At 61.6% G+C, this 113094-nt stretch carries 98 protein-coding genes and 1 tRNA gene (1 of these 99 only partly in view); 50 read left to right on the forward strand and 49 right to left on the reverse strand.

What is annotated here, in order from left to right; all coding sequences use genetic code 11:
• From flgB to OSJ75_RS19520, 5 genes are all read right to left on the reverse strand, one after another.
• Nucleotides 1–326, reverse strand: partial view of a flagellar basal body rod protein FlgB gene (gene flgB / locus OSJ75_RS19500; protein ID WP_267229178.1) — the 5' portion only. The gene continues 55 nt to the left of window position 1, outside the view; only the first 326 of its 381 coding nucleotides appear in the window; it begins with the start codon at nt 324–326; its stop codon lies off the left edge, out of view.
• A 96-nt stretch (nt 327–422) separates the two neighbouring features.
• On the reverse strand, nt 423–986 hold the full coding sequence (locus OSJ75_RS19505) for a hypothetical protein (RefSeq protein ID WP_267229179.1): 564 nt from the start codon (nt 984–986) through the stop codon (nt 423–425).
• On the reverse strand, nt 983–2356 hold the full coding sequence (gene fliI, locus OSJ75_RS19510; RefSeq protein WP_267229180.1) for a flagellar protein export ATPase FliI: 1374 nt from the start codon (nt 2354–2356) through the stop codon (nt 983–985). Before fliI ends, OSJ75_RS19505 begins: the two co-directional genes overlap by 4 nt.
• Before the next feature lie 35 nt (nt 2357–2391).
• On the reverse strand, nt 2392–3117 hold the full coding sequence (flgF, locus tag OSJ75_RS19515) for a flagellar basal-body rod protein FlgF (RefSeq protein WP_267229181.1): 726 nt from the start codon (nt 3115–3117) through the stop codon (nt 2392–2394).
• A 3-nt stretch (nt 3118–3120) separates the two neighbouring features.
• Nucleotides 3121–3900 carry a DUF1217 domain-containing protein gene (locus OSJ75_RS19520; RefSeq protein ID WP_267229182.1) on the reverse strand — a complete coding sequence of 260 codons (780 nt, stop codon included), beginning with the start codon at nt 3898–3900 and terminating at the stop codon, nt 3121–3123.
• 147 nt (nt 3901–4047) lie between these two features.
• Between OSJ75_RS19520 and motA the strand changes: the two genes are divergently transcribed.
• From motA to OSJ75_RS19555, 7 genes are read left to right on the forward strand one after another with little or no spacing between them, the layout of a single operon-like run.
• Nucleotides 4048–4923, forward strand: a complete 876-nt coding sequence (gene motA, locus OSJ75_RS19525) for a flagellar motor stator protein MotA (RefSeq protein WP_323748398.1) — start codon at nt 4048–4050, stop codon at nt 4921–4923.
• 9 nt (nt 4924–4932) lie between these two features.
• Nucleotides 4933–5871, forward strand: a complete 939-nt coding sequence (locus tag OSJ75_RS19530; protein ID WP_267229184.1) for a FliM/FliN family flagellar motor switch protein — start codon at nt 4933–4935, stop codon at nt 5869–5871.
• On the forward strand, nt 5852–6343 hold the full coding sequence (locus OSJ75_RS19535; RefSeq protein ID WP_267229185.1) for a BAB2_0123 family type IV secretion system effector: 492 nt from the start codon (nt 5852–5854) through the stop codon (nt 6341–6343). Before OSJ75_RS19530 ends, OSJ75_RS19535 begins: the two co-directional genes overlap by 20 nt.
• A gap of 24 nt (nt 6344–6367) precedes the next feature.
• Entirely contained in the window at nt 6368–6718 is a 351-nt protein-coding gene (gene fliN / locus OSJ75_RS19540; RefSeq protein WP_250018417.1) for a flagellar motor switch protein FliN, read from the forward strand.
• A gap of 8 nt (nt 6719–6726) precedes the next feature.
• Nucleotides 6727–7755 (forward strand): flagellar motor switch protein FliG, encoded by a 1029-nt coding sequence (locus OSJ75_RS19545; protein ID WP_267229186.1) that lies wholly within the window; start codon nt 6727–6729, stop codon nt 7753–7755.
• Nucleotides 7756–7769: 14 nt separating this feature from the next.
• Nucleotides 7770–8831: an EscU/YscU/HrcU family type III secretion system export apparatus switch protein gene (locus OSJ75_RS19550; protein WP_267229187.1), complete on the forward strand. Its 1062-nt coding sequence runs from the start codon at nt 7770–7772 to the stop codon at nt 8829–8831.
• A 25-nt stretch (nt 8832–8856) separates the two neighbouring features.
• Nucleotides 8857–9297, forward strand: coding sequence for a hypothetical protein (locus OSJ75_RS19555; RefSeq protein ID WP_250018414.1), 441 nt, complete (start codon nt 8857–8859; stop codon nt 9295–9297).
• A 12-nt stretch (nt 9298–9309) separates the two neighbouring features.
• On the opposite strand, the gene OSJ75_RS19560 is transcribed toward OSJ75_RS19555, so the two are convergent.
• The gene (locus OSJ75_RS19560; protein ID WP_267229188.1) at nt 9310–10023 is read right to left on the reverse strand and encodes a helix-turn-helix transcriptional regulator; all 714 of its coding nucleotides are present in this window, start codon (nt 10021–10023) and stop codon (nt 9310–9312) included.
• A 302-nt stretch (nt 10024–10325) separates the two neighbouring features.
• Here OSJ75_RS19560 and OSJ75_RS19565 point away from each other — a divergent pair, with 302 nt between their 5' ends.
• A complete protein-coding gene (locus OSJ75_RS19565) occupies nt 10326–11498 on the forward strand; it encodes a DUF3095 domain-containing protein (RefSeq protein ID WP_267229189.1) in 1173 nt (390 codons plus the stop codon).
• Here OSJ75_RS19565 and OSJ75_RS19570 read toward each other — a convergent pair.
• Nucleotides 11488–12825, reverse strand: a complete 1338-nt coding sequence (locus tag OSJ75_RS19570; protein WP_267229190.1) for a nucleotide sugar dehydrogenase — start codon at nt 12823–12825, stop codon at nt 11488–11490. The genes OSJ75_RS19565 and OSJ75_RS19570 overlap by 11 nt on opposite strands.
• Before the next feature lie 369 nt (nt 12826–13194).
• Here OSJ75_RS19570 and OSJ75_RS19575 point away from each other — a divergent pair, with 369 nt between their 5' ends.
• The 11 genes from OSJ75_RS19575 to OSJ75_RS19625 all read left to right on the forward strand — a co-directional run bounded on the left by OSJ75_RS19575 (nt 13195) and on the right by OSJ75_RS19625 (nt 28704).
• Nucleotides 13195–14538, forward strand: a complete 1344-nt coding sequence (locus OSJ75_RS19575) for an adenylate/guanylate cyclase domain-containing protein (protein WP_250018410.1) — start codon at nt 13195–13197, stop codon at nt 14536–14538.
• A 17-nt stretch (nt 14539–14555) separates the two neighbouring features.
• A complete protein-coding gene (locus OSJ75_RS19580; RefSeq protein WP_267229191.1) occupies nt 14556–15497 on the forward strand; it encodes a polysaccharide lyase in 942 nt (313 codons plus the stop codon).
• Nucleotides 15498–15617: 120 nt separating this feature from the next.
• Entirely contained in the window at nt 15618–17513 is a 1896-nt protein-coding gene (locus OSJ75_RS19585; RefSeq protein ID WP_250018408.1) for an ABC transporter ATP-binding protein, read from the forward strand.
• Nucleotides 17507–19417: an ABC transporter substrate-binding protein gene (locus OSJ75_RS19590; RefSeq protein ID WP_267229192.1), complete on the forward strand. Its 1911-nt coding sequence runs from the start codon at nt 17507–17509 to the stop codon at nt 19415–19417. Before OSJ75_RS19585 ends, OSJ75_RS19590 begins: the two co-directional genes overlap by 7 nt.
• A complete protein-coding gene (locus OSJ75_RS19595) occupies nt 19418–20416 on the forward strand; it encodes an ABC transporter permease (protein ID WP_250018406.1) in 999 nt (332 codons plus the stop codon). It begins immediately after the preceding gene.
• Complete coding sequence (locus OSJ75_RS19600; protein WP_267229193.1) at nt 20413–21588, forward strand: ABC transporter permease; 1176 nt, start codon at nt 20413–20415, stop codon at nt 21586–21588. Before OSJ75_RS19595 ends, OSJ75_RS19600 begins: the two co-directional genes overlap by 4 nt.
• Nucleotides 21589–21665: 77 nt before the next feature.
• Nucleotides 21666–22877: a glycosyltransferase family protein gene (locus tag OSJ75_RS19605; RefSeq protein WP_267229194.1), complete on the forward strand. Its 1212-nt coding sequence runs from the start codon at nt 21666–21668 to the stop codon at nt 22875–22877.
• A 10-nt stretch (nt 22878–22887) separates the two neighbouring features.
• Complete coding sequence (locus OSJ75_RS19610) at nt 22888–24132, forward strand: glycosyltransferase (protein ID WP_267229195.1); 1245 nt, start codon at nt 22888–22890, stop codon at nt 24130–24132.
• The gene (locus OSJ75_RS19615; protein ID WP_267229196.1) at nt 24117–25253 is read left to right on the forward strand and encodes a glycosyltransferase family protein; all 1137 of its coding nucleotides are present in this window, start codon (nt 24117–24119) and stop codon (nt 25251–25253) included. The genes OSJ75_RS19610 and OSJ75_RS19615 overlap by 16 nt, the downstream gene beginning before the upstream one ends.
• A gap of 245 nt (nt 25254–25498) precedes the next feature.
• Nucleotides 25499–28213, forward strand: coding sequence for an ABC transporter transmembrane domain-containing protein (locus tag OSJ75_RS19620; RefSeq protein WP_267229197.1), 2715 nt, complete (start codon nt 25499–25501; stop codon nt 28211–28213).
• A gap of 29 nt (nt 28214–28242) precedes the next feature.
• The gene (locus OSJ75_RS19625) at nt 28243–28704 is read left to right on the forward strand and encodes a cyclic nucleotide-binding domain-containing protein (protein WP_250018398.1); all 462 of its coding nucleotides are present in this window, start codon (nt 28243–28245) and stop codon (nt 28702–28704) included.
• Between the two features lie 12 nt (nt 28705–28716).
• Here the strand turns inward: OSJ75_RS19625 and OSJ75_RS19630 are convergent, their stop codons facing one another.
• A complete protein-coding gene (locus OSJ75_RS19630) occupies nt 28717–30396 on the reverse strand; it encodes a metallophosphoesterase family protein (RefSeq protein WP_267229198.1) in 1680 nt (559 codons plus the stop codon).
• Between the two features lie 194 nt (nt 30397–30590).
• On the opposite strand from OSJ75_RS19630, the gene OSJ75_RS19635 reads away from it, so the two are divergent.
• A complete protein-coding gene (locus tag OSJ75_RS19635) occupies nt 30591–31421 on the forward strand; it encodes an MBL fold metallo-hydrolase (RefSeq protein ID WP_267229199.1) in 831 nt (276 codons plus the stop codon).
• On the opposite strand, the gene OSJ75_RS19640 is transcribed toward OSJ75_RS19635, so the two are convergent.
• Both OSJ75_RS19640 and OSJ75_RS19645 read right to left on the reverse strand, forming a co-directional pair.
• Entirely contained in the window at nt 31403–32173 is a 771-nt protein-coding gene (locus OSJ75_RS19640) for a polysaccharide deacetylase family protein (RefSeq protein ID WP_267229200.1), read from the reverse strand. The genes OSJ75_RS19635 and OSJ75_RS19640 overlap by 19 nt on opposite strands.
• A complete protein-coding gene (locus OSJ75_RS19645; RefSeq protein WP_267229201.1) occupies nt 32163–33263 on the reverse strand; it encodes a glycosyltransferase family 4 protein in 1101 nt (366 codons plus the stop codon). Before OSJ75_RS19645 ends, OSJ75_RS19640 begins: the two co-directional genes overlap by 11 nt.
• A gap of 150 nt (nt 33264–33413) precedes the next feature.
• Between OSJ75_RS19645 and OSJ75_RS19650 the strand changes: the two genes are divergently transcribed.
• Nucleotides 33414–35114 carry an adenylate/guanylate cyclase domain-containing protein gene (locus tag OSJ75_RS19650; RefSeq protein ID WP_267229202.1) on the forward strand — a complete coding sequence of 567 codons (1701 nt, stop codon included), beginning with the start codon at nt 33414–33416 and terminating at the stop codon, nt 35112–35114.
• Nucleotides 35115–35137: 23 nt separating this feature from the next.
• Here the strand turns inward: OSJ75_RS19650 and OSJ75_RS19655 are convergent, their stop codons facing one another.
• Nucleotides 35138–35620, reverse strand: coding sequence for a class I SAM-dependent methyltransferase (locus OSJ75_RS19655; protein ID WP_267229203.1), 483 nt, complete (start codon nt 35618–35620; stop codon nt 35138–35140).
• A 113-nt stretch (nt 35621–35733) separates the two neighbouring features.
• A complete protein-coding gene (locus tag OSJ75_RS19660) occupies nt 35734–36420 on the reverse strand; it encodes a GNAT family N-acetyltransferase (protein WP_267229204.1) in 687 nt (228 codons plus the stop codon).
• 88 nt (nt 36421–36508) lie between these two features.
• Here OSJ75_RS19660 and OSJ75_RS19665 point away from each other — a divergent pair, with 88 nt between their 5' ends.
• A complete protein-coding gene (locus OSJ75_RS19665; protein ID WP_267229205.1) occupies nt 36509–37678 on the forward strand; it encodes a pyridoxal phosphate-dependent aminotransferase in 1170 nt (389 codons plus the stop codon).
• A gap of 48 nt (nt 37679–37726) precedes the next feature.
• Here the strand turns inward: OSJ75_RS19665 and OSJ75_RS19670 are convergent, their stop codons facing one another.
• Both OSJ75_RS19670 and OSJ75_RS19675 read right to left on the reverse strand, forming a co-directional pair.
• Entirely contained in the window at nt 37727–38437 is a 711-nt protein-coding gene (locus tag OSJ75_RS19670; RefSeq protein WP_267229206.1) for a tellurite resistance TerB family protein, read from the reverse strand.
• Nucleotides 38438–38533: 96 nt separating this feature from the next.
• Nucleotides 38534–39463 carry a rhodanese-related sulfurtransferase gene (locus OSJ75_RS19675; protein ID WP_267229207.1) on the reverse strand — a complete coding sequence of 310 codons (930 nt, stop codon included), beginning with the start codon at nt 39461–39463 and terminating at the stop codon, nt 38534–38536.
• A gap of 190 nt (nt 39464–39653) precedes the next feature.
• On the opposite strand from OSJ75_RS19675, the gene OSJ75_RS19680 reads away from it, so the two are divergent.
• On the forward strand, nt 39654–40292 hold the full coding sequence (locus tag OSJ75_RS19680) for a 2-dehydro-3-deoxy-phosphogluconate aldolase (RefSeq protein WP_267229208.1): 639 nt from the start codon (nt 39654–39656) through the stop codon (nt 40290–40292).
• A gap of 102 nt (nt 40293–40394) precedes the next feature.
• Here OSJ75_RS19680 and OSJ75_RS19685 read toward each other — a convergent pair whose 3' ends face one another.
• Nucleotides 40395–42305, reverse strand: coding sequence for a DUF882 domain-containing protein (locus tag OSJ75_RS19685; RefSeq protein WP_267229246.1), 1911 nt, complete (start codon nt 42303–42305; stop codon nt 40395–40397).
• 405 nt (nt 42306–42710) lie between these two features.
• Here OSJ75_RS19685 and OSJ75_RS19690 point away from each other — a divergent pair, with 405 nt between their 5' ends.
• From OSJ75_RS19690 to OSJ75_RS19710, 5 genes are all read left to right on the forward strand, one after another.
• Nucleotides 42711–44567, forward strand: coding sequence for a M3 family oligoendopeptidase (locus OSJ75_RS19690; protein ID WP_267229209.1), 1857 nt, complete (start codon nt 42711–42713; stop codon nt 44565–44567).
• Complete coding sequence (locus tag OSJ75_RS19695; protein ID WP_267229210.1) at nt 44567–45466, forward strand: heme-dependent oxidative N-demethylase family protein; 900 nt, start codon at nt 44567–44569, stop codon at nt 45464–45466. The genes OSJ75_RS19690 and OSJ75_RS19695 overlap by 1 nt, the downstream gene beginning before the upstream one ends.
• A gap of 282 nt (nt 45467–45748) precedes the next feature.
• Nucleotides 45749–47194: a homospermidine synthase gene (locus OSJ75_RS19700; protein WP_267229211.1), complete on the forward strand. Its 1446-nt coding sequence runs from the start codon at nt 45749–45751 to the stop codon at nt 47192–47194.
• 209 nt (nt 47195–47403) lie between these two features.
• Complete coding sequence (locus OSJ75_RS19705) at nt 47404–47793, forward strand: hypothetical protein (RefSeq protein ID WP_250018365.1); 390 nt, start codon at nt 47404–47406, stop codon at nt 47791–47793.
• A 130-nt stretch (nt 47794–47923) separates the two neighbouring features.
• On the forward strand, nt 47924–49792 hold the full coding sequence (locus OSJ75_RS19710) for a 5'-nucleotidase C-terminal domain-containing protein (protein WP_267229212.1): 1869 nt from the start codon (nt 47924–47926) through the stop codon (nt 49790–49792).
• 34 nt (nt 49793–49826) lie between these two features.
• Here OSJ75_RS19710 and OSJ75_RS19715 read toward each other — a convergent pair whose 3' ends face one another.
• On the reverse strand, nt 49827–51479 hold the full coding sequence (locus OSJ75_RS19715; RefSeq protein WP_267229213.1) for an outer membrane beta-barrel protein: 1653 nt from the start codon (nt 51477–51479) through the stop codon (nt 49827–49829).
• Between the two features lie 221 nt (nt 51480–51700).
• On the opposite strand from OSJ75_RS19715, the gene OSJ75_RS19720 reads away from it, so the two are divergent.
• Nucleotides 51701–52696 carry a KpsF/GutQ family sugar-phosphate isomerase gene (locus tag OSJ75_RS19720; protein WP_250018361.1) on the forward strand — a complete coding sequence of 332 codons (996 nt, stop codon included), beginning with the start codon at nt 51701–51703 and terminating at the stop codon, nt 52694–52696.
• Between the two features lie 102 nt (nt 52697–52798).
• Here the strand turns inward: OSJ75_RS19720 and OSJ75_RS19725 are convergent, their stop codons facing one another.
• The 3 genes from OSJ75_RS19725 to hemH form a co-directional block, all read right to left on the reverse strand.
• Complete coding sequence (locus OSJ75_RS19725; RefSeq protein ID WP_267229214.1) at nt 52799–53257, reverse strand: NfeD family protein; 459 nt, start codon at nt 53255–53257, stop codon at nt 52799–52801.
• Nucleotides 53258–53283: 26 nt separating this feature from the next.
• Nucleotides 53284–54276, reverse strand: coding sequence for an SPFH domain-containing protein (locus tag OSJ75_RS19730; protein ID WP_267229215.1), 993 nt, complete (start codon nt 54274–54276; stop codon nt 53284–53286).
• Between the two features lie 134 nt (nt 54277–54410).
• Nucleotides 54411–55451 carry a ferrochelatase gene (hemH, locus tag OSJ75_RS19735; protein ID WP_250018355.1) on the reverse strand — a complete coding sequence of 347 codons (1041 nt, stop codon included), beginning with the start codon at nt 55449–55451 and terminating at the stop codon, nt 54411–54413.
• Between the two features lie 200 nt (nt 55452–55651).
• Between hemH and OSJ75_RS19740 the strand changes: the two genes are divergently transcribed.
• Nucleotides 55652–57127, forward strand: coding sequence for an NCS1 family nucleobase:cation symporter-1 (locus tag OSJ75_RS19740; protein WP_250018354.1), 1476 nt, complete (start codon nt 55652–55654; stop codon nt 57125–57127).
• A gap of 43 nt (nt 57128–57170) precedes the next feature.
• Here OSJ75_RS19740 and galU read toward each other — a convergent pair whose 3' ends face one another.
• The gene (galU, locus tag OSJ75_RS19745; RefSeq protein ID WP_250018353.1) at nt 57171–58070 is read right to left on the reverse strand and encodes a UTP--glucose-1-phosphate uridylyltransferase GalU; all 900 of its coding nucleotides are present in this window, start codon (nt 58068–58070) and stop codon (nt 57171–57173) included.
• Nucleotides 58071–58288: 218 nt separating this feature from the next.
• Here galU and OSJ75_RS19750 point away from each other — a divergent pair, with 218 nt between their 5' ends.
• Nucleotides 58289–59515, forward strand: a complete 1227-nt coding sequence (locus OSJ75_RS19750; protein ID WP_250018351.1) for a lytic murein transglycosylase — start codon at nt 58289–58291, stop codon at nt 59513–59515.
• An 8-nt stretch (nt 59516–59523) separates the two neighbouring features.
• Complete coding sequence (locus OSJ75_RS19755; RefSeq protein ID WP_267229216.1) at nt 59524–60741, forward strand: DUF459 domain-containing protein; 1218 nt, start codon at nt 59524–59526, stop codon at nt 60739–60741.
• A 32-nt stretch (nt 60742–60773) separates the two neighbouring features.
• Here the strand turns inward: OSJ75_RS19755 and OSJ75_RS19760 are convergent, their stop codons facing one another.
• Both OSJ75_RS19760 and gltB read right to left on the reverse strand, forming a co-directional pair.
• Entirely contained in the window at nt 60774–62228 is a 1455-nt protein-coding gene (locus OSJ75_RS19760) for a glutamate synthase subunit beta (protein ID WP_250018348.1), read from the reverse strand.
• Between the two features lie 108 nt (nt 62229–62336).
• On the reverse strand, nt 62337–67055 hold the full coding sequence (gene gltB, locus OSJ75_RS19765) for a glutamate synthase large subunit (RefSeq protein WP_250018347.1): 4719 nt from the start codon (nt 67053–67055) through the stop codon (nt 62337–62339).
• A 424-nt stretch (nt 67056–67479) separates the two neighbouring features.
• Between gltB and OSJ75_RS19770 the strand changes: the two genes are divergently transcribed.
• Complete coding sequence (locus OSJ75_RS19770) at nt 67480–68529, forward strand: threonine aldolase family protein (RefSeq protein WP_267229217.1); 1050 nt, start codon at nt 67480–67482, stop codon at nt 68527–68529.
• 45 nt (nt 68530–68574) lie between these two features.
• On the opposite strand, the gene OSJ75_RS19775 is transcribed toward OSJ75_RS19770, so the two are convergent.
• Nucleotides 68575–69045, reverse strand: a complete 471-nt coding sequence (locus tag OSJ75_RS19775) for an Hsp20 family protein (RefSeq protein WP_250018343.1) — start codon at nt 69043–69045, stop codon at nt 68575–68577.
• A 265-nt stretch (nt 69046–69310) separates the two neighbouring features.
• On the opposite strand from OSJ75_RS19775, the gene OSJ75_RS19780 reads away from it, so the two are divergent.
• The gene (locus OSJ75_RS19780; RefSeq protein WP_250018340.1) at nt 69311–69733 is read left to right on the forward strand and encodes a hypothetical protein; all 423 of its coding nucleotides are present in this window, start codon (nt 69311–69313) and stop codon (nt 69731–69733) included.
• 146 nt (nt 69734–69879) lie between these two features.
• On the forward strand, nt 69880–70836 hold the full coding sequence (locus OSJ75_RS19785; protein ID WP_267229218.1) for an alpha/beta fold hydrolase: 957 nt from the start codon (nt 69880–69882) through the stop codon (nt 70834–70836).
• Between the two features lie 22 nt (nt 70837–70858).
• Here the strand turns inward: OSJ75_RS19785 and hisN are convergent, their stop codons facing one another.
• Both hisN and OSJ75_RS19795 read right to left on the reverse strand, forming a co-directional pair.
• The gene (hisN, locus tag OSJ75_RS19790; protein WP_267229219.1) at nt 70859–71653 is read right to left on the reverse strand and encodes a histidinol-phosphatase; all 795 of its coding nucleotides are present in this window, start codon (nt 71651–71653) and stop codon (nt 70859–70861) included.
• Between the two features lie 222 nt (nt 71654–71875).
• On the reverse strand, nt 71876–72766 hold the full coding sequence (locus OSJ75_RS19795; RefSeq protein ID WP_250018564.1) for an N-formylglutamate amidohydrolase: 891 nt from the start codon (nt 72764–72766) through the stop codon (nt 71876–71878).
• A gap of 262 nt (nt 72767–73028) precedes the next feature.
• On the opposite strand from OSJ75_RS19795, the gene cpdR reads away from it, so the two are divergent.
• Together cpdR and OSJ75_RS19805 are read left to right on the forward strand one after the other, a co-directional pair.
• Nucleotides 73029–73391 (forward strand): cell cycle two-component system response regulator CpdR, encoded by a 363-nt coding sequence (gene cpdR / locus OSJ75_RS19800; RefSeq protein WP_008124673.1) that lies wholly within the window; start codon nt 73029–73031, stop codon nt 73389–73391.
• Between the two features lie 169 nt (nt 73392–73560).
• Nucleotides 73561–73635, forward strand: a tRNA-Val gene (locus OSJ75_RS19805).
• A gap of 45 nt (nt 73636–73680) precedes the next feature.
• Here the strand turns inward: OSJ75_RS19805 and OSJ75_RS19810 are convergent.
• On the reverse strand, nt 73681–74109 hold the full coding sequence (locus OSJ75_RS19810) for a VOC family protein (protein ID WP_250018328.1): 429 nt from the start codon (nt 74107–74109) through the stop codon (nt 73681–73683).
• 1281 nt (nt 74110–75390) lie between these two features.
• Between OSJ75_RS19810 and OSJ75_RS19815 the strand changes: the two genes are divergently transcribed.
• The gene (locus OSJ75_RS19815) at nt 75391–76461 is read left to right on the forward strand and encodes a porin (RefSeq protein ID WP_250020273.1); all 1071 of its coding nucleotides are present in this window, start codon (nt 75391–75393) and stop codon (nt 76459–76461) included.
• 102 nt (nt 76462–76563) lie between these two features.
• Here OSJ75_RS19815 and OSJ75_RS19820 read toward each other — a convergent pair whose 3' ends face one another.
• From OSJ75_RS19820 to OSJ75_RS19845, 6 genes are all read right to left on the reverse strand, one after another.
• Entirely contained in the window at nt 76564–76842 is a 279-nt protein-coding gene (locus tag OSJ75_RS19820) for a hypothetical protein (protein WP_267229220.1), read from the reverse strand.
• A 121-nt stretch (nt 76843–76963) separates the two neighbouring features.
• On the reverse strand, nt 76964–78079 hold the full coding sequence (locus OSJ75_RS19825) for an ABC transporter permease (RefSeq protein WP_250020271.1): 1116 nt from the start codon (nt 78077–78079) through the stop codon (nt 76964–76966).
• A 3-nt stretch (nt 78080–78082) separates the two neighbouring features.
• Nucleotides 78083–79225, reverse strand: a complete 1143-nt coding sequence (locus tag OSJ75_RS19830; RefSeq protein ID WP_267229221.1) for an ABC transporter permease — start codon at nt 79223–79225, stop codon at nt 78083–78085.
• The gene (locus OSJ75_RS19835; protein WP_267229222.1) at nt 79222–80976 is read right to left on the reverse strand and encodes an ATP-binding cassette domain-containing protein; all 1755 of its coding nucleotides are present in this window, start codon (nt 80974–80976) and stop codon (nt 79222–79224) included. Before OSJ75_RS19835 ends, OSJ75_RS19830 begins: the two co-directional genes overlap by 4 nt.
• Nucleotides 80973–81989, reverse strand: coding sequence for a secretion protein HlyD (gene hlyD / locus OSJ75_RS19840; protein ID WP_267229223.1), 1017 nt, complete (start codon nt 81987–81989; stop codon nt 80973–80975). The genes OSJ75_RS19835 and hlyD overlap by 4 nt, the downstream gene beginning before the upstream one ends.
• A complete protein-coding gene (locus tag OSJ75_RS19845; protein WP_267229224.1) occupies nt 81986–82675 on the reverse strand; it encodes a CerR family C-terminal domain-containing protein in 690 nt (229 codons plus the stop codon). Before OSJ75_RS19845 ends, hlyD begins: the two co-directional genes overlap by 4 nt.
• A 103-nt stretch (nt 82676–82778) precedes the next feature.
• Between OSJ75_RS19845 and OSJ75_RS19850 the strand changes: the two genes are divergently transcribed.
• From OSJ75_RS19850 to OSJ75_RS19870, 5 genes are all read left to right on the forward strand, one after another.
• Nucleotides 82779–84503 (forward strand): PAS domain-containing protein, encoded by a 1725-nt coding sequence (locus OSJ75_RS19850; RefSeq protein ID WP_267229226.1) that lies wholly within the window; start codon nt 82779–82781, stop codon nt 84501–84503.
• 170 nt (nt 84504–84673) lie between these two features.
• The gene (locus OSJ75_RS19855; RefSeq protein ID WP_267229227.1) at nt 84674–85894 is read left to right on the forward strand and encodes a YeeE/YedE family protein; all 1221 of its coding nucleotides are present in this window, start codon (nt 84674–84676) and stop codon (nt 85892–85894) included.
• 116 nt (nt 85895–86010) lie between these two features.
• Entirely contained in the window at nt 86011–87036 is a 1026-nt protein-coding gene (gene gnd, locus OSJ75_RS19860; RefSeq protein ID WP_267229228.1) for a phosphogluconate dehydrogenase (NAD(+)-dependent, decarboxylating), read from the forward strand.
• 140 nt (nt 87037–87176) lie between these two features.
• Nucleotides 87177–88466, forward strand: a complete 1290-nt coding sequence (locus tag OSJ75_RS19865) for an Hsp70 family protein (RefSeq protein WP_267229229.1) — start codon at nt 87177–87179, stop codon at nt 88464–88466.
• 72 nt (nt 88467–88538) lie between these two features.
• Nucleotides 88539–89027: a MaoC family dehydratase gene (locus OSJ75_RS19870; RefSeq protein WP_267229230.1), complete on the forward strand. Its 489-nt coding sequence runs from the start codon at nt 88539–88541 to the stop codon at nt 89025–89027.
• Here OSJ75_RS19870 and OSJ75_RS19875 read toward each other — a convergent pair.
• The 5 genes from OSJ75_RS19875 to OSJ75_RS19895 form a co-directional block, all read right to left on the reverse strand.
• Nucleotides 88954–90219, reverse strand: coding sequence for an alpha/beta hydrolase (locus OSJ75_RS19875; protein WP_267229231.1), 1266 nt, complete (start codon nt 90217–90219; stop codon nt 88954–88956). The genes OSJ75_RS19870 and OSJ75_RS19875 overlap by 74 nt on opposite strands.
• 123 nt (nt 90220–90342) lie before the next feature.
• Nucleotides 90343–90900, reverse strand: a complete 558-nt coding sequence (locus tag OSJ75_RS19880) for a sarcosine oxidase subunit gamma (RefSeq protein WP_267229232.1) — start codon at nt 90898–90900, stop codon at nt 90343–90345.
• Nucleotides 90893–93874 (reverse strand): sarcosine oxidase subunit alpha, encoded by a 2982-nt coding sequence (locus tag OSJ75_RS19885; protein ID WP_267229233.1) that lies wholly within the window; start codon nt 93872–93874, stop codon nt 90893–90895. The genes OSJ75_RS19880 and OSJ75_RS19885 overlap by 8 nt, the downstream gene beginning before the upstream one ends.
• Nucleotides 93875–93876: 2 nt before the next feature.
• Complete coding sequence (locus tag OSJ75_RS19890) at nt 93877–94230, reverse strand: sarcosine oxidase subunit delta (RefSeq protein WP_250020258.1); 354 nt, start codon at nt 94228–94230, stop codon at nt 93877–93879.
• Between the two features lie 20 nt (nt 94231–94250).
• Complete coding sequence (locus OSJ75_RS19895) at nt 94251–95504, reverse strand: sarcosine oxidase subunit beta (protein ID WP_267229234.1); 1254 nt, start codon at nt 95502–95504, stop codon at nt 94251–94253.
• Nucleotides 95505–95871: 367 nt separating this feature from the next.
• Between OSJ75_RS19895 and rpsU the strand changes: the two genes are divergently transcribed.
• Complete coding sequence (gene rpsU, locus OSJ75_RS19900; protein WP_099997993.1) at nt 95872–96123, forward strand: 30S ribosomal protein S21; 252 nt, start codon at nt 95872–95874, stop codon at nt 96121–96123.
• Nucleotides 96124–96258: 135 nt separating this feature from the next.
• Entirely contained in the window at nt 96259–97122 is an 864-nt protein-coding gene (locus tag OSJ75_RS19905; RefSeq protein WP_267229248.1) for a tetratricopeptide repeat protein, read from the forward strand.
• A gap of 71 nt (nt 97123–97193) precedes the next feature.
• Here OSJ75_RS19905 and OSJ75_RS19910 read toward each other — a convergent pair whose 3' ends face one another.
• The 7 genes from OSJ75_RS19910 to OSJ75_RS19940 all read right to left on the reverse strand — a co-directional run bounded on the left by OSJ75_RS19910 (nt 97194) and on the right by OSJ75_RS19940 (nt 102171).
• The gene (locus OSJ75_RS19910; RefSeq protein ID WP_267229235.1) at nt 97194–98594 is read right to left on the reverse strand and encodes an NAD(P)(+) transhydrogenase (Re/Si-specific) subunit beta; all 1401 of its coding nucleotides are present in this window, start codon (nt 98592–98594) and stop codon (nt 97194–97196) included.
• A 10-nt stretch (nt 98595–98604) separates the two neighbouring features.
• Nucleotides 98605–99015, reverse strand: a complete 411-nt coding sequence (locus OSJ75_RS19915; RefSeq protein ID WP_250020255.1) for an NAD(P) transhydrogenase subunit alpha — start codon at nt 99013–99015, stop codon at nt 98605–98607.
• Nucleotides 99015–100361 carry a Re/Si-specific NAD(P)(+) transhydrogenase subunit alpha gene (locus OSJ75_RS19920; protein WP_267229236.1) on the reverse strand — a complete coding sequence of 449 codons (1347 nt, stop codon included), beginning with the start codon at nt 100359–100361 and terminating at the stop codon, nt 99015–99017. Before OSJ75_RS19920 ends, OSJ75_RS19915 begins: the two co-directional genes overlap by 1 nt.
• A 133-nt stretch (nt 100362–100494) precedes the next feature.
• Nucleotides 100495–100716 carry an aa3-type cytochrome c oxidase subunit IV gene (locus OSJ75_RS19925; RefSeq protein ID WP_250020253.1) on the reverse strand — a complete coding sequence of 74 codons (222 nt, stop codon included), beginning with the start codon at nt 100714–100716 and terminating at the stop codon, nt 100495–100497.
• 113 nt (nt 100717–100829) lie between these two features.
• Complete coding sequence (locus OSJ75_RS19930) at nt 100830–100976, reverse strand: DUF3096 domain-containing protein (protein WP_008124743.1); 147 nt, start codon at nt 100974–100976, stop codon at nt 100830–100832.
• A 99-nt stretch (nt 100977–101075) separates the two neighbouring features.
• Nucleotides 101076–101585, reverse strand: coding sequence for a hypothetical protein (locus tag OSJ75_RS19935; RefSeq protein ID WP_267229237.1), 510 nt, complete (start codon nt 101583–101585; stop codon nt 101076–101078).
• Nucleotides 101569–102171, reverse strand: a complete 603-nt coding sequence (locus OSJ75_RS19940) for a CGNR zinc finger domain-containing protein (protein WP_267229238.1) — start codon at nt 102169–102171, stop codon at nt 101569–101571. The genes OSJ75_RS19935 and OSJ75_RS19940 overlap by 17 nt, the downstream gene beginning before the upstream one ends.
• 66 nt (nt 102172–102237) lie before the next feature.
• Between OSJ75_RS19940 and OSJ75_RS19945 the strand changes: the two genes are divergently transcribed.
• The gene (locus OSJ75_RS19945) at nt 102238–103134 is read left to right on the forward strand and encodes a branched-chain amino acid ABC transporter permease (RefSeq protein ID WP_250020250.1); all 897 of its coding nucleotides are present in this window, start codon (nt 102238–102240) and stop codon (nt 103132–103134) included.
• Between the two features lie 4 nt (nt 103135–103138).
• Here OSJ75_RS19945 and OSJ75_RS19950 read toward each other — a convergent pair whose 3' ends face one another.
• Together OSJ75_RS19950 and OSJ75_RS19955 are read right to left on the reverse strand one after the other, a co-directional pair.
• Nucleotides 103139–103888: an SDR family NAD(P)-dependent oxidoreductase gene (locus tag OSJ75_RS19950; RefSeq protein ID WP_250020249.1), complete on the reverse strand. Its 750-nt coding sequence runs from the start codon at nt 103886–103888 to the stop codon at nt 103139–103141.
• A gap of 142 nt (nt 103889–104030) precedes the next feature.
• The gene (locus tag OSJ75_RS19955) at nt 104031–105137 is read right to left on the reverse strand and encodes a TRAP transporter substrate-binding protein (protein WP_250020248.1); all 1107 of its coding nucleotides are present in this window, start codon (nt 105135–105137) and stop codon (nt 104031–104033) included.
• A 186-nt stretch (nt 105138–105323) separates the two neighbouring features.
• On the opposite strand from OSJ75_RS19955, the gene OSJ75_RS19960 reads away from it, so the two are divergent.
• Entirely contained in the window at nt 105324–106094 is a 771-nt protein-coding gene (locus OSJ75_RS19960; protein ID WP_250020247.1) for a gamma-glutamyl-gamma-aminobutyrate hydrolase family protein, read from the forward strand.
• Between the two features lie 3 nt (nt 106095–106097).
• Here the strand turns inward: OSJ75_RS19960 and OSJ75_RS19965 are convergent, their stop codons facing one another.
• Entirely contained in the window at nt 106098–107117 is a 1020-nt protein-coding gene (locus OSJ75_RS19965) for a LacI family DNA-binding transcriptional regulator (protein ID WP_250020246.1), read from the reverse strand.
• Nucleotides 107118–107287: 170 nt separating this feature from the next.
• Nucleotides 107288–107773 carry a MarR family winged helix-turn-helix transcriptional regulator gene (locus OSJ75_RS19970; protein WP_250020245.1) on the reverse strand — a complete coding sequence of 162 codons (486 nt, stop codon included), beginning with the start codon at nt 107771–107773 and terminating at the stop codon, nt 107288–107290.
• Nucleotides 107774–108070: 297 nt separating this feature from the next.
• Here OSJ75_RS19970 and OSJ75_RS19975 point away from each other — a divergent pair, with 297 nt between their 5' ends.
• From OSJ75_RS19975 to OSJ75_RS19985, 3 genes are all read left to right on the forward strand, one after another.
• Nucleotides 108071–108832, forward strand: coding sequence for a creatininase family protein (locus tag OSJ75_RS19975; RefSeq protein ID WP_267229239.1), 762 nt, complete (start codon nt 108071–108073; stop codon nt 108830–108832).
• A gap of 91 nt (nt 108833–108923) precedes the next feature.
• A complete protein-coding gene (locus tag OSJ75_RS19980; protein ID WP_250020243.1) occupies nt 108924–110048 on the forward strand; it encodes a CobW family GTP-binding protein in 1125 nt (374 codons plus the stop codon).
• Nucleotides 110048–111025, forward strand: coding sequence for a WD40 repeat domain-containing protein (locus OSJ75_RS19985; protein ID WP_250020242.1), 978 nt, complete (start codon nt 110048–110050; stop codon nt 111023–111025). Before OSJ75_RS19980 ends, OSJ75_RS19985 begins: the two co-directional genes overlap by 1 nt.
• Before the next feature lie 89 nt (nt 111026–111114).
• On the opposite strand, the gene OSJ75_RS19990 is transcribed toward OSJ75_RS19985, so the two are convergent.
• Nucleotides 111115–112677 carry an argininosuccinate lyase gene (locus OSJ75_RS19990; protein WP_267229241.1) on the reverse strand — a complete coding sequence of 521 codons (1563 nt, stop codon included), beginning with the start codon at nt 112675–112677 and terminating at the stop codon, nt 111115–111117.
• Nucleotides 112678–113094: the final 417 nt, after the last annotated feature.

Here is a 113094-nt window from a genome sequence, read left to right on the forward strand (position 1 = left end):
TTCAAAGCGAATTCGCGGTTGATCTCTCCGGATTTGACCATTTCCATCTCCAGATTGACCGTATTTTTCGAGTGATTCTGTTCCGTCACGGCGTCCTTGCGCAAAGTCGTCGCCGCGAGGCCCGAGGCATTGACCTCCAGGTGACGGGGGTCGGTGGCCGCCATGGTCATCTGCGTCTGTGCGAGAACTTCCCGGAAGGGATCCACATCGCGGGCCTTGAAGCCGGGCGTATTGACGTTTGCCACATTGCCCGAGACCGCCGCCTGACGAACCGACAGCCATTCCGCTTGGCGCGATGCCAGATCGAACAGATAGATGCCTTGCATGTGATACCCCGGAAGACGGAAGATGGTTAACGCAGGCTTAATCTAGGCGTCCAAACTTGCGTGAGACTTGCGGCACCGAGCGGCGGCTTCCGGCGATCAATTCACCCGTGTGATCACGTTTCCGTCCGAGGTCCTGATATTCCAGCTGCCGGGCGTCTCTCCGCGCTGAATGGCGACGAGCCTGCTCCCATCCGGCAAGGGCGAACCCTTCTCCACGAACCAGTAGCCGCTCTCGTCCTCGATCATCACAAGCCCGCCAACGACCTCCCTCACCTGAAAGTTCGGCTTGGCCGGGAATGGCTGTTCGGCATTGGCCTCCGTAACAACCCTGTCGTCCGGCGCGCCCGTCGTTGCCGTCGTCATCGGATCGATCTCCGCGGGGCGGGCATGTTTGTGCTCGTTCTGCCGCATATCCGACTGGCGCACCACCTTCTGGTCGGCACGGTTCAACGGGTCGCGAATCGCCATGCCCGACGCGACAGGATCGGACCGGGCATCGAATACGTCGTAATAGGTCACGAAAGGCAGCACCGCGGAAAACACCGCAAGGATGATGCCGGCGCATTTCAGGATGCCGTCAAACCGCTTGTCGCGCTGCGGCGCCGGTTCGGCATTCTCAGCCAGCCCGCTTGCGGTCATTGTGTCTTGCTTGCCGGTCACGATGCCTCCTTTGGTCTGAGCGCCGCCGCAAGGTCCGCATAAGGATCCTGCGACAACGGCGTCGATGGGTTCTGCTGCATGCTTTGATAGATAAGGGGCACGAGGTTGACCGCTTGATCGACGGCCGGATCGCTCCCGGCCTTGTAGGCGCCGATCATGCGCAGATCGCGTGTCTCCTCGAACGTTGCAATCAGCCCGCGCAGGCTCGTTGCCAGCCTGTTCTGCTCCGGTGTCCAATTGTGCTGCGCCAGGCGCGATATGGACGAAAGTATATCGACGGCAGGGTATCGCCCCTGTGCTGCGATGGCGCGGTCGAGCACGATATGGCCGTCCAATGTTCCGCGGATAGCATCGGCGATCGGATCATTGTGATCGTCGCCGTCCACCAGCACCGAATAGATGCCCGTGATCGTACCGGCGCCATCCGTTCCGGGACCTGCCCGCTCCAGCAGGCGCGGCAACTGGCTGAAAACGCTCGGCGGATAGCCCCGCGATACGGGCGGTTCCCCCGCCGCGATGGCGATTTCGCGCGACGCATGGGCGAAACGGGTGATGGAATCGACGATCAGCAGCACATTGTCGCCGCGATCGCGGAAATATTCGGCGATGGTCGTCGCAGTATTTGGTGCAAGCCGTCGCATCATCGGGCTCTCGTCGCCGGTCGCGATTACGGCGACCATCTTGTCGAGCTTGCCCGCCAGCGTGCCTTCGAGCATGTCGCGAACTTCCCGGCCCCGCTCTCCCGTCAGCGCCAGGACGACCGTGTCGAAATCGTCCGCTCTCGTCATCATGCCGAGCAAGGTCGATTTGCCGACGCCGGACCCCGCAAAGATGCCCATGCGCTGGCCGAAGCACAGCGGTGCGAAGACATCTATGACATTGACGCCGCTGCGCAGGCCCTGCTCGACGCGGCGGCGGCCCATGGCGGACGGCGCCGGTCGATCGACCGGCATGGCAACCATATCGGCGGGCAAGGCGCCCTTGCCGTCCAGCGGCTCGGCGAGAGCATTGATCACCCTGCCCTTCCACCCCGGTGCCGGCCGGATCCGCAACGGGCCCGCAGGAAATACGGCATCGCCCAGCGCCGGTGCCAGCCGGTCGTCGAACGGCTTGACCATCGCCCTCTGGCGATCGAGGCGGATCACCTCGGCCGGCTGCAGCCGCGACTTGCAGCGTATCTCGACGAGATCGCCGAGCTGGACGGAATCGGAAATACCCCCGACCGTGACCGCACCGTGCGAGACCTCTTCGACATAGCCGCCGCGCGCCACCTTCACCGGCAGGGTAGCCGCGTGCGACAGCACATTCGCCAGCAGCTCGAGGCTTGGCGATCCGCCGCCAAATTCCTGCAGGAGGTCATTCACCGCCATATCGGGTTCACGATCCCGCCGGCCCGTTCATGGCATCACCCATTTGACGATCCGAGCGTCTTGATCGCTTCCGAAACGGTGGATTCATTGCTGCGCAACAGCGCGTCCACCCGTTCGAAGGCGCGGGTCACGCTCATCAGCCGCGTCATTTCGCTGATCGCATCGACATTGGAGCCTTCGACTGCACCCTGGATGACGCCGGCATTGGGATTGTCGAGCACCGGCTGCGCCGCCACACTGGGGATGACGGCGGAATTGTCGAAATAGTCGAGTTTGGCCTTGGCATCGATCGAATAAAGACCGATGGCGCCGAGCTGCCTGCCGTTCTGGTAGACGGCGCCATCGGCGGATATTTGCGGCGGACCACCATTCGGATCGATGATCAGCGGCTGGCCGCCCGCATCGAGAATGGGATAGCCCTTCACGGACAGCAGTTCCCCGACCGGCGACATCTTCATCCGCCCGTCCCTTGTATAGACCTGGCCGGCAGGAGATTGCAGGGAGAACCAGACATCGCCCTTCGCGGCGACATCCAATGGGTTGCCCGTCTGGGTGATCGGCCCCGGTTCGGTCTTGATATAGCTTTCGCCGGCCGTCACGAAGCTGGAATCCTCCGCAGCCTTGGATACCATGGCGTCGAATTTCATTCCGGTGGCCCGAAATCCCGGTGTCGACATGTTCGCCACATTGTGCGCCAGGGCGTCCAGCCTGCGCTCAAGCGATATCTGGGACGACAGCCCGACATAGATCGAATTCTGCATGGCCTATCTGCCCCCGAGCTTGAAGGATTGCAGGGTCGTCAGAATGCTCGCGGAGATGCCCATCGTCGGAGCACCGCCAAGCAGCACCGAGGGCGCTGCCGTCGTCGTCGGATTGGCAATGTCATACATGGCGGTGAAGCGCGTGAGCAGTTTTTCCAGCTTTGCCGGGTCCTGCAGATCTTTCAGGTCGAGCTTTTCCTCGATCATCTTGGCTTGCCGGTCGATATCCAGCCGGGAGACCTCCGCAGGTATGTTGAACGTGGTCTGGAACACCTTCAACAGCCTCTTGTCGCCGAGTATCTCATAGGGGTTCTTGATGCTCGGGGCCTTGCGCGCGAAATAGAGCGCGAGCCGTGTTCCATCGTTGTCCTTGCCCGTCTCCACCTCGAGGGTCAGGCGCACGAAGCTGTCGACCACCGGCTGCCGCACCTCCTTGCGTCCCGTCGTCTCGGCGCCATATTTCTCGAAATCGAAGGCTGCGGCGAACTCCCTGTAGCGTGTATCGGTGAGCTTGTTGGCGAAACTGTCCTTGTCGGCTACGCCTTCCGTCAGCACCTTGCGGATGAAGGCCTTGGCGTAGGCCATGTCGTCGAGACCGTAGGCCTTCAAGGCGTAGTTGTAGAGCTTCGTATCCTTCATGAACTCGTCGATGGACTTCACCTTGCCGATGTTCGCGAGATAGTATTCGCTCTCCCTCTGCACCATCGGCTCCTTGGCCACGCGCGTGAGCGAGCGCTGCAGGTCGGCAGTGATCAAACGGTAGCTCGTCATCGTACTGGTCATGCGGCGCCTCCTGATATCTGCGCCGGTTCTTGCAGATCAAGCTTGCCTGAACCTGTCGCAGGCAAAGCCATCACCTCGCCGGCCTGCAAGGTTCGCGCAAGCCGGAATTGCTAGTGCTTCAACGCAAGAAATATGCAGGAGAGTGCCTTGGGTATCATCATCGGCCTGGTCGTGACCATGGGTTGTCTGCTTGGCGGCTTCATCGCCATGGGCGGGCATGTCGGCGTACTCGTGCAACCCTGGGAGTTCGTCATCATCGGCGGATCGGCTCTCGGTACGTTCCTGATCGCCAATCCATTTTCCGCGGTGAAGGATGCCGGCCGCGCCTGCATGGAAGCCTTCACCAACAAGGTACCGAAACAGCGGGACTATCTCGACGTGCTCGGCGTGCTTTATGCGCTCATGCGCGAATTGAGGGCAAAATCCCGCAACGAGGTTGAAGTCCACATCGATAATCCCGCCGACTCGGTCATTTTCCAGTCATTTCCGAGCGTTCTCAAGAACCACGACCTCACCAATTTCATCTGCGACTATTGCCGCCTCATCATCATCGGCAATGCAAGGTCGCATGAAATCGAGGCCCTGATGGATGAGGAGATCCACACGATCTCCCGGGACAAGCTCAAGCCCTACCACGCGATGGTGACAGTGTCGGAAGGCTTGCCCGCGCTCGGTATCGTCGCCGCGGTGCTGGGCGTGATCAAGGCCATGGGCGCGCTGAATGAATCGCCGGAAATCCTCGGCCATCTGATCGGGGCGGCGCTGGTCGGCACCTTCGCCGGCATCTTCCTTTCCTATGGCGTCGTCGGGCCGATCGCCGGCAAGATCAAGATGACCCGCGAAAAACAGAACCGCCTCTATGTCATCGTCAAGCAGACATTGCTCGCCTATATGAATGGCGCCCTGCCGCAGATCGCCCTCGAATATGGCCGCAAGACCATTTCCGCCTATGACCGTCCATCCATCGACGTGGTCGAGCAGGAAACGCTGACGCCCGCGACCCCGCTTCAGCAAGCGGCATAGGCGGCGGCGATGGAAGCAGAGACCGAACAGAAAAAACCGGACGCGCTGGCCGAGAGCATCCTTCGCGCCGCCGGCCTGTCGGTGGACGATCTCAAATCCGTCGAGACGGTATTCCGTGACCTCGCTGCGTCGCTCGCTGCCCGGCTTGCTGCTCAAACCGAAGTGCCGGTCGTCCTCGATTTCGCCGGTGCAAGGACACTCGAGAAGTCCGACACTGCCGGATCGATCACCGGCTCGGCGTTGCTTGGCACCGTGGCCGTTCCGAAATGGGGCTCCCGGCTGCTGCTTGCCGCCGACCGGGCCTTTGCCGAATGCGCGACCGAAATCCTGTTCGGGTCCGGCTTCGTCACTCTGGCGGAAGCGCCGTCGCGTCCACTGACTTCCATCGATCTCTCGGTCGCAAGGCACGTCTTCGGCGAAGTCGCCGCCGCTCTCGATCAGATATTCGCCTCCGGCAGCGAAACCCTGTTCCAGCTCGGAGACATTGCCGAGACCGCGCACCTGCCTTCCGGCTCGCCTGTCGAAGCACGCATGATCTGCTGCTCGCTGGTCCTGAAGGCGGCAGGTGTGAGCGGTACTGTCGACATATTGCTGCCACGCTCGAGCTTCCGCCCGATGCAGGACGCCATTGCCCGGTTGCTCCGGCGCCCGGCACATCATCTCGATCCCGCCTGGGCGAAGAAGATGCGCCTGGAAGTGAGCCGCGCCCACGTCGAGCTCGAGGCCTATCTGCAGCAGGGCACGATGACGCTTGCGCAGATCGCCGAACTGCGACCGGGGCAGATCCTGCAATTGCCAAAGGACGCCATAGACCACTTCCGCCTGCGCAGCGGCGGCCAGTCGCTCTACAAGTGCCGCCTCGGAAAAGCCGGAACCGCATTCACCGTTCGCCTTACCGAACCCGTCAACGAAGAAGAGGATCTGTTGGATGAGCTTGCAGCTGGCTAACCTGATTTCCGTGATTTTGAGCGCGTTTTCATTGATCATCTTCTTTGCCGCGCTGCGCAAGGCCAGTCAATTGACCGCCATGAGCCGTCTGATGGCGGCACAGGTCGCAAGCTCCGCCAACAATCTGCAGAAGGCGCTGGCAATTCTCCAGACGGAGCGGGAAACCTGCCGCGACGAGAGCATTCGCCTCGAGGCGCGGCTGCGCGATTCCGACAGGGTTCGCTCCGAAATGGACCGGGCAGTCGATCTCGTAAAGCGCGCCAGGCTCGATCTTCAGGAGAATTTCGTGCCGGCGGCGAAACCCGTTGCCGAACCGGCGGCGCCGGCCATCCAAAGGCATGCGGCTACCGCCTTCGTGCCGCAGCGCCCTGCCGCCACCGTCGATGCGCGACCGGCCGAACAGCCGAGAAAACTGCCTGTCTTTGTAAACCGGATCGTGCGAAGCGCCGACGTCGCCAACGCTGTCCTATAACTCCTTCGATTCAGGATCTTCATCATGGCAATCTCAGACAAACAATCGATCGAAGACGAACTCAACGAAGCGATCGAAGAGTTGAAGCGCGACGAGCCGGAAGTAAAACGCCCCGTCAATCCGAAGCCGAATCTCGACCTCATCATGGGTATCCCGGTCGACGTCCAGGTCGTCCTGGGCAGCACCTCGATGCCCGTCGCAAACTTGATGAAGCTCGGCCGGGGCTCGATCGTGACCCTCGACAAGCAGATCGGCGATCCTGTCGATATCGTCGTCAATGGCCGCGTCATCGCGCGCGGCGAAGTCATCGTGCTCGAGGACGACAGTTCCCGTTTCGGCGTCAGCCTGACCGAAGTGATCGGCAGCGGAAGCTAGGCCGGCATATGAGCGAGCATGAAACACCTCTGGGGCCGAGCGCCGTGAACGACCTTTCCGGCCCGGAGAAGGTCGCTGCACTGCTCGTCGCGATCGGGCGGCCGTCCGCCTCGCGGCTGCTGAAGCATTTTTCGGCCGATGATCTGCGATCGCTCGCTGTACATGCGCGAAAGCTCGAACCGATCACGCCCGGCGATTTCGAGGAACTGGTCAAGCAATTCGAAAACGCCTTTGCGGACGGCGCGCCGCTATCCGAGGCGGGAATGCGCTTCGAGGGCCTGCTACGGGAATCGCTGTCGGCCGATGAAGCCAGTGCCGTTATCGAGAACCGCCGGCCCGAACTGCTGGCACAGGAATCGGTCTGGGACCAGTTGCAGCGTGTTCCGCTCGAAGTCCTGCACGCCTATCTTTCCGGACAGCATCAGCAGATCACCGCCTATGTGATTTCCCGCCTGCCATCGGACGTGGCGGCGCGTCTCCTGATCCGCTTTGCCGGATCGGAACGCCGCGGCATCATCCAGCGGACGCTTCATATCCGCAACGTCAACGCCGGCGCCGTGAAAATCCTCGAAGGAATGCTTCAGCGCGAAGTGACCGGCAAGGACAATGGCAATACCGAAAAGAGCCATCACGGCGTCGTTGCCGACATCATCAACCAGTTGCAGAAATCGGAGATGGACGAACTGTTGTCCGACCTCGACGGCCTGAGCAGCGACGATCTGGCCAAGATCAAGGCCAAGCTCTTCACCTTCGAGGATATTGTCCGCCTGTCGCAGCGCGCGCGCCTGATCCTCTTCGACGATATCGCGACGGATGTCGTCACCAACGCCCTGCATGGCTGCGAGCCGCAATTGCAGGAGCTCATTCTGCAATCGCTCTCCACCCGTGGACGGCGGATGGTGGAGACGGAACTCGTCAACCAGACCAACATCAATGCGAATACGGTGACGCAGGCGAGGCGATCGATCGCGAGAACAGCCATCCTTCTTGCCGAGCGAGGCGATCTTCGCCTTGAGCCCGAGGAAGCCGCATCATGAGCGGGCCGTGCTGAATGGAGCCGTCCGACAAGGATAGCAAGACAGAAGAGGCCACTGAAAAAAAGGTCAGTGATGCCATCGAGAAGGGAAACCTGCCGTTTTCGCGCGAGGCTCCGATACTCGCCTCCATCGTCGCCTTCCTGCTGGTCCTCATATTCGTCGCCGTGCCGAGCGGTGCCGAACTTTCCCGCTTCCTCGCGGAGCTGGTCGACAAATCCTATGATTGGCGGCTCGATGGCGCAGAGGACGCGCAGCAATTGTTCCTGATCATCGGCGCCGCCGTCGGTCTTGCACTGCTGCCGGCGATGATCCTCATCCCGGGCGCTGGCATATTGGCATCCGTACTGCAGAACGCCCCCCGCATCGTCATGCAGCGCATAGAACCCCAGGCCTCGCGCATCTCTCCCGCCAAGGGATGGGAGCGCATCTTCGGGCCCGCAGGCCGCGTCGAGTTCCTGAAGTCGGTATTCAAGTTCGGCGCCGCCAGCACGATCGTCTTCATGATCTTCTTCCGGGACAGCAGTTTCTTCGTCGACGCCCTGATGACAGAGCCCGGGCAACTGCCTGAACTCGTGCGCACGCATCTGACGAGACTGCTTTCCTCGATAGCGATCGCCGTTGCCGCGCTCGCCGCATTCGACCTCGCCTGGTCGAGAATTCATTGGCGCAACGAGCTCCGCATGACGCGTCAGGAAGTCAAGGACGAGCACAAGCAGGCCGAGGGCGATCCGCTGCTCAAGTCGCGCTTGCGGTCGCTCGGGCGGGATCGCGCGCGCCAGCGCATGATCGCGACGGTCCCGACCGCCACGCTGATCGTCGCAAATCCGACGCATTTCTCCGTTGCCTTGCGCTATGTACCGAACAAGGATGCGGCACCGGTGATCGTTGCAAAGGGGCAGGACATCATCGCGATGAGAATCAGGGAGATCGCCGAGGCCAATGACATACCGATTGTCGAAAACGTTCCGCTGGCGCGTTCATTGTACAGCCAGGTGCAGGTGAATCATGCAATCGCGCCGGAATTTTACAAGGCAGTCGCGGAACTGATCCAGTTCGTTAACAGTCGCCGACGCTAGAATAGCCGTCCATATCGGGTGCCATATGAAGAGAACACAATTTTCTACCCAGCGCGTCGACCTCATCACCAGTCACCTGACGGAAGTCGTGCGCGATCTGCGCCTGGTGGATGCCGCCGATTACATCGCCTTCATACGCTGCGAATTGTTCGGGAACATCGCCGATATCGTCAACTCGGCAACCGAATTGCATTTTCATCCGGGCACGCTCACTTTCGGTCTCGGCGGCGATTACATTCTCGACTGGGCATCGAGCCCAGTCGTCACCCTCGACCTCGAATTCTGCAATCTTGGTGTGAGTGCCTATTTCAGGCTCATCCTGTCAGCCGAAGAATCGAAGATCGATCTGCACCATCTCAGATTTGCCGAGACGGGGCGCAGCCCGGCCGAGAACACCGAACTTCTGGACGCAGCCTTTCAGGATGCGCGATTGCCCCAGCTCGCCGCGCCCGAACGGATGGAATAGAGTTCCGCCGCCTCAGAACCGATGCGAGATAACCGGCATCTCGATGACGCCCAGCGCCAGGGCGGTGACGACTGCAGCCGTCCTGTTGGCGCAGCCGAGCTTGTTCTTGGCATTCTGCAGGTAGGTCACGACCGTCCACCGGGCTATGTCCAGGATCTCGCCGATTTCACCATCGGTCTTGCCATTGGCGGCCCAGTAGAGGCAGTCGATTTCGCGTTTCGTCAGGAGTTTGGCTGCTGCCGCGGCGAGAGCCGGATTGCGGCTGCCATGCAGGGCCGTATGGATGCGGGAGGCGATCGCAACAAGCCTTTTGCGGATGCGCTCGGTGAATAGCCGCTGCTCCGCCGGCTCCACCTGGAAGGTGAACTCCGTCAGCCCGCGGAAACCATAGCTGTTCGAGCTGTTCACGCCGAGAAACAGGTTTCCGAGGCCACGCCGCTCCCGGTCACGCTGAAACGTCGCGCTATCCCCGCCCGCCAGGGCATCCTGCCCCAGATCGCGCACGGTGCCGCGGATCGGGCTGATCTCTCCAGACAAGGTTATCGTCCGCATCAGGGGATCGACCTTGTAGTAGTTCTTGGCGGAATAGCGAAGCGCCCAGCTCGTCGGCAGGGTCGTCAGTACCGCTATGTCCGGAATGGGGCCGGCCTTGGTGACGGTCTGGTCGGCATAGCCAAGATGCGTGAGATGCAGGCAGCCGAGCTGTTGCCGGATTTCTATCAGCATCTCCAATATTTCGTGGTCTACCGTCCCACTGAAAAATCCCTCCTGGAAGTCGGGAAAATGAGCCAGATTGAAGTGCATCGAACCGCAATAATCCCCACGGCGGCAATTGCTGCCACATTGTCTTTGTTTTTAAGATTGTGAGTGCGTCGGAATATCCTGACTCAGCCCCGGCGCCATGGTGGCATAGGCCATGACCGCGGCACAACCGGGAACACCATTGTATTTGGGGATTCTCACATGTTTAAACGGCTGGAAAACAACTTCCCCTCGTCTGCCCGCACAGCATATGATAAGGCTCCGCAATGACCCCCGCAGCGAGCGACAGCTTCTTTGAGCGCCTTCCTGTCTTCACACAGTTCGAAGGCGTTGCGCTTGCGGAAAACTACCAGCCTCTGCCCAATGACTGGATACTCGCCACCGCTGATATCGTCGGATCGACATCGGCGATCGCGGAGGGGCAGTACAAGGCCGTCAACATGGCCGGCGCAAGCGTCATCTCCGCCGTTCTGAACGCGGTCGGCCGGAAGACCTTTCCCTTCGTATTCGGTGGCGATGGTGCACTGGTGGCCTTGCCCGGCGGCTATCTCCAGACCGCAAAGGACGCGCTTGCGGCGGTGCAAGCCTGGGTCAGCGATGAATTGCACCTGACATTGCGCGCCGCAATCGTTCCGATGGAGGATGTCCGCGCCCAGGGCCTGGATGTCCGCGTCGCCCGTTTCGGTGCAAGCCCGGACATTTCCTACGCCATGTTGACCGGCGGCGGCGCCAGCTGGGCCGAGGCCCAGATGAAGGCCGGTCGCTATGTCGTCCAGCCGTCTCCAGCCGGCACCCGCCCGGACCTTACGGGCCTCTCCTGCCGCTGGAACCCCATCCAGTCGCACCATGGCCAGATCGTCTCCATCATCGCCGTGCCCGCCAGCGCGGATGTGGAGACGAACTTCCAGGAACTCGTCGGCAAGATCATCGGGATTGCTGCCGAGGAACGCCGCGCTTCCCATCCGCTGCCCGAGGAAGGCCCGCCCATCGCCTTCAACCTTCGCGGCATCGGCCGCGAAGCAAGGGCCGCGGCGCCCGCGGGCAAGCGCTTTTTTCGCAAGCTGGCGATTTTCGGCCAGGTCGCGCTGACCTACATCCTCGACAAGACCGGACGCAGCGCCGGCGGTTTCAATGCCCGCACCTACCGGCAGGAACTGGCGCAGAATTCGGATTTCAGGAAGTTCGACGACGGCCTGAAGATGACGATCGACATCGACGCACCGCGGCTGGCGAGGATCGAGCAGGTCCTTGAGGAAGCTTCGAGCTCGGGCGTGGCGCGATATGGACTGCACAAGCAGGATTCGGCGCTCCTCACCTGCTTCGTCCCGGTGCCCATGGGCCGCGAACACATCCACTTCATCGATGGTGCCGCCGGAGGCTATGCAATGGCGGCGAACAACCTCAAGGCGAAGCTCGCCTCGCCCACCCTCAAGATTTGACGATATTGTCCGTCGCGATGCCGTGGCGGCCAAAGACGTTGCGCGTATCGACAATCAGGCTCGCCCAGCGCGAAAGCGCCTCATAATCGATATCGTCATGATCGGTCGAAATGAGAACGGCATCGTAGGATTGAACGCTTTCCTGCGTCAGGGCGACCGATTTTCGGCCTTTCAGCGCCATATATTCACGCGTTGCCGGCACTTCTGCAACGAACGGATCGTGGAAATCGGCAACGGCTCCACGCTCCTGCAGCAGTTCCAGCAGGCGAAGCGATGGGCTTTCGCGAATATCGGGAACGTTCTTCTTGTAGGCGAGACCGATGACCAATATGCGCGCGCGGCTGAGGGCCTTGCCCGCCCGCATGTCGAGAGCCTCGGCCAATTTTGAGATCACATAGCGCGGCATGGCTGAATTTATCTCGCCTGCCAGTTCTATGAACCGCGTCGGCAGTTCGAACTCGCGCGACTTCCAGGTCAGGTAAAACGGGTCGATGGGAATGCAATGCCCGCCCAATCCAGGCCCTGGATAGAATGGCATATAGCCGAAGGGCTTGGTTTTCGCGGCCTCGATGACTTCCCAGATGTCGATCCCCATCGCCGAGTAAACGGTCTTCAACTCGTTGACGAGCGCAATGTTCACGGCGCGGAAAATATTCTCGGTGAGCTTCACCGCCTCCGCAGTCGCATTGGACGAGACCGGCACGACCGTCTTCACCGCATTGCCGTAGAACAGCTGCATAAGCTGGCGGGCTTCGTCGCCATCGCCGGCGACGATCTTGGGGATCGTCACCGTGTCGAAGTTCCGGTTGCCGGGATCTTCGCGTTCCGGCGAAAACCCGAGAAAGAAATCCGTTCCCGACCGAAGTCCCGTCGCCTCCAATATCGGCTTCACCACCTCGTCGGTCGTGCCGGGATAGGTCGTGGATTCAAGCACCACGAGCTGGCCGCTACGAAGCCTCGATGCGATCGAGCGGCAGGTGGCTTCGACGAAGGAGAGGTCCGGATCGCGATGTTTCGTCAGCGGGGTCGGCACGCAGATCACGATCACGTCGCATGCGCCGAGCCGATCGAAATCCGTCGTCGCCTCGAAGCGCCGATTGCGCCGCTCCGTATTCAGGGCGTCGGCGCTCACCGCCTCGATATAGGATCGGCCAGCCTCGATCTCGACGATCTTGCCAGGATCGATATCGAAGCCGGTGACCTGAAATCCACTTCTGGCAAGGGCGATCGCCAGGGGCAGGCCGACATATCCGAGGCCGATGACGCCGGCCACGGCCTGCTGCGCGCGAAGTTTTTCCGAAAGGGCGACGAATGTGGAGGGGGCCAACGCAAACTCTTTGTCTCGACGCCGCTGCCGGCGTGTCGTTGCATGATAAGGTTAAATGGCTGCAACATGCTGGACTGTCAAGCAGCGACGCGGGCGCAAATTTTTGAGCGCAATGGTCTACAACCTATTGTTTAAGAGCCCAGCCAAACCCATCTAGTCAAAACTGATCAACGAACGATAGAGGATGCCCGTCTGGTCGCCGTCGCAGTGGAGTGACATGGCGCTATTGCATAGCCGGCTCCTGGTTGGTCGGCGTTGACACATTTTGCCGATTCACTCATCTTGGGGTTGTTTTCTCCATTTTTCAGCGTGGTCACGCAATAGGCGTGCCGTGGCAACGGACGTGGCTCAATTTTGCAGGGACGACGGATGAGCACGAACCAGTCTGATGTATCCACAATACTCCTCGACAAGGTCGCCGATTGGCTGACGCAATCTTCACTCGCCGGCGACAATCTGGAAACCATCATCCGCGGCTTTTGCGAGCGGATCGCCGCAGCAGGGCTGCCGCTGGTGCGCGTACACCTCACCTTCTCCATGCTGCATCCGCTTTACGACGCCCTCGGCTTCACATGGCACCGGGCCAGCGGCATGACCGTGGAAGGCTATCGGCACGGCAATGAAAAGAAGCCGGAGCGTTTTCTTCTCAGCCCCTATTTCTATCTGCTGAGCAACAATCTTGAACATGTCCGCCGCCGTATCGATGCCGATGGGCCGGTGGAATTCCCGATCTTCGAGGAACTGAAGGAACTGGGCGTTACCGATTATCTCGCTTTCGTCCAGCCTTTCGGCGGGGAATCGACGCAGGGGATGATGGGCTCCTGGTCGACGGACAACAAGCATGGCTTCAGCGAAGGCATGGTGGCCGCGCTGTTGCGCCTGCAGAACCAGTTGGCGGTAGCCGCCAAGATGGCCGTCCTCGGCAAGCTCGCCGACAACATGCTCACCACCTATCTCGGCGGCAATGCCGGCAAGCGCGTCCTCAATGGCCAGATCCGGCGCGGTGACGGCGAGACGATCCGCGCGGCGCTGGTCATGGGTGACATGCGTCAATCGACCATGCTGGCGGAGAAGGAAGGCCGGCAGGCCTATATCGATACGCTCAACCACTTCTTCGACGCGATCGCAGCGCCCTTCAACCGGGGCGGCGGCGAAATCCTGAGTTTCATGGGCGACGGCTTTCTCGCCGTATATCCCTGTGGAAGGCACAAGGATCCCTCGCAGATCGCCTGCCAGGCTGCGCTCTCGGCCGTTTTCAAGGCCCAGGCCCGGGTGGCGGAATTGAACAAGGAACGCCGCAAGGAAGGCCTCAGCGACATACGCTACGGCGTCGGCCTGCATGTCGGCAACGTCATGTTCGGCAATGTCGGCCTCAAGGATCGCCTGACCTTCTCTGCCTTCGGTTCCGCCGTGAACGAAGTTCAGCGCCTGCAGAACCTGACCAAGAAATATTCGCGGGAAGTTGTGGCCAGCCAGGCCTTCGCATCCTATTGTGGCGGTGACTGGGTGACTTTGGGCGAGGAAAAATTGCGGGGCGTCGGCCAGAAGGTAACGGTTCTCCTGCCGAAGCAGGCAACGAGGGAAATCGCCATCGAGGAGGCGCTGGACGAAGTTGCCTATGACGGGCTCTCGGAAGCAGAGCAGGTCATGCTTCTCCATCGCGACGCGAAGACGCAAGTCCAGCGGCCGCTCCTTGAGAAATTCATGCAATGATATGGAAACTATGCGCTATGGCTTTCCTTGCGACCAGCCTCGGGGTGACAGGTGCGGCATCCGAACCGACCAGCGAGATATTGCGCGATGGTTTCGACGGCACCGACTTCGCGCCTGAAGGCGGCCTCTACTACCGCAAGAATTTTGAACAACGCGCCGGCACGATGGAGTTCCAGTCGGAGGTCAAGCTGACCGGCAGCGGTGCCTTGAAGCTCACCGTCAAGCCGTTTTGTCCCAAGCCGCGCAAGGGCTGCAGCGAGCGTGCGGAGATCTGGGAAAAAACGCAGAAGCGCGTGCCCTATAATGAAGGCGTCTGGTACGGATTTGCCGTCAAGTTCGCCGATCCCATTCCGAATGGCGACCATCGCTATCTTATCGCCCAGTGGAAGCGCGAGATCGGCCCGGGCGCCGTCGGAGATTTCAGCCCCTTCCTGGCGCTCAGGCTGAACAAGGGAAAGTTGTTCGCCACGGTCGAAACCAACTACGTTGAACCTTCCAACGGAAAAGGCAGCTCTTCCGTCGTCGAAGATTGCGGCCATGCCCGGACGCCGGTCTGGTTCCGTCCGGAAACCAACCAGATGCGCGCGCTCGTGGCGACGGATGGCAATTGGACGCCGGAGGACGGCACCGTCTTCAAGAGCTGCACCGACGCGATCTCCGTCACCGACCGGGGAAACAAATTGCCGGCGCCGGATTCAGGCTGGATCGACTTCGCCATCTATACGAAACCCGGTCCCGATGGTTCCGGCCAGATCGAGATTTTTGCCAACAACAAGTGGATCGTCAGCGTGAAGGGCCATATCGGGCACAATGATGAAGGCCTCGGCAAGAACCAGTATTTCAAGTTCGGGCCCTATCGCGCGGCCGATAACCGGGAATGGTCGCTTTATTACGATAATTTCCGCCGTTCGCCCCATTGCAGCGACGTTCTCGATGCCAGCGTCTGCCCCAATCCATAAAATTTGCAGTAGTTTTGTGACATATTGTAAAGAACGCCGGGTCAACTGGACTCGCGTTTGCCCCTGAGCTAACCTCCTTTGCATAAATAAAAATGGCTCTTTGGGGAATACATCGCTGGCATGACGTCGGGATCGGATCTTTTACGCATCGAGAATCTCGGAATCTCGTTCTCAATGCTCGGCGGGCGATTGCAGGTGGTGAAGGGCGCCAACTTGCGCGTTCTTCCCGGCAAGGTCACGGCGCTGGTCGGTGAATCCGGCTCGGGCAAGTCCGTCATCAGCCAGTCGGTGATGGGCATATTGCCCGATACGGCCAGGGTTTCCGGCCAGATCATATTCACCGATCCGCTGACGGGAAAATCCACCGATATCCTCAAGCTGAAGCGCGACGGCAAGGAACTGCGCGCACTGCGCGGCAGCCGCATGGCGAAAATATTCCAGGAGCCGATGACGTCCTTGTCCCCGCTGCACACCGTGGGCAACCAGATCAGCGAAGTCCTCGCCATCCACACGGCGGCCAGCCGGGACGAGCAGCGCGCCCAGACCGAGAAGATGCTGGGCCTCGTCGGGTTCGCCAATCCCTCCCGAACCTACGACATGTATCCATTCGAGCTTTCGGGCGGCATGCGCCAGCGCGCCATGATCGCCATGGCGCTGATCTGCCGCCCGGCGCTCCTCATCGCCGACGAGCCCACCACCGCGCTCGATGTCACCATCCAGGCGCAGATACTCGACTTGCTGAAAGACCTGCAACGCAAGCTCAACATGGCAATGTTGCTGATCACCCACGACCTCGGCGTGGTGGCAAACATGGCCGATGAAGTCGTGGTCATCTATCACGGCGAGATAATGGAGGCGGGTCCAGTAGAATCCATCTTCCGCCGCCCGCAGCACCCCTATCTCAAGGGCTTGATGGCCGCCGTGCCGCATTTCGACATGAAGCCGGGCGAACGCCTGAAGGCATTGCGCGAGGTGAAGGTCAATTCCGGCACGCTCTGGGCGAAAAAGGCCCGCGACGCGGTCGATGCTCCGGATGTACTCCTTAGCGTCCGCGATCTCGTCAAGACCTACAAGACACGAAAATCGGGCCTGTTCGGCACGGAAGGCGGCCACGGAGTGAAGGCGGTCGATGGCGTCAGCTTCGATATCATGCGCGGCGAATGCCTCGGCCTCGTCGGCGAAAGCGGCAGTGGGAAGACCACCGTCAGCAAGATATTGATGCGCGGCGTTACCCCGGACAGCGGCTCCGTCACCTTTGACGATGGCCGAGGCAAGATCGACGTGCTCGCGGCGCAGGGCGACACGCTCATGGAATTGCGGTCCCGCATCCAGATGGTGTTCCAGGACCCGGTTTCTTCCCTGTCTCCGCGCATGACCGTGAAGAATATTCTGAGCGAACCGCTCGAAATCCACGACCGCGGCGACAAGGCCTATCGCGCGGAAAAGGTGAAGGGACTGATCGAGGCCATCGGCCTGGACCAGCGCTATCTGAACCGCTATCCGCATAGTTTCTCCGGCGGGCAACGCCAGCGGATAGGTATCGCGAGGGCGCTCGCCCTTGGGCCGAAGCTTCTGATCTGCGACGAGCCCGTCTCGGCCCTCGACGTGTCGGTACAGGCGCAGATTCTCAATCTCCTGAAGGATTTGCAGAAGGAACTGGGCCTGACCTACCTCTTCATCTCGCACAATCTCGCGGTCGTCGATTACATGGCGGACCGGATCGCCGTCATGTGCGCCGGAAAGATCGTCGAGATCGCACCCCGGGAGATCATCCTTCGCCGCCCGGTACATCCATATACGCGGGCGTTGCTGGCAGCCGTGCCCTTCCCGGACCTCGACCGGCCACTCGATTTCAATGCCTTGCGCACCGGCGAGGCGATGGATCAGAATGCCTGGGGGCCGCAATTCTCGGACGATGGCAACGAGGCCGGGGCGCTTGCCGCCGCCGACCTCGGAGGCGGCCATCTCGTTCTTGCCCGGCGCAATGTCGATGCCCGGGAGCTGCGCTCATGGTAACCCGCCGCACCGTGCTTGCCGGAATCGGCTGCTCGCTCCTGCCCGGTGCCGCCAATTGCGCCGACCGTGAGCTGGAGCCGGAATTTCTCGAACCCCAATTGAAGGCGAGAAGCATCCCGCCTCTCGTCCAGCGCATACCGAAACGTCCGCGGATCGTCGGCCTCAAGGAAATGGGCCGGATCCCGGGCCGCTATGGCGGCACCGTGCGCACCATTATCGGCAGCGCCAAGGATATCCGCTTCATGACCATTTACGGTTATGCGCGGCTCGTGGGCTATGATGAGAAGCTGAACTTTCAGCCCGATATCCTTGAAGCGTTCGAGGCGGACCGGGACACCGTCTTCACCTTCACGCTTCGTGACGGACACAGATGGTCCGACGGATCGCCTCTCACCGCCGACGATTTCCGCTATTGGTGGGAGGACGTCATTCTCAACAAGGACCTGACGCCCGGCGGCGGTTCGCTCGATCTTCGCGTCGATGGCAAGCTTCCGCGTTTCGAGGTCCTCGACGCACTCACCATCCGCTATTCCTGGGACGCGCCCAATCCGAATTTCCTGCCGAGCATCGCCGCCCCGCAGCCGCTCATCCTTGTCGGACCTTCGGCCTATCTGAAGAAATTCCACGAGAAATACCAGGATTCCTTCCGGCTTGCGGCCCTTATGCAGGAAAACCGGGTCAAGAAATGGGCCGATCTGCACATCAAGATGGCGCGCGAATACCGCCCCGAAAACCCGGAACTGCCGACCCTCTATCCATGGCGCAATACGACGAAGCCGCCGGCCGAGCAATTCGTCTTCGAACGCAATCCCTTTTTCCACCGCGTCGACGAGAATGGGCGGCAGCTGCCCTATATCGACCGGTTCATCCTGAATGTCAGTTCCTCCGCCATCATAGCGGCCAAGACGGGCGCCGGCGAAAGCGAACTGCAGGCGACCGGGATCGATTTCAGCGACTACACATTCCTGAAAGATGCCGAGAAACGCTATCCGGTGAAGGTGGATCTCTGGAAGTCGACGCGCGGGTCGAGAGTCGCCATATTTCCAAACCTCAATTGCCAGGACGAGGTCTGGCGCCGCCTGTTTCACGATGTCCGGGTGCGGCGGGCCCTTTCCCTGGCGATCGACCGCCACGAAATCAACATGGCGGTCTTCTTCGGCCTGGCGACGCCGAGCGCCGATACCGTCTTGCCCGAGAGCCCGTTGTTCAGGCCCGAATATGCCAATGCCTGGATCGCCCATGATCCGGAGGAGGCCAACCGGCTGCTGGATCAAGCCGGCCTCGACAAACGCAACGGCGACGATATCCGCCTGCTTCCCGATGGCCGTCCGGCGGAAATAACCATCGAAACCCCTGGGGAAAGCAGCGTCGACACCGATGTCCTCGAGCTCGTGACCGATCATTGGCGGCGGATCGGCATCGCGCTTTTCGTCCGGACGTCGCAGCGCGAAATCTTCCGCAGCCGGGCAATGGGCGGGCGCATCATGATGTCCATCTGGTACGGCCTCGACAATGGCGTCGCGACGGCCGACATGAACCCGGGCCAGCTGGCGCCGACCATGGACGACCAGATGCAATGGCCGCTCTGGGGCATGCATCACCTGTCTCACGGCGAACAGGGCACCGCGCCGGACATGCCGACGGCCGTGGAACTCGCCAAACTGCTCGATCAATGGCAGAAATCCGCCGAATTGAAGGACCGCACCGCCATCTGGCACAAGATGCTCTCCCTCTATACCCAGGAGGTTCTCTCCATCGGCATAGTGAACGGCACGGAACAGCCGATCCTGCGCTCTTCAAGGCTGCAGAATGTGCCCAGCCGCGGCCTCTACGGGTTCAATCCCACCTGCTATCTCGGCGTCTACATGCCCGATACATTCTGGTTCAGCGAAGGACAGGCGTAGATGCTGCGATACATACTCTGGCGCATCGCCGCGATGATACCGACGCTGCTCATCATCTCGGCGCTGGTCTTCGTGATCATCGAATTGCCGCCCGGCAATTTCTTCGAAAGCCAGATAGCCGAACTCAGGGCGCAGGGCGAGACCGTCAATCTGCAGGAGATCGAGGAACTGCGCCACCAGTACGGCTTCGACCAGCCGCCGGTCCTGCGATATTTCAACTGGCTGGGCGGTATGCTGCAGGGCGATTTCGGCTATTCGTTCGAATATCAGCTGCCGGTGAGAGACGTGATCGGCGACCGCATGTGGCTCACCATCCTCGTGTCCTTCGTGACGATCCTCTTCACCTGGCTCATTGCATTTCCGATCGGCATGTATTCTGCCACGCATCAATATAGCTGGGGCGATTACGGCCTCTCATTCCTGGGGCTAATCGGCATAGCAATCCCGAATTTCATGCTGGCGCTGATCCTCATGTATTTCGCCAATATCTGGTTCGGCACCTCGATCGGGCATTTGATGGACCAGAAATATCTGAACGAGCCCATGAGCTGGGAGAAGGCCCGTTCGATCCTGTCGCACCTGTGGATACCGGTCATCATTGTCGGCACAGCCGGCACAGCAGGCATGATCCGCAGGCTCCGCGCCAATCTTCTGGACGAACTGCAGAAGCAATATGTGATGACGGCGCGGGCAAAGGGGCTCCATCCTTTCCGCACGCTGGTCAAATATCCGCTACGCATGGCGTTGAATTTCTTCGTCTCGGATATAGGATCGATCCTGCCGGCGATCATCTCCGGCGCCGAGATCACCGCCATCGTGCTCTCGCTCGAGACCACGGGACCAATGCTGATCAAGGCCCTGCAGAGCCAGGACATGTATCTCGCCGGTTCCTTCCTGATGTTCCTTGCCTTCCTTACGGTCATCGGCGTGCTCGTCTCCGATATCGCCCTCGCATTCCTCGACCCGCGCATCCGGCTTGCCGGCAGGAGCACCAAGTGACGGCCCAGCTTCCTCCTCCAGGCGCACCGCTACCGCATTACGTGTCGAGCGCGCCCTTCGATCCGATGTCGATCGAGGCCATGACCGAGGCGCAGGTGAAGGTCCACAAGGCGTCGCAATTGCGGCTGATGTGGTGGAAATTCAAGCGGCACCGGCTTGCCCTTGCCTCGGGCATATTCCTCGCCCTGCTTTATGGCATGATCGTCATCGCCGAGTTTCTGGCGCCGTATAATCTGCACACCCGCAACACCGATTTCATCCACTCCCCGCCCCAGCGCGTTCATTTCTTCGACAATGGCCGCTTTGTCGGCCCGTTCGTCTATGGCCGGACATTCAGCGTGGACAAGGAGAAGATGCGGCGGCTTTACCCGGAGAACAGACGCGACGTGCAGCCGCTGCGCTTTTTCTGCCGCGGCGACGATTACAGGTTCTGGGGGCTGGTCAAAGGCAACATCCATTTCGTCTGCCCCGCCGAGAATGGCGAGATGTTCCTGCTTGGCACCGACCGCCTCGGCCGGGACGTGCTTTCGCGCATAATCTATGGCGCGCGCATCTCGCTCACGATCGGCCTGATCGGCATAACGATAAGCTTCGTTCTCGGCATCGTCATCGGCGGCCTTGCCGGCTATCATGGCGGCGTATTCGACCTTCTCGTCCAACGCGTCATCGAAGTGCTGCAATCCTTGCCTAGTCTGCCGCTCTGGATGGCGCTTGCCGCCATCATGCCCGTCACCTGGAGCCCGATCCTGATCTATTTCGGCATCACCATCATTCTCGGCATGCTGGACTGGACGGGGCTTGCGCGCTCTGTGCGCTCGAAGCTCCTTGCATTGCGCGAGGAGGACTATGTACTCGCGGCGCAGCTCATGGGGGCAAAGAGCAGCCGCATCATCGGCCGGCACCTCGTTCCGGGCTTCATGTCGCACCTTATCGCCACCGCGACGATCTCGATCCCCGGCATGATTCTGGGGGAAACGGCCTTGAGTTTTCTCGGCCTGGGACTAAGACCGCCTATCACAAGCTGGGGCATATTGTTGACGGAGGCACGCAGCGTGAGTGTAATTGCCTTCTATCCGTGGCTGCTCTTCCCTATGATCCCGGTCATCCTGGTGATTCTCGCGTTCAATTTCTTGGGAGACGGCTTGCGCGACGCAGCCGATCCATACAGATAAAAGGCACACAGGTTGCTTTCACACAAACCGACCGGTTCACACATGCGGATCATCCCGCACCAAAGAAGGTTTCGGCCATGATGCGGCGTTACGATGATGCGCGGATCCTCATGTATAGTCACGATACGTTCGGGCTCGGCCATTTGCGCCGATGCCGGACGATCGCCCATTCCCTGGTCGAAGATTACCGGGGATTGAACATCCTGATCATTTCGGGCGCAACCATTGCCGGCGCCTTCGATTATCGCGCGAGGGTGGACTTCGTCAAAGTCCCGAGCGTGATCAAGCTCCGCAACGGCGAATACACCTCCATGGCGCGTCACATCGATCTGCACGAGACGCTGAAGATGCGCCAGTCGATCATCCGCCACACCGCCGAAACCTTCCAGCCGGATATCTTTATCGTTGATAAGGAGCCGATGGGCCTGAAGGGCGAGGTGGAGGAAACGCTGCATTATCTGAAATCGCGCGGCACGAAACTGGTGCTGGGCCTGCGTGAAGTCATGGACGCGCCGCATCTGCTGGATGCCGAGTGGAAACAGAATGACGTCATGCACAAGATCGACCAGCTCTACGACGATGTCTGGGTCTACGGCCCGCCGGATTTCTACGATCCGCTGGTCAAGCTCGACGTGCCGAAGCAGGTTCGCGACAAGATGACCTTTGTTGGTTTCCTGCAGCGCAGCGTGTCGCACGAGGCTGCCTCGGAACATGTGCCGAAAGGCGACTATATCCTTGTCACGACCGGCGGCGGCGGCGACGGCGCGGACCTGGTGCACAATGTCATCCACGCCTACCAGCAGGATCCGGACCTGCAGCACAAGGCTTTCATCGTGCTCGGGCCGTATATGCCAGCGAAACAGCGCGCAAAACTGGTCAAAAAGGGCAGCAAAATCCCCTATATTCAGGTGATCGAGTTCGATAATCGCATGGAAGAACTCATCGCCGGGGCAAAAGCCGTCGTTGCGATGGGTGGCTACAACACCTATTGCGAGATTCTTTCCTTCGACAAGCCGGCGCTGATCGTCCCCCGCCTCGCCCCGCGCGAGGAGCAACTCATCCGCGCAAAGCGCGCATCGGAACTCGGCCTGGTGGATATGCTTCTACCGGAAGATGCCGAGGACCCTTTACGGCTCGCGCAGGCGTTGAAGCGTCTGCCCGAGCGCACGCCGCCCTCGCGTCGTGTGGAGAACGGCCTGCGTCTCGAGGGATTGGTCCACATCTCCGAAATCGTTGGCGGATGGTTGGACGAACGCGCCGAGGAGGCGCTTCCCGCTGTCGCCGAATAAGAGACTGCACTTGCCGATACGCCGCAAAATACTGGTGATATTGAAAGGCTATCCGCGCCTTTCCGAAACCTTCATCGCGCAGGAACTGCTCGGCCTCGAAAAGGCCGGCTTCGATCTCACGCTGATATCGATGCGGAGGCCGACCGACAAGAAGCGCCATCCGATCCATGACGAGATCAAGGCGCCGGTTGTCTACCTGCCCGAATATCTGCATGAGGAACCCCTGCGCGTGTTCAAGGGCCTTGTTGCCGGCATGCGTTCGCCACGGCTCGGCGCGGTCCTGCGCCGCTTCTGGCGGGATTTGATGCGCGATTTCAGCCGCAATCGTTTCCGCCGGCTCGGCCAGGCCATGGTTCTGGCGCGTGAATGGCCGAATGCGGGCGAATGGCTGCATGCGCATTTCATCCATACGCCGGCCTCCGTGGCCGCCTATACGAGCCTGCTGACGGGCGTGCCGTGGACCTGTTCGGCCCATGCCAAGGATATCTGGACCTCGGCGGATTGGGAATTGAACGAGAAGCTGGCGGAGGCGCGGTGGAGCGTCACCTGCACAAGGTCGGGCTTCGACCACATGCGCAGCCTGACCGATCGCAAGCGCCAGGTCCATTTGAGCTATCACGGGCTCGATCTTGCCCGCTTCGGGCATTTTGCCGAGGCAAGGTCCGACCGCGACGGCACCGATCCTGACGCTCCGGTGGAAATTCTCAGCGTCGGGCGGGCGGTAACCAAGAAGGGCTACGATATCCTGCTGCAGGCGCTCGGGCTTCTGCCGCCCGAGCTCGCCTGGCGTTTCGTGCATATCGGTGGCGGCGACGAACTGCCCCGCCTGCGCGCCCTGGCCGACAATCTCGCCATAAACGACCGCATAATCTGGAAGGGAGCGCTGGCACAGGAGGATGTCCTCGATCACTATCGCCGCGCGGATGTCTTTGCCCTAGCCTGTCGGATCGCGCAGGATGGCGACCGGGACGGGCTGCCCAATGTTCTCGTCGAGGCTTCGAGCCAGAACCTCGTCTGCGTTTCCACGGCGATATCCGGCATCCCTGAACTGATCACCGACGGCGAGAACGGCATCCTGGTCCCGCCGGACGATCCGCACAGCCTGGCGCGAGAGCTTGAAACGGCGATCCGCAATCCGCAATTGCGGCACAGGCTCGGCCTTGCGGCGGAGCGGCGCGTCCGGGAGCATTTCGATCACAATTCGAGCATCCGCCAACTGGCAGGACTGTTCGAGGATGAATGGCAGCGCCGATGAAGACCCCGCGCGTTCTCTTCTACGTGCAGCATCTTCTCGGCATTGGCCACATTGCCCGTGCCAGCCGTATCGCCGATGCCCTGGCGGAAGCGGAATTCGATGTCCTCGTCGTCACGGGTGGTTCCGCCGTGCCGGGATTTCCCAGCGGCCGCGTAAGGTCCGAGGCGCTGCCGCCGCTCCTCGCCGCCAGCGCAGGCTTTTCCGGACTTGCCGACGAAAAGGGCGAGATCGCGAGCCAGGATTATCTCGACCGGCGGCGCAACCAGCTTCTCGAAACATTCCGCCGGGAAAAGCCCGATATCGTCATCGTCGAAGCGTTTCCCTTCGGCCGGCGCCAGATGAGGTTCGAACTGCTGCCCCTGCTCGACGCGATCGCTGCGAGCAGGCCGCGGCCGCTATTGCTGACATCGGTTCGCGACATCCTGCAGGAGCGCACGAAACCCGGACGCGACGAGGAGACTGTCGCGCTCGTCAAAGCCCATTTCGACCGCATCCTTGTCCATGGCGACCCGGATTTCGTCACCCTGCCGGAGACATTTCCCCTCGCCAGCCAGATCGCCGACAAGATCGTCTATACGGGACTGGTCGCCGCGCCCCCTCCGCCACCAGTCGACGACCGTTTCGACATTGTGGTGTCGGCCGGCGGTGGTGCCGTCGGCTATGATCTGCTGCGCGCCGCCTACGGGGTCGCCCGAACCTCGTCGCGGTCCTGGTGTCTGATTACCGGCCCCAACCTGCCTGAGAACGAATTCAGCAATCTGTCGGCGGATGCCCCGGCGAATGTGTCGGTCACGCGCTTTCGCCGGGATTTTCCATCATTGTTGCGCAACGCCGAACTGTCGATATCCCAGGCGGGATACAACACGGTCTGCGATATTCTCCAGGCTGGCTGCCGGTCCATCCTGGTGCCGTTCACAGCCGGCGGGGAAACCGAACAGAGCGTGCGCGCCACCCGTCTCGAAACCCTCGGCCTCGCAACGGCGATCCCGGAAGATGGCTTGAACAGCGAGGTACTGGCTGCTGCTGTCGGCACCATGCTGAACGGTCCGCCTCCTCCCTTGCACCCACTGAAACTCGATGGCGCCAGCCAGACCGCGCAAATCCTGCAGCAACTTTTATAATCAGCTTGCAAGAAGCGGGTTTCTCTCGCTGGTTCGAGGAGTATAAGGGTAGCCGGGCTTCGATTCTGCTTTGCCATGAACGAGGCTCCGCCCCAACCTCCATCTTGATCCAAGGCAGACGGAACGCATGTGGCGCGCGTGAATGTGATGTTGTAATCTCTCATTGATTCAACCCGACGTGCATCGCCGCGCACAGCCCGCATACTTTCGTAATTCTGCTGATATTTTACAGTTCACGGTTGTTCATGGAAAAAAGCCTAACGCGCTATATCTGGTCTAATACGCGGCTGCAGCAGATATGGATTCTGGTGGTGGTGGCCATTTCGATGGTGCCGTACTTCCTTTCATTCGATCTGCCCAAGCAGATCGTCAACGGGCCCATTCAGGGCGTCGGCTTCGAGAACCCGGGCGCCACCCAGACATTCATGCGATTGCAGTACGACCTGCCTTTCATCGGCGATGTCGTGTTCTTCGAAGGGCTACAGCTCAATCGGTTCCAGATGCTGATGGCGCTCAGCCTGGTCTTCCTGCTGCTCGTCGTCATCAATGGTCTCTTCAAGCTCTATATCAACACCTATAAGGGCCGCCTCGGCGAGCGGATGCTGCGCCGTATCCGCTTTGAGCTGATCGACCGCGTGCTGCGCTTTCCGCCGTCACAATTCAAGCGGGTGAAGTCGGCTGAAATCGCCACCATGATCAAGGACGAGGTCGAGCCGATGGGCGGCTTTACCGGCGACGCCTTCGTGCAGCCGGCGCTTCTCGGCGGGCAGGCGCTGACGGCGCTGATCTTCATCATCATGCAGAACTTCTGGCTCGGCATGATAGCCGCGGCCATCGTCGCCATCCAGGGCGTCGTCATCCCCCGAATGCGCCGGCGGCTGCTCGAACTCGGCCGCCAGCGCCAGCTGACGGCGCGTGAGCTTTCGGGCCGCGTCGGAGAGATCGTCGACGGCATCGGCACCATCCACAGCAACGATACGTCCAACTACGAACGCGCCGACATCGCGGCCCGGCTCGGGCTGATCTTCTCGATCCGCTATGACCTCTACCAGTGGAAATTCCTGGTCAAGTTCATCAATAATTTCCTGGCGCAGGTCACGCCGTTCCTGTTCTACTCGATCGGCGGCTTGCTCGCGCTCCAGGGCCGTCTCGATATCGGCCAGCTTGTAGCGGTCATCAACGCCTACAAGGACCTGCCGGGTCCGCTGAAGGAACTCATCGACTGGGATCAGGCGAGGCAGGACGTTCAGGTCAAATATGCGCAGGTCGTCGAACAGTTCAACGTGGACCAGCTCGTCGATCCGAAGATACAGGCGGTGGTCCCGGCCAGCGTCGGCCGGCTCGAACATTCGCTCCATGCCACCAATCTGACCATCTCCGACGATACGGGGGCGCCACTGCTGCGCCACGTCAACCTCGAGATTCATCCCGGCGAAACCGTAGCCATCGTCGGAACCAGCGGCAGCGGCGCCGAAGCCATTGCCGAGGCGCTGGCGCGACTTGTCTGGCCCGACCAGGGGCGCATCACCATCGACGGCAGGGACCTGCTCGAACTGCCGGAATCCGTAACCGGGCGGCGCATCGCCTATGCCTCTTCCGACACGTATTTCTTCCACGGCACCCTGCGGGACAACCTTCTATACGGCCTCAAGCATGCGCCGCTGACGCAGGTTCAATATGAGGGCAAGCAGGCCGCGCTGCAGAAATGGAACATCAATGAGGCGCGCCGGGCGGGCAACCCGGAATTCGACCTGAACAGCGACTGGGTCGATTATGGTTCGGCCGGCGTCAGCGGCCCCGCCGAGATATTCAAGGCGGTGCGCCCGGTGCTCGACGCGGTCCTCATCTCGCAGGACATCCAGGACATGGCGCTGCGGTCCAACGTCAATACCGACACCCATGCGGATATCGTCGATCGCATCGTCGAGCTGCGGCAGGCCTTGCGCAAGCGGTTGAAGAAGGAGGACCTGGACGATCTCGTCGTCCCCTTCCGCCTCAAGGACTATAATCCGCAGGCGACGATCGGCGAAAACCTGCTGTTCGGCTCCATGAAGCGCCCGTTCATGACGAACCGCAAGCTTGCGGCCCATCCCTATTTCCGCTCGGTGCTGCGCGAAAACGATCTATATATCGACCTTTACATGATGGGTCTCGAAATCGCGGCGAACGCGGTGGAACTCTTCCAGGACCTGCCGCCGGATCACCCGTTCTTCCAGCAATTGACCTTCATGACCGCAGACGACATTCCCGCCTATCAGCTCATGCTGCAGAAGTTGCAGGGCCGCGGCATCGAGGCTGCTTCGGCGGAAGAGCGTTCGAACATCATCCGGTTGAGCTTCTCCTATATCGAGCCCAGGCATCGTTTCGGCCTGCTGAACGACGAACTCATGGCCAAGATCGTGGATGCGCGCGGCCGCTTCCATGACGGCATGCCCGACGATCTGAAGGATGTGATCGAGCGTTATGACCCGAACAGGTTCATCGCTTCGGCAAGCCTGATCGACAATGTGCTGTTTGGCAGGATCGGCTACAGCCAGGCCGACGGTCCGGAGCGCATCCGCCTGATCCTGCGCGACATCTTCGACAAGCTGAACCTGTTCGACAGCGTGCTTTCGATCGGCCTCGACTTCGATGTCGGCTCGGGCGGGAAACGGCTCACCAATGTGCAGCGGCAGAAGCTCAATGTGGCCCGGGCCTTGCTGAAGAAGTCGGACTATCTGATCTTCAACCGGCCGCTGCCGGCGCTCGACCAGCGCATACAGGACCGCATCACGCGCAACATCCTGGAGTATCTGAGCACGGAAGGATATTCGCTGACCGTGATCTGGGTCCTGTCGAATGCCGAACTGGCAGAGTCGTTCGATCGCGTCATCGTCTTTGAAAATGGGGCTCTGGTCGAGGACGGAACATATGATACTCTCCTGCAAAAGGATGGGGCATTCAAACAACTGGCGTCGTAGTTCCAGTGACCTGAAGGGCGTAGGGATCGATGTTGCTTAAAGACGAAGTGGAAATGTTGCGGCGGGTGCCATTGTTTTCGGGGGTTGCACCGGCCAAGCTCAAGCTGCTGGCTTTCACTTCCGAACGGGTGAGCTACAAGGCCGGGCAGACGCTGTTCCGCCAGGGTGATCCGGCGGACGCTGCCTATGTCATCCTGACCGGCGCTGCCGACATCCTGGCGGATTCGCCCAGCGGCGAGATTAAAGTCGCCGAGATCGAACATGATTCCATCGTCGGCGAGATCGCCATTCTCTGCGATGTTTCGCGCACGGCCACCGTGCGCGCCAATACGCCGCTCGAGGCCTTGCGCATCAACAAGGATCATTTTCTCAAGCTGCTCAGCGATTATCCTGAAATGACGATCGAGATCATGCGGGTGCTGGCCGACCGCCTCAGCCAGACGACGACCGAGCTGAGCGAGGCCCGCAGCAAGCAGAAGCAGGCGAGATAGACGCTTCCGGCCTCAATCATCCCCAAGCGGAACGATATTGCCGCTCGTCAGGTCGATGCGGAAGTTGCGCGAGGGCTGCCCGGCAAGATAGGCCTGCATCATCCGCATGACGATCGAGAATTGCAGCTGCACGCCTTCGGGTTCGGCCAAATCCGCGAAACAATCGATCAGGGCGCGGTAGACGTCCAGGCGGTCGGCAGCAATCCAGTCCAGCGCGATTTCGCTTCCCATCCGCAAGCGGTACCAATCGCCGATCATTTCGAGGACCGGCAGGGACAGAAGCTCCGGTGCGATGCTGCGCGGTGGCGTATGGCCCGCCAGCTCGAACAGATCAATGACGTTCCATTCCTTTACGATCCGGGCCAATTCCGCCGGCCACTCCCGTTTCAGATAACGGTGCGTGACGGTCTGGGCGATGTGCGCCGACAGGAACTCGCCATAATCGGAGGCTTCGAGCAGGTGGCCGGTCTGCCTCCTCGTCACGGCGATCTCCTTCCGGTAGATCGCCTGCAGGTCGGCATCCAGCGGCAGATGGTCAAGGGCGACGGTCCGGATGGAGAGGTCGCCTCCGCCGAGATCGATGATCTTGTAGGCAGCGGGAAATGCAGCGATCGAAGGCATGCCGATATTGACGAGAAAGCCGGAGCCACGGCTGATCGCTGCCGTATCGTTGACGTGCAGATGGCCGCTGAAATGAACGCCGAGGCCGGAAGTCATAGCCGCCTCGGCAACCTCGCGCCGCGGCGTGCGCCGGACCGATCCCGTTTCTCCCAGCAGCGCCATTTCATCCGCACCGGTGCCGTCCAGCATGTCGATCATCGGGTAGTGCGAGAATGCCAGCACACGTTTGCCGAGCTCTCTCGCCCGTCTGGTGACATCGCCGATCCAGTCGAAAAGGAACGGTTTTTGCGTCAGTGCGGCGTTCCAGCCTGCATCGGAACTGTCGTCGAATGCACGTCTCAGGTCGTCATGGGCTCCGTCGCGCGGCTCGAATATATTGGCGTCGAGCATCAACAGCCAGAGATCCGGCACCGGCTCGACCAGATAGGAACCATCGACCAGCCCGTAGCTGTTGGTCCCGTCGGGCGACCGTGCCGTGTAGCGCCTTGCGGCAGGACTATCGTCCAGGCCGAAGGGACATTCCCAATGGAGATCGGTGTCGCGCTTGAAGAAACCGATATTCGCGAGCAGTTCCAATCCCTCAGGGTAGCCAGGGCAGAACATCTTGTCCGTGACGATATAGTCATGAGCCTCGTCATCGATGAAATCACCGGTGCTCGCCACAAAGGCATAGTTGCCGTCAGGCCCGAGGAAACGCTTGCCATGATGCCGTCCAGCCGGGCCGAAAATATCGTGATTGCCGGGGACGGCGTAGAATATCAGCCCATGATCACGCGAATAGGTCTCCAGCAGGCGCTGCAGACCCGCGAGCGTCGCCCTCTGCCCGTCATCCGAATAGTCGCCGAGCAGGACCACATGCCTCACCCCACGTGACGCGATGTCGTCCAGCGTTGCACGCAGTGCATGAAAACTCTCGTTGAACACGCGCGTGGAGCGCATCGTATCCGTCAGGCGCCGCGCAGTCAGGCGGCGTTTGCCTGTCCTGATACCCTCGAAATCATAATCACCATGCAGATCGTGGTAATGTGCATCTGCTATGACGGCAATTGGCGGAAACGGGGGTTTCGTCATTCAATCCGGTGCTCAAATTTTCGAGTGACTGACCATTTGTCATAAAGCTTAAAAATCGAACTACTATCGCTTAAATAGGAAGTAACGCGAATTTTTGATGCGTTGCCGACAAATAAAACGAAATCCAAGCCTCGCATATCGGATGCCGTTTGATTACGATGGTCGAAAAATGGGGACCGGGTGCAAAGAGTGTAATGGACGAGGACTTATTTCGGGTAAAATTCTGGGGCACACGAGGCAGCGTTGCCGTATCGGGGCCGGAATTCCATAAATATGGCGGCAATACTGTCTGTATCGAGGTACAGTGCGGCAAACATCGCCTCATATTCGACACCGGATCGGGCATTCGGCAGGCCGGCGAGGCATTGACGCGCGAGGGCGTCGAGAGCATCGACATTTTCTATACCCATTGCCATTACGACCATATTATCGGCCTGCCCTACTTCACGCCGCTTTATGACCCGAAAATGAGTGTCCGGCTGTGGTCCGGCCATATGGCGGGCATCATGAGCACCGCGGAGATGGTGCGGCAGTTCATGCGGCCGCCTTGGTTCCCGGTGGAACCCGACATCTGCAAGGCTTGCCTGAATTTCAGCGATTTCCGCCCGCTGGATGTGCTGGAGCCCTATCCCGGCGTCCGTATCATCACCGATCGGCTCAATCATCCCGGCGGCTGCGTCGGCTACAGGATCGAATGGGCGGGAAAGGTTCTGGCGCTCATCTTCGATACCGAGCACGAAAAAGGCAAGCTCGATCCCGTGGTGATGAAGCTGATCGAGGGCGCACAGCTCGTCGTCTACGATTGCACCTATACGGAAGATGAGATGCCGCGCCGCTTCGGCTACGGCCATTCCACCTGGCAGCACGGCGTCCAGCTTGCCGCCGCCGCCAATATCGGCGGCTTCGCCCTTTTCCACCACGCGCCGTCAAGAACCGACAAATCGCTGGACGAATTCGAAAAGCGGTCGCAGGAACGTTTCAGCGGCGCCTTCGCCGCGCGCGACTTTCAGGTCATCGATCTCTGAACCATCAGGTCCCTGATCGAGGCCCAGTCATTGCCCTCGTCATTCGCGGTGATGGCGAACAGACGCTCCAGGAATGTCCAGGCGCCTTCATCATGGACGAGATGGTGCGTGAGGATGCCGATCGCCCCGCCCCCCGCCTCGTAGCGCAGCTGCATCTGCTCGACGATGGCCGCGACCAATTCGCCGTGAGGACGGCCGCAGCGCGTGCCGTGCCAATCCATCAAATCCACATGCGTATTGATATGCGGCAGAATTTCCCCGTCCGCGGCATTGGCAGCCCCGAACACGGACAGCGCCTTGAACCCCAGCCCGGGGAGACAGCGGATCAGATTTCCGTCGATCCTGTTCCATGGCGGCACCAGAACCGGCGCGAAATTGCCCGGGAAAAGCTCGGCGCAGCGCGCAACACCCTGCCGCAGTTCCCGGGTGACTTCGTCCACCGGCCGATGGGCACCGAGCTCCTGCTTCTTCTCGCCCGCTGCCGCATGGTTGGCATGCGACCAGCCATGAACCACTGCAGTCGCATTCGGCGCCTCTTCCAGCCTCGCCGCGAGCGCCTTGCCGGCGCCTGCGGGGATGACCGCGAGAGCGACCGGCACCGCATGGGCCCTTGTCAGCGCCAGCAATCGATCCAGCGCCGGCGTCGGCTCGACGGCATCGTCATCCCGCAGCCAGAAAAGGGGCCGGAGCTTCGCCTTCTTCCAACGCTCCAGCTCATGGCGCAGCGGCAGCCAGATATCGTCATCCATCATTCTTATCGCCTATCAGGGATTGCAGCAGTTGGTCCAATCGTTTTGCAGCCACTTCAAGCGAGCGTTCCGTCGCCACGAAATGGCGCGCCGTCTTGCTCATGGCCGCATGTTCGGCGGGATCGTCCAGGAGGGCCGCAATCGCCGCCGCATAGGCGGCCGTATCGCCATCCGCCGTCAGACGGCCGGTCCGGCCGTCGACAACGACCTCCGGCACGCCGGCGACAGACTGGGCGATGACTGGAAGCCCCGCCGCCTGCGCTTCGAGATAGGCTATGCCATAGGCCTCTCCGACGCCCGGCCAGACATAGAGCCCGCTGCCGGCGAGCGCGCCGATCAGATCTTCCTGTCCCAACTCGCCGCGCCATTCGATCCTGCCGGGCTCGAATCGAGCGAACATCGCCTCGACCGCCGCCCGCTGCGGACCGTCGCCGATGACCGACAGCCGCCACGGGCGGTTTTCGATCAACTGGAGCGCGCTCGCCAGCCGCGCATAGCTTTCCAGCTTGTCGCCGGAACGCATCATGGCCACGGTGACCAGCCGGCGCGGGTCACCGATCCCTCCGGCATCTGAAAACGGAGCAATATCGATGAAGGGAAGCAGCCGGGCCGTCCTTGCCCCGGGTACCGCTTCCGCCAGCCCGCGCAGGTCGCGTGCCGTGAAGCACAAATTGAGCGCGGCAAGGCCTACCGCCTGCCTCACCGGGGCCTGAAGCTCACGCCAGCCACCATCATTGCGCCTTTCGGAGTATGAGGCCTCGGCCGTTACATAGGCGATGCCGAGCGCCTCCGCGAGCGGCGGACCGATCAGGTCCGGGGCCTTGTAATACGGGTGATAGGTAAACCAGACGTCCGGCATGTCCCCCTGACGCCAGCCGGCCGCAAGGCGTGACCTTTCGGCGTCGGCCCTGGCGGCAATATCGCGCCGCATATCGGCGTCCGGCGTGGCGGAGAAGCTGCGCAGCTCCGATACGAGCTCGACATGATGACCAGCGCTGCGCAGCGCCTTCATCAACAGTCGCGCCATCTGCCGGTCACCGGAGGGAACCGGGTGGTTCGGAGATTTCAGCGGGGCGTAAAAGGCAATGCGCATGTCCGTCTCTGTGACGCAGGGAGAGTCGATGCACAATGGGGTAACGCGCTTTTGTTCACAAGCCGCTCGCCGAGCCCAACCTGTAACAACTTCGCCTCGCCAAATCATCGACCCTCGACTAAGCTGACCCGACGAAATTCTTTGGCTTATATGACCGACAGCAAAACCCGACCGCTCTTTTCGGAACGCTCCCTACGCCGCATGCGGTTGATCACGGGCCTGATCATGCTCGTTTTCGTGGCCTTGCACCTCTCCAACCACGCGCTGAACCTCGTTTCCCTGAAAGCCGCCGAACACGGTCGCGACTGGTTTCTTCTGATCTGGCGCAACCCTCTCGGCACGCTGTTGCTCTATGGCGCCGCCCTCGTCCATGTCGTGCTGGTAATGCGGGCGATCTATGCCCGCCGCACCTTGGTCATGCCGCCGCGCGAGGCCGTGCAGATAGTGCTGGGGCTTCTGATTCCGCTGCTGTTGATCGAGCATGTGGCCGGGACCCGCCTCCGGCACGAGATTGCCGGCCTCAACGACAATTACGAGTTCGTCATCCGCAGCCTGTGGATCGAATCTCCCGCCAATGGCGTGAAACAGGCGATCACGCTCGTCATCGTATGGATCCATGGCTGCATCGGCGTCCATTTCTGGTTGCGCTATCGCCAGTGGTACGCCGCGGCCGCGCCCTTCCTGCTGACGATTGCCATCCTCGCGCCGGTCCTCGCCTTGCTGGGTTTCGCCGATGCCGGCCGCGTGCTGGCAAGCGAACCTGTGCAATCCAGCTTTGGCAGCGGCTATGGCGCCGCCAAGCACCGTCTGGCCCAAGATCTCGCGGCGCAGCAAACGGTCGATCACGTCAGATATGCCCTTTATGGTGGTTTCGGCTCGATGCTGATCGGCGTGGTGGCTCTACGATCCTATCGCCGATGGCGGGAGCGTGCCGACCAAATCGCCATTCGCTATCCCGAAGGCCAGACGGTACGGGTTCCCCGCGGCTTCAGTGTCCTTGAGGCAAGCCGCCTTGGCGGCATCCCCCATTATGCGGTCTGCGGCGGCAAGGGACGCTGCTCCACCTGCCGCGTGCTGGTCATCGAAGGCGCGGAGGACCTGCCCGCACCGGATGCGACGGAACGCAATACACTTCGCCGCATCAACGCCGACGCCGACGTCCGCCTTGCCTGCCAGCTCAGGCCACAGAGCGATATCAGCATTGTTCCGCTGCTTGCCCCTGCCCTCGAAGCCAATCTGCCCCCGGGCACGCAGGAGGCCAATCCGGGGCGGGAGCAGGAAATCGTCGTGCTGTTCTGCGATATCCGCAATTTCACCGCGCTCACCGAGGCGCAATTGCCGTTCGACATCGTGTTCCTGCTCAATCGCTATTTCGCCATCGTCGGCCACGCAGTCGAACAGTCGGGCGGTCGGGTAGACAAGTTCATCGGCGACGGCGCCATGGCGCTCTTCGGGCTTCGCGGCACCATGGATGCCGCCTGCCGCAGCGCTCTGCGCGCATCTGCTCTCATCGCGCGGCAGATCGAGCAGCTCAGCAAGGAACTGGCTCCCGATCTCGGCGTGCCCTTGCGGGTCGCCATCGGCATTCACACGGGAACCGCGATCGTCGGCACGATGGGCCATGGCAACGTCAAGAACCTGACGGCGATCGGCGATACGGTCAATGTCGCGAGCCGGCTGGAGGCCGTGGCAAAGGAGCTGGACGTGACGCTGGTCGTCTCCGAGCCCACGGTCAGGCTGGCGGCCAGCGACATGACCGATCTCGAAAGCCGCGAGATCAATGTCCGTGGCCGTGCCGAGCCGCTGCGCGCCTATGTCGTGCCGCAGGAGACGGTCGGGCGTTTCGCCTGATTTTTGACTAGCCTGATTTTTGACTAGGATGTCCGCCGGTACAGAAAATATCGGCCGGCCTTCACGCTGGATGGCAGCGGCAGTTGCTCGAGCCACGGATGAACCAGCGGCAGGCCGCTCGCGACGATACCGCCGGGCGCAAGCATATGGGCAGCAAGCCCGGGCAGCCATGTCAGGGTAACGGCATCCTTCGCGTCGTAGCCGGTGCCTATGTCGGCATGAACGAGCGCGGCATCGATGCCGTGGAACCGGGCGCCGCTTTCGCAGATTTCGCCAATGACGAGATTTTCCGCGTCCGGCGTCGAGCTCTTATGGGACGCAACGGCCCGGTCGAAAGCTATGATCCGCCGATCCGGGAACAGTTCGCGCAGATGGTCGAATGTCCGTCCGTTTCCAAGCCCCAATTCGATGATGGGACCATCGATCTTTCGAACTTTACCGGAAATATGATTGAGAACATCGCGCTGCGCCGTCATGCGGCGAATAAAACTGTCCAGACGACTCATTGGTCGGGCTTCCACTTCATCCATACAGCACCGTATTGGAGCAAAACGGGGCCGATTGGAACGCAAAAGCACCGCAGCGCACCGAATTCATGCGCCGGACAGCATGAATTCACTCACTTTTTCGTCAGAACGGCGCGAAAGTCTTCCAGCTTGCGAAGCTGCTGCCCATCCGGGCCGAAATTGCCCGGTGCGAGCCATGCCTGATAGGCCGCCTTGAGCTCTGGCCATTCTCCATCGATGACGGAGAACCATGCGCTGTCGCGATTGCGGCCCTTCTGCACCATGTGCTGGCGGAAAATGCCCTCGAACCTGAAGCCGAATCGCACTGCCGCGCGCTTCGACGGCTCGTTCTCATTGTTGCACTTCCATTCATAGCGCCGATAGCCGAGCTGGTCGAATATGTATTCCATGAACAGGAACTGCGCTTCCGTCGCGGCCGGCCTGCGCGAGATTGCCGGCCCCCAATAGATATTGCCGATTTCGATGACGCCGAAGGCCGGGTCGATCCGCATCAGCGCCTGCCGGCCCGCTACCTGGCCCGTCGCCTTGTCGATGACGACGAAGAACAGCGGGTCATCGCTGGCCGCGATCCTGCTCAGCCAGGCTTCGAACTCCTGGGGATTTGCGGGCGGCGTCTCGAACAGATAGCGGAAACGGTCGTCGGCATCTGCCACCGTGGAGGCCTCGTAGAGGCCCTGGCCGTGCCGGGCCACATCTACGGGTTCCAGCCGAACATAGCGGCCATCAAGCGTCACGCGGTCGGGCCTCGGACGCGGCGTCCATTGTGTCAGATCAGTCATATCACATGTGGTCCAGCTGCCGGGAATTGACTCCATACGACGGGGCAAGCACAAATCAGAAATCGAAAATTGTATGTGAGACAAGAAAATGCTGCGGACTATATCCGGCTTCGACCGGATCGGTGAGGAAAACGCTTTCGCCGTCCTGGCCCGGGCTTCGGCCCTTGGCGCCCAGGGCAAGGACATCATCAATCTCGGCATCGGCCAGCCGGACTTCAGGACGCCCGATCACATCGTCGAGGCCGCGATCAAGGCGTTGAAGGACGGGCACCACGGTTATACGCCCGCCACCGGCCTCCTGGCCACGCGGGAAGCCGTGGCACGGCGCACGCTGACGACGACCGGCGTGGAGGTGTCACCGGAAAACATCATGATCGTGCCGGGCGGCAAGGTCACCATGTTCGCGGCAATATTGTGCTTCGGCGAGCCGGGCGTGGAAATCCTCTATCCGGACCCCGGATTTCCGATCTACCGGTCGATGATCGAATTCACCGGCGCGAAACCCGTTCCCGTGCCCATTCGCGAGGAAAACGGCTTCGCATTCTCTGCCGAGGAGACACTTGCGCTGATAACGCCGGCTACCCGCCTTCTCATTCTCAACTCGCCGGCCAATCCGACGGGCGGCGTCACGCCGAAGGCCGAGATCGAGAAGCTGGTGAAGGGCCTGGCGGATCATCCCCACGTCGCCATCCTTTCCGACGAGATCTACGACGTCATGACCTATGATGCCGAGGAACATTGTTCGTTGCTGACCTTCCCGGAAATCCGCGACCGGCTGATCGTGCTCAATGGCTGGTCGAAGACCTGGGCCATGACCGGTTGGCGCATGGGCTGGTCGATCTGGCCGGACGGTCTTTACGACAAGGTGCGGAAGCTCGCCGTCAATTGCTGGTCCTGCGTCAATGCACCAAGCCAATATGCCGGCATCGCGGCCATTGACGGCCCGCAGGACGACGTCGAGAAGATGTGCCGCGCTTTCGACAGGCGCAGGGGCATCGTCGTGGATGGACTGAACAGCCTCCCCGGCGTCAGCTGCACGACGCCCAAGGGCGCGTTCTACGCCTTTCCGAATATCAAGGAGACTGGCCTGCCGGCCAAGAAACTGGCTTCGGACCTGTTGGAGCAGGCCGGGGTGGCGCTGATCGGCGGTCCTGATTTCGGCATCCTCGGGGAAGGCTATATCCGCCTGTCCTATGCCAATTCGGAAGAAAACATCCTGCGCGCAATCGAGAGGATCGAGAAATTCCTGACCCGCTGAGCGGCGGGCGGTTCTGGCAGGCAATTGCCTGCCAGAATGAACGGTCGATCAGGCAACAGTCTTGGCCTGGGCAACCGTTGCTTCGATATGATCGATGAGGCTGTCGGGCAATTTGAGACGCCCGGCGAGCAGATCGAGATAGCCGCGCTCGGCCCGCGTCTTCGGTTCGATGGCGAGACGCGAGGCGGTGTAGAGTTCGACCTTTTGCGCGTCGGTCACGGCAGCCGCGACGAGCTTGTCCACATCGACCGGCGCGCTCAGTTCCTGGTTGAGGAATTCCTGCGTGTCGCTGTTGATGCCGGACAGGGACAATTTATCGATGATGCGCGACCGCTCGGCGTCGTCCACCGTGCCGTCCGCGCGGGCAGCCGCGATCATGGCGCGCACCAATACAAGGGCAAATTCATGCTCGCCCTGGGGCGCTGTTTCCGGATGGAAGCTTGAATCGTTCGGCGGCGGCAGAAGCTCGCCATCCATCGGCGCCTTTGCGGTTTCCGCCGGCGCATTGCCGGATTGGTAATTCTGATAGGCCTTGTAGGCGAGGCCCGCGACAGCTGCGAGGCCGCCGAGCTTCAATGCACCGCCTGCCAGTTCGCGGCCGGTGCCCGTCCCGAGGAGAATTGCCGCCAATGCGCCGGTCGCCAGTGGGTTGTCCTTGGCGAGTTGAGTAGCCTTCCCGGCGGTCTCACGCACCGTGCCCCCTGTTCCAGGAATGTTGCTTCCCAGGAAATCGGTGAGAATTTTCTTCGCGTCAAGCATGCATTTCTCCCTCGTAGCTGCGTGAAGTGCCAGCCGTAATTAGGGATGCCTTTGCGGCATTGCAATGACTGCAGCTGTTTTTGCGGCGGCTTCGGCTCACGAACCGATATGCTGCTTCAGACCGCGCTCCTTTGCGAGCCGCACCTGTTTCTGACGCTCCGCGAAGCGCGCGCGATCCTCCTCCGTGCGCTCATGATAGCAATTGGGGCAGGAAATGCCCTCCGCATAAAGCGGCGAACGCTTGTCGTCCGGGGAAATCGGATTGCGGCAGGCATGGCAGAGCTCGGCCGCCCCCTCGATCAGGCCATGACCGACGGAGACGCGCTCGTCGAAGACGAAGCATTCCCCCTCCCAGCGGCTTTCCGCGGCGGGCACTTCCTCCAGATATTTGAGGATACCGCCCTTGAGATGGAACACGTCGTCGAACCCCAGCCCCTTGACGAAAGCGGTCGCCTTCTCGCAGCGGATGCCGCCCGTGCAGAACATCGCGATCTTCTTGCCCTCCAGTTCGTCCCTGTGCTCCTCCACCCATTGCGGAAATTCGCGGAACGTCTTGGTCTTGGGGTCGATCGCACCAGAAAATGTGCCGATAGCCGTCTCGTAATCATTGCGGGTGTCGATGAGGACCGTGTCCGGATCGGCGATCAGGGCATTCCAGTCCGACGCCGGCACATAGGTGCCGACGCTCTGCAGCGGATCGATATCATCGACGCCCATGGTGACGATCTCCTTCTTCAGGCGCACCTTCATGCGCTTGAAAGGCATCTCGCTCGCATGGGAATATTTGATTTCCATGCCGGCCAGCGCCGGCTCGCTCCCGAGGAAATCGATGAGCTCCGCGATCGCCCGGGCAGAGCCTGCCACCGTGCCATTGATGCCCTCGGCCGCCAGCAGCAGCGTTCCCTTGATGCCGTTCCGGCAACAAAGCTTTGCCAGTGGCTCCTGCAATGTTTCATAATGCGCGAGGCGGGCGAAGCGATAGAGCGCCGCCACCTTGAAAGGCAAGTTTGAGGACAGATCGGTCATGATGGCCATCAACTACTGCCGCATTGCGGCAAATTCAAGCGAATTGCCTTGCGAATGGCGCATCGCTACACCAAACCGGCAGTAGACAAAGCGGACCCCGGCCACTAAATCGTTTCAACCCCTCGAGACTTTTGCCCCTCAAGGCTTTTTACCCTCAAGACTTTTGCCCCTCAAGACATGGAGACGCCCAATGAGCCAGAAAACCGAAGAGCTGCTACCCATCCTGAAGGGCCAGCCGGTTATTCCCGTGCTTCTGATCAAGGATGCGGCCCATGCGGTGCCGCTGGCGCGAGCGCTTGCAGCCGGCGGGCTGCCCGCCATCGAAATCACCTTGCGGACGCCGGCGGCGCTCGACGCCATCCGCGCCGTGGCTGATCAGGTACCGGAAGCGATCGTCGGCGCCGGCACCATTCTCAATGCCAGGCAGTTCGATGAAGCTGCCAAGGCCGGCTCGCGCTTCATCGTCAGCCCCGGTGTCACGCCGCAATTGCTGGAAGCGGCCGACGCAAGCCCCGTGCCGCTGCTTCCCGGCGCCATCACGCCCGGCGAGATCATGAGCCTGCGCGAACGCGGCTACAGCATGCTCAAATTCTTCCCGGCCGAACAGGCTGGCGGCGCGGCCTTCCTCAAATCGCTGTCATCGCCACTGGCAGGCACCAGTTTCTGCCCCACCGGAGGCGTATCGGCTGCCAATGCCCGGACGTATCTCGATCTGCCAAACGTGGTCTGCGTTGGCGGCTCCTGGGTGGCGCCGGAGGAACTGGTGCAATCCGGCCAATGGGATGCGATCACGAAACTGGCCGCAGAGGCCGCCGGTCTCGCGCGATAGCCGCATATGAACGAGCCGCGGAAGAGGTTCCCTCGCCCGCGGCCTGCCGGTAGCAATTCCACTGTTCTGATTATGCGCGCCGGCGCATCGGGTGCAGGGCCTTTACGAGCCCTGCGACGGATTGAACTTGGCGATCTGTATGAAGGTGACAGCCTTGCCGGTGAAGCGATTGGTATTCGCAACGGGCAGGTTCTGCTGGAACCCTCCGACATAGACAGTCGTCGGAGCGGTGCGCAGCGTCTGGTTGCGGATGACCGCCGGCGTCGTCTCGGGCGCGGTTTCCGCCACCTGCTGGTTGGACAGGGCGCGATCCGGCACCTCCGACTCCACCTGCACGACCTTCGCCGTTTCCTGTGACTGGCGACGCGGCTTGGCTGCCTTGGCCGTCGTCACCACGCCGCTGTTCAACAGTTCTGCCGGATCGCCCTTGGCTTCAAGCATGGTCTGGCGCAGCGACGGCTGAGGCGACGCCGAAGCGACCTCTACGGCGGCATTGGCGGTCTGCTTCTTCACACGACCACCGCGTTCGCCGGGAAGCGTCGGCAAGGTCGAACCCGGGGTCGAGGCTTCAGTCGAGGCTGAGGCTGAGGCGGCGGCAGGCGCACCTGGCTCGAGGTCGGACTGGTTGATCAGCGCCGTCAGATCGTCTTCCTCCGGCACGGGGATGACACCGCCATCTTCGATCGCAGCTTCGACCGATGCCGGCGCAGCGACGGGACGGGCGGTGGGCACGACCGAAGCGACCATCAGGTCATTCTGCTTCGGCGCCGTCTTCGGCTTCTCGAAGGGTACCGGAACGAGGGCATTGACCATTTGCGGCTGCGCGGTTTCCGCAACTTCCGGGGCCGGATTGGCCTCGATCATCTGCTGGATCGCGCTGGCGCTATCCTGCGGCCGTGGCGAAGGCAGAGCCGCGATCTGCGTTGCCTCGTCCGCGGCCAGGGCATTCAGCGTCGACGGTTCGGGCATCGCCGGCGCATGTTCCGGCCGGCGCATGGGAACCGGAATGGCGAAGGCAAGCGCCTGGTTGTCTTCGGGCGACAGGGCCATCGGCGCTTCAGGCCGCGGCGCTTCCACCGGTGCGGGTGCATCGCGAACCGGCAAAGCGGGTGCGGCTGCGGGTTCCGGTGCGCGGGCAGGCGGCGCTTGCTCGGCCTTTGCAGCCGGAGCGGACGCGACCGCACGCGTCGGCTTGGGCGCCGAAGCGACCGTTACCGAGCTTTCGCTGGAATCCTCTTCCTCGTCGGCGCCGCCGCCAAAGAGCATGCCGAACAGCGATTTGCCGCGGCGGGAGGAACCCGAGCTTGCTATCTGTATCGAGCCACCATTGCGCTTGCGCGATTCATAGGCGGCAACGGCCTGTTCATAACCGGGCAATGGCTTGCCATCGGAAGGCACGTGGATCGTCTTGCCATCCGGGAATACCGCGAGCAGTTCGCGGCGGCTCATGCGCGGCCAATGGCGCACATTGCCGACATCCGTGTGGATGAAGGGCGAACCGGAGGTCGGGTAATAGCCAACGCCGCCAGCCTCGAACCGCAATGCGGTCGCGCGCAGCGTCGATAGTTTCACGCCCGGCAGATACCAGTCCATGGCCTTGCCGAGCATGTGCTGGCTGGACTTGGCAACGCCGCGCGAGCGCGAGCGCAGCATCGAATTGGTTGCCGGGGAGCGATAGGCCGACACGACATGGATGTAGTCGCGGCCGCCTACCTTCTGGTAGACCTGCCAGACGAGGTCGAAGAGGCGCGGATCCATCTTGGTCGGCTCGTTGCGCCGCCAGTCGCGCAGAAACTTGTTGAGCTTGTTGAGCCCGTCCTGCTGGAAACGGCCGTTCCTCTTGAACGTGATTTCGGCCCGTTCCTTGGTGTGGATGTAATAGAGCTTCAATGTCCTCGTTTCGGCCGATGCCGGGGCCGAAGCAAAAAACATGGCCGTCAGGGCAATCACGAATGCAGCCCAGGCAGTGCGGTTGAGAAGACCCGCCGACTTACCGTTCTTTACATGAAGCACATTTGACAAATTTCGTCCCAACCTTGACCGATTTTCAGCCCCCGAATAGCCGAATTGTCCGATTTAATGGTTAATGGTCACTTATTGAACATCAAATACGTTGAGAGCATGGCAGAAAACTGAACTGAATCAGCAGATTTCAAACATGGTCAACGGGTGGTTAACGCATGAATAAGCTGTTTTTGCACAGGAATCCACCCACTATTACGGAAATACCCCAAGGATGGCGCAATCAGGGCAGGAGTCAGGAATGTGACGTCCACGCGCCACGGCAGGCTGGAACCTGCCGCCGCGGGCACCTATGTTGACGAGGCGCGGATCGCGGCCGTGATTCGCCACCTTCAGACGTGGGCCACATTGCACTGACCATTCCTTACAGCGACGAGATCCGAGCGAGCAATTATCATGAAGAATTTCCCCTTGTACCAGCCGACCGGAGCAGCACAGGTCGCATCGGCTGCCGTCAAGAACGACGCCGGCCTCGGCGCCCTGCCCGAATGGAACCTGGCCGATCTCTACCCCTCGGCGGAAAGCAGCGAACTGAAGCAGGACCTGAAAAAGGCTCTCGATCTCGCCCAGACTTTCGAAAAACGCTGGAAAGGCACGTTGGCGCAGGAAGCCGCCAAGGCTGCGGGCGGCGATCTTGCCGTGTCGATCAGCGAATTCGAGGCTATCGAGGAACTGGTCGGAAAGATCGTTTCCTATGCCGGCCTCGTCTATGCCGGCGACACGTCCGATGCGAAGAATGCCAAGCTCTATGGCGACATCCAGCAGAAGATGACCGATGCCAGCACCCATCTCATCTTCTACGGCCTGGAATTGAACCGGATCGACGACGATGTGCTTGAGCGGGCAATGGCAGAAAACCCGGCAATCGCCCATTACCGGCCCTGGCTGATCGACCTGCGCAAGGACAAGCCCTATCAGCTAGATGACAGGCTGGAGCAGCTCTTCCACGAAAAGTCGGTGACGGGCCGCGGTGCATGGAACCGCCTCTTCGACGAAACCATGACCTCGCTGCGCTTCGAAGTGGATGGCGAGGAGCTTGCGCTGGAACCGACGCTGAACCTGCTTCAGGAGGCAAACCCGGCCAGCCGCAAGGCGGCATCGGAGGCGCTGGCGAAGACGTTCAAGGACAATGTGCGGATATTCACGCTGATCACCAATACGCTCGCCAAGGACCGGGAAATATCCGACCGCTGGCGTGGCTTCGAGGACATTGCCGACAGCCGGCATCTGGCGAACCGCGTCGAGCGGGAAGTCGTCGATGCGCTCAGTGAAGCCGTCCGCGCCGCCTATCCGCGGCTGTCGCACCGCTATTATGCCATGAAGGCCAGATGGCTCGGCCTCGAATATCTGAACAGCTGGGATCGCAACGCACCGCTGCCTGAAACGCCGCAGGCCCTGATACCATGGCATGAAGCGCGGGAGACGGTGCTTTCCGCCTATAGCGGCTTCGCCCCCGAGATGGCCGACATCGCCCAGCGCTTCTTCGACCGCAACTGGATCGATGCACCGACACGGCCGGGCAAGTCGCCGGGCGCATTCGCCCATCCCACCGTGCCCTCGGCCCATCCCTATGTGCTGTTGAACTATATGGGCAAGCCGCGCGACGTGATGACCCTCGCCCATGAACTCGGGCACGGCGTGCATCAGGTGCTCGCCGGCGGCCAAGGCGCGCTGATGGCCTCGACGCCGCTGACGCTGGCCGAAACCGCGTCTGTCTTTGGCGAGATGCTGACTTTCCGCTCCCTGCTGGAAAAGACGCGCGACAAGCGCGAGCGCAAGGCGATGCTGGCGCAGAAGGCGGAAGACATGATCAATACGGTCGTCCGCCAGATCGCCTTCTACCAGTTCGAGCGCCGGGTGCACACGGAACGCAGCAATGGCGAGCTGACCTCCGACAGGATAGGCGAGATCTGGCTCGATGTGCAGAAGGAAAGCCTGGGACCGGCGGTGCGCTTCGGGCCGGGCTACGAGACCTTCTGGACCTATATCCCGCACTTCATCCACTCGCCATTCTACGTCTATGCCTACGCATTCGGCGATTGCCTGGTGAACTCGCTCTATGCGGTCTACCAGAACGCCGAGGCGGGATTTCAGCAGAAATATTTCGACATGCTGAAGGCCGGCGGCACGAAACATCATTCGGAGCTGCTGCAGCCCTTCGGCCTCGATGCGACCGATCCGGCGTTCTGGCACAAGGGCCTTTCGGTCATCGAGGGCATAATCGACGAGCTGGAGGCAATGGACGCTGCCTGATGCGCGTAATTCCGGCCCATACTCCCTATGACGGCTCGGCCAAGCCCTTTACCATCGGCCTGCACCAGCTCGACCTCATCGACTGGATCGAGGTGGACGAACTTCTGCCGGTGCATCTGGCCGAGAAGGCCCGCCTGCTCAAGCTCCACGGGGATCGCATCGTCGTGGGGGAAGAAGGCAGTCAGGCAGGCCAGCAGGAAGTGCTCGACCTTCTCGTCGAGCATCTCACGGCGCATTTTCCGCAGGTCTATGCGAGATCAGGCAACGTCATCCGTATCGCCGGCGGCGCCGAGGCTGTCGACCTGGACGGGCCCGCGGCGTCGATCCTGCACAAGGCTGCAAGCCTCGTTCAGGAAGATCTGGTTCTGATGCGCAAGGACGAGCGGCGCGGCTGGCACCTTGCCGCGGCGTCGCTGTCTTTCCCCTCATCGTGGACGCTTCTGGAGAAATTCGGCCGTTCCATGGACGAAATCCATGCGCCGGTGCCGGATTTCAGCGCCGGGACCCGCAATGCCGGCCTTATCACCCGCATGTTCGACAATCTTCGCCCCGATCGTTCGGTCTATCGCTTCAACTGGTCATTGCAGCCGGACGGCGAATTGTACCACCCACTCGCCAGCAACCAGAAGGGCGCACGCTATACCGACCGCGACATGGTCGAGCAGACCCATGTCCGGGTGGAACGCCAGACCCTGCGCAAGCTGCCGCGGACGGGCGACATCCTGTTCACGATCAGGATTCACCTCGATCCGCTCGAAGCGCTGAAGAAACACCCGCAGAGCAGACCGCTGGCACAGGCGTTCTGCCGCGAACTTGTGGAATTGAACGCCGATCAAGCCAATTACAAGGGCATCATGGCGGTCCGCGAAAGGTTGATCCAGGCTCTTGAGAAGTTCTAAGTAGCACTCAGTTTGGAGGCTGAATAAGTGCCGACGGCTCGGCCGCCGACCTGAATGTCCCGCATGTATTGGCTAGAATTATTGCGCTGCGCCCGTGGAGCAGCGCCAAAAACATCGCGCCGGCTATTCTTCCCGGCCTCTCGAAGTTAACAATATCATGAATTTCTTCCTTTCTCGCCAAAGGGTTGTTTGCTCTTTGTCATCACTATGCTCTATGGTTTCTCCATAGCGGCCGAGCCGCCGTCCTCAATGATGGAGATGAAAATTAGGAGCACGCAAAAAATGGCGAAGGCTAAATGGCCTGTACATGGAGAAATCACCGGTCCGATCGTGATGATCGGCTTTGGATCCATCGGTCGGGGTGCCCTGCCCCTGATAGAACGCCACTTCAAATATGATAAGTCCCGGCTGGTGGTCATCGATCCCAGCGACGCCAACAAGAAATTGCTCGATGAACGCGGCATACGCTTCATTCAGGAGGCGGTGACGAAGGAGAATTACAAGACGCTGCTGAAGCCCCTCCTCACCGAAGGCGGCGGCCAGGGATTCTGCGTCAACCTCTCGGTCGATACGTCCTCGATCGATATCATGCATCTGTGCCGAAAGGCCGGTGCGCTCTATATCGATACGGTCATCGAGCCGTGGGCCGGATTCTACTATGCCGACGATGTCGACAATGCCGACCGGACGAATTATGCCTTGCGCCAGACGCTGCTGGCGGAGCGCAAGAAGCATCCCGGCGGACCGACCGCCGTGTCGTGCTGCGGCGCCAATCCCGGCATGGTCTCCTGGTTCGTGAAGCGCGCCTTGCTGGACCTCGCCCGCGATCTCGATATCGAGCACACCGAGCCGGAGCGCGCAGACCGCCAGGGCTGGGCCAAGCTCATGAAGCGCGTCGGCGTCAAGGGCATCCACATTGCCGAGCGCGACACGCAGCGCGCCAGGGACCCGAAGCCTTTCGGCGTCTTCTGGAACACCTGGTCGGTGGAAGGCTTCATATCCGAAGGCCTGCAGCCGGCCGAGCTTGGCTGGGGCACCCACGAGAAATGGATGCCGCGCAACGCCCGGAAGCAGAAGAAGGGCAACAAGGCCGCCATCTTCATCGAACAACCCGGCGCCGATACGCGTATCCGCACCTGGTGCCCCACCGAAGGGGCGCAGTTCGGCCTTCTCGTCACCCACAATGAATCCATTTCGATCGCGGATTTCTTCACCGCCCATGACAAGAAGGGCAAGGTGAGCTATCGGCCTACCTGTCACTATGCCTATCATCCCGCCAATGTGGCGACGCTCTCGCTCGACGAAATGTTCGGCGCCGCGGGCAAGCCGCAAAGGGAGATGCACGTGCTCGAGGAATCCGAAATCGTCGATGGCGCCGACGAACTCGGCGTATTGCTCTACGGGCATGACAAGAATGCCTATTGGTACGGCTCGCAGCTGACGATCGAGGAAGCGCGCAAGCTTGCTCCCTATCAGAACGCCACCGGGCTTCAGGTAAGCTCCGCGGTCCTCGCCGGCATGGTCTGGGCCCTGGAGAATCCGGAAGCCGGGATCGTCGAAACCGACGAAATGGACTTCCGCCGCTGCCTCGAGGTGCAGACGCCCTATCTCGGGCCATTGCGCGGCCATTACACCGATTGGACGCCGCTGGAGAATCGCCCCGGCCTCTTCAAGGAAGATATCGACGCGAGCGATCCCTGGCAGTTCCGCAACATCCTCGTCCACTAGGGCGAAATCATCGCCGGAGGCGGCTCACATGCCGCCTCCGCAGCCGCATTGCCGGTTCCGCCCGGCCCGGAAAGTTGCATCGATCGACCCGGGGCCCGTGTCCCCACGAGCGGCATCCGCCACGGTGATTCAACATTGCAAACAAACTTAATTCTTGTTTTTGCTGGATTTCCACGGCATTTAATAGGTCACAATCTCGGGAGACAGATATGAAACGTTTATCCCTCGCCGCCGGTTCAGCCGCAGTCACACTCGCACTCGCTGGTTGCATGAGCAGCGGACCGATACAAGATGGCGGCGCGGCCGTCGTTTCCCGCCCCGCCGACGCCGTCCAGGGACAATGGTTCGACACATCCGGCGTCGCCTTCTCCAACTTCAATGGCGGCGTATTCGAAACCCGCGCCAACGACACCAAGGAGAAGCTTGCCGAGGGCAATTACAGGCAGGTTTCGGCCAATCTCATCGAAATCGACCTGCGCTCCCTCGCCCGTGGAACCCACTCCAAGGTCAATTGCGCGCTCGTCAGCGGCGGCCAGCTGAACTGCACCTCGTCGACCGGGCAGCAGTTCTCACTGACGCGCCGTCAAGGCCAGGCCTAGCTGAAAACAGAGGGTACGCCCTCTCCTCTCTTGCATCGTCGAAAAACTGGAGAAAGCATGCGGATGCGCCCATGAGCGGCGCTTCCGGCGGGTGCTGCCGGCGACGAATTCATTTGAGGAGCAATTGACTATGTCGGGCATGCTACGCAGCTTCTTTCTCGCCGCCACGGCCCTTGGTGCCAGCCTTGGTGTAAGCACCGCTGCCATGGCGGATTACACGTTGAATATTCTTCACATCAACGATCAGCATTCGCGTGTCGAAGCGATCAACAAATATGATTCCACCTGCTCCACTGAAGAAGAGAGCAAGAACGAGTGCTTTGGCGGCATTGCCCGCGTCAAGGCCAAGATCGATGAGCGGCGTGCGGCACTCTCGCAGAATGGCGGCAATGTCATCGTTCTCGACGCCGGCGACGAGTTCCAGGGCTCGCTGTTCTACACGACCTATAAGGGTGAGGACACGGCGGAATTCATGAATGCCATCGGCTTCGACGCCATGGCGCTCGGCAATCACGAATTCGACGGCGGACCGGAAACGCTCGGCAATTTCCTCGACAAGATCAAGCTGCCGGTGATTTCCGCCAATACGCAAGCTGATGCGGCCGCGCCCATCGCCGGCAAGTACAAGCCGTTCCTCATCAAGGAGATAGGCGGGCAGAAGATTGCCGTGATCTCGGCCGTTACGGTCGATACAGCCGAAATTTCGACGCCCGGGCCGACGATCAAATTCTCCGACGAGATCGAGGCGCTGACCAGGCAGGTCGAAGTGGTCAAGGCCGAAGGCGCCAACAAGATCATTGCGCTCACCCATGTCGGCTATGTCAAGGACAAGGAGATCGCCGAGAAAGTCGATGGAATCGACGTGATCGTCGGCGGCCACAGCCACACGCTGCTGTCGAACACCGATCCGGAGGCGGCCGGCCCCTACCCGACACTGGTGAAGGGACCATCGGGCCGCGACGTGCCCATAGTCCAGGCGAAGTCCTATTCGAAATATCTCGGCGAGTTGAAGGTTACGTTCGACGATGACGGCAATGTCACCGCGAGCGAAGGTGCGCCGATCCTGCTCGATTCGTCCGTAAAGCCGGATGCGGCTATCGCAGAGCGGATCAAGGAACTTGCCAGGCCGATCGAGGAACTCAAGGCGCGCCGCGTCGGCGAGGCAACGGCGCCCATCGAGGCGGCGCGCGAGGTCTGCCGCATCAAGGAATGCAGCATGGGCAATCTCGTCGCCGACGCGATGCTGGAGCGGGTAAGGGCGCAAGGCGTCACCATCGCAATCATCAATGGCGGCGGGCTGCGCGCCTCGATTGATGCCGGCGATGTGACTATGGGCGAAGTCCTCGAGGTCCTGCCATTCCAGAATACGCTCGCCACGTTCCAGCTGCGCGGTTCGGATATCGTCACCGCGCTTGAGAATGGCGTCAGCCAGATCGAAAAGGGAGCGGGCCGCTTTCCGCAGGTGGCGGGCCTGAAATATAGTTACGACCTGTCGAAACCCGTCGATGGCCGCATCTCGAACGTCGAGGTGTTGCAGGGCGAGGCCTACCGGCCGATCGATCCGGCCGCGACCTATGGCGTCGTGTCGAACAATTACATGCGCGCCGGCGGCGATGGCTACAAGATCTTCGCGACCAATGGCCTCAACGCCTATGATTATGGCCCGGGCCTGGAAGAGGTTCTGGCGGAATATTTTGCCCAGCATAGTCCCTATAAGCCCTATACGGACGGGCGGATCGTGGCAGCCGGAGTGACGGCGGCCGCTGCATCGACGACAACTGCGCCATCCGCAGGGACCGGCGAAACCGCCAAGCCGGCGACGGAACCCGCAAAGTCGACGCCCGCGACCTATGTCATCAAACGCGGCGACAATTTCTGGGATATTGCGGAGCAGCTTTATGGCAAGGGCAGCGACTGGAAACGTCTTTCCGAGGCCAATCCCGGCATGCCGGTCATGAAGTTGCCGATCGGCGCGGAAATGAAGGTTCCCGCGACCTAGCCACGGGCCTGGCTTCTATCGTTGCGCCGGGGCTCTACCGTTGCAATGTCACGCCGACATAGACGCTCGTCTCGTCGGTCCGGCGGCTGTCGACTTCGCTGCGGTTGAGCTGATGGCGGGCGCTCACATCAAGGCCCATGAACCGGTTGAACCAGTAGGTGGCGCCGATTTCCGCGCCGAAGCCCTTGTCGAGACCCGAACCGTCCCTGTTGTCCCGCAGCGATGCAATGAGCTTGGCGTTCAGATCGAGATTGGCACGAACCTGCCGCTTCACGCCGACTGTGCCCTCATAATAAATCGACCCGCTATCTTCGGGCGCGGTCGCTCCCTCGACCCGCGTCAGAAGCCCGATATCGACATCCGTTCCCCGCTGCGGCGACCATTTCAACGCCGCATCGACGCTCAGGCCGTCCACATCTTCAAGGCGCTCATCATCGATGCTTTGGCGCAGATAACCGACGGCGATTTCACCGGAAGTCTTTTCGCCAAGGTCGAGTTCGACGCCGCCGCGCAGCGCCGTTCTCACGCCTGAACGCCGATATCCGTTGAAATCCACCGATTCATCATAGAGGAGCTTGCCGATCTCCACCTCGGCAAACGGCTTGATGGCCGGCGACATCTCGAAACCGCCGCGCAGCGCGATACTGGCGAACGTATTGTCGCGATCCTTCTGGCTGATCACCGTGCCATCCGAGAATTCCGCATTGCCATAGGTCGTGCGCGTGACGGAGCCTTTGACGTCGGCGAAGAACTTCCCGAACTCGTGCCGCACGCCGAGATCGGCATCGAGCTCCTGCACGCCCGGGCGGTTGGACGTGCCGAGAACCGCTGTCGGCGCACTCGGGTCTTCCTGCCTGTAACGGTAACCCGCAGTGCCGGTCACCGTCGTTCTTTCTCCGAGATCGAGCTGGAAGCCTGCCCGCAATGCCGCATTCGGGGCGGAATATTCCTCCCCGGAGATGGATTTGTCATAGGTTCCGTCGAAATCCAGCCAGGCGGAGTGACGGGACCAGTCCGTATCCGCCCGCAATCGAAGACGTGTTTCCGACAGGACGGCAGAATCGCCATCGGCACTGTTGTCGGCATTCGTGGTGGCGCGCAGGCCCTGGCTGATCGAAGGGCGAAGCGTGACCACCCCCGCCCTTATCCCCAGGGGGGCAAATGGCTGCGGGTCGGGCCGCAGCACCCGGCGCTCTATGGCCGAAGCCGGCAGATTGTCCCGATCGGCGCGCCTCTCGGCCGGATTTGCTTCGCGGTCCTGCTCGACCGCGCCAAGATAGGGCTGCTCGACCTCCGCCGGGGCATTCTCGCGCACCGGATCGAGGGCCGCATCTTCGGTGCGCCTCGCGGGACGCTCCGCCGGCGTTGCAACATCATCGGCAGGCAGTGTGGAGCGTGGCTCGGTTCCACCGCTGTCATCGGCCGGCCCGGACGGGACAACACCCTCCACCGGAACGCCGAGCAGACCGAGATTTTCCGAATCATCGACAGGTTCAAGCGCGCCGGGGCTCACCGGTTCATAGGGACGCGGAGCAAGGCCCTCTTCGGCCTCCGGTCCTGTCGCCACCGGCGGCGCCGCCGCACTGGCCGGACGCGTATCGGACAGGGTTCCTCTGAGTTCCGTGGATTGCTGGGCATGGACGGGCGGAGCGCAGGACAATGCGACGCTGCATGCCAGAACCGCCATGAAACAGCGATTGAGCGCAGGGTTGCGGCGACCCTCCCGGAGCGCCTTCGCATGTGTTTTCCGCCTTTGTATCAAGGGATCTGCCAACCTGTTCGAACATTGCAGGATGGTAAACAGCCATGGTTAACGACTTGATAAGAACCGGATGCGGCTCGGCTGGAGAACAACGCATCATCAACAAAAGTTGGACAGCAAAGGCACAAAGCGCTAACGGTTCTGCCATGCAGGCAATCAACGACATCACCTTGGACCGATCCGCCGCGGTCGAGTCCGCGAAACGCACGATCCTGACCGAGCGCGAGGGGCTCGCCGCACTTGGCGAGGCTTTCGAGGATTCGCTGGCGCAGGAATTCTGCCGCGCGATCGAGAAGATCGCTTCGATCAAGGGGCGCATCATCGTCACCGGCGTCGGCAAAAGCGGCCATATCGGCTCCAAGCTCGCCGCGACTTTCGCCTCGACGGGCACTCCGGCCTTCTTCGTGCACCCCTCGGAAGCCAATCATGGCGACCTCGGCATGATCGCCGTGGACGATGCCATCCTCGCCCTGTCCTGGTCGGGCGAGACGGCTGAACTCAAGGGCATCGTCAGCTATGCCACCCGTTTCCGCATCCCGCTGATTGCCGTTACCGCCGGCGAGAAATCGGCCCTGGCCACTGCCGCCGATATCGTGCTGCTGCTGCCAAGGGTAACGGAAGCCTGTCCTCACGGACTGGCGCCGACGACGTCAACGCTATTGCAGCTTGCGATGGGTGACGCAATCGCCGTGGCCCTGCTCGAAGCACGTGGCTTCTCGGCCACCGATTTCAAGACCTTCCATCCCGGCGGCTCGCTCGGTGCCAGCCTCACCCATGTCCATGAAATCATGCACCGCGACGACAACCTTCCGCTGGTGCCGCTTGGAACGCCGATACCGGAGGCGATGCAAGTCTTTTCCGCCAAGCGCTTCGGCTGCATCGCCATCCAGAACGAGGATGGGACGCTTGCCGGGATCATCACCGATGGTGACCTTTCCCGCAATCTTCACCGCAATCTGGTCGAGATGCGGGTGGAGGAGATCATGACGCGCAACCCAAAGACGGTACCGCCAACGACATTGGCCAGCACCGCCCTGGCACTGCTCAACGATCACAATATCGCCGCGCTCATCGTGGTCGAGAAAGGGCACCCGGTGGGCATTGTCCACTTCCACGACCTGCTGCGGATCGGCGCGGCCTGAGGCCAGCGACTGAAACTCCACGCAAGCGCGATCTCTGCGAATCGCACTTCGCTCAATTCGTCATTTGAAGCGTTTCCTTGATAGAATAGTCCGGCAAACGCTTCAGACGGCTTCGACGATAAGCGAACCCTGGTCCAATCCCGTGATACGGACAGTCGAGCCCGCGGGCAGATCCGGCCCCATGACACGCCACAGGCTGTCGCCGACCCGTGCCCGGCCGCGACCATTGACGATGGCCTCCTCCAGCGTGACGAGCTGGCCGATCAATTGCTGGCCGCGCCGGTTGAGCATCGGTTCGTCGCTTTCGGCATCGGTCGCGCCCATCAGGCGGCGGCCGATGAGAACGGCAACGACGGACAGGACCAGGAACAGTATGACCTGCAATTGCCAGCCGAGCATCAGCGTTCCGCCCAGCGTCACGGCGAGCGCGCCGACGATCAGCGCGGCGATGCCGAACCACAGCAGGAAGATGCCGGGCGCGAATACTTCAAGGATCAGGAGCACGAAACCGAGGACAATCCAGTTCCAAGGTCCGAGTTCGGCAATGAAACGCTCAAACACCTGTTGCAGCCTCCTTTTCGGCCTCGCTAGCTACTCGTACCACTGGTGCCGGGGACAGTGCGCGAGCGCGGCGTGGCAGGGCGCGCTGCCCGGGCGGCCGCATCCCCTTCACCGAATACGTCACGGGCGATTGCCCCGATGCCGCCGAGCGAACCGATCAGCGACGACGCCTCCATGGGCATCAGCACGATCTTCTGGTTCGGGCTGGTGGCAAGCTTGGCGAAGGCCTCGGTGTATTTCTGCGCAACGAAATAATTGATTGCCTGGACATTGCCGGAATCGATCGCCGCCGATACGAGTTGCGTCGCCTTGGCTTCCGCTTCGGCCAGGCGCTCGCGGCCCTCGGCCTCGCGATAGGCAGCCTCGCGGCGGCCTTCCGCTTCCAGTATCTGCGATTGCTTCAACCCCTCGGCGCGCAATATCTGCGCCGCCCTGTCGCCTTCCGCCTCGAGAACCAGCGCCCGCTTGTCACGCTCCGCCTTCATCTGCCGCGCCATGGAATCGATCAGGTCCTTCGGCGGATTGATGTCCTTGATCTCGACGCGGGTCATCTTGATACCCCATGCGTTCGCCGCCTCGTCGACCACGCGCAACAGGCGATCGTTGATCGCATCGCGGTTGGAAAGCAGTTCGTCGAGGTCCATCGACCCCATGACGGTACGGATGTTCGTCATCGTCAGGTTGAGGATCGCATTCTTCAGCCCGCTGACCTGATAGGCGGCCTGGGGTGCGCTCAATATCTGGAAGAACGCGATGCCATCGACCGCGATATTGGCATTGTCCTTGGTGATGACCTCCTGCGTCGGGACATCCAGCACCTGCTCCATCATGTTCATCTTGGCGCCGACTCGGTCGAAGAACGGCACGATGAGGTTGAGACCGGGCGAGAGCGTGCGCGTGTAGCGGCCGAAGCGCTCCACCGTATAGTTGAATCCTTGCGGAACCGTCTTCACCGCGGCAAACAGGATTACCAGGACCAGAATGACCAACACCGGTATCGTGAAATCAAAGCCGCTCATGCCCGCCTCCTTCGTTTGAAGGAACATTACCGTCTTTTTCCACGCGGCACTATTGGACCAAGGTGGGAATGACGCGCTCGGCAGGCGCGGTTGCCGTACTTATCCACGGTTTAGTCCCGCGCAAGACCTGATCGCTAGACCCAGCCGCCCAGTTCCCGGCGCACCAGCTTTTCGATCACGCGCATTCCCTCGTCGGAATCGTTGAGGCAGGGAATATGGGTGAAGTCGACGCCGCCATTGTGGCGGAATATTTCCGCCCCCTCGCCGGCGATTTCTTCCAATGTTTCAAGGCAATCGGAGACGAAACCCGGATTGAAGACCGCTACGGATTTCACCCCGTCCCTGGCCAGCTTCTCCAGCGTCTTGTCGGTATAGGGCTGCATCCATTCCTCCGGGCCGAAGCGCGACTGGAAGCAGCTTATGAGCCTGTCTTCGCTCCAGCCCAGCCGCTCGCGCAGCAGGCGTGTCGTCGCCCAGCAATGGCAGGGATAGGGATCGCCGCGCTTGAAATAGCTCTGCGGGATGCCGTGATAGGAGGCGATCACCACCTCGGGCACGAAATCCAGCGTGGCAAAATGCTTCTCGATCGAGATCGCCAGGGCGTCGATATAGGTCTCGTCGTCCTGGTAGGAAGGCACGGTGCGGGTCGCCGGCATGAAGCGCATCTTCATCAGCGCCTCGAAGAACTTGTCGTTCACGGTCGCCGTGGTCGTCGCCGAATATTGCGGATAGAGCGGGAACATGAGAACCCGCTTGCAGCCCGCCTTGTCCAGCCGCTCCAGCGCTTCCTCTATCGAGGGCTTGCCGTAGCGCATTCCCCAATCGACCACCACATCGGGATAGTCCGACAGGCTGGCGGCGAGCTTTTCACCCTGCGCCCGCGTGTAGGTCCGCAGCGGCGACTCGTTGCGTTCGCGGTTCCATATCTTGTCGTATAGCGCGCCGGATTTCTTCGGGCGGGTATTGAGGACGATCCCGTAGAGAACGGGCAGCCAGATCGCCCGCGGCCATTCGATCACGCGCCTGTCGGAAAGAAACTCCTTCAGGTAGCGCCGCATGGAAGTCTTGTCGGTGGCGTCCGGCGTGCCGAGATTGACCAGCAATATGCCGACCTTCGACGTCCTGATATCGGGGTGATCCTGTGGTCTGCTCAACGCCAATGCCTCGCCGGTCATTTCTTCTCAACTCCAAACTTCGGCAGGAACGTAGTGATCGCCCGGCTTATTGCAACTGTGCGTAAGGCCGCATGTTCCGCCGCGCGGCGGTTCGATCCGGGCACGGCAAGGGCTTTGCCAGCAAAACAACTGCTCTTTCCATGGCCCGAAACTTGCGCTTAACTCATCATGCTCGTGCACCCATGAAAGGAACGATGTCAATGTCAGGCCACACGCATGAATCGCCTCCCGTGCTCGTCGTTACCGGGGCACACCCAAAGCTCTACAATCAGGACCTTGCACCCACGGCGCCGAAGGGGCGGACCTGGGGAACCTTCAGCCTCTTTGCCATGTGGATGTCGGATGTACACTCCGTCGGGGGTTATACGTTCGCAGCCAGCCTGTTCTTCCTCGGCCTGACGGGCTGGGAAGTGCTGATCTCGATGATCGTCGGCATAACGGCGGTTTATTTCCTGATGAACCTCATCGGCCGGCCCTCGCTGAAATATGGCGTGCCTTTTCCGGTGGTGGCGCGCATGTCGTTCGGCATCATGGGAGCAAACCTTGCGGCCGTCCTGCGCGGCGTGGTCGGCATCGTCTGGTATGGCGTCCAGACCTATTTCGCCTCCAAGGCCGTCCAGGCCCTCGTCATCACCCTCGCCCCCAGCGCGGTGGAACTGACCCGCAACGACATCCTCGGCCTGTCCACGCTCGGCTGGCTCAGCTTTCTGTTCATGTGGCTGTTCCAGCTGCTGATCTTCATGCGGGGCATGGAGTCGATCCGGAAGTTCATCGATTTCTGCGGGCCCGTGGTCTATGTCGTCATGTTCGCCCTCGCCATCTGGATCGTGAGCCAGACCGGCATTTCCAGCCTGTCGCTGCAATTGGCGCCGCCTGCGGCAGGTTCCTCGCTGCTGCACATGGCAAATGCCGCCATGCTGATCGTCGCCTATTTTGCCGCGCTTCTCCTGAATTTCGGCGATTTTTCACGCTTTTCGACGGATGAAAGGGCGATGAAAACCGGAAACTTCCTCGGTCTTCCGGTCAATTTCATCGTTTTTGCCATCATCGTTGTCATCGTCACCGCCGGCACCGTACAGGTCTTCGGGGAAGCCATTCTCGACCCCGTGGCCATTGTCGAGCGCATCAACAATCCGTGGATCGTCATCCTCGGCTCGGTAACGTTCATCGTCGCCACCATGGGCATCAACATCGTCGCGAACTTCGTCTCGCCCGCCTATGACATCGCCAATCTCTTCCCCGAGAAGATCAATTTCCGTCTTGGCGGGCTGATAACCTCGATCCTGTCGGTGCTGGTCTGCCCGTGGCTCTTCGTTTCGAGCCCGCAGGCGATCACCATCTTCGTGAGCATCTTCGGCGCCGTTCTCGGCCCCATCTTCGGCATCATGATCGCCGACTACTACCTCGTGAAGAAGCAGACGGTGGTCCTGGAGGATCTTTATACGATGTCGCCGACGGGCTCGCTCTATTTCGAGAGGGGCTGGAACAGGCGCGCGCTGCTGGCGCTGCTCGTGGCCAGCATCCTGTCCATCGGCCTCTCGGTGCTTGGAGCCATGCAATATCTGCCAAACGGCGGCGATTGGGGCTGGCTGGTCGGCGCGGTCAGCGGCGGTCTGCTGCACTATCTGCTGATGCGGCGCTCATCCCTGGCGATCTCGGTCGGCGCCAAGGCGTGAAGTGATGCCGCGCCCGTCTATCGGATGGGCGCGGCGATCGGCTTCAGGACTTCGGCTGGATCGTATCCAGCATGGTCCGGATATTGTCCATGACGCCGGTGCGGATGTCCTTGCGCCATAGCGCGAAGGCGACATTGGCCTCGACGAAACCCTCCTTGGAGCCGGTATCGTAGGTCCGGCCCTTGAAGTGATATCCGAAGAAATCCTGCTGTTTGGTGAGTTTCAGCATCGCATCGGTCAGCTGGATCTCATTGCCCGCACCGCGCTCCTGGTTTTCCAGGATGCCGAAAATATCGGGCTGCAGGATATAACGGCCATTGATGTAGAGATTGGAGGGAGCGGTTCCCTTTGCGGGCTTTTCCACCATCTCCGTGAGTTCGAAGCCATTGCCGACCGTTTTGCCCTGGCCGACGATGCCGTATTTGTGCGCCTCTTCCGGATCGCACTCCTGCACGGCGACGATATTGCCGCCGGTCTGGTTATAGAGCTCGACCATATCCGCCAGGCAGCCCTTCTTCTCGGGCTGCATGATCATGTCCGGCAGCAAGAGCGCAAACGGCTCGTCGCCGACGATGTCGCGCGCGCACCATACGGCGTGGCCAAGGCCCATCGGCACCTGCTGGCGGGTGAAGCTCGTCGTTCCGGGCCGCGGCTGGATCTGCTGCAGTTCATCGAGCAGCGCCGTCTTGCCGCGCTCGCTCAGCGACGAATAAAGTTCGTACTGGGCGTCGAAATAATCTTCGATGACGGCCTTGTTTCGCCCCGTGACGAAAATGAAGTGTTCGATACCAGCTTCGCGCGCTTCGTCCACGACATACTGGATGACCGGCTTGTCGACGACGGTCAGCATTTCTTTCGGTATGGATTTTGTGGCGGGAAGGACGCGGGTCCCGAAACCCGCAACTGGAAAGACGGCTTTACGAATTTTCTTCACTGTCGTCATCAGTACCTCTTGCTGTTGCATGCGGTTGTATCAGCATCTGCCTATCGCTCTGGATGCTGGACAACTCCCTTTGTAAGACCCAAAATGCACGGTAGTGTAAAATAAACATTCTTTGCCCGTGTTAATGTTGCAGGCCACGGGGGCATGGTAAACCAATTCCTAACTTTGAGATGTAAGATTGTGATTTGAACCTGTGGGAACACATTCGAGGGTACATCATGATTGAAGCTTCATCCGCATTTGCCAAACGTCTGGGCATGATGGCAGCAACGGCGGGACTCCTGCTTGCCTTTAATATCGGCAATGCGGCCGCCGACGCAAAATTCCAGAACTGGATCGCAGAATTCCGCACGACGGCCCTCAATAGCGGCATCAGCGCCGAGACCTATCGGCGCGCTTTTGCCGGCGTGACGGAAATCGACCCGGAAGTCCTGGAAAAGGCGCGATTCCAGCCGGAATTCACCGCTCCCGTCTGGGACTATCTCGACAACCGCGTCAACGAGGAATCCGTCGCCACGGGCCGCGAGATGGCGCGCAAATATTCGCGCTGGCTCGGCGCCATCGAGAAATCCTACGGCGTCGACCGCAATATCCTGCTGGCGATCTGGTCCATGGAGACCAATTATGGCGAGATTCTCAAGCGCGACGATGTGATGCGCGATGCCGTAAGGTCGCTGGCGACACTCGCCTATGCCGATAAGCGCCGGGCCAAATTTGCCCGCACGCAGCTGATTGCGGCGATGAAGATTCTGCAGAGGGGCGATATCGACCGCAGCCATCTCACCGGCTCATGGGCTGGGGCGCTCGGGCACACGCAATTCATTCCGACCAGCTACCTCGCCTATGCTGTAGACATGGACGGCAATGGCAAGCGCGACATATGGACTTCCGTTCCGGATGCACTGGCGACCGCCGCAAATCTTCTTCGCAAGAATGGATGGCAGTCCGGGCAGACCTGGGGCTATGAGGTGGTGCTTCCCGCCGGGCGCAAATTCCCTGCCGGCTCGCGCACCCTGGCCGAATGGCAGAAGCTCGGTGTGGTGCGCGCCAATGGCAAGGCCTTCCCCAGCCGCGGCATGAAGGCCACGCTCAAGGTTCCGGATGGGCGCGGCGGCCCGGCCTTCCTGATGACGAAGAACTTCTTCGTGATCAAGGCCTACAACAATGCCGATAAATACGCGCTCGGCGTCGGGCTGCTGGCGGATCAGATCGCAGGCTCCAGCGGCCTGCAGAAGGACTGGAACCGCCCGTTCACGCCGATCACGATGAAAGAACGCGAGGAATTGCAGCAGCACCTCACCGAACTCGGCTATTATGACGGCAAGGTCGATGGCAAGATCGGCAGCGGCTCGCGCAATGCCATTCAGGCGTTCCAGAGCCGCATGGGACTTGACCCCGATGGCCATCCGAGCAAGGAAGTTCTGACGATCCTCCGCAAGAGGTAACAGGGAAGTTGTCGATACGGATTGACGAGCAGAAGAACCCGAGCCGCCGCGCTGCCTGGCGCGGCTGGGTCGTGATATGCGCCCTGACGCCCGCCCTCTGCATCGTCGCCTCCGATATCGCCTCCGCCAGGACGCTTCTCGACATGTTGCTGGGCCGCCGCTCGGTGCTGCAGGAAGATACCGACAGGCTGATCGACGACGGTCGCCGGAGCCGGCCCAGGAACCGCACCAAGCGCACGCGGCCCAAGGCTCCGGCAGCAAACCGGCCGGCCGCCGCCCCTGCGCCCAATGCCGCGGCCGCCCCCGCAGTCGCACCCAAGCTGCCGGATGCGAAGGCGGTGCTCGTCGTTGGCGATTTCATGGCGTCCGGCCTCGCGGAGGGGCTGGATGCGGCCTTCGTCGACAGTCCCGGCGTCAAGATCATCGATAAGGCCAACGGCTCCTCCGGCTTCGTACGCGCCGATCATCTCGATTGGCCGGCAGCGATCGGCGGAATGATCGAAGCGGAAAAGCCCGAAGTCGTCATCGTCATGGCCGGCGCCAATGACAGGCAGCCATTCGCCAATGGCAAGGCGCTTCTGAGCGAAGAATGGTCGAAGGAATACCAGGACCGGCTGAATGCTTTCCTCGACGCCGTGAAGAAAACCGGCAAGCCGGTCATCTGGGTCGGCCAGCCATCCTTCAAGACGCGCAGCATGACCGATGACGTGCTGGCCTTCAATGAACTCTATCGCAACGCCGTGGAAAAGGCCGACGGTACTTTCGTCGATATATGGGAGGGCTTCGTCGACCAGAGCGGCAGCTTCACCCTGACCGGCTTCGACATGGCGGGGCAGACCGCGCGCCTGCGCAACAATGACGGTATCGGCCTCACCCCAACGGGCAAGCGCAAGGTGGCGTTCTACGTGGAAAAGCCGCTGCGGCAGATATTGGGCAATGCCACGGCGCCCGACATCGCCACCGTGAAGCCCGGTGCGCCGGTACAAGCCTTGCCGGAAGGCGCGACCGGCCCGGTAAAGGTCGATCGGCTTGCACCCATCAGCCTGAACGATCCCGAACTCGACGGCGGAACCGATCTGCTCGGCGCGGTCACGACCCCGGGCGGGAAGGATCGCGGAAGCCTGAACGACCGCGAAAATGCGCGCCAGGCCCAGCCCGGACGCGTCGATGATTTCTCATGGCCCCGCCGCACGCCGGATGGCGCTACGACGGGTGCTGTGCGCTGATCGATTAACCTGCGCTGACCAACCGGCGCCGATCAGCGGGGCAGGACGGAACTGCCCATCAGCGCCGCGTCCACGGCATGAGCCGCCTGCCGACCCTCCCGGATCGCCCAGACGACCAGTGACTGTCCGCGCCGCGCATCGCCTGCCGCATAGAACTTCTCGACGCTGGTGCGATAATTGTTCTCATCCGCCGCAACGGAACGATTGCCGCGGCGGTCGGCGCGCATGTCGAGCGATCCCGCGAGTTCCGCCACGGGGCCCTTCTCGAACGGACCGGAGAAGCCGATGGCGATGAAGGCGAGATCGGCCTTGATGAAGAACTCGGTGCCCGGGACAGGCTTGCGGTTTTCATCGACTTCGCAGCACTTCACATGGGTGAGGACGTCGTTCTCGCCGATGAATTCGAGCGTCGCCACCTGGAATTCACGGTCCGCGCCCTCGGCCTGCGAGGAAGAGGTGCGCATTTTCGTCGCCCAGTAGGGCCAGACGCTCAGCTTGTCTTCCTTTTCCGGCGGCTGCGGCCGGATATCGAGCTGCGTTACCTTTACGGCGCCCTGACGGAAGGCGGTTCCGACACAATCGGAAGCGGTATCGCCGCCACCGACGACGACGACATGCTTGCCTGCCGCGACGATGGATTCGCTCTGCCAGGCAACGGACTCGATCGGTTCGCGGCCGACGCGGCGGTTCTGCTGCACCAGATAATTCATGGCATCATGCACGCCTTCGAGGTCGGCGCCGGGAATTCCGGCGGGACGCGGCGTTTCCGCGCCGCCGCAATAGAGGACGGCATCATAGCTGTCGAGCAGTTCCTGCACCGGCTTGTCGACACCGACATTGACGCCGCAGAAGAAGGTGACGCCCTCGCCTTCCATCTGGCTCACGCGCCGGTCGATGAAGTGCTTCTCCATCTTGAAGTCCGGAATGCCGTAGCGGAGGAGCCCGCCGGGCTTGCTTTCGCGCTCATAGACATGGACCTCGTGGCCGGCGCGGCCAAGCTGCTGCGCAGCCGCGAGACCAGCCGGGCCCGAGCCGATGATGGCGACATTCCTGCCTGTCTTCGATGCGGCCGGCTGGGGAATGATGAAGCCTTTTTCATAGGCGCGGTCGGCGATCGCCTGTTCCACGGTCTTGATCGAGACCGGCACGTCTTCGAGGTTCAGCGTGCATGCCTCTTCGCAGGGCGCCGGGCAGATGCGGCCAGTGAACTCCGGGAAATTGTTGGTCGAATGCAGATTGCGGATCGCCTCGTCCCAATTGTCGTTGTAGACGAGATCGTTCCAGTCCGGAATCTGGTTGTGCACCGGGCAGCCGGTAGGCCCATGGCAGAAGGGAATGCCGCAATCCATGCAGCGCGCCGCCTGCTTCTTCACCTCGCTGTCGGACATGGGAATGGTGAATTCCCTGAAATGCCGTATGCGGTCGGATGCCGGCTGATACTTTGCGACCTGCCGGTCGATCTCGAGAAACCCTGTAACCTTACCCATCAAACTGCTCCCTCGCCTCTCGGAGGACCACCCCTTCCCGGCGGGAAGCGGGCAGCATGTGCCTTGGCCGAGCATCCGGGCAGGGACGCTCTAAGCCTGGCGTTGACATTATTCGGCTGCGACACCCATGCGCATGCGCTCCATCTCTTCGAGCGCGCGACGATACTCAACCGGCATGACTTTCACGAATTTCGGCCGGAAGCTCTCCCAATTGTCGAGGATTTCCTTGGCCCGGCTCGAGCCCGTATAGTGCATGTGGTTGGAGATCAGCTGCACCAGCCGTTCCTCGTCATGACGCGTCATGTTCGCGGAGACATCGACACGGCCCTTGTGCATCAGATCGCCGCCGTGATGGTGCAGTTTTTCGAGGATGTCGTCTTCCTCGGGTACCGGTTCGAGTTCGACCATCGCCATGTTGCAGCGCTGGGCGAAATCACCGGCCTCGTCCAGCACGTAGGCGACGCCGCCCGACATGCCCGCCGCGAAATTGCGGCCGGTCTGGCCGATGACGACGACCACGCCGCCGGTCATGTATTCGCAGCCATGGTCGCCTGTGCCTTCGACGACGGCAATGGCGCCCGAGTTGCGCACGGCGAAACGCTCGCCGACCACGCCGCGGAAATAGGCCTCGCCCTCGATCGCGCCATAGAGCACCGTATTGCCGGCGATGATCGAGTCTTCGGCGACGATCTTGGCGTTCTCGGGTGGACGAATGATGATACGCCCGCCGCAAAGCCCCTTGCCGACATAGTCATTGCCGTCTCCGATGAGATCGAAGGAGACGCCGCGCGCAAGAAACGCACCGAAGGACTGGCCGGCGGTACCGCGGAAGGTCACGGCGATCGTATCGTCCTTGAGGCCCCTGTGCTTGTGGCGCTTGGCAACTTCGCCGGACAGCATCGCACCGACGGAACGATCGACGTTCTTGATCGCCGCCTCGATCTTCACCGGCTGCTTGCTTTCCAGTGCCGGCAGCGCCTGCTCGATGAGCTTCCTGTCGAGAATATCGACGATCGGATGGTTCTGCCGTTCCGTCCAGCGGATCTTGTCGGCATCCGCCTCCGGCTTGTGGAATATGCGCGTGAAATCGAGCCCCTTGGCCTTCCAATGCTCGATCATCTCGCGCTTTTCCAGCATTTCCGCCTTGCCGATGATGTCTTCGAGCTTGGTGTAGCCCATCTGCGCGAGGAACTGCCGCACTTCCTCGGCCATATAGAAGAAGAAGTTGATGACATGCTCCGGCGTGCCCTTGAAGCGCTTACGCAGGACCGGATCCTGCGTTGCGACGCCGACGGGGCAGGTATTCAGATGGCACTTGCGCATCATGATGCAGCCGGCGGCGATCAGCGGCGCGGTGGAGAAACCGAACTCGTCGGCCCCGAGCAGCGCGCCGATGACGACGTCCCTGCCCGTGCGCAAGCCGCCATCCACCTGCAGCGCGATGCGCGAGCGCAGGCCGTTGAGCACCAGCGTCTGCTGCGTTTCGGCAAGGCCCATTTCCCATGGGCTTCCGGCATGCTTCAGCGAGGTCAGCGGCGATGCGCCCGTCCCGCCATCATAGCCGGAAATGGTGATGTGATCGGCGCGCGCCTTGGCAACGCCGGCGGCAACCGTGCCGACGCCGACCTCGGACACCAGCTTGACCGATACGTCGGCGGCCGGGTTGACGTTCTTCAGGTCGTAGATGAGCTGCGCCAGATCCTCGATCGAATAGATGTCGTGGTGCGGCGGCGGCGAGATCAGGCCGACACCGGGCGTCGAATGGCGCGTCTTGGCGACCGTCGCATCGACCTTGTGCCCCGGCAGCTGGCCGCCTTCGCCGGGCTTTGCGCCCTGCGCCACCTTGATCTGCATCATGTCCGAATTGACGAGATATTCCGTGGTCACACCGAAGCGTCCGGATGCGACCTGCTTGATCGCCGACCGTTCGGGGTTCGACCGCCCGTCGGGAAGCGGGTAGAACCGGTCCGGCTCCTCGCCACCCTCGCCGGTGTTCGACTTGCCGCCGATCCGGTTCATGGCGACGGCCAGCGTCGTATGGGCCTCGCGGCTGATCGAACCGAACGACATCGCCCCTGTCGAGAACCGCTTGACGATCTCCTTGGCAGGCTCGACCTCGTCGATGGAAACCGGCTTGCGCCCGACTTCCTCGGCGGTCTTGATCTTGAACAGGCCGCGAATGGTCTGCGCCCGCGCCGACTGGCTGTTCACCATGTCGGAATATTCCTTGAACGTCGCCGGCGATTCGGTGCGCACCGCATGTTGCAGCTTGGCGACCGCATCGGGCGACCACAGATGCGCCTCGCCGCGGATGCGATAGGCATATTCGCCGCCGACTTCCAGCGTGTTGAGCAGCACCGGATCATTGCCGAAGGCATCGCGGTGGCGCCGAACGGTTTCCTCGGCGACTTCCTCGAGCCCGACGCCCTCGATGGTCGTCGCCGTGCCGAAGAAGAAGCGCTCGACGAAATCCGACTTCAGGCCGACCGCATCGAATATCTGCGCGCCGCAATAGGACTGGTAGGTGGAAATGCCCATCTTGGACATGACCTTGAGAATGCCCTTGCCGATCGACTTGATGTAGCGCGAAACCACTTCCTTCGGATCGACCTCGGGCGGAAACTCGCCGCGGCGGTGCATCTCCAGCAGCGTATCGAAGGCAAGATACGGATTGATCGCCTCGGCGCCGTATCCGGCGAGACAGCAGAAATGATGCACTTCGCGCGGCTCGCCCGATTCGACCACCAGACCGACCGACGTGCGCAGGCCCTTGCGGATCAGGTGATGATGGACGGCGGCGGTGGCCAGCAAGGCGGGAATTGGAATACGGTCCGGTCCCACCTGCCGGTCCGACAGGATGATGATGTTGTAGCCGCCATGAACGGCAGCTTCGGCGCGTTCGCACAGCCGCTCGACCGCTCCCGCCATGCCGGCGGCGCCTTCCTCGATCGCATAGGCGATATCGAGCGTCTTCGTGTCGAACCGGTCTTCGGTATGGCCGATGGAGCGGATCTTCTCGAGGTCGCCATTGGTCAGGATGGGCTGGCGCACTTCGAGGCGCTTGCGGCGCGAGGTGCCGACCAGATCGAACAGGTTGGGGCGCGGCCCGATAAAGGATACGAGGCTCATCACCAGCTCTTCGCGGATCGGATCGATCGGCGGGTTCGTCACCTGCGCGAAGTTCTGCTTGAAATAGGTATAGAGCAGCTTCGACTTGTCCGACATCGCCGATATCGGCGTATCCGTGCCCATGGAGCCGATGGCTTCCTGGCCCGTCGTCGCCATCGGCGCCATCAGGATGCGCGTGTCTTCCTGCGTATAGCCGAATGCCTGCTGGCGATCGAGCAGGCTGACATCCCTGCGCAGCGCACGCGGCTCGACGGGGCTGAGCTCCTCGAGGATCAGCTGAGTGTTCTTGAGCCACTGCTTGTAGGGATGGCGGTTGGCGATTTCCGACTTGATGTCGTCGTCGGAAATGATCTGCCCCTTCTCCATGTCGATGAGCAGCATGCGCCCGGGCTGCAGGCGCCACTTCTTGACGATCTTCTCCTCCGGCACCGGCAGGACGCCGGCCTCGGAAGCCATGACCACGAAATCGTCGTCGGTGACGAGATAGCGGGCCGGACGGAGGCCGTTCCGGTCGAGCGTCGCGCCGATCTGGCGCCCGTCGGTGAACGCCACGGCGGCAGGCCCGTCCCATGGCTCCATCAATGCCGCATGATACTCGTAGAACGCCTTGCGGTCGTCAGCCATCAGCTTGTTGCCGGACCATGCCTCGGGGATCAGCATCATCATGGCATGCGCCAGCGAGTAGCCGCCCTGGAACAGGAACTCCAGCGCATTGTCGAAGCACGCCGTGTCCGACTGCCCTTCATAGGAGATCGGCCACAGCTTCGAGATGTCATTGCCGAAATATTCGGAATCGACCGAGGCCTGGCGCGCGGCCATCCAGTTGACATTGCCGCGCAGGGTGTTGATCTCGCCATTATGGGCGACCATTCGGTAGGGATGGGCGAGCTTCCACGACGGGAACGTGTTCGTCGAGAACCGCTGATGCACCAGCGCGACCGCGCTGACGAAGCGCGGATCCTTCAGATCCTTGTAGTAGGCGCCGACCTGGTAGGCCAGGAACATGCCCTTGTAGACAATGGTGCGCGCCGACATGGAAACGACGTAGAAATCGCTCTCCTTGCCGCCATTCTCCTGGTAGATGCGGTTCGAAATCACCTTGCGCAGGACGAAGAGCCGCCCTTCGAAATCCTCGTTGGATTCGATATTGGGATTGCGCCCGATGAACACCTGCCGGTGATAGGGCTCGGTGGCGGCGATATGCGGCGCCTTCGACAGCGACGCATTGTCGACCGGCACGTCGCGATAGCCGATCAGCGACTGGCCTTCCGAAGCGATGACTTCGGAAATGACCGCCTCGATATGCGCCCGCTCTTCCGGGTCCTGCGGCATGAACAGATGGCCGACCGCATAATGATTGACGGGCGGAAGCTCCACGCCCTGTTCAGCCCATTCCGCCCGGAACAGCGCATCCGGTATCTGGACGAGGATGCCCGCACCGTCGCCCATCAGCGGATCGGCGCCCACGGCGCCGCGATGGGTCAGGTTTTCGAGCATGAAGAGACCATCTTCGATGATCTTGTGCGACTTCTGGCCCTTCATATGCGCAACGAAGCCGACGCCGCAGGCATCATGCTCGTTGCGGGGATCATAAAGACCCTGGCGCGGAGGTATCGCCGACGATTTATTGGTTTTGACCGCACGATTCTGTACGGCCTGAGCGATTTCAGTCGTTACAGATGGCGTCAAATCCGTCATCGTCATTTCCTCCATTGCGCCATTGCGGCGGTAAATTGTCATGGGACGGAATAGCATGAATTCCTGTCCCGCTTTATGCGGCATATCTTCCGATTGCTGATTGCAGGCGCTGCAATGGGGACGGCAGCATCCGCAGCCATCCCTTTCGACCACTCCCACAAATTAGGACAGCATTGCTGTCGTATCAGCCTATGCCAGAATTATTCCAAACAGACAAGATGGAAAAGCAAAAAATCTGGACCTTTGCCGTAATAAGATTGCGCAAAAGTGCCGGAATACTGCCATTCATTGCCTGGGTGGATTATTCCACCATGCAACCCGTTTGCGCTAGGCGATTTCTCCATCATGCCCTTTTACGGCTCTTTTCACCATTGCCCGAAAGTCGTAAGCGTCCAGGCACCACTATCCTGCTTGAGGCCTTCCCATGCAATTCGCTTCCGACAATTGGGCCGGTGCCCATGAAAAGATAACCGAGAACCTTGGCCGTCACGCGCAAGGTTTCGCGTCCGCCTACGGCACCAGCGAGATCGACCGCGCGGTCGACCGCCGTTTCAGCGAGATATTCGAGCGCGATGTCGCCGTCTTCTTCGTCGCGACCGGCACGGCCGCCAATTCGCTGGCGCAGGCCAGCATTTCGGTGCCCGGCGGCGTTACTTTTGCACATTCGCAAGCGCATATCATCACCGATGAGGGCGGCGCGCCCGGTTTCCTTTCCGCCGGCGCCCGTTTTCAGGGCGTCGACGGCGAACTCGGCCGCATCGATCGTGACGGGCTGCGATCGGCGATCGACGGCTTTGCGCCCGGCAATGTCCATGCCGGCCAGCCCATGGGCGTATCGATCACGCAGGCAACGGAGATCGGCACGCTCTACGAACTGGCAGACATCGCCGCCATCGCCGCCATCTGCAGGGAGAAGGGCCTGCCGCTGCACATGGACGGGGCCCGCTTCGCCAATGCGCTGGTGACGCTGAACTGTTCGGCTGCCGATATGACCTGGCGGCAGGGTGTCGATATTCTTTCCTTCGGCGGCACCAAGAATGGCTGCTGGTGCGCCGAAGCGCTGGTCTTCATGAACCCGGAGCACGCGCGGCAGATGCCGTTCATCCGCAAGCGCGCGGCCCAGCTGTTCTCGAAATCGCGGTTCATCGCCGCGCAGTTCGAGGCCTATCTCGCCGACGGCCTCTGGCTGGAGCTTGCGGCGCACGCCAATGCCATGGCCGCCGCGCTGGCGGAACGCCTCGACGCATCGAGGGACTGCCGCCTGGCATGGCAGCCGCAGGCCAATGAGGTATTCGCGATCATACCGGGCCATACCGCGGCAGCGCTGAGGGAAAAGGGCGCGATCTTCCATGAATGGTCGATGCCCGGGGCCGAAGGGCAGATATTGCGGGATGGGGAGAAACTTGTGCGGCTGGTGACGAGCTTTGCCACCTCGCCGGACGAGATCGACCGTTTCGGCGACCTCATAAAATAGAAGCGGCGCATTGCGCCGCTTCCTTCGAGACTGGTCAGCTACTGATCAGTTGGCTGCCTTCGCTTCGATCTGCTTGGCTTCCTTGTCGGAAAGAGCCGTCACAGCGATCTTGCGTGGCTTCATCTCCTCGGGGATTTCGCGCTTGAGGTCGATGTGCAGAAGCCCGTTCTTCAGGCTGGCACCACTGACCTCGACGAAATCGGCGAGATGGAACCGGCGCTCGAATGCGCGCGATGCAATGCCGCGATAGAGCGTTTCAGCCGATTCGTCGGCATTTTCCGTACTCTTCTCACCGGTCACCTTGAGCTGGTTGCGATGGGCCTCGATCTGGATTTCATCTTCAGAGAAACCGGCAACGGCCATGGTGATGCGATAGGCATTCTCGCCCGTCCGCTCGATATTATAGGGCGGATAGGTCTGGGAGCCGTCTGGCTGGGCCAGCGAATCGAGAATGGTGAAAAGCCGGTCAAAACCGACAGTCGAACGATAGAGTGGTGAAAAATCCACGTGACGCATTGTAAAGCCCTCCTTTAGAGCGACAAAGTTGCGTATTGGTCCTTTTTTAATGCCCCCTTCATTGGCGGGCATCGCGGGACCAGCAGCCCCTCACTGGCGACTGCAGGGTCTAATTTGGTTAGGCAATTTCGCAGTTTCAAGAGCTTCACCGCCAAAACCATGATGAACCGAAGATGAACGCTTCCTTCGGGATTCGTTCAGTCGGGCAGGATTAGATATTGCTCCAACGGCAGGAATTTCCCGGCCATGAACGAGGATGATGATCATGAAGAAGTTTACTGCCATTGCACTGTCGGCGGCTGTGCTTCTGACCGCAGGAGCGGGCTCCGCCCTTGCCCAGTCGCGATATGACCGGGATTCCGGCGCGGCCATCTATTTCGAAGACAGCGACGAGGGCGGCATCCTGGTTCAGGAAAGGTATCGCGACCGCGACCGCCGCCACTACGAGGACCGCCGCGACCGTTTCGGCCCGCGCGATGTCGCCAGGATGCTGGAGCGCCGCGGCTACCGTGTACGCGACGTGGATTATGAGCGCGGCCGGTATTTCGTGCGCGCCTCGCGTCGCGGCAATCCGGTGCTGGTGGTGGTCTCCCGCGATGGCGAAATTCTCGACACGCGCCGTGTCGGCCGCGATCGTTACGACCGCAACCGTTCAGGCTTCAGCATTGAGATCAACCCGGCATACTAAAAGGCCGAGATTGTTGCAGGTGTAACGTCCCTTCCACCTGCAACACCTGACCGGGAACTCTCAGGCGGGTTCCCGGTCAACCTTTTTCCCCGTTTGACCTTGCTTCTGGCGCGTTCTATCAGTTTTCGAAACGGATACGCCAAAGAATGATCCAATCTCTCGTCGAAACGCCTTCGAACCCCATTCCGCCGGGCGCTCGCGCGGATAATCTCGCCCTGCCAGACGGCAAGCAGCTTCGATATGCGATCTTCCCCGCTGCCGGCTCCAGGCCACCGCTCGGGACAGTGCTGATCCTGCACGGACGAAGCGAATGCATCGAAAAATACTTCGAAACCATCATTGACCTCACCGCGCGGGGCTTCACCGTCGCGACCTTCGACTGGCGCGGCCAGGGCGCGTCGAGCCGCCTCATCCGAGATGCCGCCCGCGGCCATATCGGCAGTTTCGACCAATACACCGCCGATCTGGAATATGTGTTCGAAACGCTGCTCCTGCCGGATTGCCGCGGTCCGTTCTACATCCTGGCCCATTCGACCGGCGCATTGGTGGCGCTGCTGGCGTCGCCGCGCCTTTCCAACAGGATCAGGCGCATGGTGCTGATCTCACCGCTGCTCGACGTTCCGACGACGCGGTTTCGGCGAAACCTGGCGACGACCCTCGCACGCACCCTGCGCCTCAGCGGCTTCGGCAGTGCCTATATGGTCGCCGGGCCGCATCGGATCCCGCCCTTCGAAGGCAATATCCTCACCTCCGACGAGGTGCGCTTCAACCGCCAGTTCGAGACATTGGAACATGCGCCGCAGCTTGCGCTCGGCGGGCCGACGGCAAGCTGGATCGTGGCGGCAGCCAGGGCCGGCCACCAGGTGAACCGGCCGGAATTCATGGAAACCATCAGGATTCCCACATTGATCGTCGCCGCCGGGGCCGACAGGGTCGTCTCGACGCCGGCCATCGAACGCTACGCGCTGCAGCTTCGCAATGCGACGCTGCTGACGATCGACGGCGCCCAGCACGAAATCCTTCAGGAAAAGGACTATTACCGGGAGCAGTTCTTCGCTGCCTTCGACGCCTTTATCCCGGGAACAGGCGCCGAAACGGATTGAGGCCGGCCTCGGCGAACCATGTTCAGACCACCCTGTGCAACACCTCCAGCGCCTTCTGGTGAAGCTCGGGCGTCGCCGCCGCGACGATGGCGCCGGCGTTCTCGGCCGGCCCGCCATCCCATGTCGTGATCACGCCGCCCGCCTTCTCGATGATCGGGATCAGCGCCATGATGTCATAGCTGTGCAGCCCGGTTTCGATGACGAGATCGACGAAACCCGCCGCCAGCATCGCATAGGCATAGCAATCCGTGCCGTACCGCACGAGTTTCACGCCGGCCTCAACGCGGTCATAGGCGGTGCGCGCCGCGTCCTTGAACATGACAGGGGTGGTGGTGAACAGCGTGGCCTCGGCAAGGTCGGTCGTCTTGCGCGTTTGCAGCCGCCTCGGCCCCCCATCCGGCCCCCCATCCGGCCCCTCATACCAGGACGCCTCGCCGTCGCACATGAACAATTCACGCGTGAACGGCTGCGACATCAACCCGGCGACCGCATCGCCGTCGATGGTCAGTCCCGCCAGCGTGCCCCAGACCGGAATGCCCGAGATGAAGGCGCGCGTGCCGTCGATGGGGTCGATCACCCAGACATGCGACTGGTCGAGATTCTCGCCGCCGAATTCCTCGCCGAGGATGCCGTGATCCGGATAGGTCTTGTTGATGAGTCGCCTGATCGCGAGTTCCGCCTCGCGGTCCGCCTCGGTCACCGGGTCGAAACCGGTCGTATATTTATTGTCCACGAGGGAAATATTGCGGAATCGCGGCAATGTCTGCTCGCTGGCGGCGGCAGCGAGGCTGCGCAAAAAGGAAAGTTCGATCGTCAAAATGGCTCCTCGGCGGCTGTTTTGTTCTCAATAATGGCCTGAATGAAGAATTACTGCATCTATTTTAGGCATCTATTGTTATTGCCCAAAAACAACACAAAACGTCTTGACATTTGTGCGATGCAGCATAGAGTGATGAACAGACAAGGCGACTTGTCTATGCCCTCCTTGGGCGTTTCCTCCCTAGACTTGGGCCGCGCTCACGCGCGGTCTTTTTTTTGGCTATTCGGCGGCCAGCGGCTTGTCGAGGAAGCAATAGTCCGGCAGCGATACGAGATCGGCCATGAACAGGGCCATGTCCCGCTGGAGCTGCTCGAAGCCCGGCTTCCTCTCATAGGTCTGTTCGTTGAGATAGAGGCCGCGATTGACCTCGATCTGCAGCGCGTGGAACTGCTTCGCCGGCCGGCCGTAATGTTCGGTGATATAGCCGCCCGCATAGGGCTTGTTATGGGCGACGAGATAGCCGAGGTCGCGCAGCAGGTGGATGGCGGCATTGGCAAGCTCCGCCGAGCAGCTGGTGCCGAATCGATCGCCGATGATGAAATCCGGCCGCAGACCGTTTTCCGGAAACCGTATTCCCGTCGGCATCGAGTGGCAATCGACGATGACGGCATAGCCGAAGCGGTCCCGCGTCGTGCCGAGGACCTGTGCCAGCAGTGCATGGTAGGGCTTGTAGATCTCGTCGATGCGGGCCATCGCCTCGGCAAGGTGGATTTTCTGCGCGTAGATCTCCTGCCCCTCGCCCACCAGTCGCGGCACCGTGCCAAGACCGCCGGCCACCCGCGCCGAGTGCCCGTTGGCGAAGGAAGGCAGCGCTTCGACGAACATCTTCGGGTCGAGCTCGTAGGGCTCGCGGTTGACGTCGAGATAGGCGCGGGGGAAATGCGCCACCATCAAGGGCGCGCCGAGCGAGACGGCGGCGGCGAACAATTGATCGACATAGCAATCTTCCGACCGGCGGATGCTGTGCGGATCGAGCTGCGACTGGCGCAGGAAGGCCTCCGGATAGTAGCGCCCGCTATGCGGGGAATTGAACAGGAATGGAATGCGCTGGTCGGACGGGCGCCGCAACTCGAACGGAGGCATGTCGGGGAAGTCGCTATGTGCTGTCATCATTCCATCGGGATTTGTCGGGCCGCGCATTTTTGTCGCCTCACATTAATGCAAGTTCTCCAAAGATGGAAATGGAGAGACGGTCAAGCCCGACACGTTTGCGCCTGATGCTTCCGCCTTGGCGTCTCAACTCGACATTTGTCCCGTTCGGCCTTATTTCTAGCAAATCATTCACGCGATCTTTACCTTAAAAGCGTTCTCTGTGGGGCAGACGGAACGCTGATCTGGGGATGATCTGGCGATATGGAATTCGGACGGACCGATGAAGCGAATACTTCTTGCTGAAGACGACAATGACATGCGGCGCTTTCTGGTGAAGGCGCTCGAGAAGGCCGGTTACCACGTTACCCATTTCGACAATGGTGCGAGCGCCTATGACCGGCTGCGCGAAGAGCCCTTCTCCCTTCTCCTGACCGACATCGTCATGCCGGAAATGGACGGGATAGAGCTGGCGCGGCGCGCCTCCGAGATCGACCCCGATCTGAAGATCATGTTCATAACGGGGTTTGCGGCTGTCGCCCTCAACGCGGATTCGAAGGCGCCGAAAGATGCGAAGGTGCTTTCCAAGCCATTCCACCTGCGCGATCTCGTCAACGAGATCGAGAAAATGCTGGTAGCCGCCTAGTGATCCGAATCTGAAACACGCCCCGGCCCTGCCGCCGCTGCGAGGCCTATTTCAGTTCCACCACACTAGCGATCATGGGCTTTCGCGCCTTTCGCAACGAAAAGGCGGAAACTTGCATGGCAACCTATTGACGAGGCTGAACCAATATGGTGTATGCGCCCCGTCGGATGGGCGTGTAGCTCAGCGGGAGAGCACTACGTTGACATCGTAGGGGTCACAGGTTCAATCCCTGTCACGCCCACCATCTGACCCCTCCAATCAGCCAAGACTTCGACTGCCCCGCGGGCGCCTAGAACGTGATCTTGACGGAAGGCGCGCTGCGCCGGGCCTCGCCATGATAGACGCTTTCAATATTGTTGCCGGCCGGGTCGAGCAGGAACGCAGCATAGTAGCCCGGATGATAGGGCCGCTCGCCGGGCGCGCCATTGTCGGTTCCGCCATTCGCCAATCCCGCCGCATAAAAGCCATCCACCATTGCGCGGCTGTCCGCCTGGAAGGCAAGGTGGTGGCGGCCGGTTGGCCGGCCCTGGGCCGCCATGCTGTCCACCGATGATACGAACAATTCGTCCGCCCAGAAAAAGCTTTCCGCGGCACCGCCGATCGGCACGCCCAACGTGCCGAGAACCGCCTCGTAGAAACGGCGGCATGCCGGCAGGTCCTCCACCACCAGCTGGATGTGATCGATAAGTCGTCCGCGATGCAGTTCGTTGGTCGCCATGATTCGCTCCTCCCTCCGGCTTCGTTCGGGAAGTGACACCATGGCTGCAACCCTGCCGATTTTCCAGCCTTCATGCCATCAAATCAGATCCCTCATGGTGGGCCAAGCAGCCTCGTGGTGAGCCCCTTATGGTGAGTTCGTCGAACCACGAAGCACGCACTATTTTGATGCGGTGCTATAAAAAAGCGATTGCACAAACGTTTCTGCGCCCTTCGTGGTTCGACAAGCTCAGGATGAGGGCTCAGGATGAGGGAATTGGGTGTTTGGCAGGGGGATAATTCTGCGAGGTTTCCAACCTGGGCTCCCTGCTTTTCTGCAATCAAATCAATCATCCTCATGCTGAGCTTGTCGAAGCACGCACTTTATTTATGCAACGCACGTCCCCTCTGGTGGGATAAATGGAAACTTATCCCACCACTTTGAAACCGGGTTATTGTGATTCGGTCCTTTCCAGTGGGGGAGCAGCTTCCGGTGCTGTTTCGACAAGCTGGGAGAGGATGGCGTTGCCGAAAGATCGGAAGTGACAACCCCGATCGGCCGGCAAACTGCAGAAGGAAACGGAGGTAGCGCTTCGTTTTCCGGGTTGTTGCGTCTGACAAGCGCAGGAACAGCAGGCAAAGACGTCGCGGGCGGTCTTCGGACCTCGACCCTGATACCATACTGACGCGCTGAAGACCGCCCGTCTCCCCCCTTTTCAATGACCAGACGCGATTGCGCGGGCGTGGTGAGGATTTTCCGTATTTAACAGGTGCTGCAGCAACGTTGCTGCGTGCTTCGACAAGCTCAGCATGAGGGAGGTGGTGGGTGGCAGGGCGGTAGTTCTGCGAGGTTTCAATCTCGGACCCCCTCCGTTTCCGCGATCAACAATTCTCCCTCATGCAGCGCTTTAAAGGGATTGCAGCAACAGCGGTGCAATCAACCGGGAGATGGCTCAGCATAAGGAAAGGCTCAGTGAGGAGCCCCCAATGATTCGCCGCCGGCCCTGCCCCGGATCTGTCAAATAAACGGCCGGTTTGTGGCAGCGAATTGGCAGAATCCCGGCCCTATCTGGACAGGAAGGTCCCGCATGCCAGGCGCTTTTGACACCCTGAAACCGCGCAAAAAAATGCCCCTGCCAAGCTCGAACTTAATCATTTCTTAACACTTTCAATGGGTTGGCCAAAATTTGTGCTATTATGGCAACACCCCCAAACGAAGCTGGGTTTCAGGTTGCATTTTCAATTGCCGCAATCTCAACACGGGTCTAGAACGGTGCAACCCAAGACAACCAAGGAGATCCAAATGAACATCAAGAGCCTTCTGATCGGCTCCGCCGCTGCACTCGTTGCAACAACCGGCGCACGTGCTGCTGACGCAGTCGTCGTCGCCGAGCCGGAGCCCGTTGAATATGTTCGCGTTTGCGACACCTACGGCGCTGGCTTCTTCTACATCCCCGGCACCGAAACCTGCCTGAAGATCAGCGGTTATCTGCGTTACGACGCCAAGGCTGGCGACGATGCCTACACCGGCGTCGAGCGCGACACCTGGGCAAAGCGTACTCGTGCAACCCTGCGCGTCGACGCTCGTAACGAGACCGAGCTTGGCACGCTGCGTTCGTACATCGAACTGCGTTACAACTTCGACGATGGCGCCAATGCCGACTCCGTCGAGCTGAACAACGGCTTCATCGAACTCGGCGGCTTCCGCGTCGGTGCAACCGATTCGCAGTTCACGTCCTACCTCGGCTATGCCGGCGACATGATCTCGGATGACGTCATCGAGTTCGGTGGCTATGTTTCCAACCAGATCAGCTACACCTTTGCCGGCGGCAATGGTTTCTCGGCTACGATCGGCCTGGAACAGGGTGACGATGCTGGCTTCAACTCCTACTACGGCGCAAGCGACAACTACGTAATCGACGATTACATGCCGCACGTCGTTGCCGGTGCGAAGTTCGAACAGGCTTGGGGCATGATCGGTGCCGTTGCCGGTTACGACGCTCTTTCCGAAGAGTTCGCTGGTAAGATCCGCTTGAACGTCAACGTTACCGATACGGTTCAGGCCTGGGTAATGGGTGGCTACAAGTCCAATGGCGACGAATACCGCAACAACTACTTCGGTCGTTGGAATGGTGACTTCGCTGTCTGGGGCGGTATCGCTGCCAAGGTTTCCGAAAAGGCAACCGTCAACCTGCAGGGCGCATACGAAGACGACGGCACGTTCGCTGCCGCTGCCAACGTTGCTTACGAGCTGGTTCCCGGCTTCGTAATCACCCCGGAAATCAACTACACCAAGTTTGATGGCGATCGTGGTGACGTTTCCGACAGCGACGACGCTTTCCAGGGCATCATCCGCTTCCAGCGCAACTTCTAATCCTTCAACGGATTATCGACTTGTGAACAGAGGGCTCCGGCCCTCTGTTTTTTTATGCGCCCAAGACCCGGGCCAAAGATTGCAAAGCTAAAGATTGCAAAGCTAAAGATTGCAAAGCACCGGGCCGGAGCGCGCCTTCTGCGCGCCGAGGCTGACCAGAACGGCATTCTTCGCCCCGCCGCCACCTTCGACGGCATTCCCCCTGTCCATGGCCCTGTTCACGTTGATTCCTTCGGGCCGGCTCATCAGGTCGCCCACCACCAGCCCGCCGAGCAGCAGCCCGAACAAGGCGGCTCCCGAACCATATTTGCGGCCGAGACCATCGGCGGCACCGGCGCATTCACGGACATAATCGGGCAAGCTGTCATCTCTGCGATTCATCACGAAACTCCTCGCTCTGCGTAACTGGAGAGGAAAAGATCGGGCAGGAATGGCCGGAATTGTGCCGCCGGACCCGCCGGGCGCTACAAATTACCGTGAGTCCGCGCGTGATCGGGGTGCGTCATTCCAGGCGCCGCCTGAACAGCCATGCCGCGGCCGTCAGCGTGCAGGCGGCAATGATCATCAGCGGAACCGTTTGCCGCACGACCTCCTCCAGCCCTATATCCCTGAGGAACACGCCCTTCACGATGACGAGGAAATATCGCAGCGGGTTGACCAGCGTGATCGGCTGCAGCCAGGCCGGCATGTTCTCGATCGGGGTTGCGAAGCCGGAAAGCAGCGTCGCCGGCACGATGAAGAGGAACGCGCCGAGGATGGCCTGCTGCTGCGTCGCCGACAGCGCCGAGATGAACAGACCGACGCCGACGATCGCCGACAGATAGACCAGCGCGCTGCCATAGAGGTAGGCCAGCGAGCCGCGGAAAGGGATTTCGAACAGGAATATCGCCGCCAGCAGATAGATCGTGATGTGGACGAGGCCGATGATCATCGGCGGTATCACCTTGCCGATCAGGATTTCATGCGTGCGCAGCGGCGAAACCATCAATTGGTCGAACGTGCCGAGTTCGCGCTCGCGGGCAATGGAAAGGGCGGTGACGACGAGCCCGATCAGCATGGCTATGCTGGCGATGAGGTTCGGCACCATGAACCACTGGAAGTCGAGATTGGGGTTGAACCAGTTGCGCGCCACCACCTTGACCCCGCCCGGCGGCCCGCGCCCCGCCGACGACGATATCTCCTGCCCGAGCTGAAGAACGATCTGGTTCAGGTAGCCCGCGACGATCTGCGATGCGTTGGATTTGCGCCCGTCGAGGACGATCTGGACGTCTGCGACGGTACCCGCCGCGATGTCGCGCGAGAAGGTCGGCCCTATCACCAGCGCCGCCACCACCTGCTGCCTGTCGATCGCCCGCCTGATCGCCGCCTCGTCCTGCGTCCGGGCGACGCTGCGAAAGGTCGGCGCGCCATCGATGCGCTGGATGAGCTCGCTGCCCCAATAGCCGCCGTCACGGTTGAGCACCATGATATCGACATTGCGCACCTCGAGCGTCGCCGCATAGGAGAACACCAGAAGCTGCAGGATGGGCGGCACGATGAGGATGGCCCTGCCCTTCGGATCACGCAGCACCGCGAGCAGTTCCTTGACGATCAGCGCTCTCAGCCGGGTCCACCACATGGCCTACTCGATCCGCTTGCGGGTGCTGCGCGCGGCAAGCACGAAGAACAGGGCGCCGATCGCCAGCATGACGGCGACCGCCCGCGCGAACATCGGCCAGATATCGCCGGCCAGGAACAATGTCTGCAGGCTGGGGATGAAATAGCGGGCGGGAACGATCAGCGTCACCCATTGTATGATCGTCGGCATCGAATTGATCTCGAACAGGAAGCCCGACAGCAGGAATGCCGGGAGGAAGGCCGACATCAGGGCGAGTTGCGACGCCAGGAACTGGTTCTTCGTCGCCGCCGAGATCAGGAGCCCCTGGCCGAGCGCCGGAACGAGGAACGTCGCCGCGAGCACATAAAGCGCGACGATGGAGCCCCGAAACGGAATGCCGAAGAGAAAGACCGCGACGAGGACGCAAAGCGTCATCGATGTCAGGCCAAGGACGAAATAGGGCAGTATCTTTCCGGCAAGAAGCTCGAGCGAGGTGACTGGCGTCGCCATCATCGCTTCCATCGTACCCCTCTCCCATTCCCGCGCGATGACGAGCGACGTCAGCAGCGTCCCGACCAGCGTCATGATGATGGCGATGGAGCCCGGCACCAGAAAGTAGCGGCTCGTCAGTTCGGGATTGAACCAGAACCTCTGTTCGACCTCGATGCCGCTTCCGGCCGTCGCGGTTTCCGCCGAACGGATGGCGCGCCACGAGGCGACGACGCCTTGCGCGTAGTTCTGCACGAAATTGGCGGTATTGGGGTCCGTACCGTCGACGATCACCTGAATCTGCGCCTCGGAACCCGCCGCGAAATCGGACGCGAAATCCGCCGGGACGACCAGTATCCCGCGTATGTCGCCATCGACCAGCGCCTTCTCGAACTGGCGCCGGTCCTGGCCGGATACGACCTCGAAATAGCGCGACGCCTTGAAGCTGAAGCCGAGATCCTGCGTCAGCGGCGTCTGCTCCTCGACGACGAGCCCGATCCTGACGCGGGTCGTGTCCAGCGAGACGCCATAGCCGAAGAGGAAGAGCAGCACCAGCGGCAGGACGAAGGCGATCAACATGCTGCTGGGATCGCGCAGCAATTGATACGTCTCCTTGCGCACCAGCGCGACGAGGCGGCGGACGGAGCTGCTTGCCTGCGGCCTTGTCGCCTCGCTCATGCGCTGCTCCCGGCATCCGATTGCCTGATGAGGGCGATGAACGCATCTTCCATGGTCGGGTCCGGCATGTCGGCGCCGGTGACGCTCGCCTTGAGTTCGTCGGGCGAGCCGAGCGCGATCGACTTGCCCCGGTAGATGAGCGATATCCGGTCGCAATATTCCGCCTCGTCCATGAAATGCGTGGTGACGAGCACGGTGACGCCCTTTTCCACCAGGCCGTTGATATGGGTCCAGAACTCACGGCGGGTGATCGGGTCGACGCCGGATGTCGGCTCGTCGAGAAACAGCGCTTCCGGTTCGTGCATGACGGCGCAGGCCAGCGCCAGCCTCTGCTTCAGCCCGAGCGGCAGGTCCTTGGCCGACATCGCCTCGACCGGCCGGAAGGCGAATATCTCCTTCATCAGGCGGGTGCGTTCACGCCGCAGATCGGCCGAAAGCCCATAGACACCGGCAAAGAAATCGAGGTTCTGGGCGACGCTGAGATCGCCATAGAGCGAGAACTTCTGCGCCATGTAGCCGAGCCGGTTGCGCGCCTGCGCCGTATCCCGGCGCAGATCATATCCGGCGACACGCCCCTCGCCCAGCGTCGGTTTCAACAGCCCGCACAGCATCTTGAAGGTCGTCGACTTGCCCGCGCCATTCGGGCCGAGAAGGCCGAATATCTGCCCGCGCGGAATGTCGAAATTGATATCGTCGGCAGCGGTGAAATCGCCGAATCGCTTGGTCAGGCCCTTCGCCTCGATGACGATATCGCCGCCGGTCCGGTCCCGCGCCGTCGCCGCTTCCGCCAGGGCGGAACGGCCGCCCGGTCCGCCGCCGAGCATATCGACGAAGGCATCTTCGAAGCGCGGCTCGGCCGGCGCCATGCTCGCCCCCTCCGGCAGGTCGGCGCGCGGCGCCCCGGCCTCCGGTGCCTGCTTGAGCACGATCCGCAATGCGTCGCCCTGGATGACGCCGTCGATGACATCCTCGCGCTCCAATATCCTGCCGAGGGCCGCCCGCTTGCCGCCGGAAACGCCGCTGATGCGGAAGACACGCCCGGCAACGCGGTCGGTGAGTTCGCCCGGCGCGCCGGCGAAGAGCAGTTCGCCCTGATTGAGCAGCAGCACGCTGTCGCAGGCCTCGGCCTCGTCGAGATAGGCGGTGGACCAGACGACGCTTACGCCCTCCCTGGTCAGGTCCTCGACCATCCGCCATAATTCGCGCCGCGAGATCGGATCGACGCCGACGCCCGGTTCGTCCAGCAGCAGCAGCCGGGGCTTCTGCAGCAGCGCACAGGCGAGTCCGAGCTTCTGCTTCATGCCGCCGGAAAGTTTTCCGGCGAGGCGCCCGGTGAAGCTCTTGAGATCGGTGAAGGTCAGGAGTTCGTCGAAAGTCGCGCTGCGGATATCCGGCGCAAGGCCGCGCAGATCCGCATAGAGATCGAGGTTTTCCCTGACCGAAAGGTCCTCGTAGAGGCCGAATCGCTGCGGCATATAGCCGATGGATTGCTGGATGGAACGCGCCTCCCGCGCGGCATCGAAGCCCAGCACCGTGAGGCTGCCGCTATCGGGCTGCATCAGCCCCGTCATCAGGCGCACCAGCGTCGTCTTGCCTGAACCGTCCGGGCCGACAAGGCCGGCGATCTGGCCCGAGCCGATCCGCCCGGAAATGCCATTGAGCGCCGGCGGCCCGTCGCCGAAGGTTTTCCTCACATCGTCCAAGCGAACCACATCGGCCGGTTCCTGCGCGCTGGAGGCGATGTTTGTCATCTCGATGCAACTGCCGGCGGCGGCAGCCTCACCGTTACCGGCATGCCCTGGCGCAGGCCGGCCGCGCGGCCGTCGATGACGATACGCAGCCGGTAGACGAGGTCCGTCCGCAGATCCGGCGTCTCGACGGATTTCGGCGTGAATTCCGCCACTGGCGATATGAAGCCGATCTTGCCCTTCACCGCCATGCCGGGATCGCTGTCGGTAAACACCGATACTTCCATTCCCGGGCGGATGCTGCCGAGTTCGGTCTCGGAAACATAGCTGCGCACCCATAGCGGCTCATGCAGCGACAGGACCGCCACGATGTCGCTCGGGCTGACGATTGCGCCGTCTTCGCGAACCCGCGAAAGAATGACGCCGTCATTGGGCGCCCGCAGCCGCGTATCGGCAAGCGACGTGCGCGCCGAGGCAAGCCGCGCCTCGGCTGCCGCAAGATTGGAGCGCGCCGCTGCGATGTCTTCGCTGCGCGAGCCCTCGTTGAGCAGCGCCAGTGCCTCGCGCGCCGAATCCGCCCGCGCCGCGGCTGCGGCCTTGGCGGCGGCGGCTTCATCGAGCCCCGCCTGCGAAATCGTGCCGTTCGGGCGCAGTCGCGCCGCGCGCTCATGGGCAAGCGAGACGTTCTTCAAATCGGCCAGGCGTTCGTTCAGCGTCGCTTCGGCCTGGGCGATCTCGGTCTGCCTTGGCCCCGCGACAAGCTTTTCCAATGTCGATCGCAGCGCCGCCACATCGGCCTCCGCCGCCGCAACCGAATTGCGGTAGGGCTCGTCGTCGAGCTCGGCGATGACCGCCCCCGCCTTCACATCGTCGCCCTCGTCGACGAAGAGCCTGTCGATCCTGCCATTGACGCGAAATCCGAGCTGGACCTGCCTGATGTCGACATTGCCGTAGAGCGTCCGCTCCGCCGCCGACGGCTCGGCCCAGCCCATCCGTGCCGGAACGTCGAACCACCAGCCGGCGCCAGCGAGCAGGGCTATGCCGGCAAGACCGATGATCGGCGCCCGCCTGTTCATCGTTTCGCTCCAAGCTCGGCAATCAGTTCCTCGGCGAGGGCCTGAATGCGCTCGACTTCGGCAGGGCCGGCGCCGGACCACTGCATCTGCGCCATCACGGCGGCATTGGCCATGCGGAAGACGAGCATGCTGCCGATGAGCGCCAGCATGCGCAGGCGCACATGTTCGGATGCCGGGTCTTCGCCGAGCATGGTTCCGACAAGCCGCGTGCCGACTTCGAGCATCGGCTTCATGACGCGGCCATAGATGATCTGGAATGCCGCAGTCGGCTCCATCTGCTCGCGAAGCAGGAACCGCGCCCACGGCGCGGATTCATCGCTGACGAACACCGCCGCCATCTTTTTCAGGATCGAGCCGAGCAGCATTCCCGCCTCCTCGCGCGAGGGAGCGAGCCCCTCCGCGGCAAGTTGCTCCAGCCGGCCGCGGACCTGGCCGCGCAGCTCCGCCACATGGGCGTCGATGCGGTCGCCGAGATATTCGGCCGTCGCCAGGTACAGCCCTTCCTTGCCGCCGAAATGGTACGGAATCGCCTGCAGGTTCACGCCCGCGGCATCACGGATCATGCGCGTCTTGGTTCCGTCGAAGCCGTAGCGGCCGAACATGTCGAGCGCGACCGGGAGGATTTTCGTCCGCGTGGCTTCGCCCCGGTCCGGGACCCTGGCTTCATCTTTCGCGACTTTTTCCATGCCCGCATTATAGGCGCGAGACAAATTAAGTCAATCGAATGAATTGAGTCCCGATGCGTGCGAGGACACTGTCAGTTGCCCTATTCTGTGCTAGCATCCGGCCATGACGGACGTTCCCAATATCAGGCTGCATTCGGGGCCGAATGTTACGAAGGAAGATGCGGAGGCCAATCGTTGGAGCTTCGCACTGGAATCGGCCGGTCTTGGCGTCTGGGATTCGAACCTCGTCACCGGCCAGTGCTATTATTCCCCCACCTGGAAGCGCATGCTCGGCTACCGACCGGAGGAGCTCGGCGACCGCAGCGACCTCTGGCTCACCCTCATTCATCCCGATGACCGGCTGCGCGCCGTGGAAAGCGGCGAGCGCCATGTGAAGGGGCTCAGCGACAGTGTCGAGACCGAGTTCAGGCTGCGCCACAAGGACGGGTACTGGGTCTGGGTTCTGGATCGCGGCCGCGTGGTGGAATGGGATGCGGATGGCAAGCCCACCCGCATGATCGGGGTGCAGACCGATATCACCAGCCAGAAGCAGGTGGAGAGCCAGCTGAAATTTTCGAACGAGCGCGTGCAGTTGGCGCTCGATGCGGGCCAGATCGGGCTTTGGGAGTTCGATCCGGCGACCGAAACGGTCTATTGGGACCGGCGCATGCGCGAGATTTTCGGGCTGCCGCCGGGCGAGCGCACCATTGCGCGCGAAACCTGGCACGAACTGCTCCATCCCGACGACGCAGCCAGCGCCGAAGCGCAGATCGAAAGCACGCTGGAAACCGGGCAGCCGGCCAAGATGCGCTATCGGATCGTCAAGCCCGACGGCGACATCCGCCATGTGATCGCGCTTGCAAGGCGGGTGACGCATGGGGCGTCGACGCTGCTGATGGGCAGCATCTGGGACGTCACCGATGAAGTCGTCGGCGCGGAAGCGCTGGCGCGGGAGAAGGAGCTTTACCGCATCACGCTGAATTCCATCGGCGATGCGGTGCTGACGACCGACGTGGAAAACCGCATCACCTTCGCCAATCCGGCGGCGGAAAGCCTTCTGCTGAAGAGCAAGGCCGACCTGATCGGCGAGACGGTGGACGCGGTCTTTGCCCTGCGGGACGAATTGACCGGCGAACCGGTATTGTTGAGCAGCATGCTGGCGATCAGGAGCGGCCGGACCGTGGAGGGCGCCGAGAACAATCTGCTTTTCCGCCCCGATGGCGAGCGGCGCGCGCTGCGCAATCTTGCATCGCCGCTGTTCGACCTGACCGGCCGCATCACGGGCGCGGTTCTCATCGTCCAGGACATCACCGCCGCGCGGCAATTGCAGCGCCAGCTCGCCCATGCCGCGTCGCATGACCCGCTGACCGGACTGAGCAACCGCATCGCCTTCGAGACGGCGGCCACCTCGGCCCTCGCCCGGCTGGCCGCCGGCGTCCAGTACGGGCTCTATTACATCGATCTCGATCATTTCAAGTCGGTGAACGACACCTATGGCCATGCCGCCGGCGACAAATTGCTGAAATCCTTCGCCGAGATATTGCTGCGCATCCTGCCGCATGGCGCCATTGCCGGGCGGCTCGGCGGCGACGAATTCGCCGTGCTTGTCGCTGTCGGCAGCGAGGGAGATGCCATTGCGCTCGCCAACGAGCTCGTCGGCGCGCTCGGCGTGGGTCCCGCCAATCCGAGCGAGTTGAGGGACGTCGGAGCGAGCATCGGCGTCACGCTGCTGGGCGATGGCGCGATCACCCTTGGCGAGGCATTGGCGCAGGCCGACGCCGCCTGCTACACGGCCAAGGCGCAGGGCCGCAACCGCGTGGCGCTGTATCGCCCAACTCCCTCATCCTGAGCCACCGGGGGGTGGTTCTCCCGCAAGTTTGCAACAGCCCGATTGGAATATCGTTCCACTATTATCCGGAACCGGAGAATATCGTTCCTTACCCAACCAATAAGGGCAAGGTGATTTCTGGCATGGCTTCCGGCTCAGGCGTATGGTCCGCGCAAAGAAGGATATCGATCATGTCTGCAACCACCCTTGACCAGAACCCGACGGCGCATTCGCCGCTCGGCACGCCCGGATTGGGAGCGCTCCTCGTGCTCGCCATCGGCACGCTTGCGCTGGGCCTCGCCTATGGACCCGCGCAGGGCGCGCTGTTCCTCGTCGGCGGCGCCCTCGGCATCACGCTCTACCATGCGGCCTTCGGCTTCACCTCCGCCTGGCGCGTGTTCATCGCCGATGGCCGCGGCAGGGGCCTGCGCGTGCAGATGCTGCTGCTGGCGCTCGCCGTCCTGCTGTTCTTCCCGCCGCTGGCGAGCGGATCGCTCTTCGGCACCGCGGTCAAGGGTTCCGTATCGCCGGCCGGACTGTCGGTCATCATCGGCGCATTCATGTTCGGCGTCGGCATGCAGCTTGGCGGCGGCTGCGCCTCCGGCACGCTGTTCACCGCCGGTGGCGGCAATGCGCGCATGCTGGTCACCCTGCTTTTCTTCATCATCGGCTCGGTCGTCGCCACGGTCCATTTCGACTGGTGGACGAGCCTGCCGGCGCTTCCGCCCATATCGCTGGTCAACACATTCGGCGCGGCGGGCGGCATCGCGATTTCGCTGCTGCTGTTCCTGGCGATCGCCGGCCTGACCATACTGGTCGAGAAGCGTCGCCATGGCGCGCTAGAAACCCCGGCGCCCTCGCCGCGCCACGGCCTGCCGCGCTATCTGCGCGGACCCTGGCCGCTGGTATTCGGCGCCGTCGCGCTGGCGCTCCTGAACTTCGTCACGCTGGCCATTGCCGGCCGGCCGTGGGGCATCACCTCCGCATTCGCCCTCTGGGGCGCGAAGGGCGCGCAAATCATCGGCGTGGACCCGTCCGCGTGGGCCTATTGGCAGACACCCGGCAATGCCAAGGCGCTCAGCGAAAGCGTCTTCGCCGATATCACCTCGGTGATGGATTTCGGCATCGTCGCAGGCGCAATGCTCGCAGCGGCGCTCGCCGGCAAGTTCGCGCCGTCGTTCAACATACCGCTGCGGTCACTTTTGGCCGCCGTCGCGGGTGGCCTGCTGCTCGGCTATGGCGCCCGCATCGCCTATGGCTGCAATATCGGCGCCTATTTCTCCGGCATCGCCTCCGGCAGCCTTCACGGCTGGCTCTGGGCGGCAGCGGCCTTTGCGGGCAATGTGTTCGGCGTGAAACTGCGTCCGTTCTTCTTCTTCGAACGCAAGGCCGTATCCCGCGCGGACGGATAGCTGCTCTTCAAGTTTTTTTCACTGAGCATCGCTGCAAAATTGGCTATAAATGGACGCCGCCGGCATCGCCGGCGGCCATCACCTAATTATTTCCTACTTTCTCCCGGAGACATGAGATGCAGCTTGGTATGATCGGACTTGGACGCATGGGCAGCAATATGGCCCAGCGGCTGATGAAACATGGACATGAATGCGTGGTCCATGACAAACGGGCCGAAAGCATGACTGAATTGCAGGCTCTTGGGGCGAAAGGCAGCACGTCTCTCGGCGAATTCGTGTCGCTTCTGGCCAGGCCGCGGGCGATCTGGCTCATGCTGCCGGCGGCGATCGTCGACAGCGTCATTGCCGAACTGGTCCCCCTGCTCGACAAGGACGATATACTCATCGATGGCGGCAACTCCTATTATCATGACGATATCCGCCGCGGCCGCGATCTCGCCACTCAAGGCATTCATTATGTCGATGTCGGCACCAGCGGCGGCATATTCGGCCTGGAGCGCGGCTATTGCCTGATGATCGGCGGCGAAAAGGCGACCGTCACCCGCCTCAACCCCATCTTCGCTTCCCTCGCCCCGGGCAAGGGCAGCGTTGCGCCCACCGCGACCCGCGTCGAAGACCCGGCCAATACGGCCGACCAGGGTTTCCTGCATTGCGGGCCGCATGGCGCCGGCCACTTCGTCAAGATGGTCCATAACGGCATCGAATATGGCTTGATGGCCGCCTATGCCGAGGGGCTCAACATCCTGCGCAATGCCGATATCGGTCTCCAGAGCCATGAGGTCGATGCGGAAACGACGCCGCTGAAAAATCCCGAGCATTACCAATACCAGTTCAGCATTCCGGACATTACCGAAGTGTGGCGGCGCGGCAGCGTGATCAGTTCCTGGCTGCTGGACCTGACCGCGGATGCGCTGCATGAAGACCCCGCCCTGGAACGTTTCGCCGGCCATGTCTCCGATTCCGGCGAAGGCCGCTGGACCGCCATTGCCGCGATCGACGAGGCGGTGCCGACGCCGGTACTCAGCGCCGCGCTGCAACAGCGTTTCAGCTCGCGCGGCAATGCCGATTTCGCCAACAAGGTCCTTTCCGCCATGCGCAGCGAATTTGGCGGCCATTCGGAGAAGCCCAAGAAGCCGGATTGATCCGCAGCCCAGACTTGCAATCCCAGACTTGCACCCTCCAGACTTGCACCCTGGGCGATGATGTGTCATTAGGCGCGTCCCCTTCGGGGCGCGCGGCGCCGCGCTCCTGATTTTCGATGGATTCCACACAGGATGCACCCATGGCACAGGCTCTCGGCTTGGATTTTGGCACGACCAATACGGTGCTCGCCCTGACGGAGGGGAACGGCACACGCTCCGTCCGCTTCAACAGTCCGACAGGCAGTTCGGATACGATGCGGACCGCCCTCTCCTTCATGAAAGACCCGGTCGTCGGCGCAACGGCGCTCAAGGTCGAGGCCGGCCATTCGGCCATCCGCCAGTTCATCGACAATCCGGGCGAATGCCGGTTCCTGCAATCCATCAAGACATTCGCCGCCAGCGCGCTGTTCCAAGGCACGCTGGTCTTTGCCAAGCGGCAGACATTCGAAGACCTGATGGAGGTGTTCCTGCGCCGCCTGCGCCATTATGCCGAGGCGGATTGGCCATCGGCGATCTCGCGCGTGGTCGTCGGCAGGCCGGTGCATTTCGCCGGGGCGAGGCCCGATCCCGCGCTTGCGATCGAGCGGTACAACGAAGCGCTGGGGCGCTTCGGCTTTCCCGAACTTCACTTCGTCTACGAGCCGGTCGCCGCGGCCTTCTACTTTGCCCAGAGCCTGACCCGTGACGCGACCGTGCTGGTCGCGGATTTCGGCGGCGGCACGACGGACTATTCCGTCATTCGCTTCGAACGTTCCGCCGGCCGATTGCGCGCCATTCCCGTCGGCCACTCCGGCGTCGGCATCGCGGGAGACCATTTCGATTCGCGGATGATCGAGAACATCGTCGCCCCGCAGATCGGCAAGGGCACCTTCTTCAGGAGCTTCGACAAGGTACTGGAAGTGCCGTCGTCCTATTACGCCAATTTCGGCCGCTGGAACCAGCTCTCCATCTTCAAGACCTCGCGCGAATTCACCGAATTGAAGAAGCTCCTGCGCGACAGCCTCGACCCGGACAAGCTGGAACTGTTCATCGATCTCGTCGAGCATGACGAGGGCTACCCGCTCTACCAGGCCGTCTCCGCCACCAAGATCGCGCTGTCCGCCGAGGAGGAGGCCCGCTTCGAATTCGCACCGCTCGGACCCGGCGGCAGCAGGGCGGTGACACGGCCGCAATTCGAGAGCTGGATTGCGCCCGACCTGCAAAAGATCGAAGCGGCGCTCGACGACGTGCTTGAACGGACGGCCACCAGCGCGGCGCAGATCGACAAGGTGTTCCTGACCGGCGGCACCTCCTTCGTTCCCGCCGTGCGCCGCATCTTCACGCGGCGCTTCGACGAAGGTCGCATAGAAAGCGGCGGCGAATTGCTGTCCATCGCCCACGGGCTTGCCCTCATCGGCGAGCGCGACGATATCGGCCAATGGACGGCCTGAACCAGCCGGGGTGACAATGCGCCGATAAAGCGCTAGAGCAGCCGGAATGGCAGAGAGTCAGGATAGGAACCCATGAAGGACGCGATCTCCCTGAAACAGTTGAAGGCAGCGATCGGCACCGAGATCGGCTGCTCCGAATGGCGCGTCGTCACCCAGCAAATGATCGATCAGTTTGCCGACGCCACCGACGATCACCAGTTCATTCACACCGATCCTGAACGTGCGGCAAAGGAAACGCCTTTCGGCGGCACGATCGCGCACGGTTTCCTCACGCTGTCGCTGCTTTCGACCCTGGCATATGAGGCGCTGCCCATGCTGGAAGGCGCGACGATGGGCATCAATTACGGCTTCGACAAGGTCCGGTTCATGTCGCCGGTGCACACGGGAAAGCGCGTGCGCGCGCGCTTCAAGCTCGCCGATGCCGACATCCGGCCATCCGGGCGCGTGCTCAACAATTACGAGGTGACGCTCGAAATCGAGAACACGCTCAAGCCCGCGCTGGTAGCGAACTGGCTGACATTGGCGGTCCTGGAAAATCCGCCCGAGATGGACGAACTCTGACATTGTTCGCCCTCGCCGGCGCCAGCCTGCCAAGATCGTCGAGCGGCGCCGGCTCTCCTGCATAGGTGGTGACCAGTTCGCGGAACGGTATCGGCCCCTGCACGAACATGCCCATGTCGTACTCGTTGCGGATCTGCGCGCCCTTCAGGAACAGCAGGTGCATCTTGAAGAAATTGTTCTTCGCCCGGCCATAGCGCGCCGGCCTGTGGATGTTCTTGAAGCCGATCCGCTTGATGATCGGCGCCTGTTTCGGCCGGATGCCGAGGGAAACAGCCGGGTCCGAGCGATAGAAATGGATGATGTCGGTCACCGCCTGGAACTCTGTCCACAGCAGCGGCGATTCCTCGAGCAGCAACCGCACATCCTCGCGCAGCATCGCCGCGCGCGGGTGCAGGGCAATCATCAGCAGGCACGAGCCGGCCGCGACCAGCGAAATCGGCTTCTTCCGCATCAGTTCCGGATTGCTGCGCCACAGGTCGGCCATGGCCTCGACCGCCGGCACGGTGCCGAGGCTATGCGCCACCACCACGATCTCCTCCGCCTCGCTCGCGCGCAGCTTCTCGGCAAACATCTCGGCGAACCGCAATTTCGCCGCGTGCTGCAATGCGCTGCGGCCGTGGATCCGGTCGGAGGCAGCCGCCCAGTCATCGAGCAGATAGGAGAAGAACAGGCGGTCTCCCGGCCAGCGGATCAGGATGCGGCAGATGATCGCCGCCGCCGGGATGGTCCAGGCAAGATGCCATGGGTTGGATTCGAGAAACAGCGGGGCAAGGCCCGCCGCCACGAGAAACGAGACGAGGAAGCAGGCGAGCGCGAAAGGCCACAGGAAGAACAGGCAGAAACGCCAGCTCGTGCGCCAATAACGATAGAAGGTGCCGGAAAGGATGATATCGAGAAAGGCCGAAAGGCCGGAGGCGAAACGGGTCGGCACGCTCCTGGCCGCGTAATCCTCGAATATGCCGGCCGTGCCGAACTGGACGAATTCCGTCTCGGTTTCCCAATCGGCTCCCGTCGTGGTGAGGGTCATGGCAGCGATGTCGCCGCCGGCGGGCGCCATCGGCGTGGACGAGGTCGTGGCATGCCACAACTGGTCGAAATCCGCAGCACTGTTCAGGTAGCGGTCGCGCACGGCGTTCGGCCGCAGGCCCTCGTAACCCGTAAAATTAATTACCAGACGCTTCCTGATCGCCATCTTCTTTTCTCGGCAGTTGTAACCGCCGGATGGCAATCACCTGCGTCTATTCAGAAAAAAGCACGGCGTAATTGTGGTGTGGTTGAACCACACCTGAAGAATAAGTGCCGCGCGGTCACCCTGTCAGATGCCGCAATCCTTGGCAGATTCCTGCAGAAATGAATAGGCATATTCGGAAAACGAGCGCCAGCATTCGATGCGGAAACTGTCTTCGCCGGTGCGCCAGACGATCACTTCGATCTTGCCGAGCACCGTACGCGATGCCGCGCCGACGGGAAAAGCGGCCAGTGACAGGTCCTGCGGACAACCGCCGCTGATGGTGCGGTCGGCGCCTTCGCCCGACACGATGATACCGACATTGCGGTGCGAGACATCAACCGCGGAATGGAGCACGTCGGCGCGCGCCAGCACCGCCGCGACGTCGCTGTCCGGCCCGTCGATCAGCAGCCATTCGTCGGGCCCGAGCCAGAGTGCGGCTCGCCCGTCTTTCGCGATGGCGGTGGATTTTGGCCGCGTGGGCAGGGAAAGCCCGAGCAGGCGCGAAAGCTTCGCCACCGCATCGGGGCGTGCCCTCAGCGATATGCGCGTCGCGTCGCCAGCGGGGGTCACGCTGACCGTGCGCCCGCTTTGCCTGTCGGCGCGCAGGGGATGGAGGCGGGTTGCGGAGCTCATGTCAGCCATTCAGCCGTTCTCCCTTTTCGTCAAAGAACACGGTGCCGGTCACTTCCACTTCGATCACTCCGTCGGGCATGGGCACATAAAGCGTTTCACCCATGCGTTTCGCCCCGTCCACGACCAGCGCCAGCGCGATCGAACGGCCGCAATTTTCCGACCAGTAGGACGACGTCACATGGCCGATCATCGTCATCGGAACCGGCTGGTTCGGGTTGGCCACGATCTGCGCCCCCTCCTCGAGCACCGTCCTCGGGTTCTTCGTGCGCAGGCCGACGAGCTGCTTGCGGCCCGGCGCCACCAGGTCGCGCCGGAGCAGGCCGCGAATACCGACATAATCCGTCTTGTTCTTGCCGATGGCCCAGCTCAATCCGGCATCATGCGGCGTGACGGTACCGTCCGTATCCTGACCGACGATGATATAGCCCTTTTCCGCGCGCAGGATATGCATGGCCTCGGTGCCATAGGGCGTCAGGCCCAGCGGCTTGCCCGCGGCATGGACGGCCTCCCACACCGCCTGGCCGTAATCGGCCGGCACATTGATCTCATAGCCGGCCTCGCCCGTGAAGGACATGCGGAAGAGACGGGTCGGAACGCCGCAAATCCTGCCCTCGCGCACGCTCATATGCGGCATCGCCTCGTTGGAAAGGTCGATGCCTTCCACCAATGGCGCGATGATCTGCCGGGCTTTCGGCCCCTGCACGGCGATGACGGCCCATTGCTCCGTCGTGGAGGTGAGCCAGACATCGAGATGCGGGAATTCCGTCTGGAGATAATCCTCCATATGGTGCATCACGCGCGGCGCGCCGCCCGTGGTCGTCGTCACATGGAACCGATCCTCGGCGAGGCGGCCGACGACGCCGTCATCATAGATGAAGCCATCCTCGCGCAGCATGATGCCATAGCGGCAGCGCCCGACGCCGAGCTTTTCCCACGGATTGGTATAGAGCAGCTCAAGGAACTTGGCCGCATCCGGCCCCACCACCTCGATCTTGCCGAGGGTCGAGGCATCGAAAATGCCGGCATGATTGCGCACCGCGACGCATTCGCGATTGATGGCGGCGTGCATGTCCTCGCCCGCCTGCGGGTAATACCAGGCGCGCTTCCACTGGCCGACATCCTCGAACGGCGCCCCCTGGGCGGCGTGCCACGCATGTATCGGCGTGCGCCGGGTCGGATCGAACAGGCCGTGCCGCGCATTGTTGACGATGCTGCCGAACGTCACCGGCGTGAACGGAGCGCGGAAGGTGGTGAGGCCGACCGCGGGGATAGGCTTGCCCAGCGCCTCGGCGGCGATGGCAAGCCCGTGCATGTTCGAGGTCTTGCCCTGGTCGGTCGCCATGCCGTTCGTGGTGAAGCGCTTGACGTGTTCGATCGAGTGCATGCCCTCGCGCACGGCGAGGCGAACATCCTTGGCGGTGACGTCGTTCTGGAAGTCGACAAAGGCCTTTACGGTCGTATCCGCACCGGCGCCGGGGGCCGAACCCACCATGCCGCCGACCCAGCCCGAACCGCCCGACGCCGCAAGCCTGGTCCCGCTGGCGGCGACTGCGGAGAGGGCCTCGTCCAGCGTCGCCTGCAGGTCGTCGGTACCGTTGCAAGCGCCGACCGAAACGCAATCCTGCGCATGATCGCCCGGCAGGAAACGTTCATTTGCCGCATCCCAGGCCACTTTGCCGCGCGATTGCGAAAACAGGTGCACCGATGGTGTCCAGCCGGCCGACATGATCAGGGCATCGACCGTGATCCTGCGCTCATTGCCGCCGCCCTTGTTGGGCTTCACCTGGATGGACGATACCCGGCGCTTGCCGCCCGCACTGAACACCGCGTGTCCGGCAAGCACCTCGATGCCGAGCGAGCGCGCTTCTTCGACCACCGGCGACGCCGGATTGTCGCGCGTATCGACGATGACGGGGATGTCGATCCCTGCCCGCTTGAGATCGATCGCGGCGGCATAGGCGGAATCGTTCGCCGTATAGACGCCGACCTTGCGGCCGACCGCCACGCCGTGATGATTGAGGAAAAGCCGCGCCGCCGAGGCGAGCATGATGCCCGGACGGTCATTATTGGCAAAGACCATGTGGCGCTCGATGGCGCCGGTGGCGAGGACGACCTTCCTGGCGCGCACCTGCCACAGCCGCTCGCGCGGCATATCGGCGGCAGGCCGGCTCAGATGGTCGCTGATCCGTTCGACGAGGCCGACGAAGTTCTGCGCGTAATAGCCAAAGGCGGTGGTGCGCGACAATACCGTCACATTGCTCATGTTCCGCAATCTGGCTGCGGTCGCCTCGGCCCAGGCATAGGCATCGAGGCCATCGATCGTGACGCCGCTTTCATAGCGAAGCGCGCCGCCCATTTCCGGCTGCTCGTCGCACAGGATGACCTTTGCGCCGGTTTCGGCCGCACCGAGCGCGGCGGCAAGACCGGCGGCACCGCCGCCCACCACCAACAGGTCGCAATGGGCGAAGCGATTGGCGTAGCGGTCGGTGTCGGCCTCTCCCGGCACCACGCCGAGGCCGGCGGCAGCGCGGATCTTCGGCTCATAGATCGACTTCCACGCGAATTTCGGCCACATGAACGTCTTGTAGTAGAAGCCGGCCGGAAGCATCGGCGAGAAGAGATCATTGACCGATCCGACGTCGAAGGTCAGCGACGGCCAGCGATTCTGCGACTTCGCCTTCAGACCATCGTAGATTTCCTGGACGGTCGCCCGGACATTGGGCTGGCGGCGCGCCTTGTCACGCTCGATATCGACAAGCGCATTCGGCTCCTCGCTGCCGGCGGAGAGAATGCCGCGCGGCCTGTGATATTTGAACGAGCGCCCGACGAGGTGGATGCCGTTGGCGAGCAGTGCGGAAGCCAGCGTATCGCCCTCAAGACCGGTCAGGTTCTGGCCGTCGAAAGTGAAGCGGACAGTCTTCGCCGGCGTGAGGCGGCCCTTGCCGGCAATGCGGTTGCTTCCGGAAGAAAGTGACGAACTCATTGTCAGAGCTCCGATTTGGTGGTGCGGGAGCGGCGTTTTCTGGTGGTGGGAGCGGCGGCGCCCTCCGCCTTGATCGCCGTCAAGTCGGGGCGCGGCTCGCCGGCCTTGTAGACGGTCAGGAACTTGTCGGAAACCGTGTCGCGTATGGCATTGAAGAACCGGCCGCAGCCGTGAATATGCCGCCAGCGCTCATAGACAAGGCCCTTCGGGTTCTGCCGCAGATAGAGAAAGGCAGCGAAATCCTCGTCCGACTGGTCGATGATCTTGCCCTCGCGCACGAGATGCGCCTCGCCGGCGTGGCGGAATTCGAGTTCCGGACGCTCTTCTTCGCAATAGGGGCATTTGATGAGAAGCATGTGTTGGCCTCGTTCCAGATTCAGTGCGCCACGGCGGCGGCGGCGGCTTCGTCGATCAGACGGCCCGTTGTGAAGCGTTCGATCGTGAATGGCGCGTTGATCCGGTGCGGCTCGTCGCGGGCGATCGTATGGGCGAAGACATTGCCGGAGCCCGGCGTCGCCTTGAAACCGCCAGTGCCCCAGCCGCAATTGACATAAAGGCCGGGCACCGGCGTCTTGGCGAGGATCGGCGAGCGATCCGGCGTCACATCGACGATGCCGCCCCATGAACGCAGCATTTTCAGGCGCGTCAGCACCGGGAACATCTCGCAGATCGCATCCAGCGTATGGTTGATGATATGGAGCCCGCCGGTCTGGGAATAGGACGTATATTGATCCGTGCCGGCGCCGATCACCATCTCGCCCTTGTCGGACTGCGAGATATAGGCGTGGACCGTATTCGACATGATGACGCATGGTATCAGCGGCTTGACCGGCTCCGAGACCAGCGCCTGCAGCGGATAGCTTTCCAGCGGCATGCGCACGCCCGCCATGTTCATGATGACGGATGTGTGGCCCGCCGCGACGACGCCGACCTTCTTGGCGTTGATCGGGCCGCGATTTGTATCGACACCGACCACCGCGCCATTCGGCGCGCGGCGGATGCCCGTCACTTCGCAATTCTGGATGATGTGGACGCCGCGATCCGCCGCCGCGCGCGCATAGCCCCAGGCAACCGCATCATGGCGCGCGGTGCCGCCACGGCGCTGGAGCGCCGCGCCGATGATGGGATAGCGCGCATCCGACGAGATATTGATCGGCGGGCAGAATTCCTTGACCTGCTCGGGCGTGAGCCACTCATTGTCGATGCCGTTGAGCCGGTTCGCGTGGATGTGCCGCTTGAACACCTGCACGTCGTGGATGTTGTGGGCGAGCATCATGACGCCGCGCGCCGAATACATGACATTGTAGTTAAGGTCCTGGCTCAGGCCTTCCCACAATTTGACCGCGTGCTCGTAGATCCCGGCGGATTCGTCGTAGAGATAGTTCGAGCGGATGATCGTGGTGTTGCGCCCGGTATTGCCGCCGCCGAGCCAGCCCTTCTCGAGGACGGCGACATTGGTAATGCCGTGCTCCTTGGCAAGGTAATAGGCCGTGGCAAGGCCATGCCCGCCCGCCCCGACGATGATGACGTCATATTCCGATTTCGGTTCGGGCGAGGTCCATTGCTGGTCCCAGCCCTTGTGAGCGCGCATCGCCTCGCGTGCCAATGCAAATACCGAATATTTCCGCATCATCCAATCCTTGGCAAATCATCCCCGAAAAAGCATCGGCTTCGCGGAGAATACTGCGTAAATCCTGCCCGGCAATCGCCCTCGAACGCCGAACGAAGAACCACGCTTTTATGCATCAGTATCGCATTCGGCCAGTGGTCTTTTGCCATTTTGCGACGGAGATTGGCGCTCAGGCTTTGAAAGCCGCGATTGAGGCCGGGCCGCCGCGAAGGAAAAGCTGCCGCGCATGAATGACTCCGGTGGACATGGCGCAGACTTTCTGCTAATGCCGACACCAGTTTGCGGTGGGGACCCATCGCGAAGTCTGGTTCTTGTTCCTAATTTCAGGTGACCGGGCTCAACGAAATTCTAAGAGACAGGAAATAACGTGCAGGTACTCGTACGCGAAAATAATGTTGATCAGGCTCTCCGCGTTCTCAAGAAGAAGATGCAGCGCGAAGGCATGTTCCGCGAAATGAAGATGCATGACCACTACGAGAAGCCTTCGATCAAGCGCGCTCGCCAGAAGGCCGAAGCCATCAGCCGCGCCCGCAAGCTTGCCCGCAAGCAGGCACAGCGCGAAGGCCTTCTGCCGATGCCGGCCCGCAAGGCTCCGGTTCGCGCATCAGCGGCACGCTAAGTCGTAGTTTACGTCGGCTTGACCGAGGTCAAGGGTGGAGTGGCTTGCGTCACACCGCCCTTTTTCGTTTGACATGGGAACGGTTTTGTACCCAAAGCTTTTTGTTGGACGGGAACAGGGAAGATGAAAAAGACTATGGAAACGCCATCAAGCAGCCGCGCCCGATCGCTGGTCGGATCGATACGCACCACTGGTTTCGCCTTGTCTTCCGTCGCCCTTCTGGCGCTCGCGGGCTGTCAGAGCACCCCCACCTCCAGCATGGTGGGCATCGACAAGGCGCAGGGGTCGGCCGAGAACATCAGTTCCCTGAACGACGTCATCCGCAACAATCCCAAGGATCCCGAAGCCTATAATGTGCGCGGGTCCGCCTTTGGCCGCGCCGGTCGCAACAATGATGCGATCAAGGATTTCAACACGGCGCTGCAGCTCAATCCGAATTTCTACCAGGCCTATGCGAACCGCGCCCTCGTCTACCGCAACATGGGGAACACCGCCCAGGCGGCCGCCGATTATTCCAAGGCGATCCAGATCAACCCGCAATATGACACCGCCTATATCGGCCGCGGCAATCTCTACCGCCAGGCCGGCCGGCTGAACGAAGCGCTGAGCGATTTCCAGCAGGCGATCCAGCTCAACACCACGGACGCCCGCGCCTACCATAATCGTGGCCTGATCTACCAGGCGCGCAATCAGCACAAGGAAGCGATCGAGGATTTCTCGACGGCCATATCGCTGCAGCCCGATGCCGCCGAGCCCTATAATGGCCGCGGCATATCCTATGCGGCGCTTGGCGACGACGACAATGCCTTTGACGATTTCAATACGGCGATCAAGCTCGATGGCGATATCGCCGAGGGCTGGGCCAACCAGGCGCTGATCTATGAGCGCCGCGGCGACAAGGCCCGCGCGGCCAAATCCTACGCCAAGGCCGTTCAGCTCGATCCGAACTACAAGCCGGCCAAGGACGGCCTCGCCCGTACGCGCGGCGGCGGCGCCTGACGCAGCCATTTGCCGAGCCCCCTACCCAATCCATGGAATGAAAAAGCCCGGCAGTGCCGGGCTTTTTTTGGTCAGTGATCGAGAGCCTTGACGATGTTCTCGACCATCTTCTTGGCGTCGGCGAAAAGCATCATCGTATTATCGCGGAAGAACAGCTCGTTCTCGACGCCGGCATAGCCGGAACCCATGCCGCGCTTGATGAAGAGCACCGTGCCGGCCTTGTCCACATCGAGGATCGGCATGCCGAAGATCGGCGATTTCGGATCGGTCTTTGCAGCCGGATTGGTCACGTCGTTGGCGCCGATGACGAAGGCCACGTCCGCCTGCGCGAACTCCGAATTGATGTCCTCGAGTTCGAAGACCTCGTCATAGGGCACGTTGGCTTCCGCCAGCAGCACGTTCATATGGCCCGGCATGCGGCCGGCGACCGGATGGATGGCGTATTTGATCTCGACACCCTCGGCCTTGAGCTTGTCCGCCATTTCCCGCAGCGCATGCTGCGCCTGCGCGACTGCCATGCCGTAGCCCGGGACGATGATCACCTTCGATGCGTTCTTCATGATGAAGGCCGCATCGTCGGCCGAACCCTGCTTGACAGGCCGCTGCTCGACCTCGCCACTTGCAGCCCCGGCCGTTTCGCCGCCAAAACCGCCAAGGATGACGGAGATGAACGACCGGTTCATGCCCTTGCACATGATGTAGGACAGGATGGCGCCTGAGGACCCCACCAGCGCGCCGGTGATGATCAGTGCAAGATTGCCCAGCGTGAAGCCGATGCCCGCCGCCGCCCAACCCGAATAGGAGTTGAGCATGGAGACGACGACCGGCATGTCGGCGCCGCCGATCGGCACGATGATGAGACCGCCGAGGACCAGCGACAGGATGACGATCAGCCAGAATACCGTGTGGCTTTCGGTCATCACCAGCGCAATCACCAGCACGACGATCGCCAGAAGCAGGGCCGCATTGATGAAATGGCGCCCTGGCAGCATGATCGGCTTGCCCGACATGCGGCCATCGAGCTTCAGGAACGCGATGATCGACCCCGTGAACGTGATGGCGCCGATGGCGACGCCGATCGACATTTCGACCAGCGCCTGTCCGTGAATGCTGCCTATTTCGCCGATGCCGAATGAATCCGGCGAATAGATCGCGGCAGCCGCCACCATCACGGCGGCAAAGCCGACCAGCGAATGGAACGCCGCGACGAGCTGCGGCATGGCGGTCATGGCGATCTGCTTGGCGATATAGGCGCCGACACCGCCGCCGATGGCGAGGCCGAGAATGATCAGCCCCAGGCCCTTGAAGCTTGGTTCGGCCAGGGCAAGCGTGGTGACGATCGAAATCCCCATGCCGATCATGCCGTAGAAATTGCCCTGCCGGCTGGTGGTCGGGTGCGAAAGCCCGCGCAATGCAAGAATGAAAAGCACGCCGGAGACGAGATAGAGAAAAGCTGCGAAATCAACGCTCATGCTTCTGGTCTCACTTTTCTTTTTTCTTGTACATGGCGAGCATGCGATGGGTCACGAGGAACCCGCCGAAGATGTTGACGCTCGCCAGGACGAGCGCGATGAAACCGAAGCCCGTTGCCGCGCCGCTGGCCGAAAGGCCGACCGCGAGCAGCGCGCCGACGACGATGACCGACGAGATGGCGTTGGTGACGGCCATCAGCGGCGTATGCAGCGCCGGCGTAACCGACCAGACCACATAATACCCGACGAAGATCGACAGCACGAAGATGGCAAGGCGGAACACGAACGGATCCACCGCGCCGCCGGTAACGGCATGCGCTGCGGCGCCCGCCGCGTCCGGCATGGTCTCGGCTGCCTGGCGCACCATTTCCGTCGCCTGGTTCAGCGTCTCGAGCGCTTTATTCAATGTATCCTCAGCCATCATGCCTCTCCTTCCGTCTTGACGGGCGGCGTCGTCTTAGCCTGTGCAGTCTTTTTCGGAGCAGCGGCCTTGCGCGCCGGAGCCTTCTTGACCGGAGCTTTCTCGGCCGAAGCCTTTGTGACCGGGGCTTTCGTGATTGGGGCCTTCTCGGCCGTGGATGGTTTCTTTGCGCGGGCGGCGGTCTTTACCGCCGGCTTCCCGGCAGCCGGCGCTTGCGTGCCGGCGAAATTCGGGTGCACGACCCGGCCGTCATGGGTCAGGACGGTGGCCTTCACCAGTTCGTCCTCGAAATCGATCTTGAGCGCCTTCGCTTCCTTGTCGACCAGCGTTTCGACGAAAGCGACAAGGTTCTTGGCATAGAGCTGCGACGCGGTGGCGGCGATCCTGCCGGCAACGTTCAGATGGCCGACGATCTTCACGCCGTCGACCTCGATGGTCGCGCCAGCCTTGGCGCCCTCGACATTGCCGCCACGCTCGACCGCCAGATCGACGATCACCGAACCCGGCCGCATGCGTGAATACATTTCGCGCGACACGAGCCTTGGCGCCGGCCGGCCGGGGATAAGCGCCGTGGTGATGACGATGTCCTGCTTGGCGATGTGATCGGCAACGAGGGCCGCCTGCTTCGCCTGGTATTCCTTGGACATTTCCTTGGCATAGCCGCCCGCCGTTTCGGCGGCCTTGAACTCTTCGTCTTCCACCGCCAGGAACTTCGCGCCCAGCGAAGCGACCTGTTCCTTCACCGCCGGCCGCACATCCGTTGCGGTGACGACGGCGCCGAGCCGGCGCGCCGTGGCGATGGCCTGAAGACCAGCGACGCCGACGCCCATGATGAAGACTTTCGCGGCAGGCACCGTGCCCGCAGCGGTCATCATCATCGGCATGGCGCGGTCATATTCCTCCGCGGCATCGATGACGGCCTGGTAACCGGCGAGATTGGCCTGGCTCGAAAGCACGTCCATGACCTGCGCGCGGGTGATGCGGGGCATGAATTCCATGGTGAAGGCGGTCACGCCGGCATCGGCAAGTTCCTTCACGGCAGCATCATTGCCATAGGGATCGAGCATGGCGACGATCACGGCGCCACGCTTGTAGGACTTCAATTCGGCGGAGGATGGCCGCCGCACTTTCAGGATGATGTCGGCGGCCTTTGCATCGGATGATTTGCCGATTGTCGCGCCTGCCGCTACGAACTCGCTGTCCGGGATGCGCGATGCCGTGCCGGCGCCGCTTTCCACCACGACGGCAAAACCAAGCCCTATAAGCTTGCGAACCGTCTCCGCCGAGCCCGCAACACGCGGTTCGGTGGCATCGGTCTCTTTCGGTATGAATAATGTCTGAGCCAAGCTCTACCCCCCTGAAGCTGCACGCCGAACGGCTTGCCGCCGCTCACGCAAAATTACATCCGCGACCCCACCCGGCCGGCCGGCGGGTCCGACCGCCGGTCAAATGCCAGAAACTGCGTACGAAGCCCGTACCTCAGACAAAGAACCAGGCGGCCACGCAAATGACGATGAAAAGCACGAGCGCCGAGAAGAAACCGCCGGCAAAGAAGCCGAAAGCCATGGCAATCAACAATGCCACGCAGGTAATCACGCCCCATTTCGAAAGGTTCAGGAACAGATTGTAGGTGTTTTCATGCTCCTTGTAGTCCATGGGTGCGCCAAGCTCTGCGGGAGCCGTGTCGTGATGTTCCGCCATCTCAAAATCCTCATAATATCGACGTCCCATTCGCAATAGCGAAAACGGCGTTCCAGCGCAATGCGCAGATAGTCGCCCTTGCGCCTCGCCGGAGGCCAACGGGCTTTTTCCCGTCAGTTCAGCAGATTCGGGAACAGCCCCAGCACGCCGATGATGATGAGATAGAGCGCCACGACATAATTGAGCAGGCGCGGCGCGATCAGGATCAGGATGCCGGCGATCAGCGCGACAAGCGGGGCAATTGCGATTTGGGTGATCATGGATATCTCTCCTTGGTGCCTGCCATGGGCCACAGGGAGACGAGCCTAAAACCCCACCGAATGCAAGCCCGGAGACGGCTTTGCCGACAGATCATCGCATCATGAAGCCGGGCAATCCTGCTTGTCCGGCGTTCGGTCGGGGTTGGCATCATAGAGCGGCCCGACGACGAGCGGCTTGTCGGGCATCAGCGACTGATCCGTATCGGAGACCATCATGCGCTCGATGGTCTGCAGCTTCGCTCCGCCGGCGTCCACGAGCTCGATCACGACATGATATTCCTTGTGCGCCTTCACACATTTGACCGGCGGGCTCTGCACCGTGATGCGCTCCATCGTCGGCCAGATCCTTTGCTCGACCACGAGGGGCTCGCCGCCGGCCGGATTGTCGAATGTCGCCCTCAGGCGCGTCTCCTCCGGCAGCGGCCGCAGCCTGTTCAGCGTCAGGAGGTAGGTCGCCTCTGCGATCCGGTAATTGAACACGAACAGTTTTCCGCTCACCTGCAGATAATCGGCCTGCCCGGCATCGCGGCAGGCACAAAGGACCAGCAGCAGGGCCAGCCAAGGCCCCGCATGGCGGAGCCCCCCTGTCGGCCTAGAGCCCGGTTTCATCGGCGTTCCTGCGGCTGTAATGGCGCTTCGCCTTGGCCCTGTTGCCGCAGATAGCCATGTCGCACCAGCGGCGGCTGCGATTGCGGCTTTGATCGAGGTAAAGCCAGTGGCAATTCGGGCAAATCTTGATCCGCGACTGCCGGCGCTGATCGAGAAGCCGCATGGCGGAAAGAACGGCGGCGACATTGAGTGGCAGGTCGCCCGGATCGCCATTGCCGCCGCCGGCAAGCCTCAGCCTCGCATCGGGCTGTTCTTCGACACCATTGGCGGCAAGGCGCAGGAAGCTAGCCATATGCGCCGCGCCATAGGCTTCATCCGCCACCGCATCACGGAATAGCCGGTTGATCGCCTCGCGCAGATCGATCAGGCGGCTCGCCTGTTCCTCCGTCGCCGGCGCCCGCAGCCGTGCGCCGCCCAGTTCTTCCGCGCGAAACCGCGAGGCCGCCGCGGCGAATGCCGCCATCTGTACGCGGTCGTCGAAACGGTCCAGCGCCCGTTGCGGCGCCTGTCGGTAGATCACCGTATTGACGAGGTCCAGCGCCAGCGCACCGCCGCTGAACCGATGTTCCGTCCATGCAAATGTCATGGCTAAATTCTAACTGGTAAAAAGCGTTTTGCAAGTTAGAATGGTACCCAGGCTGGAACAGACCGAATGGGCTATTTTCTGCAACTTCTCCTGAATGGCATTCATAACGCCTCGCTCTATGCGTTGCTGGCCTATGGCTATGTCCTCATCCATGGCCTGACGCACCGGACCGACCTGTCCCTCGGCTCGGTTTTCGCCTTTTCCGGCCAGACCTTCATTCTCGGCACGGCATTCGGCTGGACCGCCCTGTGGATGACATTGCCGGCGGCCATGGGCTTCGGCCTGATGGTCGCCGTGATCTATGTCGGGCTCGGCGCCTGTCTCATAACGAAATACATCTATGAGCCGCTGCAAGATGCGGGAAGCCGCAACACGGTGCTCGTCGCGACGCTGGGCTTGAGCATCTTCCTGATGGAACTGTCGCGGATCGCCGCCAATACCCGCGATTATTGGCTGCCGCCCATGCTGGCACAGCCGGTGCGCATGGCCGGCGCGCTCGATGTCAGCCTTACACGGATGCAGATCGTCAATGTCGCGGCTGCCATCGCCATCATCTCCGCCGGCGAGTTCGTCATGCGCCTGACGGCGGCGGGCAGGACCTGGCGCGCCGTCAGCGACGAACCGGCCGCCGCCGCCCTCTGCGGGATCGACCCGCGCCGGGTGCGCATGCTCGCGGTATTCGCCGCCTATGCGATCTGTGCGCTGACCGGCTTTCTGGCGGCGCTCTACTACGGCAATATCAGCTTCACGACCGGGATGGTGTTCGGCCTGAAGATCCTCTTCATCACCGCCGCCGGCAGCTTTTCGCAGCCGCTGCTTGCCGCCTTGGGCGCTGCGGCAGTCGGCATGGCGGAGTCGCTATGGGGCGGCTATTTCCCTGTCCTGTGGAAGGATGCCGCCATTTTCTCGCTGCTGGTGTTCGTCCTGGCCGTGCGGACGTTTCCGCACGATGAACGCGTCTAGCCCTCTAGCCCTGCAGGCTGTGGCCGCCATCGATGGTGATGACGGTGCCGGTGACATAGCTGCTGGCATCCGAGGCCAGCAGAAGCACCGTGCCGTCGATATCGTCGGGCGAACCCAGCCGGCGCATCGGATTGCGTCCCTGGAAGAAGCCCTTGGCGGGTCCATCCATGATCGTTTCGTTCAACCGTGTCGGAAACCAGCCGGGCGCAATGGCATTGACCCGGATGCCGTATGGCGCCCATTCGAGCGCAAGGGAGCGCGTCATCTGCGTCACCGCCGCCTTGGACATGGCATAGGCTGACGAGCCCTTGATCGGCGCATCGGCCAATATGCTGGACAGGTTGATGATAGAACCGCCGCGCTTCTGCGCGATCATGCGTCTCGCGGCTTCCTGCGCGACGAAGAATGCGCCTTCGACATTGACCTCGAAAATCTGCCGCAACTGCTCATGCGTCGTCGTCAGCGCCCGTTCGATGGACGCAATGCCGGCATTGTTGAAAACCACCGTCACGAGACCGAACGAGCGCTCCGCTTCATCGAAGGCGCGGGCTATGTCGTCGGTTATCGTGACGTCGGCAATGATGTTCAATATGTTCGGGTGCCGGGCATTGTCCGGCGCGGGCGTGCGCGATATGGAAACGACATTGGCGCCATTGGCGGCCAATACCTGCGCCATCTGCAGGCCGAGCCCGGAGGAGCCGCCGGTAACCACGATGGTTTTCCCCGCGACGGAAAGACATCCATCAACTGTCATTGACCATCACCGATGAGCCGCACGTTCATCCGATCCTGTTAACCTGCTCATCGGCATAAGACAACCGCAAGTAGCTGGCCGCAAGTAGCTTGATCGAGGGCATGGCCGCCGCGCCTGCATCGAGACGCGCCGGCCACAGGGCTCAGAGCTTGCCGTTGCGCTGCTGCACCATCATGAACGTATCGAAAGTATATTCCGCTATCTGCGCATAAAGGAAATGCTCGTTGCGGAATGCCTTGATCGACTGCCAGATCTTCTTGAACGGCTCGTTATTGGCTTCGAGTTCCGCATAGATATCGTTGGCCGTGGTGAAGCAGGCGCTGAGGATTTCGGGGCTGAACGGCCGCAATTGCGCACCGCCGGCGACGAGCCGCTTGATCGCGCTTGGATTGAGATAATCATATTGCTGCAGCATGTTGGCATCGACCGACTGCGCCACAGTGCGGAACAGCGACTGGTAGATGGGCGGCAGCGAATCCCACTTTTCCTTGTTGACCATGAAACTGACGGTCGGACCGCCTTCCCACCAGCCGGGATAGTAGTAATAGGGCGCCACTTTCTGCAGGCCGAGCTTCTCATCATCGGCCGGACCGACGAATTCCGCGGCATCGATCGTGCCTTTCTCCAGGGCGGGATAGACGTCGCCGCCCGCAAGCTGCTGCGGCACGACGCCCAGCGTCTCGAGGATACGGCCGGCAAAGCCGCCGACGCGCATCTTCAACCCCTTGAGGTCGTCGAGCGTGTTGATCTCCTTGCGGAACCAGCCGCCCATCTGCACGCCGGTATTGCCGCCCGGATAGACCTGCAACCCCTGCTTGTTGAAGAACTCGTTCATCAGGTCGATGCCGCCACCATGATAGTGCCAGGCATTCATGCCGCGCGCATTCAGCGCGAACGGAACCGCGGCGCCCAGCGCCCAGGTCGGGTCCTTGCCCCAGTAATAATAGGCGACCGAATGGCACATCTCGACCGTGCCGGCCGCCGTTGCGTCGGCCACCTGCAGCGCCGGGACGATTTCGCCGGCGGCAAAGGGCTGGATGGTGAAATTGCCGTCCGTTGCTTCGCTCAGCCGCTTGGCGAATGCTTCGCCTGCGCCGAAAAGGATCGCCAGCGTCTTCGGAAATGACGAGGCGCAGCGCCAGGTGATCTTTGGCAGGGACTGCGCGATCGCTGGCGCCGCCAGACCGGAGGCCGCAACAGCGCCGGCGCCGGCAAAACCTGCTTTCGTGATAAAGGAACGACGATCCATCTATTCTCCTCCCATGGGGTACACCACCAATTCTCGGCCCCGATCGACGGGCGTTCCGCCTCGTTCTCCGATTCTCGCGCACCTTACACACTCGTCGCGGCTAGTCCAGCATCACGAGCGGCCATGCCATTGGAATTCGGCCCGAGTCGCATTACATTGGTGGAAATCCTGGTTGGAGTACATGCAATGCGGCAGCCCCTCGTCGCCATCACATCCGATGTCCGCAGTTTCGAGAATTACACATGGCATGCTGCCCCGGACCAGTATCTCATGGCCGCCTTCGATGCGGCAGGCGTCATCCCGCTGATCGTTCCTTCCTTCGGCGCCAGCCTTGATGTCGATGCCGTTCTCGACGGCGTCGACGGCGTATTGGTGACCGGCTCGAAGTCGAACGTCCATCCGTCGCTCTACGGTGTCCAGCCGAGCGAAGCCCATGAACCCTTCGATCCCGCCCGCGACGCTACCTCGCTGCCGCTGATCCGCCGCGCCATCGAGCGGGGCGTCCCGCTTCTCGCCATCTGCCGCGGCATCCAGGAATTGAACGTTGCACTCGGCGGCACGCTGGCGACGGAGATCCAGGAACTGGACGGCCGCATGGACCATCGCGCGCCGCAATCGGAAGATCAGGCCGAGCGCTTCGCCATACGCCACCCGGTGCGGATCAAGCCCGGCTCGTGCCTGGCCGACATCATGCGCGAAGGCACGATCAAGGTGAATTCGGTCCATCGCCAGGCGATCGACCGGCCGGCCGCACAATTGGAAATCGAGGCAACCGCCGAAGACGGCACCATCGAAGCGGTATCCGTGAAGAATGCCGCTGCATTCGCCGTGGGCGTGCAGTGGCATCCGGAATATTGGGTCAAGACCGACAGCGCCTCGCGCAAGGTGTTCCAGGCCTTCGGCGAGGCGGTACGGACGCACAAGGCGCGCCGGTCCGGGCTTCAGGCAGCCGAATAGAGCCTACCGTTCCCGCGGTTTCGAAGTGGATTGCCGGATGCGCAGTTCCGGCTTGATCAGTTCCTGCCGCGCATGCGTGTCGGCGCCATTGAGCTGATCGAGCAAGGCCCGCGCCGCGCGCTGCCCCACCTCCCGCTGGCCGTTCCACACCGTCGTCAGGGCGGGCGTCGCAATGGCCGCCTCCTCCAGATCGTCATATCCGGTCACGGAAATATCGACGCCGGCCACCAGCCCGGCGCGGGCGATGCCGTTCATCATGCCGATGGCGCAAAGATCGTTCCAGCACACCGCCGCCGTCGGATGGTCCTTCAGCGCCAGGAACTGCGGCGCGGCATCGAAACCTGCCTGCTTCGTCCTTGGCCCGGGGATACGCCATTCGGGCTTGGCCTCGAGCCCGGCCTTCTGCATCGCCTGGAGATAGCCCTCGTAACGGTCGCGCCCGGTCGATGTCTGGTCGGTGCCGCCGACCATGGCGATGCGCGTATGGCCGAGCGAGATGAGGTGATTGGTGGCAAGGCCGATCCCATAGGCGTCGTCGCCGCGAAACACCGGCACATTGGCATCCTGGACCGTACGGGCGATGAGCACGACCGGCAGGCCATTGTCTTCCGCCATGCGGATGTCTTCGGCCGGCGTGCCGATTGCCGGCGACATGATGACGCCATCGCCGCCGAGCTGCAGCAGCGTCTCGATGAAGGTGCGCTGCTTCTCGACCTGATCATAATGGTTGGACAGGATGAAGGTCTGGCCGGAACGGTCCAGCTCGCCCTCGATAGCGCGCAGGATCTCCGCAAAGAAGGGGTTCATGATGTCGTGCACGACGACGCCGACAATACCGGACCGCGAAGTCCTCAGGCTTGCCGCGCGGCGATTGTAGATATAACCGATCGCCCGTGCATGTTCCTTGATTTTCTCCCTTGTCTGGTCCGCCACCAAGGGACTGTCGCGCAAAGCCAGGGATACCGTGGCAGTAGACACTTTCAGCGCGTCGGCAATTGTCGATAGTTTAATTTTTTGCGCCAAAAGAAAGGCCTCCCGCGATTCTGTTCGCCGAACAGAACATTCGTCTCGCGTTATGCCATTGCTGCCGGATAAATCAAAGTTCTTTCATCTGCGAAGCAACAGGACTTTGCCACCGTCTTTCCGATGCGCCGGATATGCTGCATCGGCCGCCGGGACATCCTGCGCCGCCTTCATTCATCTTCGGAATCGTCGTCCACATCCTCGGAGCCGGTCTGGCGCAGCAGGTCCGCCGCCGAAAGGTTCATTTCGAGGCGCGACAACATTTTCACCAGCGTCTTGCGATCCTTCTTGTCGAAGCCCTTCATCGCGTCCTTCTCCGTCTTGCGGATCGACTTCTCGATGGATTTTATCGCCTCGTTGCCGGCGACGGTCAGGAAGATATGGGCCTGGCGTTGGTCGGTAGCCGAACCTTCCTTCTTGACGAAGCCCTGCGCCTGCAGCCGCGAAATCGTCTTGGTGATCGTCGGCGGGCGCACGCCCAGCCGTTTGGCGAGGACGCTCGGAGACAGCCCGTCCTCATGGGCGAGCTGCAACATCACGGCATCCTGCCCGGCATAAAGCCCGTGGCCGAGCAGCCGAATGGCGAGCGCTGTCCGGGTGAGTCGCGCTGTCGCCTGGAGGCGATGGAGAATTAACGGTTTGCGATCCTTGACCATTCGAACTCTTGCTCCTTACGGACTACAATGACGATGAGTTGGCTACGACAGGACTAGTCTAACTTATTAACCAGGTGAATCTTCTACAAATCATTCCGCCAGTGGCGCGTGTCGGCTCGCCATTGGCGCATGTCGGGCAGTGCCGTGAAGCACCGAATTTGCAAGGCTGGAATGGCGTTACTATGCTTGTGTGACAATCAGATGAAATTTGCCGACGAATTTCTAGGCGATTAAGCAGCGCGCCCTATTTTCATTTCCCATGGTGAAAATGCCGCTGTTTTGAGCTAGAACCGCGGGATGGCTTCCAACAATAGAATAGCGATCCTGCCGCTTGGCGCCCATGAGCAGCATGGCCCGCATCTTCCGTTCGAAACGGACGCGCTTATCGCCTCCGGCCTTGTCGCGAGGCTGAAAACCCTGCTGCCGCGCGAACTCGACGTGGAATTTCTCCCCACCGAGACCGTCGGCTACTCCGTCGAGCATATGGACATAGAAGGAACCCGCAGCCTCTCGTTCGACGAGGCCGTCAATCGCTGGATCGGCATCGGCGAAAGCCTGGCCAGGCGCGGCATCGCCAAATTCGTCATGTTCAATGCCCATGGCGGCAATTCGCCTTTGATGACCATCGTCGCGACCGAACTGCGCGTCCGTTTCGACATGCTGGCCGTCGCAACGAGCTGGACCCGGTTCGGCCTGCCGCCGGGCCTGATTTCGCCTGAGGAGAAGGCGCTCGACATTCATGGCGGCTTCATCGAAACCTCGGTGATGCTGGCTTTGCATCCGGACCTGGTGAATGTTCCGGCGGCGGCGAACTTCCCTTCCCGGCAGGCGCTTTTCGCCCGCAAGTTCAAGCATCTGCGCGCCTATGGCCCGCACGCATTCGGCTGGAAGATGACGGACCTCAATGCGCAGGGCGTGGCAGGGCGGGCCGATCTCGCCAGTGCCGCGGCCGGCGAGGCGATCATCGAACATTGCCTGGCGGCGACGGTCGAGCTGCTGGGGGACGTGGCGGCGTTCGACGTTGCATCGCTGCGCCGCGCCCCACTTCAGCAGGATTGATGTTTTCCATAGAATTATTGCACGAACGACGTGTGGCAAAACCCGGCCCGATCACCTATATCCTGTGTCTGATCAAGAAAAGAGGCACACGATGAGTGAAGCTCAAACCGTTTCAGCGTCACCGAACGAGGCGCAGACATCGCAGATTCCGGTCACTGTCCTGACGGGCTATCTCGGCTCCGGCAAGACCACCCTGCTCAACCGCATCCTGAGCGAGGATCATGGCAAGCGCTACGCCGTGATCGTCAATGAGTTCGGCGAGATCGGCATCGACAATGACCTGATCGTCGAATCCGACGAAGAAATCTACGAGATGAACAATGGCTGCATCTGCTGCACCGTTCGCGGCGATCTCATTCGCGTCGTCGAAGGCCTGATGCGCCGGCCGGGCCGCTTCGACGCGATCATCGTCGAAACGACCGGCCTTGCGGACCCTGTTCCCGTAGCCCAGACCTTCTTCATGGACGATGATGTGCGCAAGAAGACTGCGCTGGATGCCGTGATCGCGCTTGTCGACGCCAAGCATCTGCCGCTCCGCCTGAAGGACAGCCGCGAAGCGGAGGACCAGATCGCCTTTGCCGATGTCGTCCTCCTCAACAAGACCGATCTCGTCGACGCAAAGGAACTCGCCGCCGTCGAGGCAACCGTGCGCGCCATCAACCCGCATGCCGTCATCCACCGGACGGAACGCGCCGGCATCGATCTGGCCAAGGTGCTGGATCGGGGTGCGTTCGACCTGTCGCGCGCGCTCGAGAGCGACCCGCATTTCCTGGATCATGATCATCCCGACCATGTTTGCGGTCCCGATTGCGATCACGACCATGATCACCACCACCATGACGGACATCATCATCACGACCATCATGGCCATGATCATGATCATGACCACCATCACCATGGCGAAGCCTCGCCGATCCATGACGTCACTGTCCGCTCGGTATCGCTGCGCAGCGGTGAACTGAACGCCGACAAGTTCTTCCCCTGGATACAGAAGATCACCCAGGAACAGGGACCGGACATCCTGCGGCTGAAAGGCATTCTCGCATTCAGCAACGACCCCGACCGCTACGTCATCCAGGGTGTTCACATGATCATCGAGGGCGACCATCAGCGCGCCTGGAAGCCGGGCGAGAAGCATGACAGCCGCCTCGTCTTCATCGGGCGCAATCTCGATGAGGCGGCGTTGAAAGCCGGACTAGAGGGCTGCCTTGCCTGATGCCGACAATCGCACCGCTTGATTTGAACGGGCACTGCATAGATGCCCGTTTCGTACAGAACGTCCCGTTTTTCGCGCTCGCCGATGGCTCCGTCCATCGGCTCGACAATGGACACAAGACCGTCGAGGCTCATGACGGGCTGCTTTGCGCCATCCCCACGGCCGACGGCAAGGCGCTGCTGACCGCCGGCGAAGACGGCCGTGTCTGTTCGACGGGATTGAACGGGACCGTGCAGGAACTCGCCAGCCAGCCGCGCAAATGGATCACCTCCCTCGCTGCCGCGCCGAACGGCGCCATAGCCTATGGCTCCGGGCGTTTCGTCTGGACGCGCCTGCCCGATGGCACCACGAAGGAAATCGCGCATGAACGCAGCGTCGAAGGCATAGGCTTTGCGCCGAAGGGCCTGCGGCTCGCGGTGGCGCGCTATAATGGCGTGACGCTGCACTGGCCGGCGACGGCAAGCCCGCCGACCGAACTGGAATGGAAGGGCGCTCATATCGGCGTCATCTATTCACCCGACAACCGCTTTCTCGTGACTTCGATGCAGGAAAATGCCCTGCATGGCTGGCGGCTCGAGGATAACCGGCACATGCGCATGACGGGCTATCCTGCCAAGGTGAAAAGCTGGTCGTGGAGCGTCAAGGGCAAATGGCTCGCGACCTCCGGCGCGCCTGCGGCGATCATCTGGCCGTTCGCCGGCAAGGACGGACCGATGGGCAAGGCGCCGCTGGAGCTCGGCACGCGCGGCGATAGTATGGTGACGGCCGTTGCCTGCCATCCTGTCGAGGAAATCGTCGCGATCGGCTATTCCGATGGCATGATCCTCGTCGGCCGTTTCGGCGACCAGAAGGAAGTCGTGCTGCGGCGTCCCGGCAAGGGCGCGATCTCCGCCATGGGCTGGGACGATATCGGCCACCGCCTCGTCTTCGGCACCGAGCCGGGCGATTGCGGCGTGGTCGACATAACCGCCGCCTAGTCTCTCCCTGCCAACCGCCAGCCTGGCATTCCGGCGCGAAACAACGCATCGCGCCGGTTGCCGGGGTGAATGTCCCAGCTACGCAATTGCTAGTTCAGCAATCGCGCGAAATCCTGGTCCAGCTTTTGCAGCGCCGTGTCGACATGCTGGCGCTTTTCCTCGATCCACTTGCCCTGCGCCGCCAGCCGCGATCGCGAGGAAGCAATCATCTTCTCCATCTCTTGCGGCTGGGGACCGCCTTCGGTTGCCCTGTTGCGAATGATGGCGACAGGATCGAGCGCGGCGCGGAATTCCGCCTCGGTCATTGGAAGTTCCTTGGCGGCGGCGGTGTCCTTGACCGCCTGCGCATAGATCTTCTTCGCCTCTTCATAGGGAAAATCCAGTGGTTTGATCCCGTGCTGCCGCGCATGGCTGACCACCTCCGAAGCGAAATGATGGCCTTCCCTGAATGGCAGCTTGTGCTTGCGCATCAATATGTCCGCCAGTTCCTGCGATGCGGTCCAATCGCTGTTGAGCTCCTCGAGCGCCCGTTGCGGATCGATGACCAATGCCTGGTAGACATCGTCGAGCCGCGTCAGCGCCTTGATGGCGGCGTCGATCATCTCCGAATTCTGATCCACATCCTTCGGGTCGCTCATGCCGGGGGTGATATTGTGGGCCTGGATCACCGGTCCCATGGCCAATGTCACCGCCGTGGAGGCATCGCTGCGCGTGGAATTGAGAATGCCGGGATTGCGCTTCTGCGGCATGGCGCTCGACACATAGGTATTGGCGCCGCCCTCCTGCAGCAGGATCCACGGCCGCGACTGCGCATATTGGGTCATGACGTCTTCGACATAATTGCCGATATGCAGCCCGATGCTGGTCACGATCGCTGCGACTTCGACCGGTTCGTCCGCCGAAGATATCTGCGACGCATCATAGGCATTCTCGACGATCTGGCCGAAACCGAGATAATCCGCCATGCGGCGCCGGTTCAGCGGCCAGCTCGAACCGTTGAGGACCGTCGTTCCCATCGCCGAGCGATCGATGCGAGCATAGGCCTCCCTGATCCGCTGGGCGTCCCGATCGAAGCCGGCCGCATGGCCCAGCAGATAATGGCCATAACTGTTGGGCTGGGCGGCGACGCCATTGGTATAGTTGGGGACGATCGTGTCGACGTGCCTGCCTGCGAGTTCGACCAGTGTCGTCGACGTCTTGTTGAGCTGGTCGCCGAGCTGCAGCAGCTTCTCGCGCAATATCGCCGCGCGGTAGGTGGCGTGCATGTCCTGGCTCGATCGCCCGGCATGCAGCAGCGTCACGTCGATCCCGCCGGCTTCGATGAGCAGCGGCTCGAAGGTGATGACAGTGCTCGGCCGTTTCGCGCCCGGCTTGTCGGCAGCTTCGATGACCTTGCCGAGTGCCTTGGCAATGGCGGGTGTCATTGCCCTGTCGAGAAGCCCCTCATCGCTGTTGATGACCGTGGTGGCCTTGTTGATCTCGGCGAGCCAGAAGAATTCGTCGCGCTTGGACGAAGGTTCCGCCAGCGCGACGGATATCGAGCCGGCCAGACCGGCGACAAGGGCGCAGACCGCCGCCCTCAAGATCCTTTTCGTGCTGTTCGTCTTGATAGCCCTGCCCTCGCCTGTCCTGGCCGCCATTTGCTCCGTCATGAATGATCCTCCTGCGATTTGGCCTCTGCAGAAGTTTTGTCATGCGCTGGCGGATCTGTCCAATCCCGACGAACGGTCGCGATAGGTACGGTTCCGAGATCATGGGTTATGCAGCGCCCTTCGACAAGCTCAGCATGAGGGAGAGTAGAGTTTTGCAGGGGGATAGATCTGCGAGGTTTCCAACCTGGGCTCCCTGCTTTTCTGCAATCAAATCAATCATCCTCATCCTGAGCCCCTCATGCTGAGCCTGTCGAAGCACGAAGGACGCACTTTATTTATGCAACGCGCGGCCCTCCGTGGGGGATAAATGGAAACTTATCCCACCACTTTGAAACCGGGTTATTCTGATTCGGTCCTTTCCAGTGGGGGAGCAGCTTCCGGTGCTGTTTCGACAAGCTGGGAAAGGGTGGCGTTGCC

This window comes from Phyllobacterium sp. 0TCS1.6A (genome assembly GCF_026420825.1).
Lineage (GTDB): Bacteria > Pseudomonadota > Alphaproteobacteria > Rhizobiales > Rhizobiaceae > Phyllobacterium.

What these genes read in the sequence shown, in the direction of transcription:
- fliI (WP_267229180.1), bottom strand. Translation starts at nt 2,356, where the DNA reads ATGGCGGTGAATGACCTCCTGCAGGAATTTGGCGGCGGATCGCCAAGC.
- flgF (WP_267229181.1), bottom strand. Translation starts at nt 3,117, where the DNA reads ATGCAGAATTCGATCTATGTCGGGCTGTCGTCCCAGATATCGCTTGAG.
- OSJ75_RS19520 (WP_267229182.1), bottom strand. Translation starts at nt 3,900, where the DNA reads ATGACCAGTACGATGACGAGCTACCGTTTGATCACTGCCGACCTGCAG.
- OSJ75_RS19530 (WP_267229184.1), top strand. Translation starts at nt 4,933, where the DNA reads ATGGAAGCAGAGACCGAACAGAAAAAACCGGACGCGCTGGCCGAGAGC.
- OSJ75_RS19535 (WP_267229185.1), top strand. Translation starts at nt 5,852, where the DNA reads ATGAGCTTGCAGCTGGCTAACCTGATTTCCGTGATTTTGAGCGCGTTT.
- fliN (WP_250018417.1), top strand. Translation starts at nt 6,368, where the DNA reads ATGGCAATCTCAGACAAACAATCGATCGAAGACGAACTCAACGAAGCG.
- OSJ75_RS19545 (WP_267229186.1), top strand. Translation starts at nt 6,727, where the DNA reads ATGAGCGAGCATGAAACACCTCTGGGGCCGAGCGCCGTGAACGACCTT.
- OSJ75_RS19550 (WP_267229187.1), top strand. Translation starts at nt 7,770, where the DNA reads ATGGAGCCGTCCGACAAGGATAGCAAGACAGAAGAGGCCACTGAAAAA.
- OSJ75_RS19555 (WP_250018414.1), top strand. Translation starts at nt 8,857, where the DNA reads ATGAAGAGAACACAATTTTCTACCCAGCGCGTCGACCTCATCACCAGT.
- OSJ75_RS19560 (WP_267229188.1), bottom strand. Translation starts at nt 10,023, where the DNA reads ATGCTGATAGAAATCCGGCAACAGCTCGGCTGCCTGCATCTCACGCAT.
- OSJ75_RS19565 (WP_267229189.1), top strand. Translation starts at nt 10,326, where the DNA reads ATGACCCCCGCAGCGAGCGACAGCTTCTTTGAGCGCCTTCCTGTCTTC.
- OSJ75_RS19575 (WP_250018410.1), top strand. Translation starts at nt 13,195, where the DNA reads ATGAGCACGAACCAGTCTGATGTATCCACAATACTCCTCGACAAGGTC.
- OSJ75_RS19580 (WP_267229191.1), top strand. Translation starts at nt 14,556, where the DNA reads ATGGCTTTCCTTGCGACCAGCCTCGGGGTGACAGGTGCGGCATCCGAA.
- OSJ75_RS19585 (WP_250018408.1), top strand. Translation starts at nt 15,618, where the DNA reads ATGACGTCGGGATCGGATCTTTTACGCATCGAGAATCTCGGAATCTCG.
- OSJ75_RS19590 (WP_267229192.1), top strand. Translation starts at nt 17,507, where the DNA reads ATGGTAACCCGCCGCACCGTGCTTGCCGGAATCGGCTGCTCGCTCCTG.
- OSJ75_RS19595 (WP_250018406.1), top strand. Translation starts at nt 19,418, where the DNA reads ATGCTGCGATACATACTCTGGCGCATCGCCGCGATGATACCGACGCTG.
- OSJ75_RS19605 (WP_267229194.1), top strand. Translation starts at nt 21,666, where the DNA reads ATGATGCGGCGTTACGATGATGCGCGGATCCTCATGTATAGTCACGAT.
- OSJ75_RS19615 (WP_267229196.1), top strand. Translation starts at nt 24,117, where the DNA reads ATGGCAGCGCCGATGAAGACCCCGCGCGTTCTCTTCTACGTGCAGCAT.
- OSJ75_RS19620 (WP_267229197.1), top strand. Translation starts at nt 25,499, where the DNA reads ATGGAAAAAAGCCTAACGCGCTATATCTGGTCTAATACGCGGCTGCAG.
- OSJ75_RS19625 (WP_250018398.1), top strand. Translation starts at nt 28,243, where the DNA reads ATGTTGCTTAAAGACGAAGTGGAAATGTTGCGGCGGGTGCCATTGTTT.
- OSJ75_RS19630 (WP_267229198.1), bottom strand. Translation starts at nt 30,396, where the DNA reads ATGACGAAACCCCCGTTTCCGCCAATTGCCGTCATAGCAGATGCACAT.
- OSJ75_RS19635 (WP_267229199.1), top strand. Translation starts at nt 30,591, where the DNA reads ATGGACGAGGACTTATTTCGGGTAAAATTCTGGGGCACACGAGGCAGC.
- OSJ75_RS19640 (WP_267229200.1), bottom strand. Translation starts at nt 32,173, where the DNA reads ATGATGGATGACGATATCTGGCTGCCGCTGCGCCATGAGCTGGAGCGT.
- OSJ75_RS19645 (WP_267229201.1), bottom strand. Translation starts at nt 33,263, where the DNA reads ATGCGCATTGCCTTTTACGCCCCGCTGAAATCTCCGAACCACCCGGTT.
- OSJ75_RS19650 (WP_267229202.1), top strand. Translation starts at nt 33,414, where the DNA reads ATGACCGACAGCAAAACCCGACCGCTCTTTTCGGAACGCTCCCTACGC.
- OSJ75_RS19655 (WP_267229203.1), bottom strand. Translation starts at nt 35,620, where the DNA reads ATGAGTCGTCTGGACAGTTTTATTCGCCGCATGACGGCGCAGCGCGAT.
- OSJ75_RS19660 (WP_267229204.1), bottom strand. Translation starts at nt 36,420, where the DNA reads ATGACTGATCTGACACAATGGACGCCGCGTCCGAGGCCCGACCGCGTG.
- OSJ75_RS19665 (WP_267229205.1), top strand. Translation starts at nt 36,509, where the DNA reads ATGCTGCGGACTATATCCGGCTTCGACCGGATCGGTGAGGAAAACGCT.
- OSJ75_RS19670 (WP_267229206.1), bottom strand. Translation starts at nt 38,437, where the DNA reads ATGCTTGACGCGAAGAAAATTCTCACCGATTTCCTGGGAAGCAACATT.
- OSJ75_RS19675 (WP_267229207.1), bottom strand. Translation starts at nt 39,463, where the DNA reads ATGACCGATCTGTCCTCAAACTTGCCTTTCAAGGTGGCGGCGCTCTAT.
- OSJ75_RS19680 (WP_267229208.1), top strand. Translation starts at nt 39,654, where the DNA reads ATGAGCCAGAAAACCGAAGAGCTGCTACCCATCCTGAAGGGCCAGCCG.
- OSJ75_RS19690 (WP_267229209.1), top strand. Translation starts at nt 42,711, where the DNA reads ATGAAGAATTTCCCCTTGTACCAGCCGACCGGAGCAGCACAGGTCGCA.
- OSJ75_RS19695 (WP_267229210.1), top strand. Translation starts at nt 44,567, where the DNA reads ATGCGCGTAATTCCGGCCCATACTCCCTATGACGGCTCGGCCAAGCCC.
- OSJ75_RS19700 (WP_267229211.1), top strand. Translation starts at nt 45,749, where the DNA reads ATGGCGAAGGCTAAATGGCCTGTACATGGAGAAATCACCGGTCCGATC.
- OSJ75_RS19705 (WP_250018365.1), top strand. Translation starts at nt 47,404, where the DNA reads ATGAAACGTTTATCCCTCGCCGCCGGTTCAGCCGCAGTCACACTCGCA.
- OSJ75_RS19710 (WP_267229212.1), top strand. Translation starts at nt 47,924, where the DNA reads ATGTCGGGCATGCTACGCAGCTTCTTTCTCGCCGCCACGGCCCTTGGT.
- OSJ75_RS19715 (WP_267229213.1), bottom strand. Translation starts at nt 51,479, where the DNA reads ATGGCGGTTCTGGCATGCAGCGTCGCATTGTCCTGCGCTCCGCCCGTC.
- OSJ75_RS19720 (WP_250018361.1), top strand. Translation starts at nt 51,701, where the DNA reads ATGCAGGCAATCAACGACATCACCTTGGACCGATCCGCCGCGGTCGAG.
- OSJ75_RS19730 (WP_267229215.1), bottom strand. Translation starts at nt 54,276, where the DNA reads ATGAGCGGCTTTGATTTCACGATACCGGTGTTGGTCATTCTGGTCCTG.
- hemH (WP_250018355.1), bottom strand. Translation starts at nt 55,451, where the DNA reads ATGACCGGCGAGGCATTGGCGTTGAGCAGACCACAGGATCACCCCGAT.
- OSJ75_RS19740 (WP_250018354.1), top strand. Translation starts at nt 55,652, where the DNA reads ATGTCAGGCCACACGCATGAATCGCCTCCCGTGCTCGTCGTTACCGGG.
- galU (WP_250018353.1), bottom strand. Translation starts at nt 58,070, where the DNA reads ATGACGACAGTGAAGAAAATTCGTAAAGCCGTCTTTCCAGTTGCGGGT.
- OSJ75_RS19750 (WP_250018351.1), top strand. Translation starts at nt 58,289, where the DNA reads ATGATTGAAGCTTCATCCGCATTTGCCAAACGTCTGGGCATGATGGCA.
- OSJ75_RS19760 (WP_250018348.1), bottom strand. Translation starts at nt 62,228, where the DNA reads ATGGGTAAGGTTACAGGGTTTCTCGAGATCGACCGGCAGGTCGCAAAG.
- gltB (WP_250018347.1), bottom strand. Translation starts at nt 67,055, where the DNA reads ATGACGGATTTGACGCCATCTGTAACGACTGAAATCGCTCAGGCCGTA.
- OSJ75_RS19770 (WP_267229217.1), top strand. Translation starts at nt 67,480, where the DNA reads ATGCAATTCGCTTCCGACAATTGGGCCGGTGCCCATGAAAAGATAACC.
- OSJ75_RS19775 (WP_250018343.1), bottom strand. Translation starts at nt 69,045, where the DNA reads ATGCGTCACGTGGATTTTTCACCACTCTATCGTTCGACTGTCGGTTTT.
- OSJ75_RS19780 (WP_250018340.1), top strand. Translation starts at nt 69,311, where the DNA reads ATGAAGAAGTTTACTGCCATTGCACTGTCGGCGGCTGTGCTTCTGACC.
- OSJ75_RS19785 (WP_267229218.1), top strand. Translation starts at nt 69,880, where the DNA reads ATGATCCAATCTCTCGTCGAAACGCCTTCGAACCCCATTCCGCCGGGC.
- OSJ75_RS19795 (WP_250018564.1), bottom strand. Translation starts at nt 72,766, where the DNA reads ATGACAGCACATAGCGACTTCCCCGACATGCCTCCGTTCGAGTTGCGG.
- cpdR (WP_008124673.1), top strand. Translation starts at nt 73,029, where the DNA reads ATGAAGCGAATACTTCTTGCTGAAGACGACAATGACATGCGGCGCTTT.
- OSJ75_RS19810 (WP_250018328.1), bottom strand. Translation starts at nt 74,109, where the DNA reads ATGGCGACCAACGAACTGCATCGCGGACGACTTATCGATCACATCCAG.
- OSJ75_RS19815 (WP_250020273.1), top strand. Translation starts at nt 75,391, where the DNA reads ATGAACATCAAGAGCCTTCTGATCGGCTCCGCCGCTGCACTCGTTGCA.
- OSJ75_RS19820 (WP_267229220.1), bottom strand. Translation starts at nt 76,842, where the DNA reads ATGAATCGCAGAGATGACAGCTTGCCCGATTATGTCCGTGAATGCGCC.
- OSJ75_RS19825 (WP_250020271.1), bottom strand. Translation starts at nt 78,079, where the DNA reads ATGTGGTGGACCCGGCTGAGAGCGCTGATCGTCAAGGAACTGCTCGCG.
- OSJ75_RS19830 (WP_267229221.1), bottom strand. Translation starts at nt 79,225, where the DNA reads ATGAGCGAGGCGACAAGGCCGCAGGCAAGCAGCTCCGTCCGCCGCCTC.
- OSJ75_RS19835 (WP_267229222.1), bottom strand. Translation starts at nt 80,976, where the DNA reads ATGACAAACATCGCCTCCAGCGCGCAGGAACCGGCCGATGTGGTTCGC.
- hlyD (WP_267229223.1), bottom strand. Translation starts at nt 81,989, where the DNA reads ATGAACAGGCGGGCGCCGATCATCGGTCTTGCCGGCATAGCCCTGCTC.
- OSJ75_RS19845 (WP_267229224.1), bottom strand. Translation starts at nt 82,675, where the DNA reads ATGGAAAAAGTCGCGAAAGATGAAGCCAGGGTCCCGGACCGGGGCGAA.
- OSJ75_RS19850 (WP_267229226.1), top strand. Translation starts at nt 82,779, where the DNA reads ATGACGGACGTTCCCAATATCAGGCTGCATTCGGGGCCGAATGTTACG.
- OSJ75_RS19855 (WP_267229227.1), top strand. Translation starts at nt 84,674, where the DNA reads ATGTCTGCAACCACCCTTGACCAGAACCCGACGGCGCATTCGCCGCTC.
- gnd (WP_267229228.1), top strand. Translation starts at nt 86,011, where the DNA reads ATGCAGCTTGGTATGATCGGACTTGGACGCATGGGCAGCAATATGGCC.
- OSJ75_RS19865 (WP_267229229.1), top strand. Translation starts at nt 87,177, where the DNA reads ATGGCACAGGCTCTCGGCTTGGATTTTGGCACGACCAATACGGTGCTC.
- OSJ75_RS19870 (WP_267229230.1), top strand. Translation starts at nt 88,539, where the DNA reads ATGAAGGACGCGATCTCCCTGAAACAGTTGAAGGCAGCGATCGGCACC.
- OSJ75_RS19875 (WP_267229231.1), bottom strand. Translation starts at nt 90,219, where the DNA reads ATGGCGATCAGGAAGCGTCTGGTAATTAATTTTACGGGTTACGAGGGC.
- OSJ75_RS19880 (WP_267229232.1), bottom strand. Translation starts at nt 90,900, where the DNA reads ATGGCTGACATGAGCTCCGCAACCCGCCTCCATCCCCTGCGCGCCGAC.
- OSJ75_RS19885 (WP_267229233.1), bottom strand. Translation starts at nt 93,874, where the DNA reads ATGAGTTCGTCACTTTCTTCCGGAAGCAACCGCATTGCCGGCAAGGGC.
- OSJ75_RS19890 (WP_250020258.1), bottom strand. Translation starts at nt 94,230, where the DNA reads ATGCTTCTCATCAAATGCCCCTATTGCGAAGAAGAGCGTCCGGAACTC.
- OSJ75_RS19895 (WP_267229234.1), bottom strand. Translation starts at nt 95,504, where the DNA reads ATGCGGAAATATTCGGTATTTGCATTGGCACGCGAGGCGATGCGCGCT.
- OSJ75_RS19905 (WP_267229248.1), top strand. Translation starts at nt 96,259, where the DNA reads ATGGAAACGCCATCAAGCAGCCGCGCCCGATCGCTGGTCGGATCGATA.
- OSJ75_RS19910 (WP_267229235.1), bottom strand. Translation starts at nt 98,594, where the DNA reads ATGAGCGTTGATTTCGCAGCTTTTCTCTATCTCGTCTCCGGCGTGCTT.
- OSJ75_RS19915 (WP_250020255.1), bottom strand. Translation starts at nt 99,015, where the DNA reads ATGGCTGAGGATACATTGAATAAAGCGCTCGAGACGCTGAACCAGGCG.
- OSJ75_RS19925 (WP_250020253.1), bottom strand. Translation starts at nt 100,716, where the DNA reads ATGGCGGAACATCACGACACGGCTCCCGCAGAGCTTGGCGCACCCATG.
- OSJ75_RS19930 (WP_008124743.1), bottom strand. Translation starts at nt 100,976, where the DNA reads ATGATCACCCAAATCGCAATTGCCCCGCTTGTCGCGCTGATCGCCGGC.
- OSJ75_RS19935 (WP_267229237.1), bottom strand. Translation starts at nt 101,585, where the DNA reads ATGAAACCGGGCTCTAGGCCGACAGGGGGGCTCCGCCATGCGGGGCCT.
- OSJ75_RS19940 (WP_267229238.1), bottom strand. Translation starts at nt 102,171, where the DNA reads ATGACATTTGCATGGACGGAACATCGGTTCAGCGGCGGTGCGCTGGCG.
- OSJ75_RS19945 (WP_250020250.1), top strand. Translation starts at nt 102,238, where the DNA reads ATGGGCTATTTTCTGCAACTTCTCCTGAATGGCATTCATAACGCCTCG.
- OSJ75_RS19950 (WP_250020249.1), bottom strand. Translation starts at nt 103,888, where the DNA reads ATGACAGTTGATGGATGTCTTTCCGTCGCGGGGAAAACCATCGTGGTT.
- OSJ75_RS19955 (WP_250020248.1), bottom strand. Translation starts at nt 105,137, where the DNA reads ATGGATCGTCGTTCCTTTATCACGAAAGCAGGTTTTGCCGGCGCCGGC.
- OSJ75_RS19960 (WP_250020247.1), top strand. Translation starts at nt 105,324, where the DNA reads ATGCGGCAGCCCCTCGTCGCCATCACATCCGATGTCCGCAGTTTCGAG.
- OSJ75_RS19970 (WP_250020245.1), bottom strand. Translation starts at nt 107,773, where the DNA reads ATGGTCAAGGATCGCAAACCGTTAATTCTCCATCGCCTCCAGGCGACA.
- OSJ75_RS19975 (WP_267229239.1), top strand. Translation starts at nt 108,071, where the DNA reads ATGGCTTCCAACAATAGAATAGCGATCCTGCCGCTTGGCGCCCATGAG.
- OSJ75_RS19980 (WP_250020243.1), top strand. Translation starts at nt 108,924, where the DNA reads ATGAGTGAAGCTCAAACCGTTTCAGCGTCACCGAACGAGGCGCAGACA.
- OSJ75_RS19985 (WP_250020242.1), top strand. Translation starts at nt 110,048, where the DNA reads ATGCCGACAATCGCACCGCTTGATTTGAACGGGCACTGCATAGATGCC.
- OSJ75_RS19990 (WP_267229241.1), bottom strand. Translation starts at nt 112,677, where the DNA reads ATGACGGAGCAAATGGCGGCCAGGACAGGCGAGGGCAGGGCTATCAAG.